Origin of the sequence: Pseudoalteromonas xiamenensis (assembly GCF_017638925.1) — a bacterium.
GTDB lineage: Bacteria > Pseudomonadota > Gammaproteobacteria > Enterobacterales > Alteromonadaceae > Pseudoalteromonas > Pseudoalteromonas xiamenensis.
In genome coordinates this window covers 57,672-173,014 of the sequence record NZ_CP072133.1, presented here as the reverse complement: position 1 = coordinate 173,014, position 115,343 = coordinate 57,672, and the positions used below count along the sequence as shown (strand labels likewise).

General features: G+C 42.7%; 87 protein-coding genes and 16 pseudogenes (2 of these 103 cut by a window edge). 38 read left to right on the top strand and 65 right to left on the bottom strand.

Going from position 1 to position 115,343, the window contains the following annotated elements; translation table 11 throughout:
• Both J5O05_RS00970 and J5O05_RS00965 read left to right on the top strand, forming a co-directional pair.
• Positions 1-167, top strand: the 3' portion of a protein-coding gene (locus tag J5O05_RS00970; RefSeq protein WP_208843208.1) for a tryptophan halogenase family protein. The gene continues 1,324 nt to the left of window position 1, outside the view; only the last 167 of its 1,491 coding nucleotides appear in the window; the start codon falls outside the window, past its left edge; its stop codon occupies positions 165-167.
• 381 nt (positions 168-548) lie between these two features.
• Positions 549-818 (top strand): hypothetical protein, encoded by a 270-nt coding sequence (locus tag J5O05_RS00965; RefSeq protein WP_208843207.1) that lies wholly within the window; start codon positions 549-551, stop codon positions 816-818.
• 57 nt (positions 819-875) lie between these two features.
• Here J5O05_RS00965 and J5O05_RS00960 read toward each other — a convergent pair whose 3' ends face one another.
• The 4 genes and pseudogenes from J5O05_RS00960 to J5O05_RS00950 all read right to left on the bottom strand — a co-directional run bounded on the left by J5O05_RS00960 (position 876) and on the right by J5O05_RS00950 (position 5,670).
• A complete protein-coding gene (locus tag J5O05_RS00960) occupies positions 876-1,817 on the bottom strand; it encodes a glycoside hydrolase family 16 protein (RefSeq protein ID WP_208843206.1) in 942 nt (313 codons plus the stop codon).
• A gap of 52 nt (positions 1,818-1,869) precedes the next feature.
• Positions 1,870-4,237, bottom strand: a pseudogene (locus J5O05_RS00955) (glycoside hydrolase family 3 protein); the annotation flags it as partial.
• A 49-nt stretch (positions 4,238-4,286) separates the two neighbouring features.
• Positions 4,287-4,415 carry a hypothetical protein gene (locus J5O05_RS22290; protein ID WP_280117667.1) on the bottom strand — a complete coding sequence of 43 codons (129 nt, stop codon included), beginning with the start codon at positions 4,413-4,415 and terminating at the stop codon, positions 4,287-4,289.
• A gap of 15 nt (positions 4,416-4,430) precedes the next feature.
• A pseudogene (locus J5O05_RS00950) lies at positions 4,431-5,670 on the bottom strand (sugar MFS transporter).
• A 174-nt stretch (positions 5,671-5,844) separates the two neighbouring features.
• On the opposite strand from J5O05_RS00950, the pseudogene J5O05_RS00945 reads away from it, so the two are divergent.
• From J5O05_RS00945 to J5O05_RS00935, 3 genes and pseudogenes are all read left to right on the top strand, one after another.
• Positions 5,845-7,210, top strand: a pseudogene (locus J5O05_RS00945) (GH1 family beta-glucosidase).
• A gap of 27 nt (positions 7,211-7,237) precedes the next feature.
• On the top strand, positions 7,238-8,578 hold the full coding sequence (locus tag J5O05_RS00940; RefSeq protein WP_208843205.1) for a glycoside-pentoside-hexuronide (GPH):cation symporter: 1,341 nt from the start codon (positions 7,238-7,240) through the stop codon (positions 8,576-8,578).
• Between the two features lie 28 nt (positions 8,579-8,606).
• A complete protein-coding gene (locus tag J5O05_RS00935) occupies positions 8,607-9,611 on the top strand; it encodes a LacI family DNA-binding transcriptional regulator (RefSeq protein ID WP_208843204.1) in 1,005 nt (334 codons plus the stop codon).
• Positions 9,612-9,733: 122 nt separating this feature from the next.
• On the opposite strand, the gene J5O05_RS00930 is transcribed toward J5O05_RS00935, so the two are convergent.
• The 4 genes from J5O05_RS00930 to J5O05_RS00915 form a co-directional block, all read right to left on the bottom strand.
• On the bottom strand, positions 9,734-10,087 hold the full coding sequence (locus tag J5O05_RS00930; protein WP_208843203.1) for a GFA family protein: 354 nt from the start codon (positions 10,085-10,087) through the stop codon (positions 9,734-9,736).
• 150 nt (positions 10,088-10,237) lie between these two features.
• Positions 10,238-11,680, bottom strand: coding sequence for a mannan-binding lectin (locus J5O05_RS00925; protein WP_208843202.1), 1,443 nt, complete (start codon positions 11,678-11,680; stop codon positions 10,238-10,240).
• Positions 11,681-11,899: 219 nt separating this feature from the next.
• Positions 11,900-12,826, bottom strand: coding sequence for an electron transfer flavoprotein subunit alpha/FixB family protein (locus J5O05_RS00920; RefSeq protein ID WP_208843201.1), 927 nt, complete (start codon positions 12,824-12,826; stop codon positions 11,900-11,902).
• Positions 12,823-13,575 (bottom strand): electron transfer flavoprotein subunit beta/FixA family protein, encoded by a 753-nt coding sequence (locus tag J5O05_RS00915; protein ID WP_208843200.1) that lies wholly within the window; start codon positions 13,573-13,575, stop codon positions 12,823-12,825. The genes J5O05_RS00920 and J5O05_RS00915 overlap by 4 nt, the downstream gene beginning before the upstream one ends.
• 239 nt (positions 13,576-13,814) lie before the next feature.
• Between J5O05_RS00915 and J5O05_RS00910 the strand changes: the two are divergent.
• The 6 genes and pseudogenes from J5O05_RS00910 (at position 13,815) to J5O05_RS00885 (ending at position 22,477) form a co-directional block, all read left to right on the top strand.
• A pseudogene (locus J5O05_RS00910) lies at positions 13,815-15,465 on the top strand (electron transfer flavoprotein-ubiquinone oxidoreductase).
• 264 nt (positions 15,466-15,729) lie between these two features.
• Positions 15,730-16,218 carry an acyl-CoA thioesterase gene (locus J5O05_RS00905; protein WP_208843199.1) on the top strand — a complete coding sequence of 163 codons (489 nt, stop codon included), beginning with the start codon at positions 15,730-15,732 and terminating at the stop codon, positions 16,216-16,218.
• 126 nt (positions 16,219-16,344) lie between these two features.
• Entirely contained in the window at positions 16,345-18,213 is a 1,869-nt protein-coding gene (locus tag J5O05_RS00900) for a methyl-accepting chemotaxis protein (protein WP_208843198.1), read from the top strand.
• Positions 18,214-18,344: 131 nt separating this feature from the next.
• Entirely contained in the window at positions 18,345-19,085 is a 741-nt protein-coding gene (locus tag J5O05_RS00895) for a hypothetical protein (protein ID WP_208843197.1), read from the top strand.
• On the top strand, positions 19,072-21,102 hold the full coding sequence (locus J5O05_RS00890) for a hypothetical protein (RefSeq protein WP_208843196.1): 2,031 nt from the start codon (positions 19,072-19,074) through the stop codon (positions 21,100-21,102). The genes J5O05_RS00895 and J5O05_RS00890 overlap by 14 nt, the downstream gene beginning before the upstream one ends.
• On the top strand, positions 21,029-22,477 hold the full coding sequence (locus J5O05_RS00885; RefSeq protein ID WP_244369722.1) for a DEAD/DEAH box helicase: 1,449 nt from the start codon (positions 21,029-21,031) through the stop codon (positions 22,475-22,477). The genes J5O05_RS00890 and J5O05_RS00885 overlap by 74 nt, the downstream gene beginning before the upstream one ends.
• A 75-nt stretch (positions 22,478-22,552) precedes the next feature.
• Here the strand turns inward: J5O05_RS00885 and J5O05_RS00880 are convergent.
• The 4 genes and pseudogenes from J5O05_RS00880 to trhO all read right to left on the bottom strand — a co-directional run bounded on the left by J5O05_RS00880 (position 22,553) and on the right by trhO (position 26,690).
• A pseudogene (locus J5O05_RS00880) lies at positions 22,553-23,789 on the bottom strand (NADH:flavin oxidoreductase/NADH oxidase family protein).
• 377 nt (positions 23,790-24,166) lie between these two features.
• Positions 24,167-24,550, bottom strand: a complete 384-nt coding sequence (locus J5O05_RS00875; RefSeq protein WP_208843194.1) for a DUF1842 domain-containing protein — start codon at positions 24,548-24,550, stop codon at positions 24,167-24,169.
• Positions 24,551-24,958: 408 nt separating this feature from the next.
• A pseudogene (gene upp, locus J5O05_RS00870) lies at positions 24,959-25,595 on the bottom strand (uracil phosphoribosyltransferase).
• Positions 25,596-25,706: 111 nt separating this feature from the next.
• Entirely contained in the window at positions 25,707-26,690 is a 984-nt protein-coding gene (trhO, locus tag J5O05_RS00865; RefSeq protein ID WP_208843193.1) for an oxygen-dependent tRNA uridine(34) hydroxylase TrhO, read from the bottom strand.
• A 198-nt stretch (positions 26,691-26,888) separates the two neighbouring features.
• Here trhO and J5O05_RS00860 point away from each other — a divergent pair, with 198 nt between their 5' ends.
• Both J5O05_RS00860 and J5O05_RS00855 read left to right on the top strand, forming a co-directional pair.
• Positions 26,889-28,223 (top strand): DEAD/DEAH box helicase, encoded by a 1,335-nt coding sequence (locus tag J5O05_RS00860; protein WP_208843192.1) that lies wholly within the window; start codon positions 26,889-26,891, stop codon positions 28,221-28,223.
• A 4-nt stretch (positions 28,224-28,227) separates the two neighbouring features.
• Entirely contained in the window at positions 28,228-29,052 is an 825-nt protein-coding gene (locus tag J5O05_RS00855; RefSeq protein WP_208843191.1) for a CvfB family protein, read from the top strand.
• A gap of 62 nt (positions 29,053-29,114) precedes the next feature.
• Here the strand turns inward: J5O05_RS00855 and J5O05_RS00850 are convergent, their stop codons facing one another.
• The 10 genes from J5O05_RS00850 to gyrA all read right to left on the bottom strand — a co-directional run bounded on the left by J5O05_RS00850 (position 29,115) and on the right by gyrA (position 40,439).
• Positions 29,115-29,618 carry a cytochrome b/b6 domain-containing protein gene (locus tag J5O05_RS00850; RefSeq protein WP_208843190.1) on the bottom strand — a complete coding sequence of 168 codons (504 nt, stop codon included), beginning with the start codon at positions 29,616-29,618 and terminating at the stop codon, positions 29,115-29,117.
• Positions 29,619-29,821: 203 nt separating this feature from the next.
• Positions 29,822-30,526, bottom strand: a complete 705-nt coding sequence (pyrF, locus tag J5O05_RS00845; RefSeq protein WP_208843189.1) for an orotidine-5'-phosphate decarboxylase — start codon at positions 30,524-30,526, stop codon at positions 29,822-29,824.
• 33 nt (positions 30,527-30,559) lie between these two features.
• A complete protein-coding gene (locus J5O05_RS00840; RefSeq protein WP_208843188.1) occupies positions 30,560-31,696 on the bottom strand; it encodes a lipopolysaccharide assembly protein LapB in 1,137 nt (378 codons plus the stop codon).
• Position 31,697: 1 nt separating this feature from the next.
• Positions 31,698-31,958, bottom strand: coding sequence for a lipopolysaccharide assembly protein LapA domain-containing protein (locus J5O05_RS00835; RefSeq protein WP_244369718.1), 261 nt, complete (start codon positions 31,956-31,958; stop codon positions 31,698-31,700).
• A 14-nt stretch (positions 31,959-31,972) separates the two neighbouring features.
• The gene (gene ihfB, locus J5O05_RS00830; RefSeq protein WP_208843186.1) at positions 31,973-32,263 is read right to left on the bottom strand and encodes an integration host factor subunit beta; all 291 of its coding nucleotides are present in this window, start codon (positions 32,261-32,263) and stop codon (positions 31,973-31,975) included.
• A gap of 64 nt (positions 32,264-32,327) precedes the next feature.
• Positions 32,328-33,995 carry a 30S ribosomal protein S1 gene (gene rpsA / locus J5O05_RS00825; protein WP_208843185.1) on the bottom strand — a complete coding sequence of 556 codons (1,668 nt, stop codon included), beginning with the start codon at positions 33,993-33,995 and terminating at the stop codon, positions 32,328-32,330.
• A 98-nt stretch (positions 33,996-34,093) separates the two neighbouring features.
• Positions 34,094-34,807, bottom strand: coding sequence for a (d)CMP kinase (cmk, locus tag J5O05_RS00820; RefSeq protein ID WP_208843184.1), 714 nt, complete (start codon positions 34,805-34,807; stop codon positions 34,094-34,096).
• Positions 34,808-35,206: 399 nt separating this feature from the next.
• Positions 35,207-36,484, bottom strand: a complete 1,278-nt coding sequence (aroA, locus tag J5O05_RS00815) for a 3-phosphoshikimate 1-carboxyvinyltransferase (protein WP_208844436.1) — start codon at positions 36,482-36,484, stop codon at positions 35,207-35,209.
• Entirely contained in the window at positions 36,484-37,566 is a 1,083-nt protein-coding gene (gene serC / locus J5O05_RS00810; protein WP_208843183.1) for a 3-phosphoserine/phosphohydroxythreonine transaminase, read from the bottom strand. The genes aroA and serC overlap by 1 nt, the downstream gene beginning before the upstream one ends.
• Before the next feature lie 173 nt (positions 37,567-37,739).
• Positions 37,740-40,439, bottom strand: a complete 2,700-nt coding sequence (gene gyrA, locus J5O05_RS00805; RefSeq protein ID WP_208843182.1) for a DNA topoisomerase (ATP-hydrolyzing) subunit A — start codon at positions 40,437-40,439, stop codon at positions 37,740-37,742.
• A gap of 181 nt (positions 40,440-40,620) precedes the next feature.
• On the opposite strand from gyrA, the gene ubiG reads away from it, so the two are divergent.
• The 5 genes from ubiG to yfaE all read left to right on the top strand — a co-directional run bounded on the left by ubiG (position 40,621) and on the right by yfaE (position 46,097).
• Positions 40,621-41,331 carry a bifunctional 2-polyprenyl-6-hydroxyphenol methylase/3-demethylubiquinol 3-O-methyltransferase UbiG gene (gene ubiG, locus J5O05_RS00800; RefSeq protein ID WP_208843181.1) on the top strand — a complete coding sequence of 237 codons (711 nt, stop codon included), beginning with the start codon at positions 40,621-40,623 and terminating at the stop codon, positions 41,329-41,331.
• The gene (locus tag J5O05_RS00795) at positions 41,331-41,990 is read left to right on the top strand and encodes an HAD family hydrolase (RefSeq protein ID WP_208843180.1); all 660 of its coding nucleotides are present in this window, start codon (positions 41,331-41,333) and stop codon (positions 41,988-41,990) included. The genes ubiG and J5O05_RS00795 overlap by 1 nt, the downstream gene beginning before the upstream one ends.
• 365 nt (positions 41,991-42,355) lie before the next feature.
• Positions 42,356-44,641 (top strand): class 1a ribonucleoside-diphosphate reductase subunit alpha, encoded by a 2,286-nt coding sequence (nrdA, locus tag J5O05_RS00790; protein ID WP_208843179.1) that lies wholly within the window; start codon positions 42,356-42,358, stop codon positions 44,639-44,641.
• A gap of 53 nt (positions 44,642-44,694) precedes the next feature.
• Positions 44,695-45,825 carry a class Ia ribonucleoside-diphosphate reductase subunit beta gene (gene nrdB, locus J5O05_RS00785; RefSeq protein ID WP_208843178.1) on the top strand — a complete coding sequence of 377 codons (1,131 nt, stop codon included), beginning with the start codon at positions 44,695-44,697 and terminating at the stop codon, positions 45,823-45,825.
• Positions 45,825-46,097 (top strand): class I ribonucleotide reductase maintenance protein YfaE, encoded by a 273-nt coding sequence (gene yfaE, locus J5O05_RS00780; RefSeq protein WP_208843177.1) that lies wholly within the window; start codon positions 45,825-45,827, stop codon positions 46,095-46,097. Before nrdB ends, yfaE begins: the two co-directional genes overlap by 1 nt.
• Here the strand turns inward: yfaE and J5O05_RS00775 are convergent.
• Complete coding sequence (locus J5O05_RS00775; RefSeq protein ID WP_208843176.1) at positions 46,089-46,604, bottom strand: YaeQ family protein; 516 nt, start codon at positions 46,602-46,604, stop codon at positions 46,089-46,091. The two genes, yfaE and J5O05_RS00775, sit on opposite strands and share 9 nt — an antisense overlap.
• 132 nt (positions 46,605-46,736) lie before the next feature.
• Here J5O05_RS00775 and J5O05_RS00770 point away from each other — a divergent pair.
• Positions 46,737-49,113 (top strand): annotated as a pseudogene (locus tag J5O05_RS00770) (TonB-dependent receptor).
• Positions 49,114-49,327: 214 nt separating this feature from the next.
• Here the strand turns inward: J5O05_RS00770 and J5O05_RS00765 are convergent.
• On the bottom strand, positions 49,328-49,642 hold the full coding sequence (locus J5O05_RS00765; RefSeq protein WP_208843175.1) for a hypothetical protein: 315 nt from the start codon (positions 49,640-49,642) through the stop codon (positions 49,328-49,330).
• 297 nt (positions 49,643-49,939) lie between these two features.
• Here J5O05_RS00765 and tsaA point away from each other — a divergent pair, with 297 nt between their 5' ends.
• From tsaA to J5O05_RS00735, 6 genes and pseudogenes are all read left to right on the top strand, one after another.
• On the top strand, positions 49,940-50,647 hold the full coding sequence (gene tsaA, locus J5O05_RS00760; protein ID WP_208843174.1) for a tRNA (N6-threonylcarbamoyladenosine(37)-N6)-methyltransferase TrmO: 708 nt from the start codon (positions 49,940-49,942) through the stop codon (positions 50,645-50,647).
• Positions 50,648-50,861: 214 nt separating this feature from the next.
• Positions 50,862-53,057, top strand: coding sequence for a M4 family metallopeptidase (locus J5O05_RS00755; protein ID WP_208843173.1), 2,196 nt, complete (start codon positions 50,862-50,864; stop codon positions 53,055-53,057).
• A gap of 60 nt (positions 53,058-53,117) precedes the next feature.
• Positions 53,118-54,951: pseudogene (locus J5O05_RS00750) on the top strand (M28 family metallopeptidase).
• 168 nt (positions 54,952-55,119) lie between these two features.
• Positions 55,120-56,844, top strand: a complete 1,725-nt coding sequence (locus tag J5O05_RS00745; RefSeq protein ID WP_208843172.1) for a proline--tRNA ligase — start codon at positions 55,120-55,122, stop codon at positions 56,842-56,844.
• A gap of 133 nt (positions 56,845-56,977) precedes the next feature.
• Positions 56,978-57,793: a UDP-2,3-diacylglucosamine diphosphatase gene (locus J5O05_RS00740; RefSeq protein ID WP_208843171.1), complete on the top strand. Its 816-nt coding sequence runs from the start codon at positions 56,978-56,980 to the stop codon at positions 57,791-57,793.
• A gap of 64 nt (positions 57,794-57,857) precedes the next feature.
• The gene (locus J5O05_RS00735) at positions 57,858-58,940 is read left to right on the top strand and encodes a tetratricopeptide repeat protein (RefSeq protein WP_208843170.1); all 1,083 of its coding nucleotides are present in this window, start codon (positions 57,858-57,860) and stop codon (positions 58,938-58,940) included.
• A gap of 310 nt (positions 58,941-59,250) precedes the next feature.
• Here J5O05_RS00735 and J5O05_RS00730 read toward each other — a convergent pair whose 3' ends face one another.
• The 6 genes from J5O05_RS00730 to J5O05_RS00705 all read right to left on the bottom strand — a co-directional run bounded on the left by J5O05_RS00730 (position 59,251) and on the right by J5O05_RS00705 (position 64,977).
• Positions 59,251-59,700, bottom strand: coding sequence for a GNAT family N-acetyltransferase (locus tag J5O05_RS00730; protein ID WP_244369716.1), 450 nt, complete (start codon positions 59,698-59,700; stop codon positions 59,251-59,253).
• A gap of 2 nt (positions 59,701-59,702) precedes the next feature.
• On the bottom strand, positions 59,703-60,311 hold the full coding sequence (locus J5O05_RS00725) for an HAD-IB family hydrolase (RefSeq protein WP_208843168.1): 609 nt from the start codon (positions 60,309-60,311) through the stop codon (positions 59,703-59,705).
• 149 nt (positions 60,312-60,460) lie between these two features.
• Complete coding sequence (locus J5O05_RS00720; RefSeq protein WP_208843167.1) at positions 60,461-62,053, bottom strand: AbgT family transporter; 1,593 nt, start codon at positions 62,051-62,053, stop codon at positions 60,461-60,463.
• Positions 62,054-62,184: 131 nt separating this feature from the next.
• Positions 62,185-63,393, bottom strand: a complete 1,209-nt coding sequence (locus J5O05_RS00715) for an ABC transporter permease (RefSeq protein WP_208843166.1) — start codon at positions 63,391-63,393, stop codon at positions 62,185-62,187.
• A complete protein-coding gene (locus J5O05_RS00710) occupies positions 63,386-64,171 on the bottom strand; it encodes an ATP-binding cassette domain-containing protein (RefSeq protein ID WP_208843165.1) in 786 nt (261 codons plus the stop codon). The genes J5O05_RS00715 and J5O05_RS00710 overlap by 8 nt, the downstream gene beginning before the upstream one ends.
• Positions 64,168-64,977 (bottom strand): DUF3025 domain-containing protein, encoded by an 810-nt coding sequence (locus tag J5O05_RS00705; RefSeq protein WP_208843164.1) that lies wholly within the window; start codon positions 64,975-64,977, stop codon positions 64,168-64,170. The genes J5O05_RS00710 and J5O05_RS00705 overlap by 4 nt, the downstream gene beginning before the upstream one ends.
• A 153-nt stretch (positions 64,978-65,130) precedes the next feature.
• Here J5O05_RS00705 and J5O05_RS00700 point away from each other — a divergent pair, with 153 nt between their 5' ends.
• The 3 genes from J5O05_RS00700 (at position 65,131) to J5O05_RS22280 (ending at position 68,008) form a co-directional block, all read left to right on the top strand.
• Entirely contained in the window at positions 65,131-66,765 is a 1,635-nt protein-coding gene (locus J5O05_RS00700) for a M28 family metallopeptidase (protein ID WP_208843163.1), read from the top strand.
• Between the two features lie 81 nt (positions 66,766-66,846).
• On the top strand, positions 66,847-67,524 hold the full coding sequence (locus tag J5O05_RS22285) for a putative manganese transporter (RefSeq protein WP_208843162.1): 678 nt from the start codon (positions 66,847-66,849) through the stop codon (positions 67,522-67,524).
• The gene (locus J5O05_RS22280; protein WP_208843161.1) at positions 67,415-68,008 is read left to right on the top strand and encodes a putative manganese transporter; all 594 of its coding nucleotides are present in this window, start codon (positions 67,415-67,417) and stop codon (positions 68,006-68,008) included. Before J5O05_RS22285 ends, J5O05_RS22280 begins: the two co-directional genes overlap by 110 nt.
• Positions 68,009-68,029: 21 nt before the next feature.
• Here the strand turns inward: J5O05_RS22280 and J5O05_RS00685 are convergent, their stop codons facing one another.
• From J5O05_RS00685 to seqA, 9 genes and pseudogenes are all read right to left on the bottom strand, one after another.
• Complete coding sequence (locus tag J5O05_RS00685; protein WP_208843160.1) at positions 68,030-68,938, bottom strand: carbon-nitrogen hydrolase family protein; 909 nt, start codon at positions 68,936-68,938, stop codon at positions 68,030-68,032.
• The gene (locus J5O05_RS00680) at positions 68,920-69,504 is read right to left on the bottom strand and encodes a GNAT family N-acetyltransferase (RefSeq protein WP_208843159.1); all 585 of its coding nucleotides are present in this window, start codon (positions 69,502-69,504) and stop codon (positions 68,920-68,922) included. The genes J5O05_RS00685 and J5O05_RS00680 overlap by 19 nt, the downstream gene beginning before the upstream one ends.
• Positions 69,505-69,593: 89 nt before the next feature.
• A complete protein-coding gene (locus J5O05_RS22980) occupies positions 69,594-70,052 on the bottom strand; it encodes a 2-oxo acid dehydrogenase subunit E2 (protein WP_482817159.1) in 459 nt (152 codons plus the stop codon).
• Positions 70,021-71,151 (bottom strand): biotin/lipoyl-containing protein, encoded by a 1,131-nt coding sequence (locus J5O05_RS22975; protein ID WP_482817158.1) that lies wholly within the window; start codon positions 71,149-71,151, stop codon positions 70,021-70,023. The genes J5O05_RS22980 and J5O05_RS22975 overlap by 32 nt, the downstream gene beginning before the upstream one ends.
• Before the next feature lie 9 nt (positions 71,152-71,160).
• Positions 71,161-72,138, bottom strand: a complete 978-nt coding sequence (locus J5O05_RS00670; protein ID WP_208843158.1) for an alpha-ketoacid dehydrogenase subunit beta — start codon at positions 72,136-72,138, stop codon at positions 71,161-71,163.
• A pseudogene (locus tag J5O05_RS00665) lies at positions 72,138-73,356 on the bottom strand (thiamine pyrophosphate-dependent dehydrogenase E1 component subunit alpha). The gene J5O05_RS00670 and the pseudogene J5O05_RS00665 overlap by 1 nt, the downstream one beginning before the upstream one ends.
• A 378-nt stretch (positions 73,357-73,734) precedes the next feature.
• Positions 73,735-74,774, bottom strand: a pseudogene (gene astE, locus J5O05_RS00660) (succinylglutamate desuccinylase).
• A 67-nt stretch (positions 74,775-74,841) separates the two neighbouring features.
• On the bottom strand, positions 74,842-76,482 hold the full coding sequence (gene pgm, locus J5O05_RS00655) for a phosphoglucomutase (alpha-D-glucose-1,6-bisphosphate-dependent) (protein WP_208843157.1): 1,641 nt from the start codon (positions 76,480-76,482) through the stop codon (positions 74,842-74,844).
• Positions 76,483-76,501: 19 nt separating this feature from the next.
• A complete protein-coding gene (seqA, locus tag J5O05_RS00650; RefSeq protein WP_208843156.1) occupies positions 76,502-77,062 on the bottom strand; it encodes a replication initiation negative regulator SeqA in 561 nt (186 codons plus the stop codon).
• A gap of 132 nt (positions 77,063-77,194) precedes the next feature.
• On the opposite strand from seqA, the gene J5O05_RS00645 reads away from it, so the two are divergent.
• From J5O05_RS00645 to fur, 5 genes and pseudogenes are all read left to right on the top strand, one after another.
• Positions 77,195-77,971: an alpha/beta fold hydrolase gene (locus tag J5O05_RS00645; protein WP_208843155.1), complete on the top strand. Its 777-nt coding sequence runs from the start codon at positions 77,195-77,197 to the stop codon at positions 77,969-77,971.
• An 85-nt stretch (positions 77,972-78,056) separates the two neighbouring features.
• Positions 78,057-78,278 (top strand): DUF2788 domain-containing protein, encoded by a 222-nt coding sequence (locus J5O05_RS00640; protein WP_208843154.1) that lies wholly within the window; start codon positions 78,057-78,059, stop codon positions 78,276-78,278.
• A 2-nt stretch (positions 78,279-78,280) separates the two neighbouring features.
• Positions 78,281-78,561 (top strand): annotated as a pseudogene (gene ybfE, locus J5O05_RS00635) (LexA regulated protein).
• Between the two features lie 15 nt (positions 78,562-78,576).
• Positions 78,577-79,104: a flavodoxin FldA gene (gene fldA / locus J5O05_RS00630; RefSeq protein ID WP_208843153.1), complete on the top strand. Its 528-nt coding sequence runs from the start codon at positions 78,577-78,579 to the stop codon at positions 79,102-79,104.
• Between the two features lie 107 nt (positions 79,105-79,211).
• Positions 79,212-79,658 (top strand): ferric iron uptake transcriptional regulator, encoded by a 447-nt coding sequence (gene fur / locus J5O05_RS00625; RefSeq protein ID WP_208843152.1) that lies wholly within the window; start codon positions 79,212-79,214, stop codon positions 79,656-79,658.
• A 95-nt stretch (positions 79,659-79,753) separates the two neighbouring features.
• Here fur and glnS read toward each other — a convergent pair whose 3' ends face one another.
• Positions 79,754-81,421: a glutamine--tRNA ligase gene (gene glnS, locus J5O05_RS00620; RefSeq protein ID WP_208843151.1), complete on the bottom strand. Its 1,668-nt coding sequence runs from the start codon at positions 81,419-81,421 to the stop codon at positions 79,754-79,756.
• A 236-nt stretch (positions 81,422-81,657) separates the two neighbouring features.
• Here glnS and J5O05_RS00615 point away from each other — a divergent pair.
• A pseudogene (locus J5O05_RS00615) lies at positions 81,658-82,729 on the top strand (DUF3083 family protein).
• A 30-nt stretch (positions 82,730-82,759) separates the two neighbouring features.
• On the opposite strand, the gene J5O05_RS00610 reads toward J5O05_RS00615, so the two are convergent.
• From J5O05_RS00610 to sdhC, 10 genes are all read right to left on the bottom strand, one after another.
• Positions 82,760-84,001 carry a GGDEF domain-containing protein gene (locus tag J5O05_RS00610; RefSeq protein WP_208843150.1) on the bottom strand — a complete coding sequence of 414 codons (1,242 nt, stop codon included), beginning with the start codon at positions 83,999-84,001 and terminating at the stop codon, positions 82,760-82,762.
• Positions 83,955-84,617, bottom strand: a complete 663-nt coding sequence (locus J5O05_RS00605; RefSeq protein ID WP_208843149.1) for a hypothetical protein — start codon at positions 84,615-84,617, stop codon at positions 83,955-83,957. The genes J5O05_RS00610 and J5O05_RS00605 overlap by 47 nt, the downstream gene beginning before the upstream one ends.
• Positions 84,618-84,698: 81 nt before the next feature.
• Positions 84,699-85,571: a succinate--CoA ligase subunit alpha gene (gene sucD, locus J5O05_RS00600; RefSeq protein ID WP_208843148.1), complete on the bottom strand. Its 873-nt coding sequence runs from the start codon at positions 85,569-85,571 to the stop codon at positions 84,699-84,701.
• Positions 85,571-86,737 (bottom strand): ADP-forming succinate--CoA ligase subunit beta, encoded by a 1,167-nt coding sequence (gene sucC, locus J5O05_RS00595; protein ID WP_208843147.1) that lies wholly within the window; start codon positions 86,735-86,737, stop codon positions 85,571-85,573. Before sucC ends, sucD begins: the two co-directional genes overlap by 1 nt.
• 176 nt (positions 86,738-86,913) lie before the next feature.
• Positions 86,914-88,395 (bottom strand): 2-oxoglutarate dehydrogenase complex dihydrolipoyllysine-residue succinyltransferase, encoded by a 1,482-nt coding sequence (gene odhB, locus J5O05_RS00590; RefSeq protein ID WP_208844435.1) that lies wholly within the window; start codon positions 88,393-88,395, stop codon positions 86,914-86,916.
• 10 nt (positions 88,396-88,405) lie between these two features.
• Entirely contained in the window at positions 88,406-91,219 is a 2,814-nt protein-coding gene (locus J5O05_RS00585) for a 2-oxoglutarate dehydrogenase E1 component (RefSeq protein WP_208843146.1), read from the bottom strand.
• Between the two features lie 86 nt (positions 91,220-91,305).
• Entirely contained in the window at positions 91,306-92,022 is a 717-nt protein-coding gene (locus J5O05_RS00580) for a succinate dehydrogenase iron-sulfur subunit (protein ID WP_208843145.1), read from the bottom strand.
• 10 nt (positions 92,023-92,032) lie between these two features.
• Positions 92,033-93,805, bottom strand: a complete 1,773-nt coding sequence (sdhA, locus tag J5O05_RS00575) for a succinate dehydrogenase flavoprotein subunit (protein WP_208843144.1) — start codon at positions 93,803-93,805, stop codon at positions 92,033-92,035.
• A complete protein-coding gene (sdhD, locus tag J5O05_RS00570) occupies positions 93,806-94,153 on the bottom strand; it encodes a succinate dehydrogenase, hydrophobic membrane anchor protein (RefSeq protein ID WP_208843143.1) in 348 nt (115 codons plus the stop codon).
• Entirely contained in the window at positions 94,144-94,521 is a 378-nt protein-coding gene (sdhC, locus tag J5O05_RS00565; RefSeq protein WP_208843142.1) for a succinate dehydrogenase, cytochrome b556 subunit, read from the bottom strand. Before sdhC ends, sdhD begins: the two co-directional genes overlap by 10 nt.
• A gap of 399 nt (positions 94,522-94,920) precedes the next feature.
• Between sdhC and J5O05_RS00560 the strand changes: the two are divergent.
• The 3 genes and pseudogenes from J5O05_RS00560 (at position 94,921) to J5O05_RS00550 (ending at position 97,927) form a co-directional block, all read left to right on the top strand.
• A pseudogene (locus J5O05_RS00560) lies at positions 94,921-96,207 on the top strand (citrate synthase).
• A gap of 96 nt (positions 96,208-96,303) precedes the next feature.
• Positions 96,304-97,521 (top strand): aminotransferase class V-fold PLP-dependent enzyme, encoded by a 1,218-nt coding sequence (locus J5O05_RS00555; protein ID WP_208843141.1) that lies wholly within the window; start codon positions 96,304-96,306, stop codon positions 97,519-97,521.
• A gap of 1 nt (position 97,522) precedes the next feature.
• On the top strand, positions 97,523-97,927 hold the full coding sequence (locus tag J5O05_RS00550; RefSeq protein ID WP_208843140.1) for a SufE family protein: 405 nt from the start codon (positions 97,523-97,525) through the stop codon (positions 97,925-97,927).
• 18 nt (positions 97,928-97,945) lie between these two features.
• Here the strand turns inward: J5O05_RS00550 and tcdA are convergent, their stop codons facing one another.
• The 8 genes and pseudogenes from tcdA to J5O05_RS00510 form a co-directional block, all read right to left on the bottom strand.
• Positions 97,946-98,740 (bottom strand): tRNA cyclic N6-threonylcarbamoyladenosine(37) synthase TcdA, encoded by a 795-nt coding sequence (gene tcdA / locus J5O05_RS00545; RefSeq protein ID WP_208843139.1) that lies wholly within the window; start codon positions 98,738-98,740, stop codon positions 97,946-97,948.
• A gap of 1 nt (position 98,741) precedes the next feature.
• A pseudogene (locus tag J5O05_RS00540) lies at positions 98,742-99,403 on the bottom strand (TIGR01621 family pseudouridine synthase).
• Positions 99,393-100,154: a 3-deoxy-manno-octulosonate cytidylyltransferase gene (kdsB, locus tag J5O05_RS00535; protein WP_208843138.1), complete on the bottom strand. Its 762-nt coding sequence runs from the start codon at positions 100,152-100,154 to the stop codon at positions 99,393-99,395. Before kdsB ends, J5O05_RS00540 begins: the two are co-directional and overlap by 11 nt.
• Positions 100,142-100,339 carry a Trm112 family protein gene (locus J5O05_RS00530; RefSeq protein WP_208843137.1) on the bottom strand — a complete coding sequence of 66 codons (198 nt, stop codon included), beginning with the start codon at positions 100,337-100,339 and terminating at the stop codon, positions 100,142-100,144. Before J5O05_RS00530 ends, kdsB begins: the two co-directional genes overlap by 13 nt.
• The gene (gene lpxK, locus J5O05_RS00525) at positions 100,329-101,303 is read right to left on the bottom strand and encodes a tetraacyldisaccharide 4'-kinase (RefSeq protein WP_208843136.1); all 975 of its coding nucleotides are present in this window, start codon (positions 101,301-101,303) and stop codon (positions 100,329-100,331) included. The genes J5O05_RS00530 and lpxK overlap by 11 nt, the downstream gene beginning before the upstream one ends.
• A pseudogene (msbA, locus tag J5O05_RS00520) lies at positions 101,303-103,043 on the bottom strand (lipid A export permease/ATP-binding protein MsbA). Before msbA ends, lpxK begins: the two are co-directional and overlap by 1 nt.
• Before the next feature lie 60 nt (positions 103,044-103,103).
• A complete protein-coding gene (locus J5O05_RS00515; protein WP_208843135.1) occupies positions 103,104-103,856 on the bottom strand; it encodes a ComEC/Rec2 family competence protein in 753 nt (250 codons plus the stop codon).
• The gene (locus J5O05_RS00510) at positions 103,843-105,264 is read right to left on the bottom strand and encodes a ComEC/Rec2 family competence protein (protein WP_208843134.1); all 1,422 of its coding nucleotides are present in this window, start codon (positions 105,262-105,264) and stop codon (positions 103,843-103,845) included. Before J5O05_RS00510 ends, J5O05_RS00515 begins: the two co-directional genes overlap by 14 nt.
• A gap of 63 nt (positions 105,265-105,327) precedes the next feature.
• Between J5O05_RS00510 and J5O05_RS00505 the strand changes: the two genes are divergently transcribed.
• Positions 105,328-105,837 (top strand): DUF2062 domain-containing protein, encoded by a 510-nt coding sequence (locus J5O05_RS00505; protein ID WP_208843133.1) that lies wholly within the window; start codon positions 105,328-105,330, stop codon positions 105,835-105,837.
• 150 nt (positions 105,838-105,987) lie between these two features.
• Here the strand turns inward: J5O05_RS00505 and J5O05_RS00500 are convergent, their stop codons facing one another.
• The 7 genes and pseudogenes from J5O05_RS00500 to J5O05_RS00470 form a co-directional block, all read right to left on the bottom strand.
• Positions 105,988-107,727 carry a DUF3466 family protein gene (locus J5O05_RS00500; RefSeq protein ID WP_208843132.1) on the bottom strand — a complete coding sequence of 580 codons (1,740 nt, stop codon included), beginning with the start codon at positions 107,725-107,727 and terminating at the stop codon, positions 105,988-105,990.
• A gap of 8 nt (positions 107,728-107,735) precedes the next feature.
• Positions 107,736-109,640 (bottom strand): ATP-binding cassette ATPase Uup, encoded by a 1,905-nt coding sequence (uup, locus tag J5O05_RS00495; RefSeq protein WP_208843131.1) that lies wholly within the window; start codon positions 109,638-109,640, stop codon positions 107,736-107,738.
• A 1-nt stretch (position 109,641) separates the two neighbouring features.
• Positions 109,642-109,872 carry a glutaredoxin family protein gene (locus J5O05_RS00490; RefSeq protein WP_208843130.1) on the bottom strand — a complete coding sequence of 77 codons (231 nt, stop codon included), beginning with the start codon at positions 109,870-109,872 and terminating at the stop codon, positions 109,642-109,644.
• Positions 109,865-111,975, bottom strand: a pseudogene (gene rlmKL, locus J5O05_RS00485) (bifunctional 23S rRNA (guanine(2069)-N(7))-methyltransferase RlmK/23S rRNA (guanine(2445)-N(2))-methyltransferase RlmL). The gene J5O05_RS00490 and the pseudogene rlmKL overlap by 8 nt, the downstream one beginning before the upstream one ends.
• A gap of 121 nt (positions 111,976-112,096) precedes the next feature.
• Positions 112,097-112,627, bottom strand: coding sequence for a cell division protein ZapC domain-containing protein (locus J5O05_RS00480; protein WP_208844434.1), 531 nt, complete (start codon positions 112,625-112,627; stop codon positions 112,097-112,099).
• Positions 112,628-112,748: 121 nt separating this feature from the next.
• On the bottom strand, positions 112,749-113,759 hold the full coding sequence (gene pyrD, locus J5O05_RS00475) for a quinone-dependent dihydroorotate dehydrogenase (RefSeq protein WP_208843129.1): 1,011 nt from the start codon (positions 113,757-113,759) through the stop codon (positions 112,749-112,751).
• 135 nt (positions 113,760-113,894) lie between these two features.
• Positions 113,895-115,343, bottom strand: partial view of an NAD-glutamate dehydrogenase gene (locus J5O05_RS00470; protein ID WP_208843128.1) — the final stretch only. 3,390 nt of this gene lie beyond the right edge of the window; only the last 1,449 of its 4,839 coding nucleotides appear in the window; the start codon falls outside the window, past its right edge — the gene reads right to left on this strand; it ends in the stop codon at positions 113,895-113,897.

Below are 115,343 nucleotides of genomic sequence, written 5' to 3'. Positions count from 1 at the left end.
GACAAGGCATTTTACCTAAAGCTTATCACCCAATTGTCGATGTAATGAGTAATGATGAGCTTTCACAGTTTTTGAATCAAATTAAATACAACGTAGATAGAACGGTTCAACAGCTACCAAGCCACCAAGATTTTCTTGAACATTACTGTAAAACGCACAGTGAATAATTCGTCACAAAGACCGTCTCCCTTTTTCCAAGTCTGGCTTATATAGCTAGACTTGGAAATTCTTTTAACCACGTGAGTGGACTCATAGACCGGCTTATTTTGTAAAACAGGAAGCCGTGACCTTCGCGCCACAAACACGCTGTCTAAACAAGCGCCTTCTTTAGTCAATGATGCAATAAAAGTACGTGTCGATTTACAGCTTAATCACATGAGCTATATACCTGTGAAACAAGAATACGAAATGCCTTTTCTGAAAATAGGCTGTTAGAAAGAGATAAAAATCTACCAACTATCGGCTTACAGTCATAGCCATGTTTGATGGACCGAAGTAAACTGTTTGCTTGAAAATAGCTTACGAGTCTTAGGTATCACGAAATTAGAATGAATTTTACAGAACAAGAAAAACAAACCATCGAAGCAGCGAAAAGTAATCTAAAAAAAGCAAATGTTATACGTATTATTGCCGTGTCGGTCATGTTTATTGCGCTGACTTTATATGCGCTTAACGTTTTGCCACAACAAACGCTTTTAGCTGCCTTGGTCGTCATCGGTGTTGTCGCTTTACTCGCACCCAATTTAGGCTTTGGCCCAAAATACGATGAACTTGTCTTAATTTTACAAAAAAAGTTAGAAGAAACCGAACGTCATTAAAGATAGATAATGACGTTCTATGCACCTAAATATGGCGTTAGTGGGCTGTTTTCTCTGTCAGTCACACAGTTCGTATACTCGGACCCAATCAATTTGCATTGTGAAAGGAAGTTTAGACTCATCAACACCTTTTTCATTGACTTTACCTGCCCAATCACCGCCTACCGCAACATTAAGTAGTAAATGGAAGGGATGATTAAAGGGGGCATTGTCAGGGCGCCGTTTATTGCCCTCAGGTTGGCTAAACCAACCATCTTTACCTGTCGTTTGAGGATATTGCGTGGAATAAAGTACCCCATCGACATACCAACTAATTTCGTCCTTTTTCCAGTCCAATCGATAGACATGAAATCCGCTACTAGGCGAACGTTCCTCGTCCAACCGATACGGTTTACCTGTATATACATTTTTCGGAGGCCTTGTGCCGTAATGAAGTGTACCGTGAACGCGAGTTTCAGGCTTGCCCTCATAAGACGCATCATTATCGTCTGAACGAGCACCTAAATTCACAGCTTCCATGATGTCAATTTCACCCGATTCGGGCCAAGGACCATAGCGATTTTCTTCAGGTAACATCCAAATTGCAGGCCAGCTCCCTTGTCCTTGAGGCAATTTTGCACGGATCTCAAATCGACCGTAGGTAAACGCTGCTTTTGATTTGCTGTTGATTCGACCGCTAATAAACGATTTAGTGGATGTTTGTGCAGGATCATAGTTAGGATGACTTTTTGGAAAAGTAGGTCCTGTTCCTTGTTCTTTAAGTGCCGTCAGAGACAAGACGCCATTGGCAACAGAAATAGTCCGTTTATCATTAACATAGCATTGAAGTTCGTGATTACCACCACCCCAACAATTTTGTTCTATGTTCCATTTCTCAGGATCTAACGTCTCATCACTAAATTCATCTTGCCAAATAGGGTCTTGTATACACAATTTGCTTTGTGCACTGGCACCTGTAGATACAAGTATGGCTAAATAGAAGTAACTAGTTCGTTTCATTCGATATTCGTCTTATTATACTTATTAAAAAAGGGAGCTAGTGCTCCCTAAATCAGTTATTACAGCTTATTGTAACTGCGTTTTCATTACTCGCCCCCACATAGACATCCGCGATAGAGATGTTCATTGGCTTGTCAGCGGTAAGCTTAAACAGGTGCATCACTTTTGAGAGATCGTTTTCAGGCGAGGCGAAACAACTAACAGGGACAGATATGTCATACCACCCTGTTGGTTTTTCAATAGCGACTTGAACCGTCTTTTCGCACTCATTATTACATGGACCCGCGATGCTAAAAGACTGCGCCTCATCAGTATGGTTGACTTTCAAGGCGAAATTTAACCTCGCGTCAGCCTCGAGTAAATTACGTAAATCAGATGGGAATGCAGCCAGTACTTCGAAACTCGCCTCAGCCTTTCCAGTAAACACGAGATTACGGGCATCTTCTTGCACCGTTTTATCTTCCGTTGAGACCTCGAGCGACGGAGTGCGAGTAACGCTGGAAGAAATTCGAGTCTCACCTGATGCTTCGCGAATTTGAGCTCAGCTTGGTGCCTTAACGTCTCTGACCAGGATCTCATGATTCGCAAGTTCACCTTGCACGGTTTTAAATTCTGTAGGCAAGTTGTCTAGATTAATCTGTTGTGATTGTTGACCGTAACTTAACCCGTAGCCATAAGGGAGCAATGGGTTGTAGTTACTATCTCCTCGATTAACCGAAGTTTGTGTAGGTGAAGAAGGCCATGAGAAGGTTAACTTGCCTTTAAAATCATACGCGACTGCGTCATTTTTATCCTTTAACAGCACATCAGCAATCGCACCACCTTCACTTCCAGGCAGCCACGCTACAACAAATGCGTCAGAGGCATTCAATTCCGGATTTACCCAAAGCGGGCGACCTGTCAGGAAAATTGCAACAACCGGAATACCTTGCAACTTTAATTTTTCTAAAAGCTGCAGGTCACGTTTGTTGCCTCGCTGATATTCGACATTCGCAAGGTCACCATTGCCCTCTGCGTAAGGGTCTTCTCCAAATACGACAACGGCTACATCCGGCTTTTGAGTAAACGCGCCAGACACCGACAACTCAACTTGGCCACCGGCCTTTTCGACTTGAGCCTTAAATCCATCAAATATGCTGGTTCCACCCGGAAAATCCTCGTTAGTATTACCTGTACCTTGCCAGGTAATGCTCCAGCCGCCAGATTGCTTGCCGATGTTGTCCGCGCCATCCCCAGCCAGTAAAATGCGTGAATTCGCATTTAGTGGTAAAAGTTGGTTATTGTTTTTCAGCAGCACAAGTGATTCACGAACTGCTTGTTTTGCGACATCACGATGAGCTTTCGCGCCAATGAGCGACATATCTCCACTCAATGGTCGCATTTTAGGGGTTACTGACTCGAACAATCCCGCTCTTACTTTTACACGTAAAATACGACGTACTGCATCATTGAGTCGCGATTCAGGAATTGCCCCACTTTTCACTTGCGCTATGGTGTTTTCAAGTAACGGTTTCCACTCCGGTCCGGGTACCATGAATACATCAAGGCCTGCATTCATCGCATTCGGACAACTCTCATTACTGCAGCCGGGAACTTGTCCATGACCATTCCAGTCCCCTACAACAAAACCATCAAAGCCCATTTTATTTTTAAGAACTTCTGTTAATAGATAGTGACTACCGTGCGCTTTTTCGCCTTTCCAACTGTTGAACGACGCCATCACTGATTGTGCTCCGGCCGCAAGACCACTGACGTAACCTTGTGCGTGGATACGATAGAGTCTCGCTTTCCGACGCCAGATTGTCTCCTTGGTCATCACCCCCTTCCGTACCACCATCACCTAAAAAGTGCTTCACGGTACTAATCACCTTATCGTCTGCGAATAGACCGTTTTCAGGCACCCCTTGTAGTCCTTTCACCATGGCGCCTGCATAGGCTTTTACAATTTCAGGATCTTCTGAATAGCCTTCATACGTGCGTCCCCAACGATCGTCACGTACTGTTGCAACGGTTGGTGCGAACACCCAGTCTATACCTGTCGCACGCACTTCTTTTGCGGTAATAGCGCCAATTTGTTCAAGCAATTTCGGGTTATTGGTTGCACCCAACCCAATGTTGTGAGGAAAAATAGTCGCACCAATCACGTTATTGTGACCATGTACCGCATCTGTTCCCCACATCGTCGGGATGGTGGAACCATCTAAACTCGCATCTATTGACGCTTGATACATTGCATCGGCAAGATCTATCCATTCCTTCGGCGTCGCATGTTTGTTACCGTTTGGAAATGAGCCGCCCCCATTGAGATAGGAACCGAAACCGTAGCGACGCATGTCTTCGACGCTGATTGACTTGATCTCCGGTTGGATGGTTTGCGCTACTTTTTGCTCAATCGTCATTTTTGCGAGAATAGCGTCAACCTTCTGCTCTACTTTATCATCTTTTGGGATCACAGAATTGACGTGATTCTCAAAGCGAAGTTGAATCAACGGGTTGACTCGTTGCCGTCGTCGATTTGGATTGCTCGTTACAGCCAACAAGCAACACACTCAAAACCGCACTCGCCACCATTGATGGCATTATTGTTCTAATTTTCACAGTATTATCCTTTTCTTAAGCGTGGTTTTGTTTCGTCAAAAAGCGACCGTAAAACGCGATGAACGCGTAGCATATAATGGGTAAAACCAAGGCATGTTGAATCCCTATTGAATCTGCAAGCAACCCTTGGAAAAGTGGGATCACTGCACCGCCCACAATTGCTAAACACAATAAGCCTGAACCCGTCGCCGTCTTTTTCACCTAAATTACCAACAGCCAAACTAAAAATGGTCGGAAACATCACTGAATTACATAGGCCAACAAAAATGAGCGCCCACATTGCTACACTGCCTTGGCTCACAACGGCAATGGAAATCAGCACAATCGCGATTAAGGCATGGGCGAAAAGTACTTTAGCGCCCGATATTTTTTGCATCAATAGCGCACCCGCAAAACGCCCAACCATCGCGCCGCCCCAATAGTACGCGAGATAACTTGCAGCCGCTTTTTCTGAAAGATTACCAATGTGCTGCTCCATCAAAAAATTGACCATGAAACTACCTATCGACACCTCTGCACCGACATACACAAAAATTGCGATGACACCAAAAGCAAGTCGCTTGTCTTTTAGTGTTTCTGTAATAGACGACGAAGACGTTATATCGGATTTTTGTTGTTCGATACTTGGTAGTTTTAAAAGCGCAAATACGACTGCCAACACGATAAAACTGAGCGCTAAACCAAGATAAGGCAATTGCACACTACTCGCATCATTTGCATTTTTCGCTGCACTATCCAATATCAGTAACGCGCCAAAAAATGGCGCGATGGTTGTGCCTAACGAGTTAAATGCTTGCGTCATAGTTAATCGCGAAGACGCTGTTTTAGCATCCCCTAATTTTGCTACATAAGGATTGGCCGACACCTGCAATATCGTAATACCAGACGCCAACACAAATAAGGCAGCCAAAAACAAGCTGTAAGTGTGAACTGATGCTGCAGGATAAAAAAGCCCACATCCTATTCCGGCAATCACTAACCCTACGACTATACCTCGTTGAAAACCGATTTTTTCAACCAATTTACCCGCGGGTACTGACACCAGAAAATAGGCACCAAAAAAGCAAAATTGCACAAGCATGGCTTGCGAATAGTTTAAATCAAAACTGTTTTTGAGATGCGGGATCAAAATGTCGTTTAGACACGTTATAAACCCCCACAAAAAAAATAACGACGTCAGCCAAGCAAGTGAAATAGGCTGTGATTGCCCACCCGACTGCTGTTGCGACTGTGTCTCAAGCACGGAAATCGCCATTGGTAGTTCTCCCATTATGTTGGTCTTTTGTTCTTTTAACCTTGACCAATGTTTAGTTTGTTTTGTAATCTAACATCAAAATGTAAGCGCTTTCATAATCATTTAAACCCTTATAGAAACGCTTTTCAAGCATTTTTGTAACCGCTTACATTTATGGACTAGATCGGAAAGCTAATGACAAACACAACAACTATGCTGCAACTTCCCACCAACAGTACTATGCGCCGTGCTGATTTTACTTTTGGCGTTGCCACGGCTTCATTTCAGATTGAAGGTGGAGCTGAACACCGATTACCCTGTATTTGGGATACGTTTTGCGACACACCGAATACCATTGCCGATGGTTCAAATGGAATGATTGCCTGCGATCATTTTAACCGTTGGGAAGAAGACGTTGAGTCTCATTGCTTCAATGAATGTCGATGCCTATCGACTATCGATTTCGTGGCCTCGCGTCATGGATAAGCAAGGATGTATCAACCTCGACGGCGTGAGGTTTTACACTAACTTGTTAAAAGCGTTAAAGAAAAAAGGCATCCGAACATTTGTAACGCTCTATCACTGGGATTTACCACAACACATTGAGGAGCAAGGAGGTTGGGTAAATCGTCAGACTGCGTTTTTATACGCAAACTATGTTGAACAACTCGTTCCCCACTTTGTCGGACTTGTCGATTCATACGCCACATTTAACGAACCTTTTTGTAGCGCATTCCTTGGCTACGAGCTTGGCATACACGCGCCTGGTCTCACCTCTCAAAAAGCTGGGAGGCAGGCTGCACATCACATTTTGCTTGCACACGGCCTAGCGATGCAGGTATTGCGTAGACTCACACCGCAAACCATGAACGGTATCGTTTTAAACTTTACCCCTTGCTACAGCAATACCGATTCAGCCGAAGATATTGCCGCGACGAATTTCGCCGATGAATACCATAATTTGTGGTACTTAATGCCTATTATGACCGGTCACTACCCTAACGTCCTCAATCAGCTTGACGAAAGCGTGCGACCAGAGGTCATGCCTAACGATATGCAGCTCATCAGCGGAAGTATTGATTTTTTAGGGATCAATTTTTATACCCGCCGTTTTTATGCAAAACCGTCTGACCCATCAAAATTGTTTGACGAATTAGCCCATCGCCCTCCCTACACGGATATGGGCTGGGAAATTTATCCTGAATCCTTTACCAAGTTGCTGCTTGATTTACATAACCGATTCAACTTACCACCCATTTACATCACGGAAAATGGAGCAGCAATGCCTGACGTAATCATGGACGGCGAAGTTCACGATGACGACCGATTGGCGTATTATCAAAGTCACTTGATTGCGCTTGATAAAGCAATTGAAGCCGGAGTCAACGTACAGGGCTATTTTGCTTGGAGTTTAATGGATAATTTCGAATGGGCTGAAGGCTACGTTAAACGGTTTGGCTTGGTTTATGTCGATTACGAAACACAAAAGCGAACCATTAAAAAAAGCGGTAAAGCGTACGCAAACATGCTCAGTGCTAAGCGTCTTGATTTGCAAAAGTAATCTATAACGATACAAAGGTAAGGCAACATGATAACGATAAAAGAAAAAATTGCCTACGGACTTGGTGATACGGCGAGTAACATCATCTTCCAAAGCGTAATGATGTTTTTAATGCTCTATTACACCGATGTCATGGGGTTAAACCCAGCCGTCGTCGGAACCATGTTTTTGGTTGTGCGTATTATGGATGCCATTACGGATCCACTGATGGGGACTTTGGCCGACAATACACGCACGAAACATGGGCAATTTCGTCCTTATCTACTCTGGCTTGCACTACCTTTTGCTATCATCAGTGTACTGGCATTCACCGTCCCCGACCTTCCGCCAAGTGGTAAAGTCGTATATGCGTATGTTACTTACGGGCTTTTGATGCTTGCGTACACAGCGATAAACATTCCCTATTGCGCTTTGGCAGGCGTATTGTCGGACAACCCGAAAGAGCGTGTGAGCATTCAGTCCTATCGTTTCGTGTTTGGAATGTTAGGCGGCTTAATTGTCGCTGGATTAACTCTGCCACTCACTGAATGGCTAGGCCAAGGCGACCAAGCGAAAGGGTATCAGCTCGCGATGTTGGCAATGAGTACCCTTGGTTTTGTGCTGTTTATTCTTTGTTTCTTCGGTACTAAGGAACGTGTTGCAAGTCACGAACAGCATGGCTTTTCTAAAAAGCTGTTTGTTGCTCTCATTAAGAATGACCAATGGCGGGTATTATGTGGCGCTGCGTTATCGCTACTCACAGGACAAGTATTACGCCTTACATTGGCGGTTTACTACGTTAAATACTTTTTACAACGCGAGGACCTAGTCAGTCTTTTTATTACATTGGGCGTCCTTGGCAGCATGATTGGTTGTGCTGTCGCAGAACCTTTGTCTCGCTATTTTTGCAAAGTGAAACTGTATATTGGTTTACAATTCACCGCCGCTGTTATTTGTGCCCTGTCCTACTTTATAGGACCACAAGATGTCTATTTGGCCTTTGCGGCGTTTATTGTTTGGAAGTTTTTAACCGATACGGCGACGCCCTTACTTTGGGCCAAAATGGCGGATACCATTGATTATGGCGAAGTAAAGTCGGGAATTCGTACAACTGGACTCGTATATTCCAGCATCATCTTCTTTATTAAACTCGGTATTGCACTAGGTGGCGCGCTCGCCGGTTGGTTTCTCGCCTACTTTGATTATCAAAATGGCGTACCTCAAACAGATGCAACGTTACACGGTATTGTCGTAACCTTTACGCTCGTATCGTCGCTTGGTTCTTTTGGTGTCGCATTAATTATGCTCAAGTATCGATTAAATAATGAAAAATTGGATGAAATACACCAGCACTTAACTTTAAATAAAGATACGCACGCGCTACCATAGAGTCGAATTTGTTAGGAGCGGTTATTCGATGGCAACGATTTACGATGTTTCAGTTTTGGCAGGCGTTTCACTTGCGACGGTATCAAGAGTCATCAATAAAAATGGCAACGTGAGCGAAAAGACGACCAAAAAGGTCATGGAAGCTATGGACAGCCTCGGTTATCGCCCAAACGCGATTGCTCAATCGCTCGCCTCAAACCGTTCTAACAGCATTGGTATCTTGATCCCCGAACTGTGTGGTCCGTTTTTCGGAAACTTAATGGCGGGCGCAGAAAAACGTTTACGTGATGCGAACAAACACGTCATCATTACCGCTGGTCACAGTAATGAAGAAAGTGAAAAAGCTGGAATTGAGTTTTTACTTAGCCGCAACTGCGACGCGCTCATTTTACATCTCGATGCCTTGTCTGATGACTACCTTGAAGCGTTGTGCGAAAAAGGGATCCCACTCGTCATTATTAACCGCTACATAAAACCCCTTCATGATCGCTGTATCTACTTAGATAACAAAACCGGTGGCTATTTGGCAACGAAAGAATTGCTTGATTTAGGCCATCGTAAAATCGCCTACATTGCTGGCCCTCATTGGAAAGAAGATGCGAAAGCACGTTTTGAAGGACATACACAAGCGCCGCGCGAAACAGGTATAAAACTTGAAAATGAATTGGTTTACATGGGAGACTTTAAACAAGAAAGTGGTACGGAAGGACTTAAAACGCTACTAAACAGCAACCACCAATTTACAGCGCTAGTATGTGCTAACGATGAGATGGCTTCTGGTGCAATGGCCTATGCGCGTGAGCAAGGCATGCAATTGCCCGAAGAACTTTCTATCATTGGCTTCGACAACATTGTGTACTCAAGCTACCTGTTCCCTGCGCTCACCACGATTAATTACCCCGTTGAAGAAATGGCAAAGATGGCGGCAGCGCTCATTTTGAAAGAAGTGTATCAAGTGAAAGGATTGAAAATCAGCAACGAATTCTATCCAACACTGATTAGAAGACATTCCGTTTTGCCTGAAAAGGGTTAATCGAATAGAAACCCTCCTATTCTCGAGACAAATTCAATCCCCCGGTCGAGCTTTTCCTCTCTAACGTTTGCCTATAGTTTAAGGACGTTCTAGCACGTTTAGGATATGCCCGGTTTCACGGCTTAAAGCTCATTTCGTCCATCGAAGTAAGCAATATTCAAGCTTCTTGGTTCAATGCCTTCTACGCAGCCGTAATTAACTCTGAATTTGTCAGGGTCGAAGGACAAATCGTGAAATGGATAGATCCCGCATGTCTTACAGAAATAATGATTAACGTCATGATCGTTAAAATTATAAGTTTGGAGATTGTCCCTACCACTCAAGATCTTAAAGTCTGCTTTATCAAAGATTTGCTTAGACATAATTGCGTTTTTTCTAATGCAAATTGAACAATTACATTGCAACGCGTCCGTAATTAACTCACTTTCAAATTCAAACTTTACTGCCTTACAATGACAACTCCCTTGATATATCATCTGAGTACACCATCTTCATTTTAATCAAACACTGTATATTTATACACGTGCATTATTTTTGCAACCTGTCGTTTGACCAATACGCATAAAAAAGCCGGACATCAACTTTTGCCCGGCTTAACTAATTCGGTTATTTGCTCTTTAGTATTACTATTTCATAATACAGCCACATACAGACCCCGCACTCGTATTGCTGTTTGTCCATTGTCCATTCCACTTTAAGTAGCTTGCTGTTTTTGGACACACTCCTTGATTTTCCTCGCTACCTTGGCAAATTGCTTGCGCCACGCTGTTATCACCAATCTCTGTTTGCGAGGTGACATCAGCTGCTTTTCCTTGACCAACTAAAATATCCAGAAATATGTGGCTTAAGGCTTGGCTGGTTATATTGTTGTTGACTTTATTTTCCGTACCAACAAAGTTGTGACACCCAAAACAGTTACTCGCAAATGTGCTGTTTAAATTAACATGTTGATAGGTAGTCTCGGCAACCGTATTCGCCAATCTCAAAGAACCTCGTTCATTAGGCACACCAACGCCACCCGTGTTTTTGCCGATGTCACTTACCCAAAGCGCTCCAACTTGAAAATAGTTTTGGAGAACAGCATAGGATGAATCATTTTGTAACTTCGCAATTTGCATCTCTAAATCATTATTTTGGTCAAGTATCGCTGTTAGATTTTCCGTCGCATCTAAATCACCAGATCCGGTTCCATAAGGATAAACGCGGCAAATATTGGTTGGTGTTCCCTTAGATGCCGTTTGTTCTTCCGATGGATTGTTAAAATTACACACGTTCCCAGGCGTTGTTGAACTGGTCAATTTACTTGCACAGCGATTGCTTGCAAAGGTCCAGCTATCATTAACGGTGACAGATGTTGGCGCACAGTCAGGTGTGTTTGCTTTATGTTCAAACGTGGCCCAAACGAATTCTGGATGGTTTTGCGTCGCAACAGCGATATGCATACCCACTAAACCGAGAGTTTGCTTTTTACCGGCGATTTTCTGTTGTTGTACGACGAACTGATTACTTTTGATCTCATCTTTCGATAACACTTTCCACGCCGCTTTAATCTCTGTTGTCCCTTCAGCAAAATTAATTTGATTTTGCTTTTCAAGCTCAACAGCACTCCCTGTTTGATTACAAAGCGCCTTGTTAAAACGAACGTCGTAATACACAACATTGCCGTCCTGTGCATAAATCGTAGCTTTGTCGCCAGCTTGCTCTGTCGAGAACGCTGATCGTTTTCCTTTTTGCAATCTGTTTCTTATTGTTGTTCCATCAATTTTGTTATCACAGGAGTTTAATGGTTTACCATCTTTGTCAAACTCAAGCACAGCATATTGTTTCGGGTCGAGAAAATTAGGTGTTTTACCCGTATTTTCACTCATCAAGTACACATAAGCTTGAGTAGAGAATTGATAAAAGTCGCAAAATGTCGATGAATTACCATCACTTTTTTTGACTTCTTTTGGCATGCTTGGGTTTTTCAACCACTCTGGATTAACCGGACAACTGACTTCGGCAAATACTTGAGAACTTAAAGTCGCCATTGCAAATCCAGCTATGCATAGCTTTGTAGAACGCTTCATTGTAACCATCCCTTTAACATCACGTTAATTTAATTGCACAACTAACTATAGTGATACCGACAAGATGGGGCAATTACAGATGATTACATTTTTTAAAATCAGCAGATTTTCAATATACTTCAAAGAAGAAGCATAAGTACTTCGCATCGAATATTAAATTTAGCAAATAAAAAAAGCCGCGGCACAAGGCACAACGGCTTTAACAACCAGAATCGTTTCTTATAAAGCTTTTTCTAGCTCTGGCAGTACATCAAATAAGTCTGCAACTAAGCCATAATCCGCAACTTGGAAAATTGGCGCGTCAGGGTCTTTATTGATAGCAACAATTACTTTCGAATCTTTCATACCTGCAAGATGTTGAATTGCACCGCTGATACCAACAGCAATATAAAGATTAGGTGCAACGATTTTACCCGTTTGGCCAACTTGCATGTCGTTAGGCACAAAACCAGCGTCAACTGCAGCACGAGACGCACCTATTGCAGCACCCAATTTGTCCGCAATGCCCTCAAGAAGTTTGAAGTTTTCACCATTTTGCATACCTCGACCACCCGAAATAACCACTGGTGCAGCAGTCAACTCTGGACGTTCAGATTCGGTTTGCTCAATACTCACAAACTGTGTCGTCGCATTATCTACTACAGTACCAACGACTGAGGTTGCCGCAGGTGCCTGTGTGCCTTGTAAATCAAATGCACTTGCACGCACGGTTAGTAATTTAACCGATTCATTGCTTTGTACCGTCGCAATTGCATTGCCTGCGTAAATAGGACGCTTAAATGTATTTTCATCGACAACGGCGATAATTTCCGAAATCTGTGATTTATCAAGCAATGCAGCAACACGCGGGAGCATATTTTTTCCGGTCGTTGATGCACTTGCTAGAATATGCGTATAACCTTCAGCGATACTCAGCACTAATTCTGATATATTCTCAGCCAGTTGTGTTTCATAAACGGCGTTGTCTGCTACTAAAACGTTTGAAACACCGGCAATACTCGCTGCTGCTTCAACAATGCTCCCCACATTGTGACCTGCAACCAATACACTAATGTCCGTTCCAATTTTACTCGCTGCATTCACCACTTTTGATGTTTCAGGTTTTAATGCACCGTTGTCATGATCTGCAATTACTAAAATCTTCATGAGATCACCTTCGCTTCATTTTTTAATTTTTCGACTAGTTCCGATACACTTTCTACGACGATGCCACCTTGGCGTTTTGCAGGTTCTTCTACACGAACAAGCGTTACGCGTGGGCTTAAATCAACACCTAATGAGTCAGCGGCAACGACGTCTAATGGTTTACGTTTAGCCTTCATAATATTCGGAAGTGACGCATAACGAGGTTCATTTAAGCGTAAATCAGTGGTTACGATTGCTGGCAAATTTACAGCGACCGTTTGCAGTCCGCCATCCACTTCACGAGTGACTACTGCTTTGCCGTTTTCAATAACGACCTTTGAAGCGAACGTAGCTTGTCCACGCTTCGTTAAAGCGGCCAACATTTGTCCTGTTTGGTTGTTGTCGGCATCAATCGTTTGTTTTCCTAGAATTACCAATTCAGGTGATTCTTGTTCAACTAATTTAGCAAGTAATTTTGCAACATGAAGAGATTCAAGTTTTTGGTCTGTCTCTATTTGAATTGCGCGGTCTGCACCAAGTGCAAGTGCAGTTCTTAGCTGCTCTTGACAGGCTTTATCACCGATAGACACGACCACTACTTCCGTTGCGGTTCCTGCTTCTTTTAAACGCACGGCTTCTTCAACAGCGATTTCACAAAAAGGGTTAATCGCCATTTTTACGTTGCTTAAGTCGACATCACTGTTGTCTGATTTAACGCGCGCCTTGACGTTGTAGTCAATCACTCTTTTGATTGGTACAAGGACTTTCATAGCTGCTCCATTTTCTGGTTATTCTGTTAGATGACAATTACGTTACGTATGCGTCAACCTACTTTATTGATGTTTTCAATCTACTTCCTGTTGACGTAAACGTCAACCTAAAATAACCTTAGCTTAACTTAAATCAAGTAAACTTAGATTTACTACGATACAATTATGTTACATTTGCATTTGATGCAGAATGAAACAAGCAACACTGTATCTCCGTCACAGAATTATACGAGGTAGCAATGGTCGAACGTGAAACCATGGAATTTGATGTCGTAATTGTCGGCGCGGATCCTGCGGGTCTTTCGTGCGCTATTCGACTCGCCCAGCAAGCGCAAGAAAAACAACAAGAACTCATGATTTGCGTCGTCGAAAAAGGTTCTGAGGTCGGTGCTCACATTCTATCAGGCGCGGTGTTTGAAACAACCGCATTAAATGAGCCTCATACCAGATTGGCAAACCAAAGGGGCGCCAATCACAACCAAAGTCTCTCACGATGAGATCTACCTATTTAAAAACGAAACTAGTGCCAAATTGTTACCAAATTTCGTTGTTCCAAAAACATTTATGAACGAAGGCAACTACATCGTCTCGATGGGGAATGTCTGTCGTTGGCTTGCCGAGCAAGCAGAATCGCTCGGCATTGAAATTTTTCCTGGATTCAGCGCACACAGCTTAATCATCGAAGATAACGAAGTTAAAGGTATTGTGACAGGCGACATGGGCGTCGATAAAGACGGCCAACCAAAAGACAGCTACATGCCTGGAATGGAACTCCGCGCAAAGTACACGGTATTTGCTGAGGGCTGCCGCGGCCATTTGGGTAAACAACTTATCAAGACGTTTGCATTAGACAAAGAGGCAACGCCGCAGCACTATGGCATCGGTTTTAAAGAAATTTGGCAAGTTAGTCCTGAAAAACACCAAGAAGGTTTAGTCGTCCACGGTGCTGGCTGGCCGCTAAGTGAAGGTGCTAGTGGTGGTTCTTTCCTCTACCATGCTGAAAACAATCAAGTCGTAATCGGTCTCATCATCGATTTAAACTATGACAATCCTTATTTAAGTCCATTTGATGAGTTTCAGCGCATGAAGCATCACCCTGTTTTTGCGAAGGTGCTTGAGGGTGGCGAGCGCGTTTCTTACGGTGCGAGAGCAATCGCTAAAGGCGGTTTTCACTCGTTGCCTAAAATGCACTTCCCTGGTGGCCTTCTTATCGGCTGTGACGCAGGCACATTAAACTTCTCGAAAATTAAGGGCAACCATACAGCGATGAAATCGGGCATGATAGCGGCGGATGCTATCATTGAAGCACTAAACTCAGATGCGCCTGCCAGCGACTTAATTACTTACGCTGAAAAATTCAAGTCAAGTTGGGTATACGACGAGTTGTATAAATCACGTAACTTCGGTCCGGCACTGCACAAATTCGGTAAAATTTTGGGCGGTGCGTACAACATGATAGACCAAAACATCTTTTCTGGAAGCTTGCCATTTACCATCAAAGATGAAGTTCCTGATCATGCTCAAATGAAGCTCAAATCTGACTGTACGCCTATCGATTACCCTAAACCGGATGGGAAATTGAGCTTCGACAAGTTGTCTTCTGTATTTCTATCGAATACTAACCACGAAGAATCACAACCTTGTCACTTACAGTTAGCTGATCCGTCAATCCCGATTAACGTAAACTTTGCAAAATACGCAGAACCAGCACAGCGATACTGCCCTGCCGGTGTTTATGAAATCGCAAAAAGTGACGATGGTAACGATACGTTTGTAATTAATGCGCAAAACTGTATCCACTGTAAAACGTGCGACATCAAAGACCCAAGTCAGAACATCACCTGGGTTACACCTGAAGGTGCAGGTGGTCCAAACTATCCGAATATGTAATGTGTTCAACGAATTAGTGCGTTCAAATAAGCGGGTCAAAAGCCCTCTTCAACCAACGCGATTCGGTTAAAGTATCCAAACTCAAATTGCAAGGGACTTCATCAGGCCCCTTTTTAGTTCCAATCTTGCCGATTCAATTCTCACCTTATTTTGTCGCGTTTATAATATCAACGCATTGAGAATAAACAAAAATTAGTCAAAATCCTGCGGTCATGATACAAATTGTGTCTATACTAGTATTAATTAGCCGTGTAGGAGGCTTCTATGCCGCAGCATCAACTCACTTTCCGATTCCTCGCAGAACCAACTGACGTCAATTTTGGCGGTAAAGTGCATGGTGGCGTTGTGATGAAATGGATTGACCAAGCAGGCTACGCTTGTGCCGCAGGTTGGAGTGGCAGCTACTGCGTTACGGTGTCTGTCGCAGGGGTGCGCTTTCATCGTCCGATTCTTGTCGGTCAAATCGTAGAAGTGAGCGCTCAAATTGCACATACGGGTAAAACCAGCATGCAAATCTTTATACGCGTTCGATGTGGCGACCCCAAAAAGCAGCAGCTTGTTGAAACAAATCATTGCGTCATCAGTTTTATTGCTATGGACCAAGCTGGTTACCCTGTTGAAGTTCCTAAATTTGAGCCTAAAACAGAAGAAGAAAAGCGTTTAGAATTGTACGCTCTCAAAATGAAAGACATCGCGATTGAGACAGAAACACTGTTGCAAAATACCGTCGTCCCCAATTCCGAAGAAGAGTAACATGATTAATAGCCTTCGCTGTGAGCTGGGCTATTTATATTTGTAAGAGCAATACAACGTTAAATATTTGCAACTTTTTAAAATTCCTTTAACGTTAATAATTGAGGCGTGTTTAGGAGAAGTTCGGTGAAGTTTAAACACAAGATTGTATTACTGTCCTCTATCGTACTTGTGATAGCGCTCGGTACACTTTCAATCAAACAATATTTTCTGCTTGAAGATAATCTAAAAAAGCAAGTTGATCACAGTGTCGATGAAATAATACAAGGCATAAGCAACACTGTCACCGCTCAAATGCAAGGTAGTTTGGATTTGGCAGAACTGACGACGAGTCTCGTTGCTAATACAAATGCATTGGAAGAAGCCTTCCCTATTTTGTCACAGCCAAAGCTCACTTCGACTTTCCTACTTATCGGATATGGTCAAGAAAGTACTGGTAAATACGTAGCAAGTGATCCGTCATGGGATCCTGGTCCGACTTGGGATCCTCGAAAACGCCCTTGGTACACCGATGCAAAAAATGCCAATAAACTCATCGTGACCGCCCCTTATGCCGATGCTGTAACGAAAGAAATTTTGGTTTCAATTGGCGTGCCCGTTAAAAAATCAGGGTCGTTTGGGGGCGCTATTTTCTTTGATGTGAGCCTTGCCAAATTAAGCGAAATGATTAACGCATTCAGACTGTTTAACGCGGGATACGCTTTTATGGTCAGCAACGACGGCAGTATTATTTCTCACCCCGATGCAAAACTAAACGGCAAAGACATGAAGTCATTTCTGCCAGCAGTTTCAACTCAAAACGGCGCACAAACGATTCAAATTGATGGAAAAGATAAAATATTAGTGTTCCAGTCTGTTAAAGGCATGGATTGGAAAATTGGTGTGTTACTCGACAAAGACATTGTGTTTGCTGCCGTCTCTGAAATGCGTAACGACTCGGTTCTTCTAACACTCATCGCGCTAGCTGCCAGTATCGGTATATTGCTTTTCTTTGTAAATTCGCTTCTTCGTCCACTGGAAGAAATCAACTTTGCGATGGCAAACATCGCTAAAGGTAATGCGGATCTTACGGTCCGTTTAACCGCGCCCGACGAACCTGAGTTCAAAGCAATGGCAGAGAACTTCAATGCGTTTACCGAACGCCTGCAAAACTTGATCGGTGAAATTCAGCGCCTTGGTCGTGATATTTTAAAAGACGCCAAACAAACATCAAGAGAAGCACGAAAATCACGAGAAGCTATAGATAAACAGCTCCAAGCACTTGATACACTTACTAATGCAACGGAACATCTCTCTGAAACAGAGAAACAGGTTGCGGCAACGGCTCAAGACGCGCCGAAGGCAATTCAAGAAACGGACGCCACTGCGGTGAGTGGACAACGCGTCGTCGCAGAAACCACAAACACCATCGCTCACTTATCTACACAAATCGCCGAAGCGGTAAATGTAGTAACCGAACTTGAAGTCTCATCAAGCGGCATTGAACAAATTCTTTCCGTTATCAATGGTATCGCTGAACAAACCAATTTACTCGCCTTGAACGCTGCAATTGAAGCAGCTCGAGCGGGCGAATCTGGACGCGGTTTCGCGGTCGTAGCAGACGAAGTTCGAACGCTTGCGCGACGCACGCAGGAAGCCACCACTGAAATCAAAGCAATGATAGATCAGCTTCAAGCTGGGGCCGTGAGCGCCGTACAGGTAATGAAACTGAGTCAACAAGTCGTTGAAAAAACGGTTGGTAAAGCGGATGAAACTAAAGTGGTGTTGGAGCAAATGCGTTCCGCGATTGCAAATATCGTTCATCTCAATGTTGAAATCGCGAATATGCTGAATCAACAAGGTCATATTGTCGATAATGTGAATTCAAATGCCGCGGACATTCGTGGCATATCAGAAACCGTCTATCGAGATTCGCAAACCGTCGACAGCACCATGCATTCGCAAGTCGACAAAATCGCTCATCAAGAAGACATGCTAGAACAATTTAAGGTTTAGCCCTAAATACAAAGTAAGTCAGCTGAGCACTGTGTTTAGCTGACTTTTACCGCAAGTCACCCTCTTTTAAGTTTGCGCCTTTCGCTATTTGTTGGTAATTTGCCAATCGCTAAAATCATAATGCCAGTGCAATGTTTTATAAAGAATTAAACAACGAATTACACCAGCAACAACTCTTGTGTTTGGAAGACCCACATACTCTTGCGTTAATGCAAACGGTCGCGCTCATCGTTGAGCCTATAAAACAGTCGCAACTGATTAAGATATTCGAATTCTTCATTGATACAGGTTTTGCTCAAAGCACGTCGACGCCCGCTGTCATTGAGAAAAAATCAGAATTGCTAAAACACTCGTGTATACGTGTTACTGAGCATGGTATAGAAGCACAGGCGCACGCTGCTAATATCGCCATAGCAAAATTAAATGAAGCGCAGTTAAGACGCTTACAATTCGCTATTATCGACGCGCAAGACGCCTATATACTCAGTCCAAGTGACGCAAGAGATGCCCTTTTTGTTTTACTTCTACAAGAAGACGCAAAGTACGTTAACTACTTCACAGCATCTAAAGACCCACAGCTAATTCCATCTGAACACTTGCCCATTCTGCACTCTCGCTATTTTGCTCCGTTTTGCCTTGATTCCTTTCTAGCATTGCCAAATTATATGCAATATCAGGCATTTGCTACGGATTTCAAAACGCGTCTTCGAGCTGGGCTAAATGTGCGCGACACCTATGATAATCTTTGTCATGCACTTATTCACAATGCCAGCAATACTCCATTGCGTCTATTGCAGGCCGAGTTATGTATTTATCTGCTTGAACTGGATGAATTTGAACTCGTTCACGGGAAACTTGGTGATACTTCGTGAATTTCAGCAAATCGAAGGCATGTATCGTTTTAATTGTGGTGAGTTTGAAAAGGCATTTGAGTCTTTCGAAAAAGCACTTTCAGCAAAGCAAAAATATGGTAGAAAAAAGTATCCGTTTTTCGATGAAATCCCCGCGCTTTGTTATTTACTCACTCTTGTTTCATTGAAAGACAAACCAGAATACGACAGTTTTTCTAAACTATTTTCTTTCGTCGAAAGCCTTCGCCAAAACCGAAATCAATGCTCCAATTTTTTATACAGCGCCTTACTTTTTGAGGCGATTGCTAAATACATCCAAAACAATGCGGTATTTGATTCCGCTAAAATTGAATTTCAGCATTTAAGCAAACAAGACCCTTTTTATAGTTTAGTTTTGAAATGGGTTTCGCAACTCGGTGTTGCATGGACAGATTCAACTGCCAAAGTGAATTTCGTCGTTTTAAGGCAACTTGAGCAGCAATTTGACGCTCTAGGCTTTTCGTTGCTCGCAAATTGGTGTGTCGCGCAATCTAAAAATCACAACACTGTGACACCGATGAAATTGATTGCTGTTAAGCCAAGCTGGGAACAGGCATTGGATAAACTTGTGGCACTAAACACGCGTCAAGTTGACTCCATACCAGATTTGCATGCTGATAAACGGATATTGTGGCAACTCAATAAAACGCGTTACACCGTTAAAATTAAGGCCTTTGAACAAACCCGTTCAGAAGACAGTTGGAAGACACAAAGCGAAATACCGTTGTCTAAATTGAAAGAGACGCCACATTTGTTTCGCTATTTGACTGCGCGTGATAAAAAGGTCTGCGCGGCTATTCAACGCGTTGTCGCCTCCAGCTATACTGAACCATACATCTTAGAGGGATTGAAACCACTTAAAGCCCTCTTGGGTGCTCAGAATGTCCAGATGATTAATGCCCAAACAGAGCCCTCGGCTTTGCTGGATACGTCACCTGTGCTACTTGTTCACGAGTACGGCGATACAATTACGCTGCAGGTCAGCCCTCTCCCTGAATTTAACTTTGCCGGTGAAATCTACAGTTTATTGAGCGATGAGAATATTGAACTCGTTGTGTTCGAAAAAGAACATTTGTCAATTTTAGAAATCGTTGGCGAACTCGGTTTATCCATTCCAAGTGCCCACAAAGACAAGGTGTTAGAATCGATCAAAGCCATTTCGCCTTTATTAAACATTGAATCGAATTTACCAGATATTCAATCTTCAGAATTGTTGATAAAGGCGAACAGTGAACTAGTCATCAATATTAAACCCTATCGACACGGCCTCAGTTTTCAATGTGTCGTCATGCCATTTGGTGAACAAGGTCCGAGTTTCGTGCCTGGCATTGGCGCTGAGTTTATTTCAACAAAAATTCAACATGAAAATTTAGCCACGACGAGAGACCTCGTGCTTGAGCAAACAATACTTGATGATTTGGATGTGCTCTGTCCTGCATTTAAAGATATGCAAGCGAATACGTTACATCTACCCGAGTTGTCAGATGCGCTAAGTGTTCTTGAAACCCTTGAAACAGCGCTGAAGAAAAATGACACGCCTATGCTTCGCTTACAGTGGCTGCGAGGCAAGTCGCTTACTGTTTCGGCCCCATTGCAGACGCATCAGCTCCAACTCGGTTTGTATAAGAAAAATGACTGGTTTGATTTATCTGGTGAACTGCAAATCGATGAAAAAACGGTCATTTCGATTAAACCATTGCTTGGGCTGATTAACGCTCATCAAGGACGCTTTATCCCCCTTGAAAACGGCGATATCCTTAATCTATCCCAAGCACTGCGTGATAAGTTAGACGAGTTAAATCACGTTACCGACGAGGGCCATTTTTCTAAATTTGCCGCAAGACTTGTTTACGACTCCACAACCGGACTTCGCATGCAAACGGTTCCGGGTTGGGACGAACTAAAAGACAAACTCAGTGAAGCAAATGAACTCGAGTTATCTATTGCTCATAACCTTGAAGCGACATTACGTCCATATCAAATTGAAGGGGTATTTTGAGCATCTTAGACTATCACATTGGGGGGCGGGAGCCTGTTTAGCCGATGACATGGGACTTGGCAAAACCCTCCAAGCAATCGCAATTTTGCTCGCCAGAGCGCACAGTGGACCAAGTCTTATTATTGCGCCCACGTCGGTATGCTTTAATTGGCAAAATGAACTGAAACGTTTTGCACCAACATTAAACGTCATCGCTCTAGGTCAAAAACAAGCCGGTGAAGATAGAACATCCGTTTTAGCCAACCTACAACCCTTTGATTGCGTTATCGTGAGTTACAGCTTATTGCAACGTCTATCCGACGAGCTTCAACAGACACGTTGGACAACGACCATAGCCGATGAAGCTCAGTTTCTTAAAAATCCGCTGTCGAGTCGTTCAAAAGCGGCTTATTCACTTAAGTCAGACTTTAAAATGGCGCTAACGGGAACGCCTATTGAAAACAACCTCACTGAATTATGGAGTATTTTTCGTTTTATCAACCCTGGGCTACTTGGCAATTTAAAGCGCTTTAACATACGCTTTTCGCTCCCCATTGAACGTAAAGAAGATGACCCTGTCGCTGCAAAAAAAGCGGCTGTCGGTCTTAAAGCACTATTAAGTCCTTTTTTACTAAGAAGAACAAAAGACGAAGTCTTAAAGGATCTGCCAGAAAAGACCGAAATTGATTTGCCCGTTGTGTTATCCGATGAAGAAATGGCCTTTTATGAATCACTTCGACAATCGGCAGTCGATGAGCTTTCTAAAACTGCGTTAGTGCAAAATCCGGGGGAGCAGCGCTTACGCATGCTGGCTGAACTCGTTAAATTGCGCCAAGCCTGTTGCGATTCACGTTTACTCATTGAACACAGTGTGCTGCCACAAAGTAAACTCAATACGCTGCTTGAACTGGTTAAGTCACTGCGAGAAAGCAACCATAGAGTGCTTATATTCAGTCAATTCGTTGGATTCTTGAGGTTGATACAGCAAGCTTTTGATGCGCAACACCTCTCCTATCAATATTTGGATGGTAGTACTCCGACAGAAACAAGACAAAGTCGCATCGCTGCGTTTCAACAAGGCGAAGGAGATGCATTTTTGATAAGTCTCAAGGCAGGTGGTTTTGGACTGAATCTTACGCAAGCCGATTATGTTATTCATATGGATCCATGGTGGAACCCTGCAGCACAAGATCAAGCTACCGACCGAGTGCACCGGATAGGTCAAACCAAACCGGTCACCGTATATAGATTGTTTGCGCAACATACTGTTGAAGAACGTATTCTAGAATTACATGAAAAGAAACGAGAACTTGCAACACACCTGTTGGCTGACACCGATATGGTGCAACCCACAGACGTGAACGAAGTGCTTACCATGCTAAAAGAAGTGTTTTAACTGAACAGATCTATTGGCCATTTTATTGTCAGCCAATTCCTTTACTCGGTCATGATACTCGTCATGCCAGCGCTACTAATTGTTACGCGAGTTATCAGCCATTACTGTACTATACATCTTGGCTCGTTTTCTATCTCGCCACTGTTGTTTAATTAGTGCCCACAGCGGATGTACATTGGGTTGAACAGCCCGTTGCTTGCTCAGTTGATTCAATTGATATTTGACCCGAGCCATGTTAGCAAGTGACGCCATAACTTTATTCTTCCAAGTAATATTTGGGAGATTCGGTGTAACCATGTCACCTTGCTGCCACTTGTTTGGCAATTTGGGATCAAGAGCCAAAGCCGTCGCTATACCAACCAAGTCAATGTTGCTCTCCATTACGTGGTCCGCCACCTGCTTTCGTTTTATGCCACCCGTTACCATCAGTGGCATTTTTGCTACACGCTTGATTTGTTTCGCGAATTCAAGGAAATATGCTTCTCGAGCAAGGGTTTGTCCATCTCGAGACTGTCCTTGCATGGCTGGAGCTTCGTAACTACCGCCCGATAATTCAACTAAATCGACATTTAGGTCGTTTAACCATTTTACGACTTGCTTCGCGTCTTCAGTTGTAAATCCGCCTCGTTGAAAATCCGCTGAGTTTAGCTTTACTGCGACCGCAAAACTTGGCCCTACATTCGCTCTCACTTGCTTTACGACTTCAATTAATAGTCGCGCTCGATTGGCGAGATCACCACCCCATTTATCTTGTCGCTGATTGGTTTTAGGGGATAAAAACTGGCTAAGCAGATAACCATGCGCAGCATGAATTTCTACACCGTCAAAACCCGCTTGCTGTGCCAAGTTGGCCGTTTGAACGAATCGTGAAAGCACATCGTGTATGTCAGCTTCAGTCATTTCGTAGGGGACACCAAAATGCTTGGACAGCTTTCCTAAATCCATCTCAATGGCTGAAGGAGCTAAGGTTTTTTGCCCAAGGCTTGCTGGCATTTGTCGACCTGGGTGGTTAATCTGCAACCAGAATTGTGCGCCGTTAGACTTCCCGATTTTTGCCCAATGCGCAAACTTTTCTAATTGCTTTTCACTGTCTAAAACTACGCCACCTGGGCCTGTCATCGCCCTATTATCAATCATAACATTGCCGGAAATGATTAAACCACTGCCACCTTGAGTCCCAAGCTCTATACAGATTAAACAATTCAGTCGAAGGCAATTTATTTTCATCGGCTAAGTTTTCCTCCATTGCAGCTTTTGCAATGCGATTTTTAATGACCGTACCATTCGGTAACGTAAAAGGTGTAAAGAGCATTATAGCGTTCTCCAAATCTTCATTAACGCTACCATAAGCTTAAAGATAGCTTTAAGGTCAACCGATTTTTTCAAAAGGGGTTAATCGTAAAGCGAAAGATGTTGGTCCAGAAAATAAAGATTCATGCCCACAAGGTTATCAGTGTCGTCGAATTCAACTTGGCGCAAGTTTTTTCATGCTTTGCCTGCATTGCTTAAAATACAGATTAAAACGAGTGGAACTAAAGATTTGTATCAGATAATGAAGAAAACCCAGATCAAACTAGGACTCTAAACAGAAAACAGGCATTGATTCGACAACTTTGTCAGGACTTTCGAAAACTCAAACATTGATAAAAATATAAAAGTGAGGCGTTACCACCTCACCTTCATTGTCGATTAGTCAGCTAAACTAACTTGGCATTGGTAAGTATTGTCACCAACTGAGAAACTACCTTTACCATTCCATTCGTTATCAACTGCAAAACTTGCTGTAAATGGTGCTAGGTAACTGCCAATAGCAGGTGGTGGGAAAGAAACAACAGCCTGCCCTGTTACAGCAGCTACTTTTGTAACACCATTTAAGCCTGTTGCATGCATATGACCCGATGCGCTTGACGTAAATGTTGGAGAGTGTTGCGTACCTTCTTGAATCGCACCATTTGCACGACCGTTTAATGAACCAGTCACAGGATCTACTGCAAGCTGAAGTACCATTGATCCACTACCTACTAGACCTGTTTTATATTGCAGTTTGACGAGATATAGGCTTTCTGTAGACATTTTAATCATCCTTTAAACTTTGCTGAAATCAGGGAAGTGAGCTAATCGGATTTTAGTTACACCGATTTTCTTCACTTTTAATCGTTATTCGCCACAACAGTGATTATCTGCATGGCGAACAAAGCAAAGATTAGGAGACAAAATGACATTCACCCATTACAGTCTATTACATCGGGTTTCATAAACATGAAGCTTCAAAAACGATAAAAAAATAACGTTACAGTTACCATGATCTTAGCGGAATTTCACTGTTTCAAAGAGTTCGGCAATCAAGGTCGGTGTTCTTTTTTGACTCGGGTTTCGTTTTTTTAATTATGTTTAACAATTGAAAAGCGTTTATCCGCAAATGAGAACGGTGCTAAGAACAACTAAAGGTGGCGATGAAACTCACCACCTTAGTCTACATGACTAACGAATGACCGTACCAAATATTTTGTCGCCAGCATCCCCTAACCCAGGCACGATATAGCCTTTTTCATTAAGATGGCTATCAAGTGCTGCGGTGTAAATATCAACATCAGGGTGCGCCTTCAATGTGGCTTCAACGCCTTCCGGCGCTCGCGACCAGCACGATTGCTTTAATGTGTGTACAACCTGCTTTTTTCAACATGTCTATTGTCGCTATCATCGACCCACCTGTCGCGAGCATTGGGTCAACCACTAAGCTAAGACGCGCTTCTATATTGCCAACCAATTTCTCAAAATACGGGATCGGTTCGAGCGTTTCTTCGTTCCTTTCAAGCCCTACAACGCTTACTTTAGCCGCAGGAATAAGGCTCAATACGCCATCTAACATGCCTAGACCTGCTCGAAGGATCGGCACAACGGTAATTTTCTTACCTTTAATGTGGTTAACATCGATTTGAGTGCCTTCCCAGCCTGTGATTTGCATTGTTTCAAGTGGAAGATCTTTGGTTGCTTCGTAAGTCAGCAAGGTGCCGACTTCTGCTACAATTTCGCGAAAACTCTTTGTACTTATCCCCTGCTCGCGAAGAAGCGCGACTTTATGCTGTACAAGCGGATGAGAAACGATCTGAAGTGCCATGATAGATCCTTGTTGTCATTCAATTTTCGATATTGTAGCGTGTAAAAATGAAAAAAGCCCTTTACGGGCTTTCTAATTCAAAATTAATTACAACACGTCAAAGTCGTGTCGTTATTTGCGACTGCGCTGTGCTTCTTTTTGCGCTATCTTTTGTTCACGGCGCTCTTGAAGTGCTAGTTGTGCATCATGACCGATGTGTCCTTCACCACGTTTCTCAGCAAGTTTAATTTGCTTTTGACGTTCAGCGAAACGAGCACGTTGTTCTTCTGTCACTTCATCATGACAATGGTGACAAGAGATTCCTTCTTCGTACTCAGGACGCAATTTATCTTCTTCTGTGATTGGCAAACGGCAACCGTGACATTGGTCGTAAGACCCTTTTTCTAAATCATGATTAACTGCCACGCGGTTATCGAAAACAAAGCATTCGCCTTCCCACATCGTTTCTTCTTTCGGCACTTCTTCGAGGTATTTCAGAATACCACCTTCTAAATGGTAAACTTCATCGAAACCCTGCTCTTTCATGTAGGCTGTTGACTTTTCGCAACGGATCCCACCTGTACAGAACATCGCGACTTTCTTGTGCTTGCTTGGGTCTAAATTCTCTTTTGCCCACTGAGGAAACTCACGGAAAGTTTTAGTCTTTGGATCAATCGCGTTTTTAAACGTACCGATCTCGATTTCATAGTCGTTACGCGTATCAACAAGGACAACATCAGGATCGGAAATCAGTGCATTCCAATCTTGTGGTTTTACGTATGTGCCAACTACGTTTAACGGATCGATACCTTCAACGCCAAGCGTAACAATTTCTTTTTTCAACTTCACTTTTGTGCGGTAAAACGGGCATTCCTCATCAAATGACTCTTTGAAGACGATATTATCAAGACCCGGTTGGCTGTTTAACCAAGCCAACAATGCGTCAATACCTTCACGTTTTCCGGCAACAGTACCGTTTATACCTTCAGAGGCAAGGAGTAATGTTCCACGCACTTCATTTTGTTCCATTATCGTTTGAAGTGGTTCACGGATTTCTTTGAAATTTGGCAGTGACACAAATTTGTACATTGCGCACACAACAAAAGGAGCAGACATAGTATTTCCTAGAATTAAGCTTACTTGCCTGTGTTTAAGCACGACACAGACACAAAAACCGAATCGCAAATCCGGCGCCAAGCGCGCATTATACTTGGCTTTTCAATTATTACAAAAATACATTAATCCGCTTTGGGCATTTCGCTTGATTTGCTATAATGGTGTGTTTTTAGAATTTTGATTTCTTGGAGTATTCCTTTGCTTTTTACCGAATTAGGCATTGATAGCCGTCTTGCCAAGCAGCTTTCTCATCAAGGAATTGTCGAGCCAACTGAAATTCAGTCGCTTGCGATCCCAACTGCACTAGCAGGACACGACCTTTTTGCTCAGTCAAAAACTGGTTCGGGTAAAACACTCGCTTTTCTACTTCCTGCAGTTCAACGAGTGATCAAACAAAGAGCTCTGAGTAAGCGCGACCCACGTGTGCTCATCGTAACGCCAACTCGCGAGCTTGCGAACCAGGTATATACGCAGTGCCGTTTGCTTATCGCCAGCCACACGCTTAGTGTGGTGAAAATTCTTGGCGGTGAAAACTTCAATGATCAAGTCAAGGCGTTAAACAAAGACCCACATTTTGTTATTGGTACACCTGGGCGAATCGCCGATCACATCAATCAGCGTTCTATGCAATTACAAGGCCTAGAGATGCTCGTTTTTGATGAAGCAGACCGTATGCTGGACTTAGGTTTTAAAGAGCAATTGGACGTTATAAACGATGCGGCCAATCACCGTTTGCGTCAAACGTTACTTTTCTCGGCAACGCTAGACCACGCTGAAGTGAATGCAACGTCACGCAATTTGTTGAAATCACCGAAAACAATCATGCTTAGTGATGCTCATGAAAAGCATGAAGACATTACACAAAAACTGTATTTAGCCGATCATTTAGATCACAAACACGATTTACTTTTTCACTTTATGAATTCAGAAAAAGTCGGTCAATGTATTATTTTTACGGCTACACGTGCTGATACCGCACGCCTTAGTGACATGCTCATTGAAAAAGGATTAAAAGCCACGGCGCTTGCAGGCGATATGCCACAGAATAAACGTCTAGAAATTATGGACGCTTTTAGTCGTGGGCTTTACAAAGTCCTTGTCACAACCGATGTTGCTTCACGCGGATTAGATTTATTGTCCGTCACTCACGTAATCAATTTCGATTTGCCTAAACACGCAGAGGAATACGTGCATCGCATTGGACGTACAGGTCGAGCGGGTTTTAAAGGTACGGCTATTTCTCTTGTGGGTCCAAAAGATTGGAAGAGCTATCTTGCAATTCAGTCTTACCTTAAAGACGGGCTTACTTTTGATATCGTTGAAGGGTTAGAAGGCAAATTTAAAGGGTTTAGAGAGCAAAAACCAAAAGCGCCTAGCAAACCAAAAGTAACTAAAACGACAGCAAAACCAAGTGGTAAAGCAGCGAATAAAACGCGTAAACCAAAAGCGCCTAGAAAACCGATTGCAGCACCTTTTGATGTCGATGGTGCAGCACCACTTCGCCGTAAACCTAAGCCAAACTTAGAGGAATAAGTCCATGTTAGGACAAATTGAGTTATTAACAATAGAAGAAATCAATGCTGAAGGTGCTTACCTCAATGGCGGGCAATTGGGCGATGTTTTTTTACCAAAAGCAGAATTAGCCGACCACCTTGAAGCGGGCGATCCTGTGCAAGTGTTTATCTATCTGGACAACGCTGGCCACCCTACCGCAACGACCAAAAAGCCAATTGCTAAAGTAGGTGAATTTGCACTGCTTCGCGTAAAAGAAATTACGACGGTCGGCGCGTTTATGGATAATGGCATTGCAAAAGATATTCTGGCGCCGTACAACGAACAAAAGCCAAAGATGCAAGATGGCCACAGTTATCTTGTGAGAATATACCTCGACAATGCGTCACAGCGTATTTGTGCATCAAGTAATTTGAAAAAATTTGTCGACAAGACACCACCTAATTATCAAAAATCGCAGCAAGTCGAGCTTATTGTTGCAGGGAAAACTGACATTGGCTATAAGGTGATTGTCAATGAAAGTCACTTCGGCGTCGTGTTCTTTAGCGATGTGTTTCAGCGTATGTATGTTGGCCAACGTCTTCCTGGTTTTATTAAAAACGTCCGTGAAGACGGTAAGCTAGATATTACGCTTGAAAAGCCAGGTATGGCAAAAATCGATGATTTGGGTGAAAAGATTCTACAAGCTTTAAAGGCAAATGGCGGGAAACTTCCACTAGGTGATAAAAGCGACCCTGAACTCATTAAAAAGCAGTTCCAAACGAGCAAAGCAAACTTCAAAAAGGCAATTGGAGGTTTGTTTAAACAAGGCCTTATCGATTTACAAGCCACCTCTATATCTTTGAAATAATGAAAAATGCCGCGATATCGCGGCATTTTTTCTTTTATTTTAGCAAATACACTATTCACATCTTACTTATTTGCGTAAAGCGCACCAATAACGTGTATCCCAATTAACCACCAAAGCGTCGTCATAAAAGTATGATGAAGTGATTGAATGTCGCTATATGAGCTCAAGTTTTTCTCTCCCCCTTCACTGAAGTGGATCCCGAACAAGTTAAAAGGGATGTCGATATTAGCAGCCATTAAGAAGCCTGTCGTTACGAGGCCGAACAGTGTTAACACCAGTCCAATCCGCACTGACGCAATAAACCTTGCATGGGTCGGATTCTCAATTGGCTTACGCACTTTGGAGTTGGGAAAGAAATAGTTAAACGCTAAGCGACTGAGCACCAACATTAGCACAATCATTGCAAGCAAAGCATGGTTCGAAACTGCTTCTTGCCGATGTAGTATTTGACCTTTAAGTCGATAATCCGTTATGTGAATTTGGGCATTCATGTTCAACACCATTATGATCACCAAAAATGCGCCAGCCCAATGCAGCAATCTATCTACTAGGTAACTCTTGTTCATTCCAATTCCCTTGATATAAATAAAATACTTCTTCTAGTATGTTCGCATCAATTTTAGTTCAATATTTTCTGAACGTTCAAGAAGGTAAATGTAAATTAATATGAATGTAATCGCGGTGAAAAGTGCTAATTTGAGTGTAATGTAGAGGACGTTACTTTGAAGGGTGTAAGTTCGCACCGATCAGTGCGAACTTAACGAATTGATTAGACCAACGATTCATTAATCGACTTAAGCGTTGCAACAGGATCTGCCGCTTGAGTAATTGGGCGACCAATTACTAAGTAATCGCTACCGGCTTCAATCGCCAATTTTGGTGTCATTATGCGTTTTTGGTCGCCAGCATCTGCACCAGCTGGACGAATGCCCGGTGTAATCAGTTTGAAATCGACACCCAATTCCGCTTTTAATGACGCTGCTTCTTGGGCAGAACAAACCACACCATCTAGACCTGCTTCTTTCGTCAATTTTGCTAAATACATCACTTGCTCAGCGGGTGATTTTTCAACACCAAGTCGTTTAAGTTGGGCTTCGTCCATACTAGTAAGTACGGTCACAGCAATAAGAAGTGGTGCTTTCTCTCCATAACTTTCTAACGCAGCTTTCGCTTTTTGCATCATTTCTAAACCACCTGATGCATGGACGTTAACCATCCACACGCCCAACTCGGCAGCAGCGGTAACTGCTTTGGCAACCGTATTTGGAATGTCGTGGAATTTTAAATCAAGGAAGACATCAAACCCCATCGCAACAAGTTGTTTTACAAACTCTGGGCCAAAGTAGGTGAACATTTCTTTTCCTACTTTTAAGCGACAAGTGTCAGGAGATAGTTGCTTAACAAAATCCAGTGCTGCTTCTTGATTGTCATAATCAAGGGCAATCACTACTTTTTTATTTAGATCTGATGACATGGTATACCTAATAAATAAACGTTTATCTCGACGCTAATAACCGTCAAGGCCTTTCGATGGAAGTATGGTTTCCCAGTGCTTACAAGACGGACATAACCAATAAAGCGTGTGACTACTAAAGCCGCAGTGTTGACATTGATACTCGTGCTTCGTCGCGATGTAGGACTTGACCAACTTATCAATCTGGGCCAACACTTCGGTCATGTTGCCTTGTTTTTCTCCGAGTAATTGTAACAGAAAACTGAATCCGCGTATTGATGGTTCTCGCTTTAGACTCGCTGTTAAGAACAGGATCGCCTTTTCGACTTCGCCATTTTTTACCAACACTTCGCAATATTTAATGCGAATTAAAACACCACCCTGACACAACAATTCTTCAATCAGTTCATCAAACTGTTCTTCAAGATTGAGTGACTTATAGCTGCTTTCAAGGTCTTCAATGAATAAGGGAACCGTGACCGGTTTAAATGTGGCTAGCTCACGCCAGTAATAAATCGACTTGACGAAGTCTTTTTGAATAAAGGCTTGTTTACCCAATTCATAGAGTGGTCGCATCGCTTTATATTTCAGTCGAAATGCTCGCTCAATGAGCTCCATGTTTTCTGATTCAATGCCCGCTTCGCAATAATAGTTTGCAATTGTCGCGAGCTGTTGTGGGCGAGTCACTAAATTACGATGTGCTTCGAACATATTGATGCCTTTTTGCCACTCTCGCATTTGAGAATACAACGAGAGCATTGGATCAATCGCTTCTTTGTGTTCGGATTTGATCAGAATTACAAGGTGTTCTTCCGCACTGTCTAACATGCCAGCCATTATATAATCGAGTGCCAGCTCTAGACGGTTTACAGCCAAATCGGCGTGTTCCAAGGCTGGTTGCTTTAACAACAATTCGTGAATTTTAATCGCGCGGTCTAATTCTCCACGCTTACGGAATAGCGACGCAAGCGTAAGATAATGCTCTACCGTATCCGCTGAGACTTCTAATAATTTAATGAGATGTTCAAGACCTTGATCTTCTTCTCTATCAAGTAAGTATTTAAGGCCTTTACTGTATTCTGATGTAATGATGCGATTTTGTTCATGAGCTTGGTTTTTAGCGCTATTTTTACCCATGATGTAACCATAGGCGGCTGCTACAGGGAGCAGTAAAAACAACAGCTCAAGCATATTAGTTTTCTACATCACTAATGGCGGAATTTTGTTTTTTATACCGATAATGCTGCCACTTTAATTTGGTAAAAAACACGCTAAACACAGCCAAACCAACGGCTATACCTAATATAAAGCAAATGCTCATTACCGCAGCTAAAGGAAGTGTACTGCTTGCTACAATGAAGTTTAACTTAACTAGGTGTGGGTTTTGAGTCCCAAGTATAAACGCTAGTATGATTAAACTAATTGCCACTCCCTTAATAATAATCCTTAGCAATGGTTACCTCGAACTTAACCACTGATGCTTTCGTTTACACGATCACGAAGCTCTTTACCTGGTTTGAAATGTGGTACGTGTTTACCATCTAATTCAACTGTATCGCCCGTCTTTGGGTTACGACCTGTTCTTGGTGCACGGTAGTGTAGAGAAAAACTACCAAAACCACGAATCTCTATACGCTCTGAAGCAGACAATGACCCTGCCATTAGCTCAAGAATCTCTTTTACTGCATTTTCCACGTCTTTCATAGGTACATGGGCATGCTGTTGTGCTAATTGTTCTATCAGTTCTGACTTTGTCATATATCATTTCCTTAAAACACAAAAAAGGAAGGGCTAAAGTGCCCTTCCATTTAGACTTGAAAAATTAGTCTTTTTGAGCGTTTTTGAAAGCTGCTGCCATAGCGTTTTCGAACTCTGGCTCGTCTTTCTTAAGCTTCTCAAGAACTTCTTTCTCTTCAGCTTCGAACATAGCTTTAACTGATAGGCTGATAGCACGGTTCTTACGGTCTACGCCCATGAATTTAGCTTCGATTTCGTCGCCTGCAGAAACAACAGTTGTTGCGTCTTCAACACGCTCTTGAGCGATGTCAGCTACACGGATGTAACCTTCAACACCTTCGCCAAGCTCAATCGTTGCGCCTTTAGCGTCAACTTCAGTCACTTTACCTTTAACAATAGCACCTTTTTTGTTTGCGTCTAGGTAGTTATTGAAAGGATCAGCTTCGATTTGCTTAACACCAAGAGAGATACGCTCACGCTCTGGATCTACTTGTAGAACGATAGCTGTGATTTCGTCGCCTTTCTTGAATTCACGTACTGCTTCTTCACCTGGAGTGTTCCAAGAGATGTCAGATAGGTGAACAAGACCGTCAATACCGCCGTCAAGACCGATGAAGATACCGAAGTCAGTGATTGACTTGATCTTACCAGTTACTTGGTCGCCTTTGTTGAATTGACGAGCAAACTCTTGCCATGGGTTAGGCTTACATTGTTTAAGACCTAGAGAAATACGACGACGTTCTTCGTCGATTTCAAGAACCATCACTTCTACAGTGTCACCAAGTGAAACAACTTTAGATGGGTGGATGTTCTTGTTAGTCCAATCCATTTCTGAAACGTGAACTAGACCTTCAACGCCTTCTTCGATTTCAACGAAACAGCCGTAGTCAGTTAGGTTAGTTACGCGACCAGTAAGTTTAGCACCTTCTGGGTAACGGCCAGCGATAGCTGCCCATGGATCTTCGCCAAGTTGCTTAAGACCTAGAGAAACGCGAGTTTTGTCTTTGTCAAACTTAAGAACTTTAACTAGGATTTCGTCACCAACATTTACGATTTCGCTTGGGTGCTTAACGCGTTTCCAAGCCATGTCAGTGATGTGTAGAAGGCCGTCAACACCGCCTAAATCTACGAACGCACCGTAGTCAGTAAGGTTCTTAACGATACCTTTAACTTCTTGACCTTCAACAAGGTTCTGAAGAAGTTCATCACGCTCTTGTGAGTTTTCAGACTCGATAACAGCACGACGAGAAACAACTACGTTGTTACGCTTTTGGTCAAGCTTGATTACTTTGAACTCAAGCTCTTTACCTTCTAGGTGAGCAGTGTCGCGAACTGGACGAACGTCTACTAGTGAACCAGGTAGGAACGCACGGATCGTGTCCACTTCAACAGTGAAACCGCCTTTAACTTTACCGTTGATAACACCGATAACAGTTTCTTGCTCTTCACATGCTTTCTCAAGACGAATCCAAGCTTCGTGACGCTTCGCTTTCTCACGAGAAAGGATAGTCTCACCGAAACCGTCTTCGATTGCGTCTAGTGCAACATCAACTTCGTCGCCAACAGCAACTTCAATCTCACCAGCAGCATTTTTGAATTGCTCAACAGGGATTGCACTTTCAGACTTAAGGCCAGCGTCAACTAGAACAACGTTGTTCTCGATTGAAATAACTACACCTTTTACGATTGAGCCTTGTTCTGCATCAAAACCCTTTAGGCTCTCTTCAAATAACTGCGCAAAATTTTCTGACATACTAAATACGTCTCTATAAAGTTAATTTACCAATTAGCAACCATGCTGCATGGGGTTATGAATAAAGCGTCAGCATCCTGCTAACACACAAAAAAATTCTATTTTAAACTTCCCTTAGGAAGCTTGCCTGACATTACGGCATCCGACAAAATCGATAAGACCCGGTCAAATACCTGTTCTGCATTAAGCTCAGTTGTATCAATCGTTATCGCATCATCCGCAGGCACGAGCGGTGCAACTTTACGATTCATATCGCGATCATCACGAGCTTTTATATCTTCAAGCAGACCACTAAGTGTAACATCTAAGCCTTTATCGTTCAACTCATTGAAGCGTCTTCTCGCTCTTTCTTCAGCGCTCGCCGTAAGATAGAGTTTTATTTCTGCGTCAGGGAAAACAACCGTTCCCATGTCTCTGCCGTCGGCGATAAGACCAACTTCAGAACGGAACGCTCTTTGACGACGCAAAAGTGCTTCACGAACTCGTGGTAAAGCAGCGACTTTTGAAGCTGCAGCGCCCACTTCTTCATTGCGAATGGTATTGCTGACGTCTTCGCCTTCTAATACTATTTTGGTTCTTTTTGTTGTGGCATCAATCAAAAACTGTACGTCTAAGTTTGCTGCTAAAGGCACAAGATCCGCTTCATTATCTAGGGCGATGTTATGATGAATCGCTGCAAGTGCAAGCACTCGATAGATTGCACCACTATCCAAAACATCCCAATTCAACTTTTCAGCTAACAAGCGACAAACAGTTCCTTTGCCAGATCCACTTGGGCCATCTACGGTGATCACGGGCATAGTTGCCTGCATTCAAACCTCCAAAAATGCTCACCTAATTTTCTGGGGCGATATTATACGTGAGTTTCTATATAAAAGCTGCTTGATGATGTAACTTTTTGTTAGAAAATCGCTTTTAGTCACCAATAACCTAGGTACATTCCTTTAACATCAAGCCTTTTGGTGGCAATGATAATTTCTAGATCTGAATTATTTTCTTACCATGAAAATGACCTTCTAGATTAACTTTTGACGCTTTTTCATACCAAGATTCAAACTGCTCAAGTGATAACTATAGCCGCCATCTGCTTTTTATTTATAGACCTCCCGTCTTATTTCTGATTGGGGGGATGAATTAAAAAGGCCGGTAAACCGGCCTTTTTTATCTAATCAACGCATCAAGCGTATTGATCAAATGGAGTCGAGAGTGAACTATTCACTAATACTTGATAGCACGTCAAAATACGTTGGGAACGTTTTCGCAGTACATTTAGGATCGTTAATAATAATCTCTTTGCCACCAACAGCGACCATGGAAAAACACATCGCGATGCGGTGGTCGTTATAAGTATCTATATCGACAACATTAAAGGTTTTAGGCGGTTCAATTTCAATAAAATCATGACCTTCAACGACCGTGGCCCCAACTTTACGAAGCTCAGTCGCCATCGCGTTTAACCGGTCAGTTTCCTTCACTCGCCAATTATAAATATTACGAATCGCTGTAGGCCCTTTCGCAAAGAGTGCAACCGTCGCAAGAGTCATCGCCGCGTCTGGAATAGCATTGGCATCAATGTCTACGCCCTTTAGTTCACCTTTACGGACGACGATACGATCATCATGCCAATCAATTTGAGCGCCGACCTGCTCCATTACATGAGCGAACCCAATGTCGCCTTGCACGCTTTTAGAGCCAACTCCACGGATCTCGATTTCGCCCCCAGCAATTGCCGCAGCCGCGACAAAATAAGAAGCGGAAGATGCATCACCTTCAACTAAAATTTCGCCAGGAGATTGGTATTGCTGATTGCCTTTAACACGGAACACTTGATAGTTTTCATTGTCCACGTCTACGCCAAATTGGCGCATGACGCCTAAGGTGATATCAATATATGGCTTAGAAACCAACTCACCTTTAATATGGATTTCGCTATCTCCTGCAAACAATGGCGCTGCCATTAACAGTGCGGTTAAAAATTGGCTAGAAATAGAACCATCAATCTCAACCTTGCCACCAGTCAAACGTTTACCCGCAATTTTGAGCGGTGGGTAATCCTTTGTTTTCAGATACGTAATATCGGCGCCTAGGTCACTGAGTGCATCAACTAAGTGGCCGATTGGACGCTCTTCCATTCGTGGCTCACCGACTAATGTAAATTCCCCCTGAGTTGTTGCAAGCACTGCCGTCAAAGGACGGTAAGCTGTTCCAGCGTTACCTAAAAATAGCTCATTAGAGGGCGTGTTTAGAACACCACCTTGCCCATTGACTAGTGCTTCCGTTTTTTCTTCATTCAACGTTACTGATACGCCCATTTGCTCTAGAGCGCCAAGCATATGACGAATATCATCACTATCAAGTAGGTTGGTAACTTTAGTTTGGCCTTTGCACAATGCCGCTAGCAATAGAATTCGGTTCGACAAGCTCTTTGAACCGGGTAGCGTGACAACTCCATTAACTTTGGAAATCGGTTGCAGTCGCAATTGCTCCATCAACTGTTCTCCTTGGCAAATTGTTCCATAAAGGCCACTAACGCTTGTACACCTTCAATAGGCATAGCGTTATATATACTAGCTCGCATACCACCAACGATACGATGTCCTTCTAGCGCAACCAGTCCAGCTTGCTCTGCTTGAGATAAAAAGGCTTCATTTAACGCATCGTCTTTTAGCCAAAATGGAACATTCATTAGCGAGCGACAGTGAACGGCAACCTTGTTGCTATAAAAATCAGATTGATCAATGTAGTCATACAAGATCTGCGCTTTTTCTCTATTTCGCGCTTCCATCTCTTTTACACCACCAATAGATTCTAAATATTTGAATACCTCCGCGGCCAAATACCATGCGAACGTCGGAGGCGTGTTGTACATACTGCCTTGCTGAGCTTCCAATGCATAGTCAAGGATCGATGGCTTTACTAATCCCTTTCGGGCTAACAACGTTTTCTTGATGATTACAATACAAAGACCCGATGGGCCGATGTTTTTCTGAGCGCCAGCGTAAATCAAATCAAAGTCATTGACATTGATTTCACGAGATAAAATGTTCGATGACATATCGGCCACAATCGGCGCTGTTGGATGTGAAGGGACGTCAAAAATCTCGATGCCATCGATTGTTTCATTAGGGCAATAATGAATAAATGACGCAGCTTCAGGTAATGTCCACTCTGAAACTGGCGTAATGCTAAATTTACCATCGACATCGTTACGAATGTCAATTCCTTGGGCTTCTAGGTATTTTGCCCCTTCGGATGTGGCGCCTTTAGACCAAATACCATTTTCAATGTAAACGCCAGGCAAGCCATCTTCGCTCAAGTTTAAAGGCACTGCAGCAAATTGGCCTCGACCGCCACCATGCATAAACAGCACTTCGTATTCGTCGGAGATGTTCATCAATCTGCGTAGGCTTGCTTCACATTCTTTCACCATCGCTAAAAATGGTTTAGAACGGTGGCTGACTTCCATCACTGAAACACCAAGTCCTTGCCAATCAAGAAACTCCTGCTGTGCCTTTTTCATTACATCTGGCGGTAACATCGCAGGGCCTGCGCAAAAATTATAAACGGTCATTATTTTCCTCATTCCTAATAGTGACTTTGTGGGTGGTTAGAAAAGTGGGTTCACTTCTCATTCCTGATTCAAAACACTAACTCATCATGAGTCACTCATTTTTGGACAAACAAATGACGCAAAGAGCCAGTGCACAAAACGAAAAAAGCGGCCGAAGCCGCTTTTAAAACTGGTTATTCCGGTGCTTGTTCTTCATTCACCGTTTCTGGTGCATCATCGACACCATCAACCTGTTCAATACCCTCATCAAACGGAAGGTCTTCAACCTCAATCTCATCGATACGTTGTAAACCAACTACTTGTTCGCCGTCAATAGTACGGATCAAAATAACACCTTGTGTATTTCGTCCTACAACCGAAACTTCGTTAACTCGAGTACGTACCAACGTGCCGCGATTCGAGATAAGCATGATTTCATCATTATCTAGAACCTGAACAGCACCAACAACTTTGCCGTTACGTTCAGACACTTTGATTGACACAACGCCTTGCGTTGCACGACCTTTAATTGGGTATTCTTCAAGTGGTGTACGTTTACCATAACCATTCTCGGTTACCGTCAAGATTGGGCCGTCGTTCTTCGGCACAATCAGTGAAACCACTTTTTGATCATCTGCTAATCGAATGCCACGTACACCCGTTGCAGTACGACCCATTGGTCTTACGCCTTTGAAAATAATTTCAGGGTTGCCATTTTCATCAAAAATTGGGTTGCCATCTTCATCTGTTGCTTGTGATTCTTCTGCTTCTTTAAAGCGAACCACTTTACCTGCATCCGAGAACAACATAATTTCTGAACTACCATCGGTGATATCTACACCAATGAGGCTATCGCCCTCTTTCAAGTTAATCGCAATGATACCGCTTGAGCGTTGACGAGAGTATTCAATGAGCGACGTCTTCTTAACCGTACCATCTGCCGTTGCCATGATTACGTATTTGTTTTCTTCATATTCACGAACAGGAAGAATAGCAGTAATACGTTCATCTGCTTCAAGTGGCAGTAGGTTAACAATTGGCTTACCGCGCGCAGTACGAGATGCAAGTGGTAGTTGATATACTTTCAACCAATACAAGCGACCCGAGGTTGAGAAGCAAAGAATGGTATCGTGCGTGTTCGCAACTAGCAGACGTTCGATAAAATCTTCGTCTTTCATTCGTGTTGCTGCTTTACCTTTACCACCACGACGTTGAGACTCATAGTCAGAAAGCGGTTGGTACTTCACATAACCTTCGTGAGAAAGCGTCACAACAACGTCTTCTTCAGTGATAAGGTCTTCTAGGCTGATGTCGTGTGCAGCTGCACTAATTTCAGTGCGACGACCATCACCGTAAGTCTCTTTGATTTCAACAAGTTCGTCACGGATTACTTCCATCAAACGCTCTGGTGAACTTAAGATGTAAAGCAATTCAGCGATCAGATCTAGCAACTCTTGGTATTCAGCAAGAATTTTCTCGTGCTCAAGACCAGTAAGCTTATGTAAACGCAAATCTAAGATAGCTTGTGCTTGTTGTTCAGAAAGGTAGTACATGCCATCACGGATACCAAGTTCTGGAGCTAACCAGTCTGGACGCGCGACGTTTTCTTCACCCGCTTTTTCAAGCATAGGACGAACAGTACCCAAGTCCCATGGACGTGAAACAAGTGAAATTTTAGCTTCACTTGGACTTGGCGACTTACGAATAAGTTCGATGATAGGGTCGATGTTTGCAAGTGCAATCGCCAAACCTTCAAGTGTATGGGCACGATCTCTTGCTTTACGTAAATCATACACTGTACGGCGTGTTACTACTTCTCGGCGGTGAATGATGAACGCTTCCAACATTTCTTTAATGTTGAACAATTTTGGTTGATTGTTAGCAAGCGCAACCATGTTGATACCAAACACAGTTTGCATTTGTGTTTGTGCATACAGGTTATTAAGTAGAACTTCGCCTACTTCGCCACGCTTAACTTCAATAACAATGCGCATACCGTCTTTGTCAGACTCATCACGTAGCGCACTGATGCCTTCAATTTTCTTTTCTTTAACTAACTCAGCAATCTTTTCAATGAGACGTGCTTTGTTAACTTGGTATGGGATCTCGTGAACGATAATCGTTTCACGGCCTGTTTTTTCATCGACCTCAATCTCTGCACGGGCACGAATGTAGATTTTGCCACGACCGGTTTTGTATGCATCGATAATGCCTTTCTTACCGTTAATAATTGCAGAGGTTGGGAAATCAGGCCCCGGAATGTAGTCGATGATTTCTTCGATCGTCATATCCGGATTTTGGATAAGAGCCAAACAACCATTGATAACTTCTGTTAAGTTGTGTGGAGGTATATTTGTTGCCATACCAACCGCAATACCAGAAGAACCGTTTACCAATAAGTTAGGCACTTTAGTTGGCAAAACATCTGGGATTTGCTCTGTGCCGTCGTAGTTTGGCACATAATCAACCGTTTCTTTTTCAAGGTCGGCAAGTAGCTCATGTGACAATTTCGACATACGGACTTCCGTATAACGCATTGCCGCAGCAGAGTCACCATCAACTGAACCGAAGTTACCTTGACCATCAACGAGCATATAACGCAACGAGAATGGCTGTGCCATACGTACGATTGTATCGTATACCGCACTATCACCATGAGGGTGATATTTACCGATTACATCACCTACAACACGTGCAGATTTTTTGTATGGTTTGTTCCAATCATTTTTAAGTTCATGCATCGCGAACAGTACGCGGCGGTGCACTGGCTTAAGACCATCACGAACATCAGGAAGTGCACGACCAACAATTACGCTCATTGCGTAATCTAGATACGAGTTCTTGAGTTCGTCTTCAATATTGACTGGCAGGATTTCATTGGCGAGATCAGACATTTGACTCTACTTTCCTTCAGTGTCACTCACTTTTGTGTCAAACTTGCGACTCGTGAGCATGTTATTATTAAAATATGCGAAGGCCATCGTATCATAAATTTAAAGAATTTACAGGCCGCAAAGTATGGGTTTTATAAAATACCCCCTTTAAAATGCGCTCAGATTAATCAGGAAGCTTTTTATGACCGAACATCAGAATGTGGATAGTGCTGAAATTGCTAAGTTTGAGGCGATTGCAGAACGTTGGTGGGACCGCGAGGGCGAATTTAAACCATTGCATGACATTAATCCGCTTCGTTTAGATTTTATCCAAAACAAAAGTAATGGCCTTTTCGGTAAAAAAGTACTCGATGTTGGTTGCGGTGGTGGCATTCTTACTGAAAGTATGGCCAAAGTTGGAGCGGATGCGACAGGCATTGACATGGGCCAAGAGCCTCTAAATGTAGCAAAGTTACACGCGCTTGAGGCGGGAGTTAATGTTAGTTATCTGAAAACGCCTGTAGAAGTTTTTGCTGACGAAAACCCTGCTCACTTTGACGTAGTAACCTGTATGGAAATGTTAGAACACGTTCCTGACCCCGCTTCTGTAATCCACGCTGTTGCTAAGCTCGTGAAACCAGGTGGGCAAGTTTTCTTCTCTACTTTAAACAAAACATTAAAAGCCTATCTACTCGCAATTGTTGGCGCTGAAAAAGTCATGAAAATTGTTCCTGATGGAACACACGACCATGATAAGTTCATCCGTCCTGCAACGTTGATTGACTGGGCAGAACAAGCTGACCTGAAAGTAAGAGCAAGTACGGGAATCGAATACTCTCCTCTTTCTAAACAATTCAAATTGAGCAAAGACGTGAGCGTTAACTATATTCTTCACTTTGAGAAACTTGCCTAATGCCGACTGCAAAACCTAGTGCGGTACTTTTTGATCTGGACGGTACATTACTTGATACCGCGCCAGATCTTTTAAAAGCACTCAATGATATTCTAGCACAAGAAGATTTAGACCCTGTAAACGAGGTAGCATTTAGACCAACAGTCTCTGACGGTTCTAAGGCCATGTTGGAGCTTGGTTTTGGCGATGAACTCAAATCACGGGATTTTGAATCACTTAAAACACGATTCTTGTCGCTTTATGAAACGCTCGGTTGTAAGCACTCCGTGTTGTTCGACGGAATTGATTTACTTATTTCGGGATTGATTGCCAACGAAATCAACGTTGCAATTGTTACAAACAAACCCACCTTTCTGACCTTACCCATTGTTAAAAGCATAACAACTCTTTCAAGAATACCGGTCGTGATCTGCGGTGATACGTTAGCACGCGCTAAACCGTACCCAGATCAATTATTGCATGCATGTGATCAATTAAATGTAAACCCATCAGCATGTTGGTATATTGGGGACGCCGAAAGAGATGTGCAAGCCGCTAAAGCCGCTGGAATGAAATCCATCGTGGCGATGTGGGGATACGTTCCTAGTACAAAGGTTGCACAAACTTGGAACGCGGATCAATATGCTACTAACCCATCGGATATTTTTCACAATATGTAGTGACATTGAAGTCAGTTAATACTATATATTGTGTTGTGAGCGCTTTTTGCACGATGTGCTGGCGAATTAAAAATCACTTAATTTACAGAGTAAAAAAAAGCGAAAAAAAGATTTTCGCGAGTTGATTTTTAATTTTTTTACTTTGAACTAAAGTTCAAAGGTTAGTGAGCACTAACGAAAATGGATTATCCCAATGTTATCCACAATCGTGGCCGGATCTGTCCCTTGCAAAAAAAGATCAACCACTCTATCTTGTGATCCTCGGTTTGTGGAGCACCATATATAGTGGTGAAATGCTAAACAAATTTTAGCCCCGTGCGCAAATCATAAAAACACAGTCATTCCTAAGGGATACAGGCACAACTATGAACCAACAGCTATCAGTCACTAAAAGAAACGGCCGCAAAGAGCCGTTGGATCTTGATAAGATCCATCGCGTTATAGAATGGGCAGCAGAGGGATTAGACAACGTCTCTGTTTCACAAGTAGAGCTTAAATCGCACATCCAGTTTTATGATGGCATTCGCACAGAAGACATCCATGAAACAATCATCAAAGCCGCTGCTGACTTAATCTCAAAAGAAACTCCGGATTATCAGTATCTTGCTGCGCGTCTTGCTGTATTCCACTTACGCAAGAAAGCCTATGGTCAATTCGAACCACCACGTTTATACGATCACATCGTTACGATGGTCGAAGATAACCGTTACGATCGCCATTTATTGGTAGACTATACAAAAGAAGAGATTGAACAGCTTGAAGGCTTCCTTGATCATAGTCGCGATCTTAATTTCAGCTACGCCGCGGTAAAACAACTAGAAGGTAAATACCTAGTTCAAAACCGAGTGACTGGCCAAATCTATGAAAGCGCTCAATTCCTTTATATGCTTGTGTCTGCGAGTTTGTTCTCGGGCTATGATAAAGAGTCGCGCTTAGACTATATCCGCCGTTTTTATGATGCGGTATCGACATTCAAAATTTCGTTACCTACGCCTATTATGGCTGGTGTGCGTACACCAACACGTCAATTTAGCTCGTGTGTTCTCATTGAATGTGACGATAGCCTTGATTCAATCAATGCAACATCATCTGCAATAGTTAAATACGTTTCACAGCGTGCAGGGATTGGTATTAATGCCGGTCGCATTCGTGCTCTTGGTAGCCCAATTCGCAATGGCGAGGCTTACCATACTGGCTGTATTCCATTTTACAAACACTTCCAAACCGCGGTTAAGAGCTGTTCTCAAGGTGGCGTTCGCGGTGGTGCTGCTACCCTATTCTACCCATTATGGCACTTGGAAGTTGAAAACTTACTCGTATTAAAGAACAACCGTGGTGTTGAAGAAAACCGCGTACGTCATTTGGATTATGGTGTTCAGTTTAACAAACTAATGTACTCTCGCTTGATTAAAGATGAGTATATTACTCTGTTCAGCCCATCTGACGTGCCTGGACTCTATGACTCATTCTTCCAAGACCAAGCTAAGTTTGAAGAATTGTACGTTAAGTATGAACAAGACGAGTCGATCCGTAAAAAGCGCATTAAAGCAATTGAACTATTCTCAATGTTTGCTCAAGAGCGTGCTAGTACAGGCCGTATCTACTTGCAAAACGTTGACCACTGTAATACACACAGTCCGTTTGACCCAGCGGTTGCGCCTATTCGTCAATCTAATTTATGTTTAGAAATCGCGTTACCAACTAAACCGTTGAACAATGTAAATGACCCAGAAGGTGAAATTGCATTGTGTACGCTATCGGCGTTCAACTTGGGTGCGATTCAATCTCTTGACGAGTTAGAAGAACTCGCTGAGCTTGCAGTTCGTGCACTTGATAACTTGCTTGATTATCAAGACTACCCTGTCCCTGCTGCCTTCAACGCAACAATGGGCCGCCGTACGCTTGGTATCGGTGTTATCAACTTCGCCTATTACCTTGCAAAGAACGGTGTGAAGTATTCTGACGGCAGCGCAAACGGTTTGACGCATAGAACATTCGAAGCGATTCAATATTATCTGATGAAGGCTTCAAATGAACTTGCAAAAGAAAAAGGCGCATGTCCTAAGTTTAACGAAACGACGTATTCAAAAGGCATCATGCCAATCGATACGTACAAGAAAGACTTAGATTCAGTGTGTTCTGAGCCATTGCATTTAGACTGGGATTCACTACGTGAAAACATCGTGAAGTACGGTATGCGTAACTCAACGCTGTCAGCGCTTATGCCTTCTGAAACATCTTCTCAGATTTCGAACGCAACTAACGGTATTGAACCACCACGTGGTCACATTAGTGTAAAAGCAAGTAAAGACGGCATCTTGAAGCAAGTTGTACCAGAATATGATCGTCTAAAAGACAGCTATGAACTTCTTTGGGATATTCCATCTAACGATGGTTACCTACAACTTGTTGGTATTATGCAAAAATTTATCGACCAAACGATTTCTGCAAACACCAATTATGATCCAAACAAGTTTGATGGTGGTAAAGTACCAATGAAGTTGTTGTTGAAAGATCTTTTAACAGCATACAAACTAGGTGTGAAAACATTGTATTACCACAATACGCGTGATGGCGCATCGGATTCTCAAGAGGAATTGAAACCTCAAGTGGAAGACGATGGCTGTGAAGGCGGAGCGTGTAAAATCTAATAATAATTATAGCGGGTCTAAGGCCCGCTTTTTCTGGTATTGAGTGGTTTTTTATGTCTTATTCAACTTTTAGCAGAACGCATAATGATCAGTTAAAAGAACCAATGTTTTTTGGTCAGTCGGTTAACGTTTCTCGTTACGACCAGCAAAAGTTTCCTATTTTTGAAAAGCTTATCGAGAAGCAGTTATCGTTTTTCTGGCGACCAGAAGAAGTGGACGTTAGTAAAGACCGTATCGATTTCCAAGCACTTCCTGAGCACGAGAAGCACATTTTCTTAAGTAACCTTAAGTATCAAACTCTGTTAGATAGTGTTCAAGGTCGTTCGCCGAATGTCGCGTTTCTTCCTATTGTTTCGCTTCCAGAATTAGAAACGTGGATTGAAACATGGGCGTTCAGTGAAACCATTCATAGCCGTTCGTACACGCACATTATTCGTAACGTGACTCAAAATCCTGAGCTTGTCTTTGATGACATCGTGACAAATGACCGTATTTCACAACGCGCAAATGCGGTGACAAAACACTACGATGAGCTAATAGAGAAAGTGGCTATCTACAACCAATATGGTGAAGGTAAACACACTATCAATGGCGAAACCGTTCATATCAATTTGTTTGAATTGAAGAAACTGCTTTATCTATGTGTCATGTCCGTCAACATTCTCGAAGCAATTCGTTTCTATGTTAGTTTCGCGTGTTCGTTTGCGTTTGCTGAACGTGAATTGATGGAAGGTAACGCAAAAATCATTAAGCTAATCGCGCGTGATGAGGCGTTACATTTGTCTGGTACACAGCACATGCTTAATATCATGCAAGAAGGTAAAGACGACCCTGAAATGGCAATCGTCGCTGCCCAGTGCAAAGAGCAAGCAATTGCGATGTTCGTTGAAGCAGCGCAGCAAGAGAAAGAATGGGCGGAATACCTATTCAAAGATGGCTCAATGATTGGTTTGAACAAAGATATTTTGTGCCAATACGTTGAGTACATTACGAATGTACGCATGGCCGCAGTAGGCTTGCCAACGCAATTTGCAAATAAGAGCAACCCGATTCCATGGATTAATGCTTGGCTCGTCTCTGATAACGTTCAGGTTGCTCCACAAGAAGCTGAAATTAGTTCATACCTTGTTGGTCAAATTGACGCGGAAGTAGATGCTTCTGACTTTGGTGATTTCGACCTGTAATGGTTGAAAAATCTATTCCTGTTGTCACATTGACTAATCATAATGAGCCGCTGCAACATGCGGCTCATTCACCTTCCCTGCTTGTGACGTTAGAATCCGCCAAAATAGATGCACCTTACCAATGTCGAGAGGGGTTTTGCGGTGCGTGCAGAGTGAAGCTGATTAAAGGACAGGTCATCTATAATGAAGAACCTCTGGCGTTTGTTCGAGAGGGAGAAGTTCTGACCTGTTGCAGCCAACCGATCACTGATATTGAGATTGAACTATTTTAGCTTGTAGATTTGAGATTCGAAGTAATCACTTTTATTACTCACTGCAATCAAACCATTATCAATAACCACATCCCAATGCAAACTTTGCGTAATACTTTCAGACAACCTTTCAATAAATTCAGCATCTAACAAAAATATACTTAGATTATGCACATGCTGTAATGACGCCAAATCAATGTGTACTGCTTCTTTTACCTGTAACATGACAACCTTATCGTAGACCTTGGCGTATTTTATCATTTCGCTCAATTCCAAATTGTCGCAAAACACCCCAACCAATACATCACCAACCTCATTTTCAAGCCATACATCCGGCATGGGCTTAAATTCATCCTTTTTCCAGTGCGTATGCGGTAAATAAGAAAGAGCACAATACCCTACCAATTTTAAGACAAAATGAGTGAGCGATTCACGCCGACCCACTGCGGTGGTGAAGGATTCAAGATGATTAACATGGTGGAACAGATCCGCAATGTTAATTCGCGCTTTGCAAACAAATGGGTTCATTACACTCTCCTACTTTAACTATAGATTCATTAAAGTAAGCTGCAATTGAAAAGTTATAGTATAACATCATTGAACTACCGATTTTGTGGTGTTATATTATCACACATCAATTAGAAGTTAGGTGGTAGATTAATGAAAACTCGTCCGTCCGTCCTTGCATTTTCAATTGCAAGCGTATTCTTGTCACAAGCTGCAGCAGCCGCGGTTGTAAAAGGTAAAGTCGTTGATACCAATCAACATCCTATCAGCAATGCCAAAATTCATTTACATGGGAAAAGCAACGCTGTGTTTACCGATGCAAATGGTAACTTTTCGATTAATATCGATGCAGATAGCCAACTTCATGTTAGTAAAGACAACTACCTAGATGCGCGACAAGATGTAAAAAGTGAATCTGACTTTGTCAACGTAACTCTTAAACCTTCCTCTGTTGAAAGCATCGTTGTCTTTGCATCTGCTCTACATAAAAACAATATGGAAATGGCGTCGCCAGTTTCCGTGTTATCTGGTGATGAACTCAAAACAAAATCAAAACCAACTCTAGGCGAAACGTTAAAAGGCCAACCAGGTATTGACGCGAGTTACTTCGGTCCAGTCTCGTCAAGCCCCATTATTCGCGGTTTAGATGGCCCTCGAGTAAAAATCACACAAAATGGTCTAGACAGTAGCGATGCATCTCGCGTGGGTCCGGACCATGCCAATACCAACGATTCACTTTCTGCAACGCAAATCGAAGTGTTAAGAGGTCCTGCAACACTGTTGTATGGTTCGGGTGCTATTGGTGGCGTTGTGAACGTTGTCGACAATCGTATTCCAATGGATCAGATTGAAGAGTTTTCTGGTGCGTTTGACTCAAGCCATGACAGCGTTTCGAGTACGGATACGCTATCTCTTCTAGCTGAAGCTGGTGCAAACAACTTCAACTTCCACTTCGATGGTGTGAAACGCAAAGGTGAAGATTACAAGACACCAAAATTTGACGTAATCGACGAACACGATGGAGATGTCGAAACGTTTGAATCCGTTGAAAATACCTTTATCGATAGTCAACAGTTTAACTTTGGTACTAGCTATATTGCAGACCATTTAACGTTAGGTCTTTCTTACGGAAGGATCGATACCGACTACGGTATTCCAGCCCATTCTCACCATCATCATGAACATGAGCACGAAGGTGAAAGTGAAGACGCGGCTGAACATGAAGAAGAAATGCCCGTTTTTGCACGGGTTGACCAAGAAAGATGGCAAGGTTTACTTAACTATGCGATGCATGATTCTTGGCTAGAGGCGATTCAAGTTCGTGCCGGTTACACGCAATATCAGCACAGCGAAATCGAAGATGGTGCGATTGGCACAACGTTTAAAAACAAGTCATCGGAACTTCGTGCAAACTTTGAACATCGTATTTTAGATTGGCACGGTACATTCGGTTACCATTTCTCAAACAGTGACTATGCCGCAATTGGTGAAGAAGCGTTCACGCCTGCAACTAAAACAACGAACCATGCGTTTTATTTACTAGAAGAGAAGCAATTCGGCTTACTGACACTTGAGCTTGGGGCACGTGTTGAGAAGTACAAACTAGAAAGTGATGTAAACACGACGCATCACGATCATGACCATACAGATGAGGCAATTGAAGAATCGGACGCCGATACAATAGCTTATACGTTAGATAAAACGAACGTCAGTGCTTCAATTGGCGGCGTATATCAGTACAAAGAAGGCCATAATGTTGCGATAAACCTCTCTCGATCTGAACGAGCGCCACTGACGGCAGAACTACTTTCAAATGGTGTACACGTAGCAACTGGCACGTATGAGTTAGGTTTGGGCTATCACTTAGAAGATGGCGAAACTCATTTCGAACCAGAAAACATTCAGAAAGAAATTGCGAACAATTTAGATGTAAGCTTCCGACGCTTTGAAGGTAACTTTGGTTATACTTTTAACGTGTATTACAACGACATTGAAAACTACTATTACCAAACAGCGACTGACTATATTTATTCAGCCGATCATGGACTTGAGCTAAATGATCACGACCATGAAGATGCAATGCGCGTGTTCAAATTTGAGAGTAGTGATGCGAAACTTTATGGTGCGGAGCTCGATGCTCATTACCGTTTTGACTCAAGCAATCGCGTGAAACTCTTTGCGGATTCTCTAGTTGCCAAATTAAAAACCGACGAATATTTGCCTCGTATTCCAAGCAATAAGGTCGGCCTAAACTACGAATACGTAAACAATGGCTTGTCGTTTAATGTCACAGGCACGCATTATATGACTCAAAATAATATCGCGAGCTACGAAACGAAAACAGCAAGCTACACACTTTTTGACGCGAGTATCCAGTACGATTTCAACGCGTTGAACAGCGATTTTGTCGCCTACTTTAACGTCGACAATATTACCGATGAGTCTCGGTTTTGTGCACTCGTCGTTCATCAAGGACAAAGCACCATTGCCAGGCCGTAACTTTAAAGTCGGTTTACGTGGTTATTTTTAAAGGAAACTACATCGAGTAGCTTTTCCGGCTTGTCTAAATAAAAAGCCACCTCAATGTTTGAGGTGGCTTTTTTACATTTATTTGCCTAGTAGACCCGTTACGTTGCAAGTACCAAGCGAAAACTCATATAACGAAAAAAGGCCACTAAAGTGGCCTTTGAATCGAAATAAAGTTGCGTCCTTGCTAACTTTTAAGCAGGAATTAATTAGTTAAGTTAGCTACTCGCAGTATCCTCTAACTTTTCTTTCGCTAGTTCGAAAAGTAACGTAGTGACTAACATTGATATTTGTTTTTCTGAAAGCGAGTTATCTTTAGACAACAGCTCTAGTAGTTTATTTTTTTCGCGCGTAATTGCTGACTCAAAATGCCTTGCGCCTAATTCACCCGAAGCCATTTGAGCAAGCGTGGCTTGCAAACTTGCTCGATTGTTCCAAAGAGCTTCACGTAGCTTAATTCGAATGTGCTCTCCCTGACGGTTCGCAACACGGCTACATACATTGGCAATTTGCCGTTCAAACTCGAGCGTCATGTTTTTCACACTCTTTTGAAGTTTTAGCAAAAGCAATACTAAGCGCCTCTCGAGATGAGAGATACTCCTTGTAAAAATGTGCGCGAAAGCCAATTGGCTCTTCACTTGCAGGAACAACGCGTTGATTTTCTTTTTGTCGTTGTTTTAACGTGTCCATATCCGGTGACTTTATACAAAAATCGTGAAGCAGATAATATACAAGCGTAAATCCAATTCACATTACAAGGCATTACACTTGATGTTCAGTATCAGGAAGGTAAAATCTCCAGCCTTACTTATTACTCAGCAGCAAAGCTCATGGAAACTTACCAATTATCCCCAATCGGCTATATTCGCTCTCCATATAAGCAAAAATTTGCAATACCACGCCAGCCTAGATTAGTCCCGGACGCAAAAGCGCGATTAGAATTTTGTCCAGAGTTTTCAAGAGAAGAATTTGTACGTGGTATTAACGAATTTAGCCATCTCTGGGTTATTTTTCGTTTCCACGAAACGGTTGATAAGGGCTTTTCAGCCCTCGTCCGCCCTCCAAGACTAGGTGGCAACGAGAAAAAAGGTGTTTTCGCAACGCGCGCAACGTTTCGACCGAATGGGATAGGTATGAGTGCCGTTAAATTGGAATCAGTAGAATATAAAAATGGTAAGCTCGCACTGATCTTGTCGGGTATAGACCTTTTAGATGGCACACCAGTACTCGATATCAAGCCATATTTGCCTTATTCAGATTCACTAGAAAATGCCAGTGCTGGCTTTGCGGATACTAGACCTCAAACAGACATGACCGTAGTGTTTTCATCTGAAGCAGTTGAAGATCTCAGAAAAATTAAAAATGGCGAACAATTTCAACGTTTTATAGAACAAGTTTTACTTCAAGATCCTCGCCCTGCATACAAAGCCAATCGAGAACCGACACAGCATTACGGGATGTCACTTGATGAATACAACATCAAGTGGCGAGTGGAAGAAAATATAAACACAGTGTTAGAGGTTAAAAAAATCGCTTAAATGTAAAGCAATTTGTACAAATAAACATCAATAACATATCATTTACATATAAACTTAATATATTTCAACGATATGTATCGTTTGTGAATTATTTGTAATTTAGATGTTTATTTTTTTAATTTTTATTCTAGGCTAGAGAGCGTACCTAATACGTACGCTCTCTCCGTTTTTCTGGATACGGAAAAACGTAATAATAATTATGGAGTTTACCTAGATGAAAATCTCTAAAATAGCATTGGCAACACTTGTCGGCTTAGCTGCAGTTTCAACTGCGCACGCCGCTGAAAAGAAGTATCTAAATAAAGAAAAAGTGCTTAGTTCTCTAAGTGCAACTGGCGTGTCTGTAATGGGCAACGGCAATGGCAAAGCTAAAAACATCATTGGCCTTTCTGCGTTTGATGACCTTGTCGAACTAAAATCATTTGGTCACAACGATGGCAAAATCACCAAACGTTACCAACAGTTCTTCATGGGCATACCGGTAATTGGCGACACAGTAAGTTTAACGTTTGGTGACAAAGGTAACTTGGCTCGCGCTCACGGTGCGGCTATTTACAAAATCCATCAAGACCTTACGTCTGTAACTCCTTCTATCAAAGCAAACAAAGCGTTCAGCATTGCTAAAGGTGTTGCGAGCGTTCAAGCGAAAGGCGAAGTAAGTGAGTTAGCAGTTGAAAATCGTTCAGAGCGTCTAGCAATTTGGTTAGACAACGATTCAAAAGCGCGCTTAGTATGGGAAATTACTTATGTAACTTACGGTGATGAGCCTTCACGTCCATATATCTTAGTTGACGCAATCAACGGTGAAGTATTACAGCAATTTGATAATCTTCAACACGCTAATGCGACAGGCCCTGGTGGAAACCAAAAAACAGGCCAATATAATTATGGTACGGATTACGGTTACTTAGATGTAGTGCAATCAGGTAGCACGTGTAAAATGGAAACGGCTAACGTTAAAACAGTTAACCTTAACCACGGCACAAGCGGCACAACTGCACACAGCTTTACTTGCCCAGAAAACACAGTAAAACAAATCAACGGGGCATATTCTCCACTAAACGATGCTCATTACTTCGGTAACGTTGTATACAACATGTATGATGCATACGTTGGTGCTGCACCATTATCATTCCAATTACAAATGCGCGTTCACTATAGCAACAACTATGAAAACGCATTCTGGGATGGTAGTGCAATGCACTTCGGTGACGGCGCATCAACATTCTACCCTCTCGTAAGTCTTGATGTTTCTGCACACGAAGTTAGCCATGGTTTCACAGAGCAAAACTCAGGCTTAGTTTACAGTGGTAAATCAGGTGGTCTTAATGAAGCATTCTCAGATATGGCAGGTGAAGCAGCTGAGTTCTTCATGAAAGGCACGAACGACTGGTTAGTAGGTCAAGAAATCTTCAAGAGCAACGGTGCACTACGTTATATGGATGACCCAACAAAAGACGGTCGTTCAATTGGTCACCAAAATGATTACTACAGCGGTATCGACGTTCACCACAGCTCAGGCGTGTTCAACAAAGCATTCTACCTACTGGCAAAAACATCTGGTTGGGATACGAAAAAAGCATTCCAAGTTATGGCTCGCGCTAACCAACTCTACTGGACAGCAAGCACAAACTGGGATCTTGCAGGTAATGGTGTAATGGATGCAGCTTGTGACCTTGGTTACAGCACGACAGATGTACAAACAGCACTTGCTGCGGTAGGCGTTACATCTAGCAATAGCTCTGGTAGTTCGTGTGGTACACCTCCGCCACCAAACAACGACGAAGTTATCACAAATGGTGTTCCTCGCACAGGTATCAATGGTGCAGCTAAAGAACAATTGTTCTTTAAACTAGAAGTACCTGCTGGCGCATCGAACCTTAAGTTCGATACAACGGGTGGCTCTGGTGATGCTGACCTTTACGTTAAGTTTGGTGCTCGTCCGTCACTAGACACGTACGACTGTAACAGCACATCGTCTACAGCGACAGAATCGTGTTCAATCTCTAACGTACAAGCTGGTACTTATTACGTTATGGTTGAAGCTTGGAACCAAATTTCTGGCGTGACATTAACTGGTTCTTATTCTGGAACAAGTACGGGTAATGACCCAATCGACCGCACAGAAACAAACGTAAGTGTAGCTCGTAATGCATGGACTCACTTTACTCAAGATTTGGCTGCAGGTTACAACAACCTAACAGTTGAAATCTCAGGTGGTTCAGGCGACGCAGACCTTTACGTAAACTTCGGTTCAGAGTCAACAACGTCATCTTTCCTTTGCCGTCCATACAAAAATGGCAACGCTGAGACGTGTACATTCTCTAACCCACAAGCTGGTACTTGGTACATCGACCTACGCGGCTACTCTAGCGCATCAGGTGTAAATCTAAGCATCAAAGCAAACTAATTTAGTTGCAGAAATAAAGGGAGCCTAAGGCTCCCTTTTCACTTCTAGGGAAAAGAAATCATGAAAAAACTACCTATTGTACTTGCTTGTGCTGTTGCGTTTGGTGCGAATGCAAGCGAACCTGAATTTTGGATAACTACGGATGCTAACGCTGGCAAACAATTCCAACTTCAACAAAATATTCAAGGCAAATCATCAACTCTCGTAGAATCGTCCAAAGGCATTGGTTTTATGAAAGTAAACCCAAATGGCGCACATTCACTGAGTGAATTTATGCACACGAATTACCACCGTTGTGGTGGGTTTGTACGTCATGATTCTCTTGATGAAGCTGAGGCGTATTTAGCTCAATTGCAAAATGCGGCTTCAAATCAATTGATGGCAACCTATACGATTGATAATGCAGCTAAAGTCAATGCGATGATTGCTACTATCGATACGTCTTCTTTGGACAATACGGTCAATTCTTTAGCGGCATTTCACAACCGTTATTACACACAACAAACCGGTATTGATGCGTCAAATTGGGTGAAGTCAAAATGGCAGCAAATCGCATCGAGCCGCAGCGATATTTCCGTCAGTGAATTTTCACACAGCTGGGGACAATCTTCTGTGATTGTGACCATACAAGGCGCAGAAAAATCTGACGAGATTGTCATTATCGGTGGTCACTTGGACTCAATAAACCAATCGAGTTCCATCGACAGGCCGAGCACCTGGTGCTGATGATAATGCGTCGGGTATCTCTGTTATCACTGAAGCGCTACAAGCCATTGTAGACACCAATTTCAAACCTCAACGTACCATTCAAATTATTGGATATGCAGCGGAAGAAGTCGGTCTTCGAGGTTCAAAAGCGATTGCGGATAGCTACAAAGCTGCTGGTAAAAATGTTGTCGGTGTCACTCAGTTTGACATGACTGGTGCTCACGGTACATCAACACAAGACATCGTGATGATGACTGACTACACCAACTCTGCACAAAACCAATTCCTTCAGCAACTAATTGAAACCTATCTACCTGATGTGACTTATGGTTATGACCAATGCGGATATGGCTGTTCAGATCACGCCTCATGGTATCAGCAAGGCTACCCTGCATCGATGCCGTTTGAGTCACGCATGAATGACATAAATCACAGCATTCATACAACAGGTGATACAGGCTTTGACTCATCGCACGCAGAAAAATTTGCTAGGTTGGCTGTTGCATTCCTTGGAGAATTAGCTAAAAACGCTGGCGATGTGATCCCTGAGCCAAACAATAAGTTAGAAAATGGAGTTGCGAAAACAGGCATTTCAGGTTCAGCAAAAGAACAACTGTTCTATACAATGGATGTTCCTGCTGGCTCGAGTAACTTAAAGTTTACGACGACTGGTGGCACGGGTGATGCGGATCTCTATGTTAAATTCGGTGCGAAGCCTACTTTACAAGATTTTGATTGTAAGAGCACAACCTCGACGAGCAACGAAACATGTTCATTAAGCCCGGTACAAACAGGGACTTATCACGTAATGGTTGAAGCATGGAATGAAGTGCAAGGTGTCAGCTTGATGGGTCAATACTCAGGCACATCGCCAACAGATCCAACGCCAATTAACGATGTCGAAAATGGTATTGCGGTTGCCCGCAACGCTTGGGTAAAACGTCAAGTAAATCTCGGTGCTGGCTATAGTAATTTGAATGTTGCTATTAGTGGCGGTTCGGGCGATGCAGACCTTTACGTAAAATTCGGCTCAGATGTTACAACTTCTAACTACGATTGCCGTCCATATAAAAATGGCAACGAAGAAACATGTAGCTTCAACAATCCAGGTGCTGGTACTTGGTACATCGGACTACAAGGTTATCAAAATGCCACGGATGTTACTTTGACGATTACTGCAAACTAACTCCCTTTCAAGGCCAAATTGCACATAGAAACGACGATTTGGCCTTTTTCTCAAATCACGCAGAAAAAACCCGTTAATATCGTTAACAAGTGCTTTTGTACTGTGCGTCTCGCTGCTAAACTACGGCTCTATTTAAAGCTGCAATTCGAATAAAAAAACGGAAAGAAAATGCGTACTAGTCAATATATTTTAGCGACGTTGAAAGAAACGCCTTCAGACGCTGAGGTAATTAGCCATCAGTTGATGTTGCGCGCTGGGATGATCCGCAAACTTGCATCAGGTCTTTATACTTGGTTGCCAAGTGGATTAAAGGTGCTTCGTAAAGTGGAAGCCATTGTTCGTGATGAAATGAACAAAGCTGGCGCGATTGAAGTGCTTATGCCCGTTATGCAACCCGCTGATCTTTGGCAAGAATCTGGTCGTTGGGAACAATTCGGTCCAGAACTATTACGTATTAAAGACCGTCACGATAGACCATTTGCATTAGGTCCAACACACGAGGAAGTAATTACAGATCTGGTACGTCGTGAAATTAGCAGTTACAAGCAACTTCCACTTAACTTATATCAAGTACAAACAAAAGTACGTGATGAAGTTCGTCCACGTTTTGGTGTAATGCGTTCTCGTGAATTCTTAATGAAAGATGCCTACTCATTCCACCTAAGTGACGAGTGTTTAGCGCAAACGTATCAACGCATGCATACGGCTTATTGCAACATTTTCGACCGTTTAGGTTTAGATTATCGCCCAGTAATTGCAGACACAGGCTCTATCGGTGGTAGCGTATCTCACGAATTCCATGTACTTGCGGAATCAGGCGAAGATGCAATCGCATTTAGTGACGCAAGTGACTATGCAGCAAACATTGAAAAAGCAGAAGCATTAGCACCAAATGTTGAGCGCCCTGCACCTTCACAAGCACTTGAAACGTTTGCTACACCAAATGCAAAAACAATTGCCGATTTGGCAGAGCAGCATAATATTCCGGCAACGAGCAGTGTTAAAACACTCATCGTTTATGGAAAAGCTGACGAAGCGGGTAATCGTGGTTTAGTCGCGCTTGTACTACGTGGCGACCATGAATTAAACGAGCTCAAAGCAGACAAGCACTCTCTTGTCTTTGCTCCACTTGAAATGGCGAAAGAAGAAGACATCGTTGCTGCCATTGGTGCACGTCCAGGTTCTATCGGTCCTGTGGGCCTTACAATTCCTGTACTAGTTGACCGCTCGGCTGCGGTTCTTGCTGATTTTGTTGCTGGTGCTAATAAAGATGGTGAACATTACCGCGGCATCAACTGGGATAGAGACGTAACAGGACACGAGGTTGTTGACTTACGTAATGTGGTTGAAGGTGATCCAAGTCCATGTGGTCAAGGCACTCTTCAAATCAAACGTGGTATTGAAGTTGGTCATATATTCCAATTAGGTTCTAAGTACTCAGAAGCGATGAAAGCAGCTGTACTAGGTGAAAATGGTAAAAACCAAACCATGACAATGGGCTGTTATGGCGTTGGCGTATCGCGCATTGTTGCAGCAGCAATTGAGCAAAATAACGATAAGTTCGGTATTATTTGGCCAACTGCGATTGCGCCATTTGAGCTTGCGATTGTGCCAATGAACATGCACAAATCTCACCGTATTCCAGGTGTTGCAGAAGAACTATACACCGCACTTCAAGCCAATGGCGTTGATGTATTATTTGATGATCGTAAAGAACGTCCAGGTGTTATGTTTAATGACATGGAACTCATTGGCATCCCTTACACATTAGTCATCGGTGAGCGTAACTTAGACAATAACGAAGTTGAACTTAAGAACCGTCGCACAGGTGAAGCTACGTTGCTTTCTATCGAAGAAGCGGTCGCAACAATTACTAAAGCGATTAAAGGCTAAGTAGAATCGTTTTTGTACAATCTAATTAAAAGGCAGCAACCGCTGCCTTTTGTCATTTTATCTTCAGCAATTTGTATCTTTTCTGTCATGTAATCTCAGTAAGGTTGTCATTATTACACTGGAGACACTGGCAATGTCCGACAAAAAACGCTACTACCCTACTATCTGGCTCTCTGACATTCATCTTGGCTCTAAAGATTGTAAAGCTGACTTCTTGCTCGACTTTTTAAATAGTACACAATGCGATACGTTGTATTTGGTTGGCGACATTGTCGATTTGTGGTCCTTAAAGCGCCAATTTTATTGGCATAAAAGTCATTACGCCGTGCTTGAGGCTATCCAACAAAAGGTGCTTCAAGGCACCCGTGTCGTCTATATCCCTGGCAACCATGATGAAACGTTTAGAAAATACGTTGGCCAGTTTTTAATGGGTGTGGAAGTACTGCGCTCTTGTGTGCACACAACTCAGCAAGGTAAACGCTACTTGCTTGTGCATGGCGACGACTTTGATTCAGTCACGCGGTATAACCGATTAGTCAGCTGGCTTGGTGACCAAGGCTATGACTTCTTGCTGTTTTTAAATCGTTGGAGTAATCGACTTCGCAGGCCTTTTGGTGGACGTTACTGGTCGCTTGCTTCTTGGATTAAGAATCGTGTCCACAAAGCAAAATCCGCTATCGAGGCGTTTGAACATGCCGCAGCTCGTGAAGCAAAACGACAAGGGATGGATGGGATCGTATGCGGTCATATTCACCAGCCCAATATGCGAATGATAGACGGCGTGATGTATTGCAACGATGGTGACTGGATTGAGAACTGCACCGCATTGGTTGAACATACAGGTGGTCAACTTGCATTGTTGCATTGGTCAGACGTTAAAAAAGTACTACAAATTCGCAAGTCCAAGGCTAAAGAATCAGAAAAATCAAAAACCTATCAAGCAGCATAAGCTTGTTCAGGCTTTAAGTTTTGTTGTCTTTACGTTGAATATTCGAAGGGACTTACTATAGTTATTGATAATCATCCTTATTGAGCGCGTGTCGGTGTTAAAAATAGTCTTAGCCGTTTCAGCCTTATTTTTATCTCCGATCACGTATTCGTCGGTTGAGCATGCCCCTACCCAAAAAGTACTCGATGAGGCACAAGATTATTTAACGGTTGATCCTTCCTATACACTAAAACTACTAGGCCAAGTGCCTAACATCGAATCACTTCCACCCGCACTCTTTGTGCGTTTGCATATTATCGCACTGCGTGCCTATGTACCCACAAATCAGCTAGACAACATGCTCAATTCTCTCGATGCTCTCTTCAGTCATTCTGATGAGCCTTTTTTTATTGATAATGCTACCGCCGTATTAAGTGGTTTAGGTATTTGGCTGCGGCGCAATAGATATTTGGAAGATTCACAGGTGAGTTTGGAATGTGCATATGAACTCGCCCACACAGATAAACAACGCTTCACACTGACAAACAGCTTAGCGTTAGTTTCACGCCAACTCAATGAATATGAAAAAGCACAGGATCTCTATAGTAGACTATTGAGTTTGGCTGAACAAAATGAGCAAACAAGCCTTTTTGCAATGATCCACAATAATTTGGGCGCAATTGATCTCGACCTAGGCCGAATTAAAAATGCTGAGCAACACTTTCGAATTTCGTTAGAAAAATATCAATCTGTCGATAAACGCTCTGGCATCATTTCTGCTGGAATAAACCTACTGTTTGCGTTTATTTTGCAAGAACAAATCATCAATTTTGAGCGACTGTACGAACCGACTTCAAATCTCACTACCGCCTTTCCCAACGACTCTAAGAAAGCACTACTTTTTTGGTTAAAAACACGTTTTGATCAATTAGAAGGAAAATACCTCACACCCAGCATTGAACATCGATTAAAGGTTGCTTACTCGCAACTCGAAGACGATAAAATCCGAAAACTAGTGTACGAAAATTTAGCGTCGAAACTCGGTATTGATGTTGAAAAGCCACCAGCGAGAACACCTCAATCTTTTAATTCTCCTTGGTTTAAAGAGGTCCAAGATTGTAAATGGAAAACCCTGATTGCTGAATATCAACATTCGCCAACTGATTGAAAACTTCCAAGATAAGTTAATTCAACATGTATCAGACAATCTAAGTTAGCTTACTTTTACGTACCCTATTAAACATTAATAGAGATTCGGACACAGACACAAAATTTTGCTTCCCACATCGAGTTCGTTATGTGGCTTGTCTAAAGGCTTTATATACACCTCTTCATCATATAAACCAGATCAAGTTTCTATTGCAAACCCCCGAATCGGATTAACTCAACTTGCAATTAAATAAATAACGATGAGTAGAATAATCCTTTCACTATCGCTTACGATAGATATCAACGAGTAATCAAAATCTTAAAGTTCGCTAAATGAACTTGCACATACCAAGGCCTAGCGCACTTCCATCTCGCTTCAAATATTCAAAGCGTGCATAGAAATCTTCTTTTCCTTTTGCTGCGAGGAGACCTATCGTCGCGCCTTTCTTTGCTTTGGTTAAGAGCCATTGTTCGATGCCATTCATCACCATTTGACCAAACCCCAGACCCTGACACTTTGGATGCACTATGATGTCTTGAAGATAGAAATACATGTAACCATCGCCGATAACACGCCCACAGGCGACTAATTCTTTACCCCTAACAATGGTTATCCAAAACAGACTAGATTGAATGCTCTGTTCAATCTCATCCAACGAATCCAAATTGTTCCAACCTATAGATTCTCGAAGTTGTATAAATTGACTTGCGCTCGGTGCGACGTGTGATATTTCAATATCTACATCATTTCTATTGTTTTTGTCAGTGAGAGTTACCAAAATCATTCCTTATTAAACGATTCGTTTACCAGTTCCCAGTTTAAATATTGGTGCGTTGCGAGCGTTAGAAGTGCGCTATCCTCGTCTGTATCTCCATAGGCATAAATTGAATGATAAGCGGATAAATCACAGAGGCCTTGTACAAGTAACGCCTTGGTTTCACAGCTAACATCACCGTGGCGATACAAGCCAGATAATCGGTTTGCTCCTGATAGCTCGCTACACAAAAGCTCAACGCCTAAAGTTCGACTCCAAGGAGTTAAATATGCATCTAAAGACGCTGACACAACAACAACTCTGTCCCCCCTTGCCTGATGCCACTTGATTCGCTCAAGCGCTATTTCTCGCAAATGTTTGCTGATGACCGACTTTACAAAGTATTGTCCGTCATTTTCTATTTTATTTCGGCGTTTACCGACAAAGGCTAAAAAACTCACGAGGGGTCGCATTTTCCTTGCAGGTAACAGCTTCAATTTATAGAGCACCAACGCGGGTATCAATATGGGGCTGGTCATTACGCGTCTCGATAACGACGTAGTGTGTTTAACAAACGGCGTGTACATTTCCGTGTCGGTAATTGTTCCATCAAAATCAAAGAGCGCTAAGTCCACCTGAAGCCTTGTTATTGTTTTGAAAATCGGCTTATTCCATCATACCGAAGAAAAGATAGGCATAAAAGAAAACGTCGGCTAGAAAGTATTGACTACATAAAAGCACAAAGGCCACTTTGTGCTTTTATCGGTTCGCCAATTAAATTCAGTTACGGTGTGTAGTAGATTGGCGAGTTGGGTCCGACCGGTAAACCAAAACCGAATACCCAGACATAAAATAACGTAACCCAACCCACCAAAAAGATCATACTGTAGGGCAGCATCATTGCGACCAATGTACCAATTCCCATGTCTTTTTTGTATTTAGTCGCCACAGCGAGTATTAAGCCAAAGTAACTCATCATTGGCGTGATTAAATTCGTTACCGAATCGCCGATTCGATAAGCCGCTTGAATTGTTTCTGGTGCGTAACCGATTAGCATCAACATGGGTACAAAAATCGGCGCAGTCACTGCCCATTGCGCAGAGGACGAGCCTAAACTCAAATTCACTACCGCACACATAAAGATGAATAGCACAAAGACTTCTGGACCAGTTAGGTGTAAAGCATGTAAAAGCTCTGCACCATTGATAGCCATGATAGTGCCGAGATTAGTCCATTTAAAAAAAGCGACGAATTGCGCAGCAAAGAACACAAGTACAATATACATTCCCATTGAACTCATACTTTTGCTCATTGCATTGATTACGTCTTTGTCATTTTTTACCGTGCCTACAACGCGGCCATAGACAAAGCCTGGTACAGCAAAAGAAACAAAAATAAATACCACGATTCCTTTTAAAAACGGTGAGTCCGCGACTTCACCCGTGGTCGGATGACGTAATATGCCCTCGTCAGGCACAATTGTTAACGCAAGGAGCGCGCACACCACAAGTAACGCCAAACCAGCACTTTTTAGGCCACGTTTTTCAGTTACTGATAACTGTTCAATGTTATTAGGAGGTAGATCGGGACCTGCATCATTTTCGTGGTACTTACCAAGTCTTGGTTCAACAATTTTTTCCGTTACCCACGTGCCAAGCGCTGCAATTAGGAAAACAGAAATCATCATAAAATACCAGTTTGCTTCAGGCCCAACTTCATAACTCGGGTCTATCATTTGTGCCGCAGGCGTTGTAATTCCTGCAAGCAATGGGTCAATAGTACCCAACAATAAATTCGCACTGTAACCACCAGAAACCCCAGCAAACGCTGCGGCAAGACCCGCCAAGGGATGGCGTCCCAGACTATGGAAAATCATTGCTGCAAGTGGAATAAGTACTACGTAACCAAGTTCAGAAGCCGTATTTGACAATATCGCCGCTAAAACAATCATAAAGGTGACTAGACGGTTTGATGCACCAACCACCATACCTCTCATCGCAGCCGATAATAAGCCTGAATGCTCGGCAACACTGACGCCAAGCAACGCAACTAACACCGTGCCAAGAGGAGCAAAACCGGTAAAATTGGTAACAAGCCCTGTTACAATTTTTTGTAGTCCTTCGGCGCTGAGTAAGCTTACAACTTCAATAACACCGTCTGGGTCTCGACCCCTTGCGCCTTCGGGTCTTGGGTCAATAGCGCTTAGCCCTACCCAATCGGCAATGCCACTGATGATCACGATGCCGAGGGCGAACAGAGCAAACAATGTAATTGGATGAGGAAGTAAATTACCTAAGTATTCGACTGTTGCTAAAAAGCGATTAAATAGCCCTTTAGGTTCATTAGAATAAGAAGCGGAATGAGAGGTCTGGCCCATAATTAGCCCCAAAATATCAACAAAGCCGCAAATCTAACATTATGGGAACAACGCGTCTTTTAGATTAGATGGGACTACAATTATCAAAGATGAGTAGACAAAATCAAACCGATTTTGTCTACATTTCAAAACTATCTAAATAGCACACTTTCGCGGCTAAACCAGCGCACACAGCAAACCAATAACACGCCACCAAGTACGGCTGTTGAAGCAAAAATAAGCCACATTGAACCAACATCTATAGTCCCTTTAATGATGTCTTTAATGGCTAGAGAGACGTTAGTGATTGGAATAAGTGCCGTTGTGCTATTCAACTGCATGTTCGGCATCACCGACGCCATCATTGGCAATATCACCAGCAGATTAAGTGAATCCATGTAGTTTTGGGCTTCTTTAAAGGTTCTCGCGTAAATTGAGATGGCAAGTACCAGTGAGGACAAAATTGCCGCGACTGGAAGTAACAACATAAAAATTAACGCAAACTCTTTAAAGCCGACACTCGCAAACGCATTTTTCACGACGCCAATTTCGATAAAACTAATTGCTATCCCCACCCACAAACTGAGTGATAACACTGTAATTATTGCACTTGAAACGGAGGTTGTGAGTAGCGTAAAAAACTTACCAAGCACCAGTTGTGTACGAGAAACCGGCGTTAGCAACAAGGTTTCGAGTGTTCCTCGCTCCTTTTCACCCGCCCCCATGTCTATCGCAGGATAGATTGCCCCCGCCAAAATCAAAGGAATTAACAGATATGGAATGATACCACCAAGTTTTTCGCCTAAGTTTTCCCGTTTATCTGCCGTATCCACTTTCTTTAATTGGATTGGGTGTAAGACGGCTTGATGAACGCGTTTTTCGATACCCGCTTTTTCCAATGCGTTACCAACTAACTCATCTGAGAATTTCTTTTGCAGGTCTTCAATTCGAGAGTAAATAAAGCTAATCGCCTTAGCGTCGTTAAAAACAATCGACCAAGACGTTTGCTTACCTTCCGTCATTGCTTGCGTTGGGTCAGCACTGATAAAAATACCGACATCAATTTGATTGGTTTTAACTGCTTCAACGAGATCTTCAACACTGGTATATTCGCCCTGTGTTTTGGCCTGTTTAAAACTCTTGTGATAAAAAAGGCGCTCAGAAAAGGTCGGGGCAAATTCTGGATTTACAATGGCAAATTGGTGTACCTTTTGCTCGGCACTCATCGCTGCTTGAGAACTTAAAAACGCCATAAAGCCCATGATGAGCGGGAAAATCAAAAGGGGTAAAGCAATAACAAAAAACAGTGTTTTTTTATCGCGTAGTAATTCGAGCAGTTCTTTTTTATAGATCTCAAACATGCTGTGATGCTCCCACAATGTTCAAAAACGCCCTATTCATTTCACCGTCTTCGCTGTGCGTTTTAAACGATAAGACTGAACCATCAAAACAACTTCTGCCTTTATCGATAACATGTACACGGTCACACAACATCGCGACTTCATCGAGATGATGTGTTGAAAATATCACAGGCGTTCCTTCACGCTTAAGTCCCTCAATAAAACTAAGTACGGTCTGCTTCGTCATAATATCCAAGCCCGTTGTCGGTTCGTCTAACACGACAATTTTAGGACTGTGCACAACGGCTCGAGCAATGTTGGTTTTTTGCTTCATACCCGTTGAAAGTGTGTCTGCACGTTTATCTAAAAAGCTATGCATTTCGAGCAAATCAAAGAGACTTTCTAATCTGTCTTTTAACGCTTGTCCTTTGATACCGTGCAACTTGGCAAAGTAAGTGATGTTTTCTTTTGCGGTAAGTCGCCCGTAGAGACCCGTACTGCCTGATAAAAAGCCGATCATTCGACGCCCTAAAATCGGGTCTTTTACGATACTCTTTCCATCGATAATAATGTCGCCAGCATCCGGCGTCAGTGCGGTAGAAAGCATTCTTAGGGTTGTCGTTTTTCCCGCACCATTTGGGCCAAGCAACCCCAACACTTCACCTTCAGCACAATTAAACGAAACAGCTTCCACCGAGTGGAAAAAACCGTCGCGTTCGCGAGGATCCTTGTTGACTTCAACAGGCTTGCTCTTCACTTGCAGTTTAAATTTCTTTTGTAACTGCGTAAGTTCAATCATTTATGCGTCCTTTTCGGCCTAAAATAGTCGGTATTACTGTAAAAATCTGGATTCTCATTGTCATGCCACCAGCTAGGGATCCCTAACAGCGGTAGCGGCGACATCGACTTGTTATTTTTTAGAATGTGTTGAAATGAAATCATCTGAACGAGTTGCTCATCAAGGAACGCATATCGATCTTTTGTTGATAATGAGAAATACTCTTCGTCCACAATAACTGGTAATAACTTGCCTGTAAGTCCTTCAAATGGTGCGGTCATCATTTCGTAATTGGCATGACCAAACATCACTGCTTCGATTTCTTTACCCCACTCCTCTCTGTGCGTGATAAAAACATCCTGCCATTGATGATTTTGCAACTGTTCAATTCGTTTTAGGTTTGTTGTAACGACAAGAACACCGCACTCGTCCCATAAAGTAATCGCATTACGCATTGGCGTTCTGGTTTTTAAGCCACTTTGCTGGATATCTTGCATATGCAGTACGTTGAGTAACGCTTTGGTTTTGGGAAATAGACACCAAATCAATGCACCAAAAAGATCATGCCAATTCTCTTCTCGAGTAGGTACTTGTCCCGTTTCGTATATGATGGCTTCGTAATATCGCGTTTCATCGGCCAGCTTGGCATTTTCAACAAATTCTACCGTTTGACCACCGCCAACGGTGGCGTGAACAAAACGATTCAGCCAATCGCAACTGGGCCAATCAAGCTGTTTGTCGATATTAAATAGCGCGTTTAATGTGGCATAGACTGGATTCAAGAAAACGTCTGGTTGCCATTGTGTACTTGGGTTAAATCGCTTCATCTAAAAAAGGCATGAGAAGTTTTGCCAAATTGTACCTTAAATTCAAATACAAACCTAAACCTAACCTATTACAAAGTGTTTCATAGCATGTTTCTCGAAATCTTTTTTCAAATATGCTTAGATCAATGTTCCTTCACACTAAGAAGCGACAACATGAAAATTAAAATGACATTGAGCGCACTAAGTCTTGCGATTTTAGCTGGCTGTGCGAGCACAACAAGCATGAACGATGATGCTGCGGTGGCGAAAGCCTATGACAGCATCAATGCAGAACAACTTGCGTCTCACATTAAAGTATTGGCTTCCGATGAGTTTGGCGGCCGTGCCCCTTCGTCTGAAGGTGAAAAGCTCACACTGGCGTATTTAACTAAGCAATTTAAGGCGCTTGGCTTAGTACCAGGTAATAACGGCAGTTATCTACAAGAAGTCCCGCTGGTCTCAATCGAAGCGGACTCCAACATGAGTTTGAATATTGGCGGAAAAGACTACCAATATAAAAAAGACATGGTGATGGGCACTGCACGTATTAGCGAACTGCAATCACTGGATAAATCGCAACTTGTGTTCGTAGGTTATGGCGTTAACGCGCCAGAATACAACTGGAACGACTATGAAGGCCTTGATGTAAAGGGTAAAACGGTTGTAATGCTCGTTAATGACCCTGGTTTTGCGACTAAAGATCCAGCGGTCTTTACCGGCGATGCGATGACGTACTACGGGCGCTGGACTTATAAGTTCGAAGAAGCAAGTCGTCAAGGCGCTGCTGGTGCCATTATTATTCACGAAACTGCACCAGCATCTTATCCATGGAGTGTGGTTGAGAATTCTTGGAGTGGTCCACAATTTGGATTCCAAAAAGAAAACAATAATATGGACAGAGTCGCAGTCGAAGGTTGGGTCACTGTTGATGTAGCTAAAGAACTATTTTCAAAAGCAGGATTGGATTTCGAGCAAGAAAAAGCGAAAGCTGCGATGGGGGCATACCACACTGACCTTAAAGGTCTAGATGCCTCGATTACTGTCAAAAGCAAAATCAAAAAATCAACTTCTTACAATTTCATCGCGACTTTACCTGGCAGCGAAACACCCGCTGAGCATGTAATTTACAGCGCGCACTGGGACCACTTAGGTACCGATCCAAACCGCAAGGGTGACAACATTTATAACGGTGCGCACGATAATGCATCAGGTACAGCTGGCTTAATTGAAGTAGCTGAAGCGTTTACTTCGCTTGCGAAGAAGCCATCTCGTTCGATTACCTTTTTAGCGGTAACCGCTGAAGAGCAAGGTTTACTTGGCTCAAAATTTTATGCTGCTCACCCTGTTATCCCGGCCAATCAAACCGTCGCTAATATCAATATGGACAGTTTAAACCTACTTGGTAAAGTCACAGATATTAATGTAGTGGGTATTGGCAAGTCGTCTTTAGACAACACATTAGCAACTGCAGCAAAAGCCCAAAATAGAACTGTGGCTGGAGACCCTCATCCTGCGTCTGGTGGATACTACCGCTCAGATCATTTTGCGTTTGCGAACATGGGCGTACCTGCAATGTACGCGGGCGGCGGAACAACCCCTCGCGATGAAGCCACGGCGAATTACCGAAAACGCATGAGTCTTGTACTTAAAGGTTGCTATCACCAGCCTTGCGATCGTTACCGTGATGAATGGGATTTATCTGGCGCGGTCCAAGACCTACAGTTGTTTTTCCAAGTAGGTTATGACGTTTCCGAACAAAAGGAGTGGCCTACGTGGCAAGCTACTTCCGAGTTCCAAAGAAAGCAATAACACTGATTTATTTTTACGATTGATAATCATTATCATTTGAAATATAGTGCAATGGTGTTCTACTATTGCGCTATATTTTTTATGAATTCAACCACCGCTAATTTAGTTAAAGCCCCTGCCCGACGCGTTGACCGTTCGTTGTTTAGCATCAAACTTATGCTGCCTGCAATCCTTGCTGTCTTAATCATCCACTCCGATACGCGAACCGTTGTTGTATCCGCACTTGCCGATGCTTACTATCAAGTTAGCGTGTTTGTCGCGGCTACGCTTTATCTGTATCATCAATTGAGTAAACGCTTTAATCAAATTGAACTTGGCTATTTAGCGTTGCAAAACCCAACGCTTGAAATTGTTGTTGCTGCAATACTTGGTATATTACCCGGATGCGGTGGTGCGATTGTCGTTGTAACGCAGTACACCAAGAATCAAGCAAGTTTCGGTGCTGTCGTTGCCGTGCTTGTCGCAACGATGGGTGATGCCGCCTTTCTGTTACTTGCACAACAACCGCTAACAGCATTTTCAATTATGACTATTGGTTTGATCACCGGTGTACTTAGTGGGTTTGTCGCAAATAAAGTGCTTCCTACTCAGCAGTACAGAACTTCCTTAGAAATCGATTTTCCACTCGCGAGACTCAACACCACAGTACTTGCAATCCATTGCAGGTCGATTTTGGCAGTGGACGCTCTTCCCTGCTCTTGCAATCGCGTTGCTCAGCGCACTAAATTGGGAATTTGGGGCGTTCAAACCTTATATTGACTTGGTTGGAGTAGCATGTTGCTTTGCTATTTCTTTACTCTGGGCAATCACGCCAGCAAACAGCGAGGCGTATCGAGAAGTGCCGTCGCATGACAGTACAACAAAACATTTTGCTTTGATTTCTAAAGATACTCATTTTATTTCTGTTATCGTTTTGAGCAGTTTTATTGCCTTCGCTTTCTTAGAAAACTTAACGCAATTTGATTTTAAACAATGGTTTACGGCACACGGTATATTTGCCCCACTGCTAGGTGCGATTATTGGCCTTATTCCTGGCTGCGGTCCCCAAATTATTGTCACATCAATGTATTTGCAAGGCTTACTGCCATTTAGCGCGTTGGCAGCAAATGCAATCAGTAACGATGGCGATGCATTGTTTCCAGCGATTGCCCTCGCGCCAAAAGCGGCTATCTTGGCATCGATATTGACTTTTATACCTTCATTGGTCGTTGGCTATGTCTCATACGGTGTGTTTGGTATTTAAAATCAGAAAGGCCAGTCCTTCTTACCGTGAAGGGTTAAAACGAACTTGTTTCGACCAATCGCGATGATTTAATACTTGGCCTGACTGTCTTACCTGTCTGATTTTTGTTAAATCGCATGTGCCAAATACCCACTGAGGTACATTTAGGTTTCCAATTACTTGAATTCCCGTTGGTTTAAAGCCTATGTCGATGGGTTCATAGATAGCGGCAGCGCCTATATTTATATCTAGCGCAGGTGACCAAGGTGCATCGCCAACGGTACAGGATTGCACCACATAAATTTGGTTTTCCAAAGCTCGGGCTTGAGACCCAACTTTGACGCGATGAAAACCAGCCAAGGTATCTGTGCAGCTAGGCACCAAAATAACCTCAGCACCAGCCTCTACCTGTTGCCTAACCAATAAAGGAAATTCGCTGTCATAACAAATCGCAATCGCTATTACGCCCAAATGAGTCGTAAAAGTGTTGATTTCCGCGCCCGCGGAAATATTCCAACTCTCGAGCTCGAAACGCGTCATTTGCAACTTATCTTGATAACCAATTAATCCTTCTGGTCCGAACAAAAAGGCTCGATTACGATATTCGCCAGCACCGTTCAAAACAGGAAACGTACCCGGTTGAATTAGCACTTGATGCATAATGGCAAGCTTTTCAAAAAGTGCTGTGAATTGACTCAAAAACTGTTGTAACGCTGGTAGTTGTTTGTGCAAATCAGAGCTTATCAAAGGATCCAATAGCGACGAAAGTTCCATCGCTGCATACTCAGGAAATAGGAGTATCTGAGCGCCTTCATCTACCGCTTTTTGGCACCATAGCTCTGCATTGTCTTTGTATTCATCCCAGCTTCGCCAGGCCGACACCGGATACTGTGCGGCTGCAACTTTAAACGAGGTTTGTTTTGAAATATCCATCACAGTGACTTCATCCAAAATTGCATCGTTTTTGCGGTATCTACTGATTTATCGATATCCTGCCAAACATACTCACACGTCAGTCTCGTTTTTGAATAACCTTGCGACATCCAAAAAGGATCTAGAGTTTTATAATCACTCGGTTTTAACGGGTGTTGTTCCTCTCGCACAACAGCACAAAAACAAACGTGTTTTATTCCCTCGATTTGCTTTGCATGCGCTTCTCGCTCTTCAAAAAAGCGCTTTCCCAATCCACGTCCCCGATATGCAGGAAGTAACACAGATTCGGCACAATAAAAGATCTCGTCGACGTTGTAACCTGCATCAATAAACGGTTGTTTGAACTCAATTGTTTCTTCACTTAAAGGTAAGCCTGTGGATGCCCCCACCACTTTGCCATCATCAAGAATAAGTACAACAAGGGCGCCATTACTTTTAGCATACGTACTTAAATAGGATTTTTCATACTCAAGCGTACCTTCATACAAATACGGGAAGTCTCGGAAGATGGCTATACGCAGTACTGCTAACGCATCTAAAAATTCGCTAATTTGCGCACCGGTCACAACCTGAATTTGTGTCATAGCAAGTTTCTCTTATTCTTTTATATTCAAAGCACATGATAACAATGGATATGTGCAACAAAAAAGGAGCTTTCGCTCCTTTTTCATTTTTAGCTCATCGCCATCATCATCTTGGCAGGCTCTTCAAGATAGGCCTTCCAAAGATTGTTGAATCTTGCAATGGTTCCACCATCAATCACTCGGTGATCACCAGACCAGCTCACTTGCATAATCGCGCGGGCTTCCACTTCACCTTTGTCGTTAAAACGAGGAAGATGCTGCAGTTTACCGAGCGCAACTATCGCGACTTCCGGTTTATTGATGATAGGCGTCGCCGTTGTCCCACCTATTGCACCGATGTTGGAAATGGAAATTGTGCCACCTTTCAAGTCATCCGGTGAAACACGACCTTCACGTGCAGCTTCGGTTAAACGGGTCACTTCGTTTGCTACATCAACGATAGATTTATTTTGGCAACCTTTGATGTTTGGTACGAGCAAACCAATCTTCGAATCCACCGCCATACCAATATTATGGTCATCGAAGTACGTGAGACTCAGTGCAGTCATCGTTCACTTGCGAATTCAATACAGGGAATTCTTTAATTGCCAACGACAATGCTTTGATGAAAAACGGCATCATGGTCAATTTCACGCCTTGCTTCGCATATTGATCTTTCATACCCGAACGCAGCGCAATGAGATTCGTAAGATCAATTTCATCACTAAAGGTAAAGTGAGGAATCGTAGACACAGATGCAACCATCTGTTTTGCCATCGCAGCCTTAATACCTTTTATCGGCTCAACGCGTTTTCCGCCAGAAACCACTGGTTTGGTCTGGTGTGTGCTGCTTTGAACTTCGGTTGCTGTTTTTTCAACTGTCTTAGTTGGCTGTGCAACTTGACCTGTCAGAAAGTTCGCAATGTCCTCTTTGTAAACTCGACCATTTTTACCTGTGCCTGGCACCATTCGGATATCAACACCCGCTTCACGCGCTTTACGACGTACCGCAGGTGACGCCACCGCTTTTTCGTTAACGATAGTTGAATTACTTGTCGCGACGTTTGTGGTCGACGCTACTGCATGTTCTGCTAAGACCGGTTTTGTCGTTGGCGCACTTGATACGTGTCCAGCTTGCGTAACACGCATTTGAAAAAGTGGGCTGTGCACTTTAGCAATGTCACCTTTCGCGTAATAGAGTTTTTCAACTACGCCATCATATTTTGCAGGGATTTGCACAAGCGCTTTGTCAGTCATCACATCACAAACAGCTTGGTCTTCTTTGATTTCGTCCCCTTCCGCAACGAGCCATTCAACAATCTCACACTCCACGATACCTTCACCGATATCAGGCAATATGAAATCTTCAATTGCACCATTCGTGCTCGCTGGCGCATCCGCTACGAGGTCGTCATTTGCAACACCTTGGCCGGCCACATTCATTTCAAATAGTGGAGAATGTACCTTTGCGATTGCACCTTTGTCGTAATACAACTTTGTGATCACACCGTCATGAACCGCTGGAATTTGCACTAATGCCTTGTCAGTCATCACATCACAAATAGGCTGGTCTTCTTTAACTTCTTCACCAACTGCAACAAGCCACTCAACGATTTCACACTCTACGATGCCTTCACCAATATCTGGTAAGATAAAATCTTGTGCCATGAGAACTCCTTAAAACTCGACTGACTTTTTGATTGCAGCGAAAATTTTCAATGCGTCCGGAACGTATTCTTTCTCGAGCGCCAGTGGGTACGGTGTATCAAGACCACACACACGAAGAATAGGCGATTCAAGATGTAAGAAACACTCTTGTTGAATTGTCGCTGCGATTTCAGCACCGAAACCGTTTGTAATCGGAGCTTCATGGCTAATGACTAAACGACCAGTCTTCATAACAGATTGCGCAATCGTTTCAACGTCCCAAGGTAAAATAGTTCTAAGGTCGATCACTTCGCACGAAATACCAGCCGCTTCTGCTTTGTCTGCTGCTTGCTCAAGAATTTCCATTTGCGCGCCCCACGCAAGAAGTGTGACGTCTTTACCTTCACGTACAATTTCCGCTTTTCCTAATGGGATTGAGTAATCGTCCTCAGGAACTTCACCAACTGAGGCACGGTAAAGACGTTTAGGTTCAAAGAAAATAACTGGGTTGTCGTCTTTGATACATGAACGAAGCAAACCTTTCGCTTGATACGGGTTACGCGGTACAACTAACTTCAAACCTGGCGTATGGGCGAAATAGGCTTCTGGCGATTGAGAGTGGTATAAACCACCAGCGATACCACCACCATATGGCGTACGAATGGTTAAGTTACCCACGTTAAATTCATTACCACTGCGGTAACGGAATTTTGCTGACTCGTTTACGATTTGGTCAAACGCTGGGAAAATGTAGTCTGCGAACTGAATCTCAGCAAGCGCCGGTGCGCCAAATGCGGCTAAACCATTTGCAAAGCCAAGAATGCCTTGTTCCGTAAGCGGTGTGTTAAACACACGGTGCTTTCCGTATTTCTCTTGAAGGCCGGATGTCGCTCTAAATACGCCACCGAAATAACCCACGTCTTCACCGAAAATACACGCTTGCGGGTGTTCTGACATCGTGATATCCAACGCCGAGTTAATGGCGTGTAGCATGTTCATTTTAGCCATTATTTAATTCTCCCTGCGGTTGTTGGATACGCATCTGGATTCTGCAAAATGTGCTCTTTTAGTTCTTCGTATTGTTTTTGAAGCGCTGGGATTGGCGTGTCATACACGTCTGAAATCAAATCTTCTAGTGGTGGTTTTGCAACTTTCTCTGCCACTTTAAGTGCGTTAAGGATGTCTTCACGAAGCTTTTCTTTGACAGCTTCGTCTTCACTAAGATCAAGCCAACCTTGGTTAAGTAGCCATTTCTTAAACCGTTCGATTGGGCAGTTGTCTCTAAATTGTGCTTCTTCGTCTTTACTACGATAACCCGATGGGTCGTCTGATGTTGAGTGAGCACCAAGGCGATAAGCGATGGATTCAATCAGAACCGGTTCACCGTTCTTACTTGCTATTTCTCTTGCCAACTTCGTTGCTGCGTAAACAGCAAGCGCATCGCCGCCATCCACTCGAATTGTTTTGATGCCGTAGCCAACGCCACGTGCCGCGATCCCATCACCTTTAAATTGCTCATCGGCTGGTGTTGAGATTGCATAACCGTTATTGCGCGCAAAGAAGATTACAGGTGAACCGTGTACCGCCGCCATGTTTAGACCAGCATGGAAATCACCTTCCGATGCAGCGCCCTCACCAAAATAACAAATCGTGACTGCATCAATTTGCGAGTTTAACTCGCCTGTTTTCGCGTCAATGTGCTTTAGTTTCTGACCGTATGCATAACCGGTTGCTTGCGGTATTTGCGTACCGAGAGGTGATGAAATAGTGAGGTAGTTTAGTTCGTTAGAGCCGTAATGGATGGGCATTTGACGGCCTTTACCCAAATCTTTCTCGTTCGAGAACATTTGGTTCATGAACTGCTCTAATGTAAATCCTCGGTAAGCGAGTGCAGCTTGCTCTCGATACTGGGCCATAATCATGTCTTCGTCTTTAAGCGCCGCTGCACTTGCCGTTACAGCAGCTTCTTCACCTAGACATTGCATGTAAAAACTAATACGTCCTTGACGTTGCGCCGCTTGCATACGCTCATCAAGAAGGCGAATAAAACGCATTGTGTCATAAATACGAAGCGCGGTGTCTTTATCGAGGCTCAGGCGCGTGCGCACCATCGATTAAGTTACCATTTTGATCAAGTAACGTAATAGTTGGAATGTTTAGCGCATGACCATCGATAAATTCAAGCGCGTGACTCAGATTTAGCGAAACGTTATTGGGGTTAGTCATAACCTACCTTCTTTTGTTGTCACGATTATTCTGCAACTAAAAATTCAGCTGAACTTCTATCCGCTATTTTGTAAGGATAATCTGTGCGGCAAATGCATAATTATTAAATTAAAGCTTTCGCCACTTTACGTTAACGTAAAGTGTTATTCAACTAATCCTAGTCGAATAACCATGAAATTGCCCTATTTAACTGGAAAGATTTCAGTACATCTTTGTATTAAAAGGCTTTTACTCTGGTATGACCTGTTAAGGCATTTGCAATTTGGCAGGGAAAAGAGATCAATAGAACTGGGTGAAATGTTGCTTAGCATGATTGACTATTCAAGTCTTTTCGATACCAATACCAAGCAACACAATATTCGATTCGTGAATTGCTCGTTACACAAATCGCTCGTCAATAGCCATTGGCAACACTGTTAAGATTGCACGCTGTCCAATCGCTACACTCGCATTGGGAAAGATAATCGCCTCGCCGTCTACTTCCGCAAAGATTTGATTTTCACCGTCCGTTGCAAGCAATTCACCTTTGTTGAAGCTTTCGAAATTAACCACGTCATCTGCAAAGGCAAGTGTAAAATCGTCTTGCGTTCGGTTTATTGTGCGATGCACGTTGAAAACCTCATAGTCACTTGCATTAAATTCGCTGTATTTAATTTCATCTTGAATAATTAATGCTTCCAGCGTGACTTTTGCATCGTCGAATCTCGTCATGTCATTTTGACCAAAAGGCTGCACTTGTCCGAGTCTCAACAGTAAACGCATCCGCACCAAACTCATTTGACGAAAAATAGCTAAATGTCGTTGCTGGTGATTGCATCATCAATACCGTATTCACTCCGCATGCACCTAGAAACTGTAATTGAGATTTCTTCCATGGCTTGCCATGTAAGTAGGGGTAAACTGCGAACTTTTCGTTTTTTGATCCCCGGATAGCAGTATGGAGGTCGTAATGGCAACGCATTCTTTCACCGTCAATTTGAGTAAAGAAATCGCGTACATAATCTTCTAATTTTTTTGCCCGCTTGCGTTCTTCGTTTACTAGTCCTTCGCCTTTACTATGGCTACCACTGAAAAGTCGGTTCATGTTCTCTTCAACAAAGCGCTTTTCAATATTCATTGACGCAGGATTACCAAAAATAAACAATACCCGATGCGTCTGCGGTCAGCTCTTCGCGGATAAGCTTTTCAATTAACTCAGCGCAAATTTCAATGGGCGCAGTTTCGTTACCATGAATACCCGAGGATAAAACTATGTCTTTATCGCCTAATTCCGCTGGCGTAAACTCAATGACACCCGTATCACGAACGACTACTTTCGTTCCATTGTTTAGTTCAAATTGACTTGCTTCTAAATGCCATTCGTTTTGTCGAGTAAGGGTTAAAAAATCACCCGTCTGTTTTAATTTGTCTAGGTACATACTGTCACCTTGTGTGAGAGATATAAAAAAAGGCCATACGAACGTATGGCCTTATTTGTAAATGGAGTTAGCGGATCACGCTATCGACTAGCGCTTTCGCTTCTTTTTCTAGTTCGTTTAAATGAGCTTCTCCTTTAAACGACTCTAAATAGATTTTATAGATTTCTTCTGTACCGGATGGACGAGCTGCAAACCATCCCGACTCCGTCACAACTTTTAAACCACCTATCGCACCGCCATTACCAGGCGCATGCGTTAAGATTTGAGTGATCTTATCACCTGCCAGTACGTCCGCTTTTACATCCGAAGCGCTTAATGATTTCAACTTCGCTTTTTGTGATGAACTCGCTGGCGCATCGATCCGTTTGTAAAGTGGCGCACCAAATTTGGCTTCAAACTCGCGATAGCGTTCTGATGGAGTCTTACCAGTTACAGCGAGTATTTCAGCCGCTAGCAGTCCTAGAATAAAACCGTCTTTATCGGTATTCCAAACAGTACCATCTTTACGTAAAAATGAGGCTCCAGCGCTTTCTTCACCACCAAACGCTAAAGTGCCTTGCGCTAAACCATCAACGAACCACTTAAAACCAACTGGTACTTCGTAAACGTCTTTACCAAGATCATTGACTACTTTGTCTATCATGGCACTGGATACTAACGTTTTGCCGACTTTAAGGTTATTTGGCCAGTTAGGTCTTTGGTTCATTAAGTAATCGATGGCAACGGCAAGATAATGGTTTGGATTCATTAGTCCATCTTTCGTTACTATGCCATGACGATCGTAATCAGGATCATTACCAATACCGATATCGTATTCATCTTTTAACGCAATCAAGTTGGCCATCGCGTAAGGTGAAGAACAATCCATGCGAATTTTGCCATCTTTGTCCAACGGCATAAAAGCAAATCGCGGGTCCACGTCTTCATTAACAACCGTAATGTCTAATCCGTAATGAGTTGCGATCACCGGCCAAAAATTAATGCCTGAACCACCGAGAGGATCAACACCTATCTTTACATTTGCTTGTTTGATCGCATCAAAATCGATGATATTAGACAGGTCTTCGACGTAAGGCGTTATTAAATCTTCGTATTTAATAAAGCCTGAACGGCGGGCTTTCGCATAAGGGAATAGTTCAACCTCGACCAAATCTTCAAGTAAAAGTTGATTGGCTCTGTCTTCAATCCACTTAGTCACCTCTGTATCAGCAGGTCCACCATTTGGTGGATTGTACTTAAATCCACCATCTTCAGGTGGGTTATGTGAAGGAGTGACGACAATCCCATCCGCAAGTTCATGAGGATAAGCTTTGTTATGCGTAACTATGGCATGGCTGATAACAGGAGTTGGCGTGAAATCGTCATTTTCCTGAGTAATAACCTGAACCTCATTCGCAACAAGTACTTCGACCGCCGAATTAAACGCCGCTTCTGAGAGCGCGTGTGTATCTTTGCCTAAGAACAATGGGCCAAAAATATTGTTGGCTTTACGATAATCGCAAATAGCTTGAGTTACAGCCAAAATATGTGATTCGTTAAACTTTACATTGTAAGAACACCCACGGTGACCCGAGGTGCCAAATTCAACGCACTGTTCTGGAAATTGTTCAAGGTCAGGCTCATTAAGATAATAAGACGATACAAGTTTAGGAATGTTTACCAGTTCTGATTTCGGAGCAGGTTTACCAGCACCAGGGTGAATTGCCATAGTTTGTCCTTTTTAGTCCTTACAGGTAATCGCGGATCTTTTCAGCTTGATCTTCAGAATAGCCTAAAGATAACGCAACCTCATGCAACATCATTTTCTTTCTGGTTGTGTTTGAATTGGTCATGACCCAAAATTCACTGCCTTCAATTTGTTTTGGATTCATACTGCTACCGCTTTCAAGAAGTTCTTCTTTGCTCATGGCGAAGTAAATGCGATCTCTACCTTTAATATCAAGCACGGATTTGAATGCACCTTTGTGCGTACGATAAAAAGCAGACAAAATAAATAAGAAACGACCTACTACGCCTTTTTGCATCGCAAGTTCTTCTTTATTTAGCACATTGAATACACTAGCTGCAGGCTTTGACACAGATGTGACAACCGGCTTTTCTTTTACTTCTTCAACGACCTTAGTTTCTTTTTCTAACCCTACTGTATCTGGTTCTAGTTTTTTAACAGTTGCTTTAGCTGGGTCTAGATTTAATAAACGACGAAGGATCTGAGAAGCACTTTCTCCAATACTTTGGGTATTGCTTGCAATGTATTGATATAACTCGTCATCTATTTCTATGTTTTTCATTTTATTCCTACTACTGACTTTTACTTTTCAGTTTGATCGATTATATCCTTATTTGATCATTTCCTCTACGGCTTTGAAAAACCGTTTGATACTGGCAAAATAGCGAGTAATTCAAATCTCTGACATTAAGTTATGCTGCTCAACTACAAACTTACCCAAGCAACAAACCAAACATCTACTTTGCCCGTTGTTTTACTACATGGACTATTTGGATCATTAGAGAACCTGAACATCATTGGGAAGGCGTTAGGCGAGAACTATGACATAATTAACATGGACTTGAGAAATCATGGACTTTCCCCTCACGCGGCTACGCATAATTACCCAAGTTTAGCGAATGACGTTGTGGAAACGCTTAAAGGCCTAAATATCGAAAAAGCCTATATTGTTGGCCATTCAATGGGTGGAAAAGTCGCGATGCAAATCGCGCATAGACACCCAGACATGGTCGCGAAACTGGTTGTTTTAGACATCGCACCCGTTGCTTATCATAGTCGACATGATGCCATTTTTAGCGCGCTCAACGCTGTTGCTAACGTCACCATTTCAAGCCGTACTCAAGCAGACGAAATAATGTCTGTCTATATCAAGGAAATGGGCGTACGCCAGTTTTTGTTGAAAAGTTTGCAAAAAAACGATTCTGGTGAATTTAATTGGCGTTTTAATTTAGATGTATTGAGTGCACAGTATCAAAATATTTTAACAAATATAGATGCAAATGATTCTTGTTTGTGTGAGACTCTGTTTGTGAAAGGTAGTGAATCCGACTACATACTGGTTGAACACCGTGATGTCATCGCTAAATTATTCCCAAATTCCAAAGGCCGAGTCGTTCATGGCGCTGGACATTGGCTCCACGCAGAGAAGCCATTAGTAGTAAATAAGGCGATTATTGATTTTCTTCAATAATCAAGCTGATTTTACAATCGAAGGTTAAATTTCTCGAATTGAATGTGTTATAGTACGCCGCGTTTTATTTATGGGTTTTTGAAGCATGGTTGACATCTTTATCAACGAAATTGAAACCATTGGCCTATACTTCGGCTTAGCTGGAATATTCTTTCTTATAGGCATGGCAATTCAGGACGTTCTAAAAAAAGGTGATGTGCCGAAATTTGGCCGTCAGATCGTTTGGTTGGTATTGTTCCTCGGCTGTGCTGGGTTCATTGCTAAAGGCCTTATTCAAGTATTTTGGCAAGGTGCGGGTGTCGGTTAACTATGGCCAAGTCGGACGCAGATAGGACTACGATTGACCTATTCGAAAATGAAAAAAAGACCTGGCAGGCCAAAAACCAATCCCCTACCGAGGGAAATGCAATTAAAGGTCAACAAACGAAATCAGATGAAACGAGACAGAAGCTCGTGGCCTCAAGCGAATCGAATTCAAGGTCTCATCTGAGTTGTATCAAGCATTAAGTGATATGGCTGAAGCGCAAAATTTGAGTCGCAGTGCGCTTATCGAAACCATATTGCAAGAAAAATTAGCGATTAATAGATAGAAGGTAAACACGTACATGGCTAGTGTAGGTATTTTTTTCGGAAGTGACACAGGCAACACAGAACACGTTGCAAAGATGATTCAAAAAGAGCTTGGTAAAAAATTAGTGGATGTTAAAGACATCGCTAAGAGTTCAAAAGAAGACATCGCAGAATTCGATCTGTTACTTTTTGGTATCCCTACTTGGTATTACGGTGAAGCGCAATGTGATTGGGATGATTTCTTCCCTGAACTTGAAGAAATTGACTTCGACGGTAAGCTAGTTGCGATTTTCGGCTGTGGTGACCAAGAAGACTACGCTGAATACTTCCTTGACGCGATGGGCATGGTAAATGACATCGTGACGAAAAAAGGTGCTATCGTCGTTGGTCATTGGCCAACGGACAGCTACAACTTTGAAGCATCAAAAGGCCTTGCTGACGCAAACCATTTTGTTGGTTTGGGTATTGATGAAGACCGTCAACCTGAATTAACTGAAGAGCGCGTTAAATCATGGTGTAAGCAAGTTTACGAAGAAATGTGCTTAAGCGAGCTTGAAGACTAGTTCATTGCATTTTTTGCATATCAAGTCACACCGAGTTATGCTAAGTTGGTCCAGTCGTGCGGACTGACAAAAATAACACTATAAAGATAAAAATTGAGACAGATTTAATGACTGATCATAATTTAGAACTTAAAAAAGCCGGGTTGAAGGTCACACTACCACGCATCAAGATTCTGGAAATCCTCCAGTCTCCTGATAATCAACATATCAGCGCAGAGGATGTATACAAAATCTTGTTGGACAAAGGTGAAGAAATTGGCCTTGCAACGGTTTATCGAGTTCTAAACCAATTCGATGACGCGGGTATTGTGAGTCGTCACCATTTTGAAGGCGGCAAGTCTGTATTCGAACTTTCTGGTTCATCACACCACGATCACCTTGTTTGCCTAAAATGTGGTCGTGTAGTTGAATTTGAAGACGAGGTTATCGAATCACGTCAGGATCAAATCGCTGATAACAATGGCATTCGTTTGACGAACCATTCTTTATATCTCTACGGTGAATGTACAGATATTGCAGCGTGCAAAAAGTACGCTGAAGAAAATAGCAATTAACTAATTGATATAAAAAAACCGGCAATTGCCGGTTTTTTTATATCTGGATAATTCACACCGCTCAAATATTCAATCTGAACGGTGTAAATAAAGGCTTATTCGCCTTGGTCCATTTTGGCCCATGAATCACGTAGACCAACTGTTTGGTTAAATACCAACCCTTCCGACTTGTTATCACGGCAATAGTAACCTAAGCGCTCGAACTGATACCCTTGCTCTGCTTTCGCATTTGCAAGCGATGGTTCAACTTTCGCGCCTTTAATGATAACTAACGAGTCAGGATTCAACACATCAGTGTAATTGTCCGCCGCAGCTGGATTCGGCACACTAAACAAACGATCGTATTGACGCACTTCCGCATCAATTGAGTGAGAAGCACTAACCCAATGGATCACGCCTTTTACTTTACGGCCATCACTTGGATTCTTGCCAAGCGTTTCAGCGTCATAAGTACAGTAAATAGTTGTGATGTTACCTTGCTCATCTTCATCAAAGCGCTCAGCTTTAATTACGTAGGCATTACGCAGGCGTACTTCTTTACCCAGTACTAAACGCTTGTAGTGTTTGTTCGCTTCAACACGAAAATCTTCACTTTCAATGTAAAGCTCCTTCGTGAAAGGTAATACACGCGAACCCATACTTTCATTATTCGGGTGGTTTGATGCGTTGATCTCTTCCACTTTGCCTTCGTCAAAGTTTTCAATAACCACTTTAATTGGGTCGATTACGGCCATCGCACGAGGTGCATGCTCATTCAAGTCTTCACGTATACACGCTTCTAACATGCCCATCTCGACCATGTTGTCTTGTTTTGTGATACCGATTCGTTTGCAGAATTCGCGCACTGAAGCCGGTGTATAGCCACGACGTCGAAGACCCGCAATCGTCGGCATACGCGGATCGTCCCAACCGTCGACTTGGTTATTAACGACTAAGTCATTTAACTTACGTTTCGACATAACCGTATATTCAAGGTTCAGACGCGAGAATTCGATTTGCTGTGGATGGCATTCAATCGAAATATTGTCCAACACCCAATCGTATAGACGACGGTTGTCTTGGAATTCTAATGTACAAAGCGAATGCGTGATCCCTTCCAATGCATCTGAAATACAGTGTGTGAAGTCATACATTGGGTAGATGCACCATGCATCACCTGTTTGATGATGGTGTGCAAACTTAATACGGTAAATAATTGGGTCGCGCAGCACGATAAACGAGCTTGCCATATCAATCTTTGCGCGAAGAACACATTCGCCTTCTTTAAACTCACCATTGCGCATTTTTGCGAACAACGCCAAATTTTCCTCAACTGGCGTATCACGGTATGGGCTGTTTCTGCCTGGTTCAGTCAATGTACCACGGTATTCACGCGCTTCTTCCGGCGATAAGAAACACACATACGCAAGACCTTTTTGGATAAGCTCCACAGCGTAATCATGTAACTGTTCAAAATAGTTTGATGAATAACAGATATCACCATCCCAGTTAAAACCTAACCACTTCACATCTTCTTGAATCGATTTGACGTAGTTAATATCTTCTTTTTCTGGGTTTGTGTCGTCAAAACGTAAATTACATAGGCCCTGATAATCTTTTGCGATACCAAAATTCAAACAAATAGACTTTGCGTGACCAATGTGTAAAAAGCCATTCGGCTCCGGCGGAAAACGCGTATGAACGCTTTGGTGTTTTCCACTGTTTAAATCCTCGTCGATAATAGTACGAATGAAGTTACTTGGGCGATTTTCTATCTCCGCCATATGAGAAGCATCCTCTATGCAATGCAAATAAATATCGCCACATTATTACAAAAACTCTGCGCAACATACAGAGCTAAGAATCGATAAAACGCGAAAAGATCCCCTTTTTATTTGACCTTCATTGGATAAATAACAAACAAATGGCAAAAGTGTGACGAATTTTGTTCTAGCGCAATAAAAAAGTCATGCAAACCCAATATAGTGGCGCCAATGAAGACAGCTAGAGGGACAAAATCATGGCTTCAATGAATTTACACCGCGTATACATACCGACCAATGCACGTAATAACCAATACATTCTGGCCGAGTTTAAGCCTGAAGATTCTTTTTATCGTTATTTTGACGACTTGGAAAGTTGTTATGAACGTGTTGCGCGCCAGCTATTTGCACTTTGTGATGAATATGAATTGCATAATGTTCATTTAATTGCGAATGACAAGTTGCCTGTTGTGCGTTTTCACGAAGAAGCATATGCAATGCAAACGGAAAAGCAGATTCTATTTTTCTATAATCCTCGTTATCACGAAGCACATAAAAGCTATTTTGACTCAACATGGAAAGCACGCAAAATACGCATTTTATTTTTGGCTACAGGTGAGGAGGCTCCGCGCACAAGCAGCAAACTTCCACGCAAAAGTCCGTAAGGTGCTTACTGAGCTAAAAAGCGTACTACCAGAATCGAACTTCAATTTTAGGGTTCGTGATCATCAGCACTTAACGTATGATTTGTTTTCAAAAGCAAAAGGCAATAAAGAAAGTTACGGCTATAAACTGCGCGCGCTCTACCCTCGCTATCAGGCAAGAAATTGCCAACTGCCTGCCGAGCATTCAGAAATGACTTACGTCACGTTTAATGTGCCGGTCACACGTGCAGTAAAAACAGAGTTTAATACTAATGCGAACGATGGTAACTACAGCAGTTTTTATAACGAAGTAGCAGATAAATTCCAAACAGCTTGCGCAGGTAGACAACTAAATCTATATGCCATGGTAGCAGACGGTAAATTACCTATTGTACGAAGCAGTAAACTCGATAAGTCCGATACCAATCGTGAGTTGCAAAAGTTAAGTTTTGATACAAATTCCGATGAAAAGCAAATCAGCATTATTTTCAACGAACATAAGCTTACTGAAATGATGCATTTCGTGATTGTGGCCAAGGCGTCTGACAAGCATGACATGGGCTATGGCAAATTCATGAATAACGTCGAATCAACCATTAGAGATTTCGCAAGTCAGTTGCCTATTTCACCAGAAAAGCAGGACCTGAACGTACGTTTCTATCAGCACATTAGTTACGACTTCTAACTGACAATCAACAAGAAAAAAGCCAAAACGTTAGGCTACGTTTTGGCTTTTTTGTTTCCTGTTCGAATGCCCGCGAAATGCGTTGTCAATTTGTACAAGCAACGTGGTCAGGCCTTGATGGGTATAGCGTATAACTTTCGTGTTGAATTTCACTTCGTCATCCACCATTTGTTTCGTCTTTAAGAGCAATTTTTGCTTGACCGTATCAAGGCGAGCTTCAACACCTTCTGCAGAAGGACTCACACATAAAATCACAAATTCCTCACCGCCACTTCGTACAATAATATCTTGGGATTCTCTAAAACTTTCCTTCATTGCAGCCGCAAGTTGCCTTAAAACTTCATCACCGACTAAATACCCATATTTGTCATTAAACTTTTTAAATTCATATAAATCCAGAGTAACTAAACAAAACCCTTTATGATCCGCAATTAACTTTTCCAGTCGGTTATGGAGATACAACCGGTTGAATAAGCCTGTTAAAGGATCTTTTGAAAAATATTGGACTTTACTAAGTCGGAACTGTCGCTGGAAATACCAAAATATTAATGCACTGAACACAGTCACTATAAACACCAAGATATAGGCAAGTGTGAGCGATTTTTCTTGCTGGAGCTTTTTTAACTCGACTTCTTGGGTAGCCAATTTTTGGTCAGCTAAGGCCAATTGCAATTTATGCTGTTCTGCTTCGTAGAAGCTTTTTGCTTCTTGTTCGAGAATAGCCTTAGTTTCCAATTCTGTTTCTTCCAATAGGTCAATATATTGCGCATATACATTGGCTGCTCGTTCAAAAAACTTGGCTTTTTCTAATACATTCGCTTTTAGACGTAAGGTTTGACGCAAATAACGATTGTTTAGCGGGCTGTGATAACTCTCTATGAGCTTTAACGCATCATCGACTCTATCAAGTGCACGATTCGTTTGTTGCAGTGCAGAATATGCTTTGGCCTGATTATTCCTCAGTACTATCAAATGGGCAGGATTAACAATTGCCGTGTTTTCATATAATTGAGCCTCTTCAAAATAGTTAAGCGCTTTTTTATACTCTTTGTTAGCTAAAGCTACTTTGCCAAGTCCAGATGGATTCCAAAATTTATACCTTGGTAAGTCAAATTGCACCGATACATCTTTCATCTCGCTATAGCACTCTTGAGCTTCATGAAGTAACTCTTTCCTTAGCAAGATCATGCACAGGTTGTATTTTGCTGGTAATCCATCGAGTATGTTATTTGATAATTTCGCCAAGCTGTCGGCTTGATAAGCGAGACTCAATGCCCTTTTCGTAATACTTTAGGCTTGAATAATAGGCGGTAAGCGCGTCAACAACAGTAAGCTTTGTCGTTGCTGACACATTGTTTCGCAGGATATACGAATGTGCATCTTCTAACACTTTAATCGATTCGGAGTATTCTTCACGCCAGATCAAAATGATGCCTTCAATTGCAGCAACTCGCGCCAACTGTTCAGCATCATCAAGGCTTTCGAATATACTTTTTGCTGCACTAATCAACGACTTTGCGTTGTCTAAATTACCCTGTTCAATATCGAAATATGCCCGATAAGTGTAGAAATAACCAGTACTCCACCCACCAGATGAGTCAACTACGTGTTCTTTTGCCTTATCAAAGTAAAGTTTGGCTTGCCCAATTTCACCTTTGAAAAAGCTAATTCTCGCGACCAAAGTATATAAGTACACTTTTTCAGAATCAGTCAGTTTCGCATTTTCTATCTGATTCAACAGCATCGATTCGCTAACAATTGGCGACGTTAAGACTTGGTGTTCGAGAGTAAGTCGTTTAGGCAATTCATCCATACCTGGTGCTGCGCTACAATCAAAAGCGACACTAAATAAGAACAAAGCAAGACAGAGGAATATTTGACGTTGCACAGTCAGACCGATTTGGTTTTTTATGAGTATAGTTGACTGTTTAGAAATGAAAAAGGCCCCGAAGGGCCTTTTACTGGTTGATTACCAACCTGCTTTATCTTTAAGTGCAGCACCGATATCTGCAAGAGAACGAACTGTCTTAACGCCAGCAGCTTCAAGAGCAGCAAACTTCTCGTCAGCTGTACCTTTACCACCTGCGATAATCGCACCAGCGTGACCCATACGCTTACCAGCTGGAGCAGTAACACCAGCAATGTAAGATACTACAGGTTTAGTCACGTTATGTTTGATGAACTCAGCCGCTTCTTCTTCTGCGTTACCACCGATCTCACCGATCATAACGATAGCTTCTGTTTGCGGATCGTCTTGGAACATCTTCAATACGTCGATAAAGTTAGTGCCCGGAATTGGGTCACCACCGATACCAACACACGTTGATTGACCAAAGCCAGCGTCAGTTGTTTGCTTAACTGCTTCGTACGTAAGTGTACCAGAGCGTGACACGATACCAACCTTACCTGGAAGGTGGATGTGACCAGGCATGATACCGATCTTACATTGACCAGGAGTGATTACACCTGGGCAGTTTGGACCAATCATACGAACGCCAGTTTCTTCTAGCTTAACTTTAACGTCAACCATATCAAGTGTTGGGATACCTTCAGTGATACAAACGATCAACTGGATACCAGCGTCGATTGCTTCAAGGATTGCATCTTTACAGAACGCAGCTGGTACGTAGATAACAGACGCTGTTGCGCCAGTTGATTCTACTGCATCACGCACTGTATTAAATACTGGAAGACCTAGGTGAATTGTGCCGCCTTTACCAGGAGAAACACCACCAACCATTTGCGTACCGTACTGAAGCGCTTGCTCAGAGTGGAACGTACCTTGACCACCAGTGAAACCTTGACAGATTACTTTAGTGTCTTTGTTAATTAAAACTGACATTATTTGCCCTCCGCTGCTGCAACTACTTTCACAGCTGCATCTGTTAGCGACTCAGCAGCGATGATGTCTAGACCTGAGTTAGCTAAAACTTCACGACCTAGTTCTGCGTTCGTGCCTTCAAGACGAACAACTACTGGAACGTTAACGCCAACTTCTTTAACTGCACCAATGATACCTTCTGCGATCATGTCACAACGTACGATACCACCGAAGATGTTCACTAGAACTGCTTTCACGTTGTCATCAGATAAGATGATCTTGAATGCTTCAGCAACACGCTCTTTAGTCGCGCCGCCGCCAACGTCTAGGAAGTTAGCTGGTTTGCCACCGTGTAGGTTTACGATGTCCATTGTGCCCATTGCTAGGCCAGCACCGTTAACCATACAGCCAACGTTACCGTCTAGTGCAACGTAGTTAAGCTCAAAGCTTGCAGCGTGCGCTTCACGAGCATCTTCTTGTGATGGATCGTGGAATTCACGGATTTTTGGTTGACGGAACAATGCGTTGCCATCAACACCGATTTTGCCGTCAAGACAGTGTAGGTTGCCTTGATCTGTGATTACTAGAGGGTTGATTTCTAGTAGTGCGAAATCGTAGTCGATAAACATGTTCGCAAGACCCATAAAGATCTTAGTGAACTGTTTAACTTGGTTAGCGTCAAGACCTAGTTTGAATGCTAATTCACGGCCTTGGTATGCTTGAGGACCAACTAATGGATCAATTGCCATTTTGTGGATCAATTCTGGTGTTTCTTCAGCAACTTGCTCGATCTCAACACCACCTTCAGTAGATGCCATGAACACGATACGACGAGTCGAACGGTCTACAACAGCACCTAAGTATAATTCGTTTGCAATATCAGTGCAGCTTTCTACAAGGATCTTAGCAACCGGCTGACCTTTCTCATCTGTTTGATAAGTAACAAGGTTTTTGCCTAGCCATTTTTCAGCGAATGCTCTGATTTCGTCTTTACTGTCAGCAAGTTTAACGCCGCCAGCTTTACCACGGCCACCCGCGTGAACTTGACATTTAACAACCCACTTGTCACCACCGATCTTTCCGGCAGCTTCTACCGCTTCTTGAGGGGTATCACAAGCGAAGCCCTCAGACACTGGTAAACCATATTCGGCAAACAGTTGTTTTGCCTGGTACTCATGCAAATTCATGATGCTTTATCCAATTTTTTGTACTAAAAAAGCTGAATATTTATGCAAATAATCAGCTATCCCAAATTGCACGCCTAGTATAGATCCCATAGGCTCTCAAGAAAACCCCAGTTAGACCAAAGGCGCAAAAAAAAAGCTGCACATTTTGGTGTGCAGCTTATTTTTCAATCTATTGATTACACATCTAATAGTAGACGTGTTGGATCTTCCAATAGTTCTTTAATCGTCACTAAGAAACCTACTGATTCCTTACCATCGATTTGACGGTGATCATAGCTAAGTGCTAGATACATCATTGGCAAAATTTCAACTTTACCGTTTACAGCCATTGGGCGGTCTTGGATTTTATGCATACCCAAAATCGACGCTTGTGGCATGTTGATGATAGGCGTTGAAAGAAGTGATCCAAAAACACCACCGTTCGTGATTGTAAAGTTACCACCAGTCATGTCTTCAACAGTCAACTTGCCATCACGACCTTTAATTGCAAGATCTTTGATGCCTTTTTCAATTTCAGCAACTGACAATTTATCACAATCGCGTAATACAGGTGTTACAAGACCACGAGGTGTAGATACCGCGATGCTTACATCAAAATAGTTGTGATAAACGATATCGTCGCCGTCGATTGACGCATTCACTTCAGGGAAGCGTTTTAGCGCCTCAACGACTGCTTTAACATAGAAAGACATAAAGCCTAAACGAATACCATGGCGCTTTTCAAACACGTCTTGGTATTGCTTACGAAGGTCCATGATTGGTTTCATGTTTACTTCGTTGAATGTTGTAAGCATCGCTGTAGAGTTTTTGGCTTCTAGCAAACGGTTTGCAATTGTCTTGCGTAGACGTGTCATTGGTACACGTTTTTGAGTACGTTCACCAAGTGCTACTACTGGTGCCGCTGGAGCTGCTGCTTTTGCAGCTGGCGCTGCTGGTGCTTTTAGGAACGCTTCAACGTCTTCTTTCGTGATACGGCCGCCTTTACCAGAACCCTTGATTTTCGATGCATCAAGACCTTTCTCTGCGATCATGCGACGTACAGAAGGTGTTAGTACGTCATTGCTGTCATCGCTTGCAGCTGGTGCTGATGTCGCTGGAGTCGCTGCTGCAGGTACAGCACCTGCAATCAATTTGCCGATGATTTGCTCAGCAAGAACCGTTTCGCCTTCAGCGTGAATGTGCTCACCCATTACGCCATCTTCGGTCGCAACAACTTCAAGAACAACTTTGTCTGTCTCGATGTCGACTAGGTTTTGGTCGCGTTTAACCGCTTCACCTGGTTGTACGTGCCAAGTTGCAATCGTAGCGTCTGCTACTGATTCTGGAAGTACTGGTACTTTAATGTCCACTTCTTTACCTTCTGATGCTGATGCCGCTGCAGGCTGTTCGTTGTTTGTCGCTGGTGCTGCAGGTTTATCGCCCGCGACGCCTACTAGTGCGATAACTTGTTGGCCAAGTACTGTCGCACCTTCTTCATGTAAAATTTCTGTAATTACGCCAGCTTCTGGCGCAACGACTTCTAAAACTACTTTATCTGTTTCAATATCAACCAAGTTTTGGTCACGTTCAACCGTGTCACCAACACTTACGTGCCACGTTGCAACTGTTGCGTCGGCAACTGACTCTGGTAGCACTGGAACTTTAATTTCAATAGCCATCATCTATCCCTTATTTCTCGATAGTTAGTGCGTCAGCAACCAACGCTGCTTGTTCTTTGTTGTGCGTAGATAAGTAACCACACGCAGGTGCTGCAGATGCTTTACGACCCGCATACTTAAGCGTCGCACCTTTAGGAATTGCATCCCAGAAATGGTGTTGCGAACAATACCAAGCACCTTGGTTTTGTGGCTCTTCCTGGCACCAAACGAAATCACGTACGTGTTGGTAACGAGCCATGATTTCATCCATTTCTTTATGTGGGAATGGGTATAATTGCTCTACACGTACAATCGCAACGTTGTCTTGTTCCGCTTTACGACGCTCTTGCAATAGGTCGTAATAAACTTTACCGCTACAGAAAACAACGCGTTCTACTTTCGCCGGGTTAATATCATCGATTTCATCAATCATATTTTGGAATACGCCGTTTGCCAATTCATCCAATGATGAAATTGCCAAAGGATGACGAAGTAATGATTTCGGTGTCATAACAATCAGAGGACGACGCAGTGGACGTACTGATTGACGACGTAGCATTGCGTAAACCTGAGCTGGTGTTGTTGGAACACACACTTGCATGTTGTGGTCAGCACAAAGTTGTAGGAAACGCTCTAGACGTGCAGAACTGTGTTCTGGGCCTTGGCCTTCATAACCATGTGGAAGCATGATAGTCAAACCACATAAGCGGCCCCACTTTTGCTCACCTGAACTTAAGAATTGGTCGAATACGACTTGTGCGCCGTTTGCGAAGTCACCGAACTGAGCTTCCCAAAGTACTAATGACGTTGGTTCTGCTGTTGCATAGCCATACTCAAACGCAAGTACCGCTTCTTCAGACAGTACCGAATCGTAAACTTCAAATGCACCTTGTCCTTCACGAACGTGTTGCAATGGAATGTAAACAGACGCGTCTTTTTGGTTATGAACGACCGCGTGACGGTGGAAGAAAGTACCACGACCTGAGTCTTGACCTGTCATACGAATGTCAATACCAGCATCAACAAGCGTTGCATAGGCCAACGTTTCTGCCATACCCCAATCAAGCGGCTTTTCACCCGCTGCCATTAATTTACGATCTTCGTAAATTTTAGCAACGCGAGAATGTGCTTTGTGCCCTTCTGGGTAGCTCGCTAAGTTTCCGCCAATTTCTTTCAGCTTTTCAACTGGTAGAGATGGGTCATATGCGGTATCCCAATCATGGCCAACAAACTTAGACCAGTCAGATGAGTGTTTAGTGTCTTTTTGAATTTCTTCAACAACACAAACACCAGTATCCAAACCGTTACGATAATCTTCAGCGAGTTGTTTTGATGCATCAGAGCTAATAACACCTTCAGCAGCCAATTTTTCTGCGTAAATTTCGCGTGGCACTGGGTGTTTTTTAATTTTTTGGTACATCAATGGCTGAGTTGCGTTTGGCTCATCGGCTTCATTGTGACCATGACGACGGTAACACACTAAATCGATTACAACGTCACGACGGAATTGGTTACGGAAATCAAGTGCAACTTGAGTAACAAATGCCACCGCTTCAGGGTCGTCAGAATTCACGTGGAATATTGGTGCCTGAACCATTTTTGCAATGTCAGTACAGTATTCTGTAGAGCGAACATCTTCTTGTTTCGACGTAGTAAAACCTAATTGGTTATTTACCACTATACGAATAGAGCCACCTACACCAAAAGCACGTGTCTGTGACAGATTGAATGTCTCTTGAACAACACCTTGACCTGCGATTGCAGAGTCACCGTGAATTGTTACCGGTAACGCTTTTGAACCTGTTTTACAGTTCAAACGGTCAAGACGAGCACGTACAGAGCCCATAACTACCGGGTTAACAATCTCAAGGTGCGATGGGTTAAATGCAAGCGCCATATGCACGTTGCCACCCTTAGTCGCGAAGTCAGACGAGAAACCCATATGGTATTTAACGTCACCCGAACCTGCTGACTCACCATATTTGCCTGCGAACTCATCAAACAACACTTGTGGGTTTTTACCCATAACGTTGATAAGTACGTTTAAACGACCACGGTGTGCCATACCGATGACAACTTCTTCCTGCCCGCTTTCACCAGCGCGATGGATAAGCTCTTTTAGCATTGGTACAAGCGCATCACCGCCTTCTAGCGAGAAACGTTTTGCACCAGGGAATTTTGCACCGAGGTATTTTTCAAGGCCGTCTGCTGCTGTAAGACCTTTTAAAATACGAAGTTTAGTGTCGGTATCGAATTTAGGCTGAGAAAATGCAGATTCTAGGCGTTGCTGTAACCAGCGTTTTTCTTCTGTAGAAGTAATATGCATGTACTCTGCACCGATAGATCCACAATAGGTCTTCTTCAGCGCGTCGTACAAGTCCTTCAGCTTCATCGTCTCTTGACCTGAAGCAAAAGAACCAACATTGAATTCTTTTTCGAGGTCTGCGTCAGTTAATTCATGATAATCAAGTTCAAGGTCACGAACACGTTCACGCTTCCAAAGACCAAGAGGGTCTAAATTCGCGTTTTGGTGGCCCCTGAATCTAAAGGCGTTAATTAACTGCAGCACTCTAACTTGTTTCGCATCGCCAGCACCTTCAGATGCTACGATCACTTGCCTGTGCTTATTAGCAGCAAGTTCTGCGAATTGTGCTTTTACTTCCGAATGTTTAACTTCAACATCAACACCCTCAACTCTGGGTAGTTGGTCAAACACCTCTCGCCACTCTACTGGCACAGAAGTCGCATCATCAAGATACGCCTCATACAAATCTTCAACGTAGGCAACGTTACCGCCATATAAATGTGAAGATTCTAGCCATGCCTTCATCACACCTTCGTGCATTTATTAGCCCTTTCTCTAGCGCAGATATTAATCAGACAAAACAAGATGGCAAGCTTAGCTTGCCATCTTACGGTGTTAAATATGTATTAAACCGCTCGGTTTAACAACATAGACTTAATGTGACCGATAGCCTTAGTTGGATTTAGGCCTTTTGGACACACGTTAACACAGTTCATGATACCGTGACAGCGGAAAACGCTGAACGCATCATCTAGACCAGCTAGACGCTCGTCAGTTGCCGTATCACGGCTATCCACTAGAAAACGATATGCATGTAGTAGACCTGCTGGACCGATGAACTTGTCTGGGTTCCACCAGAACGAAGGACAAGACGTCGAACAACAAGCACACAGGATACACTCGTACAACCCATCAAGCTTGTCACGTTCTTCAATAGACTGTAAACGCTCGCCAGCTGCTGGTGTATCGTTAATTAAATACGGCTTAACTTTTTCGTATTGTTTGTAGAACTGAGTCATATCGATGACTAAGTCACGAACAACAGGTAAGCCAGGTAATGGACGGATAACAATTTTACCCTTGCCGCCTTTTTGCAAAGCTGACACAGGTGTAATACATGCTAGACCATTTTTACCGTTCATGTTGATACCGTCCGAACCGCACACACCTTCACGGCATGAACGACGGAAAGATAATGTTGGATCTTGCTCTTTCAATTTTAAAAGAGCGTCCAAAATCATCATGTCACGGCCTTCTTCCACCTCAAGAGTGTAATCCTGCATATGTGGTGCATTGTCCACATCAGGATTGTAACGATAAACAGAAAATTCTAATGTTGCCATCGTTTAGCTCCTAGTAAGTACGCGCTTTAGGTGGGAATGCTTCACGAGTCACTGGCGAGAAATTAACTTCACGCTTGGTCATTGACTCAGAACCTGGATTGTACACTGAGTGACATAACCAGTTCTCATCATCACGATCTGGGAAGTCAAAACGACAATGTGCACCACGGCTTTCTGTACGGAAATTCGCTGCCACTGCTGTTGCAAACGCAGTTTCCATCAAGTTGTCTAGTTCTAGACATTCGATACGCTGAGTATTGAATTCCGTTGATTTGTCATCAAGACGCGCGTATTGCAAACGCTCACGAATCGTCTTAAGTTGTTCAAGACCTTCGTTCATCGCTTCACCTTCACGGAATACCGAGAAGTTTAATTGCATACACTGCTGTAGATCTTTCTTGATTTGTACTGGATCTTCACCTTGACCAGGTTTAGACGTTTCCCAACGATTGAAACGAGCAAACGCAGCTTCAAGATCAGATTCAGAAGCTTCTTTCGTTGCTTGCGCTTCATTTAGGTAAGTACCTAGGAAGTTACCAGCTGCACGGCCGAATACAACAAGATCTAGTAGAGAGTTACCGCCAAGGCGGTTAGCACCGTGTACTGATACACACGCAATCTCACCTACTGCAAATAGACCTTCAACTACTTTAGTTTCGCCATTTGCACCAACATTGATAACTTGACCATTAACGTTTGTTGGAACACCACCCATCATGTAGTGACATGTTGGGATTACTGGAATTGGCTCTTTAGCTGGATCAACGTGAGCGAACGTTTTAGAAAGGTCACAAACGCCTGGAAGACGTAAGTTAAGCGTTTCTTCACCTAAGTGATCAAGCTTAAGTTTAATGTGTGGACCCCAAGGACCGTCACAGCCACGACCTTCACGGATTTCAGTCATCATTGAACGTGCAACAACGTCACGAGACGCAAGGTCTTTCGCGTTTGGTGCATAACGTTCCATAAAACGCTCGCCGTCTTTGTTTAGAAGGTAACCACCTTCACCACGACAACCTTCAGTTACAAGAACACCGGCGCCCGCGATACCCGTTGGGTGGAACTGCCACATTTCCATGTCTTGCAATGAGATGCCTGCACGTGTTGCCATACCAACACCGTCACCAGTATTGATGTGAGCATTGGTAGTCGATGCGTAAATACGACCTGCACCACCTGTTGCAAGAACAACAGCGCGAGACTTGAAGAATACAACTTGGCCAGATTCGATGTCGATTGCTGTACAACCTACTACATCACCATTGTCGTTCTTAACTAAGTCTAATGCATACCATTCAGAGAAAACGTTTGTTTTGTTTTTAACGTTTTGTTGGTATAGACAGTGTAGCAAGGCGTGACCTGTACGGTCAGCTGCTGCCGCAGTACGAGCTGCTTGCTCGCCACCGAAGTTTTTCGATTGACCACCGAAAGGACGTTGATAAACACGGCCATTCTCAAAACGTGAGAATGGAAGACCCATGTTTTCAAGCTCAGTGATTGCTTCTGAATCCGTTTTACACATGTATTCAATTGCGTCTTGGTCACCGATGAAATCAGAACCTTTAACCGTATCGTACATGTGCCACTCCCAGTTGTCCTCGTGAGAGTTACCAAGAGCTACCGTAATACCACCTTGAGCAGACACAGTGTGTGAACGTGTTGGAAACACTTTAGAAATAAGCGCACACGTTTTGCCTGACTCAGAAATCGCAAGCGCTGCACGCATACCAGCACCACCGGCACCGATTACGACAGCATCAAATTCATAGACAGAATAATTCACTTAAACACCCCACAGAACGAATAAACCAACAGCTACGTAAGCAACCGCCATTAGGTTCAAAACGAAGCTCAGAATCGAACGCATTGTGGAACATTTAACATAGTCAGTAAGTACCTGCCAAAGACCAATGCGTGCATGAGCCATGATGCAAACTAACGTCACTAACGTAGCAGCCTTCATAAACAGGTTTGAGAACAAACCAGTCCAAGCTTCGTAAGTAAGTTCAGGAGTTAGTATTAGATAACCAACAATGAAAATCGCGTAAGCCGCGATTACCAATGCAGTAGCACGCAACGACACATAGTCTTGTACGCCATCACGCTTTAGAGTTGCTTGATTTAAGACCATATCCACACTCCAGCTAGGATTGCTAAGATTACCCATAGCGCCAGTGCAGCGATTGCGCTGCTATTGCCTGATTCCAAATCTTCCCAGTAACCCATGTCTTGGATCATATGGCGGAAACCGCCAATAATGTGATACGCCAAAACAGTTACAGTACCCCAGGCGATGAATTTAGCAATAAAGCCAGTCATTAAGCTTTTTACCAATTCGAAGCCTTCAGCCGAAGATAGAGATTCAGACCATGCCCAGATTACGAACGTTAAAGCGAAGAACATTGCCACACCGGTGACACGATGTAGGATCGACGCTTTAGCCGTTGGAGGCATTGATATAGTCGTTAGATCTAGATTTACAGGTCTTTGCTTTTTCACAGTTACTTGCCCATCTTGCTCACAAGGAGCCTCATCTACTTGTTTTTATAAAACCCATTTGTGCAAAAACAACAAATGGCACACCTTAAATAAACCCAACGAGGAAACATGGTTAGTGCTTCTGTTGAACATCAGGTTTACCCACAGACGATACGGTTTAAAACCACTGACAGTATATAAGCGTACGCACGCTTTTACAATTCTTGTTTAGATTGAGATGCTTGCGAATTAGCCAATGGTATAATATTTAAACGTTATAGAATATTTATTATACATTCATGCATAATTCTTAGAAAAATTGACTTTCCCCCCGGTTTCTACGTTACAATGATCGGAATTTGCTTAACATTAGTATCACAACATAACAATCAGAATTGTTATTTCAGAGGAGACACATAAATGGCAGATAAGAAAGCCGTACTCCAGATTGAAGGTCATGACCCAATTGAGTTACCAATTTACTCTGGTACTGCTGGTCAGGACGTCATCGATGTTCGTACACTAGGCGGCCACGGTTATTTCACTTTTGACCCTGGTTTCATGTCGACAGGCTCTTGCGAATCGTCAATTACATACATCGACGGCGCAAAAGGCGTTCTACTTCACCGCGGTTACCCAATTGAGCAATTGGCTGAAAAATCTAACTACATTGAGCTTTGCTACCTGCTGTTAAATGGTGAGTTACCAAACGAAGCACAACTAGCTGAGTTTTCTCAGGAAGTGACTCACAACACTATGTTGCATGAAAAAATCGCAGCATTCTTCCAAGGTTTCCGTGTCGATTCTCACCCAATGGCAATGCTGTGTGCGGTTGTTGGTGCGCTTTCGTCTTTCTACCACGATGACCTAGACATTTCTGATGCTGATCAACGTATGCGTTGTGCAGTTAAGTTGGTTGCTAAACTGCCAACAATCGCTGCAATGTGCTACAAGTACAACGAAGGCCAACCTTTCGTTTACCCACGTAATGATCTTGGCTACGCAGAAAACTTCCTACACATGATGTTCTCTGTTCCAGCTGAAGAATACAAAGTAAGTCCAACGCTTGCTAAAGCAATGGACCGCATTTTCATGCTTCATGCTGATCACGAGCAAAACGCGTCAACGTCTACAGTACGCTTAGCGGGTTCTTCTGGTGCAAACCCATATGCGTGTATCGCTGCCGGTATCGCATCACTTTGAAATTCTGCGCACGGCGGTGCGAACGAAGCATGTTTGAAGATGCTTGAAGAAATCGGTTCAGTTGACCGTATTGATGAATACGTAGCAAAAGCAAAAGACAAGAACGATCCGTTCCGTCTAATGGGCTTTGGTCACCGTGTTTACAAAAACTTCGACCCACGTGCGACAGTAATGCGTCAAACTTGCCACGAAGTTTTGAAAGAGCTAAACATTCAAGATCCTCTTCTTGATGTTGCAATGCGTTTAGAACAAATCGCGCTTGAAGATCCTTACTTCATCGAGAAGAAACTATACCCTAACGTAGACTTCTACTCTGGTATCATTCTTAAAGCGATCGGTATTCCAACAAGCATGTTCACTGTAATTTTTGCAATGTCTCGCACTGTTGGTTGGACATCACATTGGAATGAAATGTTATCTCAAGCAGGTCACAAGATTGGGCGCCCTCGTCAAATGTACACAGGCTACACATCTCGTGATTACGTTGCTCAAGACCAACGTTAATTTCTAAAGAAGGCCGCTTTAGCGGCCTTTTTTCATTGCAACTTCGCCACTTTTCATTAAAATTCTCTCGCTCAATTGGCCGAAGAGTTTTCCCTTATGTTTGACGTACAAGCGATCCGTTCCGAATTTCCTATCTTGGAAAGTCAAGTTCATGGTAATCCGCTGGTGTACTTTGACAATGGAGCAACAACACAAAAGCCAAATATGGTGATTGAAGCCGAACGCCAATTCTATTTGCAACACAATGCTAATGTTCACCGTGGTGCGCACTATTTAAGCGCCTGTGCAACTCGTCAATACGAAGAAACACGTTCCAGACTGGCTGCTTACTTAGAAGTAGAGACTAAAGAAATTGTCTGGACTAAGGGTGCGACGGAATCCTTAAATCTGATTGCTCACGGCCTACAAAACCACATTTCGAAAAATGAAGTTATATTGCTCAGCGAGCTTGAACATCACGCTAATATTGTACCTTGGCAGCAATTAGCAAATAAAACAGGTGCAATTGTTAAAGCTATCCCTGTTGATTCACAAGGTATTATCTCCATTGATGTTGCCCTCGAATATATTCAGCGCTATAAGCCACGTATTTTCGCTATCGCCCATGCCTCCAATGGGCTTGGTAATATTCAACCTGTCGCGCAGCTCATCGCAGAAGCAAAAAAACACAACACTATTTGTGTTGTCGATGGCGCTCAAGCCTTTGCTCATCTAGCTCCTAAACCAATTGAATTGGGTTGTGATTTCTATGTAGGATCAGCGCACAAAGCGTTTGGACCGACTGGGGTTGGTTTTCTGTATGGACGTTATGAGTTACTTAATCAACTTCTGCCTTACCAAACTGGCGGTGAGATGATAGATACCGTGACAATAGAACACACAACATTCAATGACGCTCCAAGTAAATTTGAGGCTGGCACCCCAAATATTGCTGGTGTGGTAGCGTTTGGTGCAGCCTTGAAATTTATTCAAGCGATAGATCGACGCACAAGTCAAAAGCATGAACTTACACTTCGCACAGCCCTAGTCGAAGAGCTCAGACGAATTCCAAACATCGTTTTAATCGGAGATCATGAACACAATATCGGCACCGTTAGTTTTGTTGTTAATGGCGTTCATCCGCTCGATATCGCCACATTACTTGATCATCAAGGTATTGCCGTTAGAACAGGACATCATTGCAATCAGCCTCTTATGCAAAAACTACAAATCAGTGGCACGGTAAGAGTCAGTTTCTCGCTGTATAATACCTTAGACGAAATCGCCCTTTTCATTACTGCGTTAAACGAATCATTAGATTTACTGAAAGATTAAAATGAATACAACAAACAACCTCATCGACTCACTACGAAGCCAACAAGGTTGGCAAGCAAAATACAGACAAATTATGTTATTAGGAAAGCAGCTTCCGACATTACCGGAGATGTTGAAAACTGATGATGTACTAGTAAAAGGCTGTGAAAGTAAGGTCTGGCTTCACTTAGCGTGGGATGACCATTCGGGTTGTTTAGTTGCTGTTGGCGACTCGGATACACGCATAGTGAAAGGACTTTTAGCCATTATTCTCGCATTTTACAATGGCAAACGCAGTGATGAGATCAACCAAATGGACGTCGTGTCTCTATTTGAAGAACTCGAACTTATACAGCATTTAAGTCCATCTCGAGGCAATGGCATACATGCCATTAATGAACAAATTAAAACGTTCGCGTCAGCCTAACTGACGCGAACACACCGATTATTTTTCTATACGTGCGCGTTTGTCTAAATATTTTTTAATGGCTTTCGTCGCGGCAAAAAAACCGAACGTGCCAGTTACCATCGTTGCAGAACCAAACCCCGTCGCGCAATCCATATTTTTACTGCCATCAGCCTGTTGCTTCATTTGACAGACCTCTCCAGAGGCGGTTGGATAAACAAGTTGCTCCGTTGAAAACACGCAATCAACATCAAATTTACGTTTAGGGTTATTGGAAAAATTGTACTGTTTTCTTAACAAGTAGCGCACTTTTGCCAAAAGAGGGTCATGGGTAGTCTTCGCTACATCCCCATATTGAATTTGACTAGGATCAGTCTGTCCGCCCGCTCCGCCCGTTGTGATCACGGGAATTTTATTTCTTTTACAATGTGCGATTAATGCTGTTTTTTCTTTAACAGCATCAATGCAATCAATTACATAATCGAAGCCTTGGATAAGATCGCGGTAATTATCCATCGTTAAAAAGTCATCGACCACATCGACCAATACTTCAGGATTGATTAACTCACAACGAGCTTTCATCGCATCGACTTTAGCTTCTCCAATAGTTTCTGACGTCGCATGGATTTGTCGATTTGTGTTCGTTACACAGATGTCATCAAGGTCAATTAACGTCACCTTACCAATTCCCGTACGAACGAGCGATTCAACAACCCAACTGCCAACACCGCCAATCCCCACTACACAAAAATGAGCTTGTGCGAGCCATTGCAGTTGTTGAGTACCGTATAGACGACCAATACCACCAAATCTTAATTCTCTACTCTGACTCATATTACCACTCTAAATTATTCGGTTGTTGCCAATCATTAAATGCATCACTAGACAGAAAACGCTTGAACAACTCTCCCTCAACCGGAGACGCTTTACAATTAATCGATACCCCATCCCATATAAACTGGAGATTATATGCGTGAAGATATGTACGGTCGGAAAGTGAGCCTGCATACAACTCATCGCCAATAATGGGCGCACCTAGACTTTTCAACGCCACCCTAAGTTGATGGGTTTTGCCTGAAAAGGGCTTGAGGATAACGGCCCTAATTCCCGGTTCGATAGTCTGTGAATAAAACCGAGTGATCGCAGGGTTTTCATTACTTTTTAGCAATTTGAAAGCGCCTCGGCGACTTTTTGCCATGTCACCTTTAACCCAACCTTGCTTTTTTTAGGTTTAGCATCGATTAACGCAAGATAGAATTTATCTATTTTCCGCGACTCAAAAATTGCGGTGAGTTTCGCTGCAGCTTCTTTGTGCTTAGCTAACACGATAAGGCCTGAAGTAACCTTATCTAAGCGATGAACAGGAAATAGCTTTCTATTGAGCTGAGCCTCTAGCATCACGACAAACCCCGGAGAGTCTTCTGAATGAAAACTCACCCCAGCTGGTTTGTATGCTATCAAGAAGTCATTGTGATCGAATACGACGTCAAACTGCATTACTTAAATAATCAATTACTTTCTGTAAATCTTCTGGCGTATCTACACCTGCATGCACAGGAAAGTTCGCTTTTTGAACTTTAATGTCATAACCGTGATATAGCACTCGTAATTGTTCCAGTGATTCAAGTACTTCCAACGGTGATACTGGCAGCGCTAAATATTCTTTAATAAACCCTGCACGATATGCATAAATACCCACATGACGCTGAAACGCCTCAAGTTTCACCGCATTTTTATCCAGATTTAGCATTGAGTCACGCTGGAAAGGGATTGATGCTCTAGAAAAATACAGGGCGTTATTTTTAGCGTTAGAAACCACTTTCACTGCATTTGGATTGAACACTTCATCGATGTCGTGAATATCTACACTCAACGTTGCCATAGGTGCATCAGAGTCATGCAACAATTTTGCGACTTGCACAACGTTTTCCGAAGCAAGTAACGGCTCATCACCTTGCACATTGACAACGATTGTCTCTTTCTCGAGAGACAACAAATCCACCACTTCCGCTAAGCGCTCAGTACCAGATTGATGGCTGTCTTTTGTCATTAAAACATTGTCAGTGAATCTTTTAGCTGCATCAAACACTAGCGGGTGATCAGTGGCGATATACACGTCCTTCGCACCTGACCTAAGTGCGGCTTCGTACACATATTGCAGCATGGGTTTACCTAAAATATCAGCAAGCGGTTTACCCGGTAATCGTGTAGATGCGTAACGAGCAGGAATAACGACTACGAATTCCACTTCTCGACCTCATCTAGAGACAACTCGCGAGCTTCTGTTTCGAGTAGTACAGGGATATCGTCACGAATTGGATAAGCTAATTTCGCCGCAGTGCTAATAAGTTCTTTATTTTCTTTATCGTAACGTAACTTACCCTTGCACACTGGACAGGCGATAATTTCAAGTAATTTGGTATCAAACGCCATGGAGGATCCCTTTTCTTAATAAAATTGAATTTAATTCGTTCACTAATGCATCATTTGCACGAGCGTCTACTTTGAGATAATACCAGTTATCTTGTGCAAATGAGCGACATTTAACGGCATCTTTCTCTGTCATTACAATATTCCCTAACCCTAGCTTATCAAAATCCTTTTCAATAAAAGGATGGTGATCCTCAAAAAACTGCATAGACAGTATTTGAGTTCCTAATTGCGTTAGGCTTTCAACAAATCGATTAGGGTTACCAATTGCACTGACAACGTGAGCTTTGTCTATATGGCCCACCTTTACATTATCTTTTACACGATAAATCCCTGCATTTTCCAGGGTATAGTGGTACGCGCTATTACCACCATTTTCAATAACAAGATCGACCGTTTCGAGCCTAGATTGACGTTCGCGTAATGGCCCTGATGGCATTAACCATCCATTCCCAAACTGCCTTTTTGCGTCAACAATACATAGTTCAACATCTCTGCCCATTTGGTAGTGTTGAAGTCCATCGTCACTAATCACAACATCAATATTAAGATCTGCGAGTTTTGATACAGCGGCATTACGGTCTGGCGAAATGACGATTGGGCAGCCAAGTCTGTCAAACAGCAATTTTGGCTCATCCCCGACTTGTTCCGCTTTGTCTTCTTCACTCAAGGTATACGGGTAATATGGTGCTTTTGAACCATAGCCTCGACTAACAATTGCTACGTTCTTTCCTTGGCTTTTCAGATATTCTGTCAACCAAATCACAAAGGGTGTCTTACCATTACCACCAACGCTGATGTTGCCGACCACGATAATAGGCACGTTGTGCTTTACTACTTTCTTAATGCCAAGTTGAAAACTCAGCTTTCGTAATTGAGATACGAAGTAAAACAACAGCGTAAGTGGACTCAACAGCCATGTGAGCCAACTGGCCGGCTTATACCAACTTTGCTCAATTCGACTCATTAATGGTGTCCAGATTGCATCTGACAAAGTGCGGTATACATACCACCTTGCTCAAGCAATTGAGCGTGAGAACCTTGTTCAATAATACGCCCTTTGTCCATCACGCAAATAAGATCCGCATTTTCAATTGTTGAGAGCCTATGCGCAATGACAATAGATGTTTTACCAACCATGAGACTATCTAACGCTTTTTGGATTAGACGCTCTGATTCTGTGTCTAGCGCGGATGTCGCCTCATCAAGAATAAGAATTGGTGCATCTTTTACTATTGCCCTTGCAATTGCAATTCGCTGGCGTTGTCCACCGGATAACATGACACCATTCTCACCAACAACTGTATTCAAACCGTCAGGCAAGTCTTGAACAAATTCCCATACGTGAGCTTGTTTTGCCACCTGAATGAGTTCGTCTTTTGTCAGCGGCGATTTCGCACCATACATTATGTTGTTGGCAATTGTGTCGTTAAACAACACAACTTGCTGGGAAACTAGTGCAAACTGTGCCCTTAAAGACTTCAATTGATATTCCGAGAGACTCAATTCCATCAAGCTTTATCGAACCGGCTTGGTAATCGTAAAAGCGAGGCAGTAAATTAGATAACGTCGATTTACCAGAACCAGATCGACCGACTAGGGCAACCGTTTTTCCTGATTGAATATCTAGGGTTAAGCCATGCAATACCGGTTCATCTTTTGTGGGGTACGTAAACGTTAAAGAATTAATTTCAATATTGCCTAGAGCACGTTCAACGACCACTTTACCGTCGTCTTTCTCTTGCTCGACATCCAACACCTCAAAAATACTTTCCGCTGCCGAAATTCCACGCTGCAAATCACTGTTCACGTTAGCAAGCTGCTTTAACGGCCTCAACATGAGCATCATAGAAGAAATAAGCGTTACAAACGTGCCTGACGTAATCGTCGCAAGCATCGAAGGCATCGCTATGATGGCTAAAATTACGGCCATCGAACCGGCTGCCAGAATCTGAATAACCGACACACTCAGCGCCTTTGTCGCGTCCATTTTTACACGTTGCTGACGATTGCGGTTATTTACCACATCGAAGTGGCTAATTTCTTTCTCTTGCCCACCAAAACCATGGATAACTTTATGACCAGTCAGCATTTGTTCTGAACTGCGGGTTACCTCACCCATTGCGTCTTGGATATTTTTTGAAATTTTTCGAAAACGCTTCGATACAATGCTGACAATGACAGCAACTAGCGGTGTTACAATCACGAATATCAGAGAGAGTTTCCAAGAGGCTTCGAACATTACGATAAGCAAAAAGACGACGTAAGCCCCCTCTCGAATTAGAATCTGCAGCGCACGCGTGATGGCCTGCTGAACTTGCTCAGTATCGAAAGTGATTTTAGAGATAAGCTCCCCTTTCGAATGCTTATCATGAAAACTCACAGGCATCGCGAGCATATGCTCAAATAACGACTGCCTTAACGTTTTCACCACTTGTGAACCAACATAGCTGAGGCAATAAGACGCCATGTAGTTGAAAATACCTCGACCGATCACTAACGCCATCACAAAGTATGGCGCCAAACTCAGCACCTCAGAATTACCAGCTGTGAGACCGTCATCAATAAAAGGCTTCATAAGACGAACGAATAACGCATCCATTGCGGAATAGCCCAACATGCCAATCACCGAAAAAATAGCGATCGCTTTGAACGGCTTTACATATAAAAGTAATCGTTTATAAATCTTAAGAGATGATTGCGTCATTGAACTGCCCAACTACTAAAACGACGCATATTGTAGCTTCCTACCAGCAAAAACAAAAATTTAATTGTCGTAAAACCACCAAGCGCGTACGTCTCGCGCTTTCTCAACTCGAATTTCATTTTCATAAAAGGTGATTTTTATATCTCCATCTAGCGCCGTATCTAAAATAGTCGCACCGGCCGCGATGTACCGAGAAACTACTTGTGGATGCGGGATCCGCCATGGATTGTAAAATGCGCGAGAAAAGATGGCATATTTTGGTTTTACATGATTAATGAAAGAGTGTGAAGAGGACGTTTTCGAACCATGGTGAGGTACTAACAAAACATCCGTTTTTTTTAGTTTGTTACCTAGCAAGTGATTTTCTACTTCTTTTTCAATGTCACCCGCGAGCAAAACTCGGTAGTTGTGATATTCAACTAAAACGACGCAGGAATTGTTATTATCACCAATCATTTTATGGGAACTGCGTGGCCAAAGTGGAGTGAGGCGAAGTCCATTCTCCAACTGTACAGCGTTGTTTGGACATAGCGGTGCCTCCAACACGTTATTACCCGATTGAATGGACTCACTCAAGGATGATTTTAGAAAGGCATCAAGCCCACCTGTGTGATCTTTATCGTCGTGGCTCAGTATTAAATACTCAATGGATAGGTTCTTTTTTTGGCTGAATGGCAGCAACACCGAATCAACATAGTTAAAACGTTCAAAATAGCTTGGGCCTAAATCGTAAAGCATTCCTTGACTATTACGCTCAAGTAATACCATTGTGCCATGCCCAACATCAAATACGACGAGATTAAATAAGAACATCTTCTTTGGTAAGAAACTGAAAGACCGGAAATGCCAGTGTAAGCACAGCGAAACGACGTAACTTATCAAAGAACAATAGAAAAAATGCTAAATAACAACTTACCACCGTTTGCCACGTCATTTGCATCACATTAAGCCACTGCAGGTGTTTCGGTATGGTTTCTAGGTTCGCAAACGCAGACTGAAGAACAAAGTCTAAAATGTCGAAAATAAATGGTTGAACATTAAGACTCGAAAGAACAACTTGTAATAACAAACAAGGAAAAAGGACAAAACTTAAAAATGGAATGGCGATAAGGTTTACCCAAATCCCACTTACGCTAATACCCTGAAAGAAATAAGCCGATATGGGTGCAAGTACAATAAAACATGCCACTTGAATAATTAATAGTAAGTAGAGCCAATTCTTGCGCTGAAACCGGCGAGCATACTTTAATACTCCGATTATCGCGATGCAGGCTAAATAAGAAAGGTAGAAGCCATAATCTAACCAGACAAAAGGGGAATACAATACAGTTAAGACCAATGCAAAGAACAAGACTTGGAATGATAAGTAGGGTCGCCGCAAAACATACGCAAAAACCATACAACTCAACATAATAAATGCTCGGACGGATGAAACAGCACCACCACTTAAATACACGTACAGCAACGCCATTATTAACGAAAAAAGAGCGGCAAGCCTGTTTAAATCGATTAGCTGTAACCCCTTAAACAGTAAAGGAATTTGTAAAATCTTCGTCATCCAAAAACAGACGGTATACATAATGCCCACATGCATACCTGAAATCGCTAACAAATGACTTATTCCATACTCTTTAAACCGCGTGTTATCTTCCTTTGGCATCATCGATTTATCACCCGTAAGTAATACATAATATAGCCAGTCATATGTCAGTCCGATAAGTTGGTGTTTCCACCAAGATCGAAACTGTGCTCTTAGCGACGTATTCTTTTTATCGCTATCCGAAATTGATAAAACTTTTCCTTTGAACACGATGCCCTCGAGATACGCTTTTAACGTGTTATCTCGTCCATAAAAATGGCTGGTTGATCTGAAAGGTTTTAACTTAACTGTCGCGTCGAGAAGTGTATTTTCCTCGATAGTTACGTTTTTATTTGGGAATGTTAGGTATCCACGTTGGCATCGGTAATCAGCTTGGCACACTTTCGCCAGAGTATAGGTATTTGGCGCAGTCGAAATTATCCGTTCTATTTCAACTTTTACTTTAACTGGTTTCATGTCGAGAGAAAATGTCGTCGCTTGAAATTTCGTTACAACAAAAAAGACATATAAAATCCCTAAAATAAAACCTAACACTAAAGCGGAAATCGGCTTAAAATAGACCGCTAGGAAAAGTAAAGCGACAGTAGTGGTCCAGAAAAACCACGAGCCAAATCCGAACATTGTGCTCGCGCTGCCGTAAAGGAATCCCCAACATATCAGTTTTGAAGTAGATGGTTGCAAACTATGGCTAAAAAAACGATCCAACGCTTAATGCCCGATCACAGTAAAATTAAAGAACAAAAAGCGCTTAAGATTTTTGGATCTTTGTTGCATGATGCCAATTTGTGGCATTTGAATCGTCGCTCTGCTCGTGGCGCTTTCGCAGTAGGTCTCTTTTTCGCGTTCATCCCTGTTCCATTTCAAATGGTTTTAGCTGCTGCACTCGCTATTCCGTTACGAGTGAACTTACCGTTATCAATCGCATTGGTGTGGCTTACTAACCCACTTACTATGCCCCCTATTTTTTATGGCGCCTACCTCGTCGGTGTAGCTGTACTTGGCCATGAACAGCAACCGTTTCAATTTGAAGCAAGTTGGCAATGGCTGACAGAAAGCATTTCCACCATCGGCCCTGCGTTTATTGTCGGATGTCTCGTTTGTGCTACGGTGTCTTCAATTGTCGGGTACTTCGGCATCGATTACTTATGGCGTCGTTCAGTTAACAAAGCTTGGGCGGAGCGTTCAAAGAAATAGCGCGAAGAGTGTAGTCGATTTATAACGTTGCACACGTGAAATAATTGCATGACTTGATTGAAAAATAAAATTCAGAATCTCCATACGTAAAGCCATGAATTACAATAAAAAAAAGCCCTATCGGGCTTTTTTCTTTTAAACAATTGCTTTTTACGCTTTCATTTTACGGCGTATATGAACTAGAGGCAGCATTAATAACGACAACCAACCCCAACTTGCTGATTTACGCTCATATAGCTCTACTTCTGGTGCTAGGCACGTTTCTAACTCACCAGCAATTGGCGTTAGAACAACAGGCACTGCGATACTTTCGTATTCTACTTTCCCATCTACGTCGGTAACCACTTCACCTTTGGTATTACGTTTCTCCACTGTTTTAGTGGCGATACCGTAAATAATATTTCCATCCGTAATCTTGTTCGCTTCAGCGACCGTGTACTTAAAGTTTTCACCAGTAGCTGGGTCTTTGCACGGTAATAGATTATTGATGTTGGTAATTTTTTCATCACCCATTTTGTAAATAAAGGCTTCACGGCGACGATTTGACGTGTTTTTATCTACTTCAGCTTGGCCAACAATGTAGCCTGAGTTATTAATCGACTCTACAGCAACATCTGAACCCAAGAAGAAGCCACCAATATCCGCTTCAACGTTATTGTTTATATCGACGTAAAAACCTACAGTGCTCGTTCCATTACCTTCGATTCGACGGAATTGATTACCAATTAACACGTTATTTTCGTTAATATCGACCGCTTTGCCCGACTCAAAGTCATCATTTACTTTTGGAGCTGCAGTGAAACTGCCATCTTTAAAGTAACCAGCAACGATTTGACCTGATTTTTCATTGTCATTGGTACGTGGAGTACGAATAGGTGAAAAACCGGCAACAATACCATTTTTGTTTACTGCAAGACCACCTGATACGAACGCATTGTCTTCGTCATCAAACGGCGTTAAACCTAGGCCTAAATCCGTTGCTTCTATTAGATTGAAATCAGCATCAAGTTTCCAAAGGAAAGCGTTCGCATTATAGAACGTTTCAGAGCGTTGACGCGTCCAGCGACAAACTGCGATGGACTGTGACTCACCTTTACATTGGTCGTCATATAACTCTTGGCCATTTTTGGAAATCGATACCGAGCTTTGACCTGCAACTAAATAACTACCGTCATCAAGATGAACTACGTCCATTGCTTTGGTGTAACCACCAAGCGTTGCTTCCTTTGGATCTAACGTTACTTTCTCACCACTTGGCTTAATGATTATACCACGCGAAAACCAAGGTGTTTCAAATTGGGTTAGCTGATCACCATCCGAATTTGTGAACGTTGTTTTAGCAAATGGCGATGAGTCCCACCCTGCAATTGTGCCATCTTCAGCAACAGAGTTAAGGAAATTAGAGACAGAGCGTGTTAGTCCATCATAATCGCTTGAAGCGGTATCAAAAAGTACTTGTTCTTGTACTTGTTGACCGTTGAAGGTAATAGCAAAACCGTCTACTAGCTTTTGAATTTCGCCATTCGAACTTTGCGCAGTGAGATAACGCATCATAAAAGAATGCGCATCAGCATTCGTTGCAACTGCATTGTTGTTTTTAATGTCGTCTAGCGTGAACGTAATAGTTTTATCAATTAACTCATATTCACGTTTTACTTGGTCATAAAATGACGTGAGACTGGAATCTTCATAGTCAATGTATGATAAATCAATTGGTAAATTGAACACGCCACGTGTTTGACCAATAGCAAATCCACTTTCATTTGCATCAGCAACGTAAGTGTGTTTCACGCCTTCCATCGAAGGTAGCTCTGTTAACTGATAAGTTGCAGCGAAAGCTTGGCTGCAAAACGCTGCAGCAATACTTGCAGCGAGTGTCGTTCTTTTCATTTTAATCCTTACTGATTCTGTAATGCTTCGAGTTCTTCCCAGCGATTAAATGCGGTTTCGAGCTTCGACTCGAGATCAGCTAAATGGTTCAATGCCGCTTGAGTAGTTTCCGCATCTTGCTTAAAAAACTCAGGATCATTGACAAGCGCCTGCTGTGTTTCTAGCTCTACTTCGAGCGCTTCCACTTTACTTGGTAATGACTCTAATTCAAGTTTTAACTTATAACTTAACTTATTATTTGCCTTTTTCGGCGCAACAGCTTTAACAACTGTTTCATTTTGCACCGGTTTTTCATTTTCTTTTTGAATCGCAGCCTGTTGTTTAAGATACGCTTCGCAATCGCTATATCCGCCGACTATTTCCGTTACTTTCCCGTTACCTTCAAACGCCCAAACTGCACTACAGGTGTTGTCTATGAACTCTCGGTCGTGACTCACTATCAGCACGGTGCCTTGATACTGCTCAATGATTTCTTCCAAAAGCTCAAGCGTTTCAATATCCAAGTCGTTTGTTGGTTCGTCGAGTACAAGCACATTTGACGGTTTAACGAATAGTTTAGCCAGTAGGAGTCGGTTTTTTTCTCCGCCAGAGAGCGCTTTAACAGGTGTTCTAGCTCGCGCTGGGGGGAACAAGAAATCTTGCAAATAACCTAATACATGACGACTTCTTCCGCCCATCATGACTTCTTGTTTACCTTCAGCAACGTTATCTTGAACGGTCGCTTCTTCGTCGAGCACTTGACGATATTGGTCAAAATAAGCAAATTCAAGGTTGACACCCTGCTTCACTTTACCGCTCTGTGGCTGTAATGAACCAAAGAGCAGTTTTAGTAGCGTTGTTTTACCTACACCATTGGGACCCACAAGCCCGATACGGTCGCCACGCATTACAATCGTTGAAAAGTCTTTAACAATGCTCTTTTCGCCAAACTCGTGTGAAATATGCTGAGCTTCAAAAACCAACTTACCCGAACGCTCTGCGTTTTCAATGTTGAAGTCGACTTTTCCGACTTGATCGACGCGCGATCTACGCTCTTGACGCAATGACTTTAGCGCCCTTACGCGGCCTTCATTGCGTGTGCGACGCGCTTTTATACCTTGTCGGATCCATGCTTCTTCTTCAGCAAGCTTTTTGTCAAAAAGCGCGTTTTGTGTTTCTTCTACTTTAAGATCATGACTTTTCTGTTCAAGGTATTTTTCATAGTTACCAGGGTAAGAAATTAGTTGACCTCGGTCTAGGTCGAGAATACGTGTAGCAACGGCGCGAATAAACGCACGGTCATGCGAGATAAACACGATCCCACCTTTGAAATCCTTTAGTAATTGTTCAAGCCATACCACGCTTTGCAAATCGAGATGGTTTGTTGGCTCGTCAAGTAGCAACAGATCAGGGTCACTAACCAATGCCTTTGCCAATGCCACCTTTCTCAACCAACCACCAGAAAGCGAGTTAAGTTCCAAGTTTGGTGTCAGTTCTAGCTGCGTTAAAACGAGTTTAATCCGGCTTTCAAAACGCCAACCGTCCACCGCCTCAAGGTCTGCAGAGATCCGTTCAAAACGCTTTAGCAACTGTTCAGAATGATTATTTTGCATTTCGTCGCTTATGCGGTGATATTCAATCAGCAATTCAGCAACATCTGGTAGCCCTTGAGCTACATAATCAAACACAGTACCTAATGCACCGCGCGGTGGGTCCTGCTCTAAACGTGATACTTTCAAACCTTGCACACGGTTGATTTCACCGTCATCTAGCAGCACTTGGCCATCTAACACTTTTAAAAGGGTTGATTTACCTGCGCCGTTTCGCCCAACGATACAAACGCGCTCTCCACTAGAGATCACTGCTTCTGCGTCGTCTAGCAGTGGATGTGTACCAAACGCGAGCTGCGCTTTGCTAATTCGAATTAAATCCATACTATGCTAAAAATTCTTCTACTTGTTGTTTATCAAAAGGCCAATACAGTTCTTTTCCGTTGTCCTGTCTTAGTAATACAGGAATAGAAACCTGATACCGTTCCATTAATTCTGCATCATCAACTATATCTTGAAGTTGTAAAACCGATAAATCGACTACGTCACCTATCAGGTCATGTGCCATTTCGCATAAATGGCAACCTTCAGTATGATACAACGTCAAACTAGGCATGCGTGATCAACCAGCTATTATGTATTTGTTTGTTGCGCTTAAAGTCGGGTGAAATGGTTTTATCTGAAATACATTGCGCTTTTAAACCCAGTCCCATCAAACCAAGTTCGTCGATTTCAAAACCACGCTTATTGTTCGAAAACAGAAGTGTGCCATTTGAGCTCAGAATTTTCTTCACCCATGAAAACAGCTGAATATGATCTCGCTGCACATCAAACACGGCTTGCATACGTTTCGAATTGGAGAAAGTTGGCGGGTCTAAAAAGATCAGATCGTATTGACCTTGCGCATGCTCTAGCCACTTTAAACAATCAGCTTGCTCGAAACGGTAACGTGGGCTTTTTAGATTATTAAGTGCAAAGTTTTCTTCCGCCCATTTAAGGTAAGTACGTGACATATCTACCGTCACAACAGATTTTGCTCCACCGAGTGCCGCATGGACTGATGCACTTCCTGTATACGAAAACAGATTCAGGAATCGTTTGTCTTTTGCGTTTTCTTGGATGTAACGTCGTGCCAAACGATGATCTAAAAATAATCCTGTATCCAAATAGTCGAATAAATTGACCTTAAACTTCGCACCGAATTCGTTTACTTCCATAACGCGATCTTGACGGCTCAATACCTCGTATTGATTTTCCCCTTTTGGCGTTTGCGTACTTTAACAGCCACATTCTCAGGTGCCACGTCGAGTGTTTGTGCTGTCAGCGTAATGACGTCCTGCAAACGCTTTTCAGCGACTTTTTCATCTACATTTTTTGGCGCCGCATATTCGTAAATAACCGCGTGTGATGGATAAACATCTACAGCAACATTGTACTCTGGAATGTCTGCGTCATAAGCGCGGTATGCTTCAATGTTATTTTGTTTTACCCAAGATTTAAGACCTTGAAGGTTTTTCTTAAGACGGTTAGCAAAAGCCGACGACGTCTCGAAATGAAGCGTATTAGCGCGATTTACTTGTGATACCTGGCGGGCATCAAGTTGATAAAGATTGAAAAGTACGTCAAGTGGACCGTTTTTAAACTTATAGGTTTTAGCGCGCACTAGCTTTAGAAGATTAAAGAGGCTCTCGTCTGTACCAAGCAGCGCCACATGCCAATCTTGGAAAGATTGTTTAAATGCACCACCTAAATTACGGTACAAATTCACAAGCTCCGCCATACCACCCAAACGCTCACCATAGGGTAAATTCGACACAACGTGGCCAGGACGTTTCGCAACAGCAGTAAGTTTGTTCGCGTCTGCTAATTTAAATTGGATCTGACCTTCAAAACCTGCACGCGAAGCATTTTGTTCCGCAACGCTCAACACACGTTCGTCAATGTCATGGCCAATCAACCAAAGGTTCGGTGTTACCTGCGCATCGCGAAGGGCTTGCTTAATTTCTTTAAACTTTGCATCGCGAAAACCAGGTAAATCTTGGAACGCAAATCGTTTTTGAAGTCCGGGAGCAATATTTTGAGCCATAGAAGCGGCTTCAATCAACAATGTACCTGAACCACAACAAGGGTCAAAAAGCGGCTTTGTTGGGTCTTCCAGCCAACCACTGCGCTTAATCAACGCCGCTGCCAAATGTTCCCTGATTGGCGCTTGGCCCTGTTTTGTACGATAGCCTCTGTCTGACAAACGCGGACCTGAATAATCGACATAGAGCGCACAATCTGATTTATTTAATTTACCAACAACACGCACATTCGGGCTTGTTTTGTCGACGTTCGGACGCTGCCCATCTTTATCATTGAAGTAATCAACAATCGCGTCCTTTACGACCATGCCTGAAAACTGTGAGTTTTTCAGTAATGTATTAGTACCGTTAAATTCAACTGCGAAACTTTGTTTTGGACCAAACCACTCGCCCCATTCAATGTTCTTTGCGAGTTTATACAAGGCATCTTTATCTTTGACGTCATTACTTTGAGAAAGCATCATCATGATCCGCGTTGAAAAACGCGTACTCAAACAAATTTTCTGAGCGAGTAGACTGTCAGCTTCAAAACGAACTGAACCGATCGTTTGCTTTGTAATGGTCGCACCGAATGTTTGCAGTTCTTCTGCGAGTAACGTTTCGACGCCAATGGAGGTTAAAGCGATAAATTGCAACTTGTTAAACCCTAAAATTCAAATTCTTCGGGATTATATCACATGTTGCTTCAATTGAATTAGAGAACTACAGATTAATACATTTGTGAACCAGTGCAAATGTATAAAGCTAAAAAGCTTTTTACGCTGTTTGTGCTGACTTTTGCATAGCCATTAAAGGGTGGATCCGATTATTCAATACTCGAATAGCTTGAAAGGGTTCAAGAATTAAATGTTCGTCGAGTCTAAATTCGGCCTGAAGGTTGATGCACAATGACGCTTCTGCGCCACATTCAACAATTAAAAACTCACCTTGCTGACAGTCGCTTTCGAGTACAACTACAGCGTCGTTAATCGCAGTAGCCCCCAAATACGGCTTAAAAAACCAACTTTTTGGTTGCATGGGGAGTAAGTAATGTTTTGCAGCGGTCGCGTTTAATGCGATTTGACAACACACAGCTTCGCTCCACACAGCAAACTGTTGCAAATAACAGAAAACTTGATTGTAAAATTCTGCGTCTTGAAGACTAAAATTTGGATTTACACGTGTATCTTCAGTGAGTAACCGAAGTTTGTAGGGTGTGATGAGTTCCATGTCAGGACCAAGATCCACATGCAATCGATTAGACTCTTCTGAGCGTTTCCATCGCCAGTCTTTAGATGCTTGCAAAATCTGCCCCCGTGCACAATTTTGAAAATTCAAATAGTGCACGAGAGTATAACGCGAAATATCGCGATGTGAAATTTTTTATAATAACAATTTGTTTAGGATCGTTTTGTTATATACCTGATCCTTATAACGATTCGACGATCTCTTTCACCACTCTTGGGCCTTTATAGATAAAGCCAGTATAAACCTGAACTAGCGACGCACCCGCAGACAATTTTTCTTTTGCAGATCGTGCATCATCGATCCCACCTACTCCAATGATCGGCAGCTTACCTTCCGTGATCCGTTTGAGTTCAGATACCACATGAGTGGATTTTTCGCGTACTGGATGACCGGACAACCCACCTGCTTCGTCTGCAAAACGTAAACCTTTAACCGCTTCACGCTCTAGTGTCGTGTTTGTCGCGATAACGCCATCAATGCGATTTTTTAGCAACGATTCCGCTATTTGCGCAACTTGAACTGCATCAATGTCCGGTGCAATCTTTACCAGCATAGGCACATTTTTTTGGTGCTTAGCCGTTAAATCCATTTGCTCTGATTTTAAACTTTCTAGTAAGTCATCCAACGCTTCGCCATATTGTAAATCACGAAGGCCAGGCGTGTTAGGAGAAGAAATATTTACGGTAATGTAGCTCGCGTGTTCAAACACTTTTCGCATACAGTGAATGTAATCATCCTTTCCTTGTTCATTTGGCGTGTCTTTGTTTTTACCGATGTTAATACCTAAAATACCTTTGTATTTTGACGCTTTAACATTGTTTATTAAATTGTCGACGCCTTTGTTGTTAAATCCCATGCGGTTAATAATTGCATCCGCTTCTGGAAGTCTAAAAATTCGAGGTTTATCGTTGCCCGCCTGCGGTCTTGGCGTAACGGTGCCAACTTCGATAAAACCAAAGCCCATTTGTGCAAATGCGTCGATGCATTCCGCGTTTTTATCTAAACCTGCTGCAAGCCCAACAGGGTTTTTCAATTCTAAACCTAAAAAGTTAACCGGCTTATCTGTTATCGTCTGAGACCAAGCAAGGCTTAACGGTGTACCAGAGAAGCGGCGTAAATTATCTAAGGCGAATTCGTGTGCCCATTCGGCATCTTTACGAAACATGAATCGGCGCGCTAAATCATAAAACATGAAAACTCCTTAGTAACTAATCGCATAATTTCTTTTTGTTGAATCAAAACACGCTTTGTCATCAAAAAGAAAAACATAAACTTTGGGACAAAAAAATACCCCAGTTAAAACTGGGGTATTCTATCGGTTTTGAAATTATTTGGAAGTATCGCAGTTGTGACTAAGCAGCATCAGCTCTCTTAGTGCTACAGAGAACTTCGCAAAGTCATGACTTTGAGAGGTCTTAAACTCGGCCAACATTTGCTTCCAACGTTGTAGCAATAGGTTTTGTGATTCCATCCAAGTATCAATTTGCGTTTCGACATCTTGAGCTTCTTCAACCGAACTTGCCAACACCACTTCTGAAAGTGAGCGTTGCTGCCAATCCAACTCTTCACGGTATGACGCACGCGCAAGCGCTTGCCAATGGTTCGCCACTGGTTGTTTAGTGATTTGATCAAGGAACCAGTGTAGACCCATCTTGTTACCAAGCTTGAAGTAAGTCTCAGAAACCAACGCCACAGGCTTGTTCGTTTTGTGGACAACTTCTGCAAGATCCATCGCAGAGAACAAGCTTGAAAGCGACTCAATACGCGACGCAATATGAGCTGGTACACCTGCCTTTTCAAGGTCACGTGCTGCATCAACGATTAACTCACTTTCGCTAGAAACCATGTAGTTATGTAGATTTGCTGCCAAATCCTTAAACGTCGGTTTATGGAACTCGATAGTTTCTTGAATCGTCAATGCCTTGTTGCGGTGACGTAAGAACCAACGTGTTGCACGACGAACCGTACGACGAAGTTGATACAACATTTCGGTTTGAATTTCAGAAGAAATCTTGTTGTCTAAACTTGAGATTTCATTCCATGTGTCTTTCATTTCAAACACTTCGCTTGCGATTGAATAACACAATGCAATCTCTGCGTCAGTCGCGCCTGTTTCTTCATGCATACGAACCATGAAGTTCAAACCCATGTCGTTAACAATCGCGTTAGCAAGTTTAGTTGCAATGATTTCGCGACGTAGCGGATGGTTGTCCATCGCTGCATTAAATTTGCTGCGAAGTGGCGCTGGGAATGAATTTACAAGGAATTGTCTGTAGTACGGATTGTCTGCAATTTCTTCAACAACCAATGACTCTTTTAATACCATCTTCGAGTAAGAGACAAGCACAGAGAGTTCTGGACGCGTTAAGTCTTTGCCCGCAGCTGCACGTTCAGCAAGTTCTTCATCTGACGGAATGAATTCGATAGCACGGTCAAGTTTACCCATTTTTTCAAGAGCATGGATAAAGCGCACTTTCTCTTTCAGCGTATCTGGACCTTTAGACTTAGTGATAGACAGCGTGTGCGTTTGACGATAACAATCTTTCAACACCAGTTGCGCTACTTCATCAGTCATTGAGTAAAGCAATTCGTCACGTTGTTTGCGCGTTAAATCACCTTCCGCTACTAAACCGTTCAGTAGGATCTTAATGTTAACTTCGTTATCTGAACACGCAACACCACCTACGTTATCGATGAAGTCTGTGTTTACGCGACCACCTTTTGCAGCAAACTCAATACGACCTAGTTGCGTCGCACCTAAGTTACCGCCTTCACC

Coding starts and splice junctions, on each gene's coding strand:
- J5O05_RS00645 (WP_208843155.1), top strand. CDS start 77,195: ATGCTGCTCAACTACAAACTTACCCAAGCAACAAACCAAACATCTACT.
- J5O05_RS00895 (WP_208843197.1), top strand. CDS start 18,345: ATGTTTTATAAAGAATTAAACAACGAATTACACCAGCAACAACTCTTG.
- J5O05_RS00515 (WP_208843135.1), bottom strand. CDS start 103,856: ATGTTCTTATTTAATCTCGTCGTATTTGATGTTGGGCATGGCACAATG.
- rpsA (WP_208843185.1), bottom strand. CDS start 33,995: ATGTCAGAAAATTTTGCGCAGTTATTTGAAGAGAGCCTAAAGGGTTTT.
- glnS (WP_208843151.1), bottom strand. CDS start 81,421: ATGGCGGAGATAGAAAATCGCCCAAGTAACTTCATTCGTACTATTATC.
- lpxK (WP_208843136.1), bottom strand. CDS start 101,303: ATGAGTCGAATTGAGCAAAGTTGGTATAAGCCGGCCAGTTGGCTCACA.
- J5O05_RS00930 (WP_208843203.1), bottom strand. CDS start 10,087: ATGATATATCAAGGGAGTTGTCATTGTAAGGCAGTAAAGTTTGAATTT.
- J5O05_RS00640 (WP_208843154.1), top strand. CDS start 78,057: ATGGTTGACATCTTTATCAACGAAATTGAAACCATTGGCCTATACTTC.
- J5O05_RS00705 (WP_208843164.1), bottom strand. CDS start 64,977: ATGAAGCGATTTAACCCAAGTACACAATGGCAACCAGACGTTTTCTTG.
- J5O05_RS00530 (WP_208843137.1), bottom strand. CDS start 100,339: ATGGCGTTTGATACCAAATTACTTGAAATTATCGCCTGTCCAGTGTGC.
- ubiG (WP_208843181.1), top strand. CDS start 40,621: ATGACCGAACATCAGAATGTGGATAGTGCTGAAATTGCTAAGTTTGAG.
- J5O05_RS00490 (WP_208843130.1), bottom strand. CDS start 109,872: ATGCCTAGTTTGACGTTGTATCATACTGAAGGTTGCCATTTATGCGAA.
- J5O05_RS00920 (WP_208843201.1), bottom strand. CDS start 12,826: ATGAAGATTTTAGTAATTGCAGATCATGACAACGGTGCATTAAAACCT.
- J5O05_RS00500 (WP_208843132.1), bottom strand. CDS start 107,727: ATGAAAAGAACGACACTCGCTGCAAGTATTGCTGCAGCGTTTTGCAGC.
- J5O05_RS00550 (WP_208843140.1), top strand. CDS start 97,523: ATGAATACAACAAACAACCTCATCGACTCACTACGAAGCCAACAAGGT.
- J5O05_RS00755 (WP_208843173.1), top strand. CDS start 50,862: ATGAAAATCTCTAAAATAGCATTGGCAACACTTGTCGGCTTAGCTGCA.
- ihfB (WP_208843186.1), bottom strand. CDS start 32,263: ATGACAAAGTCAGAACTGATAGAACAATTAGCACAACAGCATGCCCAT.
- fldA (WP_208843153.1), top strand. CDS start 78,577: ATGGCTAGTGTAGGTATTTTTTTCGGAAGTGACACAGGCAACACAGAA.
- J5O05_RS00940 (WP_208843205.1), top strand. CDS start 7,238: ATGATAACGATAAAAGAAAAAATTGCCTACGGACTTGGTGATACGGCG.
- pyrF (WP_208843189.1), bottom strand. CDS start 30,526: ATGTCATCAGATCTAAATAAAAAAGTAGTGATTGCCCTTGATTATGAC.
- J5O05_RS00740 (WP_208843171.1), top strand. CDS start 56,978: ATGTCCGACAAAAAACGCTACTACCCTACTATCTGGCTCTCTGACATT.
- J5O05_RS00585 (WP_208843146.1), bottom strand. CDS start 91,219: ATGCACGAAGGTGTGATGAAGGCATGGCTAGAATCTTCACATTTATAT.
- tcdA (WP_208843139.1), bottom strand. CDS start 98,740: ATGAGTCAGAGTAGAGAATTAAGATTTGGTGGTATTGGTCGTCTATAC.
- J5O05_RS00850 (WP_208843190.1), bottom strand. CDS start 29,618: ATGAACAAGAGTTACCTAGTAGATAGATTGCTGCATTGGGCTGGCGCA.
- nrdB (WP_208843178.1), top strand. CDS start 44,695: ATGTCTTATTCAACTTTTAGCAGAACGCATAATGATCAGTTAAAAGAA.
- J5O05_RS00905 (WP_208843199.1), top strand. CDS start 15,730: ATGCCGCAGCATCAACTCACTTTCCGATTCCTCGCAGAACCAACTGAC.
- pgm (WP_208843157.1), bottom strand. CDS start 76,482: ATGGCAATTCACCCTGGTGCTGGTAAACCTGCTCCGAAATCAGAACTG.
- odhB (WP_208844435.1), bottom strand. CDS start 88,395: ATGGCTATTGAAATTAAAGTTCCAGTGCTACCAGAGTCAGTTGCCGAC.
- J5O05_RS00915 (WP_208843200.1), bottom strand. CDS start 13,575: ATGAAAGTCCTTGTACCAATCAAAAGAGTGATTGACTACAACGTCAAG.
- pyrD (WP_208843129.1), bottom strand. CDS start 113,759: ATGTTTTATGATTTAGCGCGCCGATTCATGTTTCGTAAAGATGCCGAA.
- J5O05_RS00885 (WP_244369722.1), top strand. CDS start 21,029: ATGAACTCGAGTTATCTATTGCTCATAACCTTGAAGCGACATTACGTC.
- yfaE (WP_208843177.1), top strand. CDS start 45,825: ATGGTTGAAAAATCTATTCCTGTTGTCACATTGACTAATCATAATGAG.
- J5O05_RS00765 (WP_208843175.1), bottom strand. CDS start 49,642: ATGACGCTCGAGTTTGAACGGCAAATTGCCAATGTATGTAGCCGTGTT.
- sucC (WP_208843147.1), bottom strand. CDS start 86,737: ATGAATTTGCATGAGTACCAGGCAAAACAACTGTTTGCCGAATATGGT.
- J5O05_RS00925 (WP_208843202.1), bottom strand. CDS start 11,680: ATGAAGCGTTCTACAAAGCTATGCATAGCTGGATTTGCAATGGCGACT.
- J5O05_RS00775 (WP_208843176.1), bottom strand. CDS start 46,604: ATGAACCCATTTGTTTGCAAAGCGCGAATTAACATTGCGGATCTGTTC.
- J5O05_RS00875 (WP_208843194.1), bottom strand. CDS start 24,550: ATGTCTACAGAAAGCCTATATCTCGTCAAACTGCAATATAAAACAGGT.
- gyrA (WP_208843182.1), bottom strand. CDS start 40,439: ATGTCTGATCTCGCCAATGAAATCCTGCCAGTCAATATTGAAGACGAA.
- J5O05_RS22285 (WP_208843162.1), top strand. CDS start 66,847: ATGAATTCAACCACCGCTAATTTAGTTAAAGCCCCTGCCCGACGCGTT.
- J5O05_RS00965 (WP_208843207.1), top strand. CDS start 549: ATGAATTTTACAGAACAAGAAAAACAAACCATCGAAGCAGCGAAAAGT.
- J5O05_RS00720 (WP_208843167.1), bottom strand. CDS start 62,053: ATGGGCCAGACCTCTCATTCCGCTTCTTATTCTAATGAACCTAAAGGG.
- nrdA (WP_208843179.1), top strand. CDS start 42,356: ATGAACCAACAGCTATCAGTCACTAAAAGAAACGGCCGCAAAGAGCCG.
- J5O05_RS00715 (WP_208843166.1), bottom strand. CDS start 63,393: ATGTTTGAGATCTATAAAAAAGAACTGCTCGAATTACTACGCGATAAA.
- sucD (WP_208843148.1), bottom strand. CDS start 85,571: ATGTCAGTTTTAATTAACAAAGACACTAAAGTAATCTGTCAAGGTTTC.
- uup (WP_208843131.1), bottom strand. CDS start 109,640: ATGGATTTAATTCGAATTAGCAAAGCGCAGCTCGCGTTTGGTACACAT.
- J5O05_RS22980 (WP_482817159.1), bottom strand. CDS start 70,052: ATGACTGCACTGAGTCTCACGTACTTCGATGACCATAATATTGGTATG.
- seqA (WP_208843156.1), bottom strand. CDS start 77,062: ATGAAAAACATAGAAATAGATGACGAGTTATATCAATACATTGCAAGC.
- J5O05_RS00935 (WP_208843204.1), top strand. CDS start 8,607: ATGGCAACGATTTACGATGTTTCAGTTTTGGCAGGCGTTTCACTTGCG.
- tsaA (WP_208843174.1), top strand. CDS start 49,940: ATGGAAACTTACCAATTATCCCCAATCGGCTATATTCGCTCTCCATAT.
- J5O05_RS00510 (WP_208843134.1), bottom strand. CDS start 105,264: ATGTTCGGATTTGGCTCGTGGTTTTTCTGGACCACTACTGTCGCTTTA.
- J5O05_RS00555 (WP_208843141.1), top strand. CDS start 96,304: ATGTTTGACGTACAAGCGATCCGTTCCGAATTTCCTATCTTGGAAAGT.
- J5O05_RS00710 (WP_208843165.1), bottom strand. CDS start 64,171: ATGATTGAACTTACGCAGTTACAAAAGAAATTTAAACTGCAAGTGAAG.
- J5O05_RS00505 (WP_208843133.1), top strand. CDS start 105,328: ATGGCTAAAAAAACGATCCAACGCTTAATGCCCGATCACAGTAAAATT.
- J5O05_RS00840 (WP_208843188.1), bottom strand. CDS start 31,696: ATGCTTGAGCTGTTGTTTTTACTGCTCCCTGTAGCAGCCGCCTATGGT.
- serC (WP_208843183.1), bottom strand. CDS start 37,566: ATGACCGTTTATAATTTTTGCGCAGGCCCTGCGATGTTACCGCCAGAT.
- J5O05_RS22975 (WP_482817158.1), bottom strand. CDS start 71,151: ATGGCACAAGATTTTATCTTACCAGATATTGGTGAAGGCATCGTAGAG.
- fur (WP_208843152.1), top strand. CDS start 79,212: ATGACTGATCATAATTTAGAACTTAAAAAAGCCGGGTTGAAGGTCACA.
- J5O05_RS00855 (WP_208843191.1), top strand. CDS start 28,228: ATGTTAGGACAAATTGAGTTATTAACAATAGAAGAAATCAATGCTGAA.
- J5O05_RS00795 (WP_208843180.1), top strand. CDS start 41,331: ATGCCGACTGCAAAACCTAGTGCGGTACTTTTTGATCTGGACGGTACA.
- aroA (WP_208844436.1), bottom strand. CDS start 36,484: ATGGAGCAATTGCGACTGCAACCGATTTCCAAAGTTAATGGAGTTGTC.
- J5O05_RS00960 (WP_208843206.1), bottom strand. CDS start 1,817: ATGAAACGAACTAGTTACTTCTATTTAGCCATACTTGTATCTACAGGT.
- J5O05_RS00680 (WP_208843159.1), bottom strand. CDS start 69,504: ATGACACAAATTCAGGTTGTGACCGGTGCGCAAATTAGCGAATTTTTA.
- sdhD (WP_208843143.1), bottom strand. CDS start 94,153: ATGGTCTTAAATCAAGCAACTCTAAAGCGTGATGGCGTACAAGACTAT.
- J5O05_RS00580 (WP_208843145.1), bottom strand. CDS start 92,022: ATGGCAACATTAGAATTTTCTGTTTATCGTTACAATCCTGATGTGGAC.
- J5O05_RS00700 (WP_208843163.1), top strand. CDS start 65,131: ATGAAAATTAAAATGACATTGAGCGCACTAAGTCTTGCGATTTTAGCT.
- J5O05_RS00745 (WP_208843172.1), top strand. CDS start 55,120: ATGCGTACTAGTCAATATATTTTAGCGACGTTGAAAGAAACGCCTTCA.
- trhO (WP_208843193.1), bottom strand. CDS start 26,690: ATGTCTGCTCCTTTTGTTGTGTGCGCAATGTACAAATTTGTGTCACTG.
- J5O05_RS00670 (WP_208843158.1), bottom strand. CDS start 72,138: ATGGCTAAAATGAACATGCTACACGCCATTAACTCGGCGTTGGATATC.
- cmk (WP_208843184.1), bottom strand. CDS start 34,807: ATGCAGGCAACTATGCCCGTGATCACCGTAGATGGCCCAAGTGGATCT.